The following is a 115,343-nucleotide window of genomic DNA, read 5'->3' on the forward strand; positions in this document are numbered from 1 at the left end:
TTGCTTTCGTTGGCTGGCCAGTTGTCTTCTATTTCATGGTCGTCGAGGATCATGTAAGTCGACAGGTTGGACATTAACTTTGTGATGTTCGGCTGGGAAAAAGCTGCGCGATACTTGCTGAGTATTTCCTTGTATTCCCGGTCGGGAGCAATGAGGTTCAGGTCGTCGACATAAATTTGGTCGCCGGTCATTAACATCGCGCTGACAGGCGGGTCTGCCTGCTGCGCCAGATCGGAGATCGAAGCAAAAATCCGGTCACCCCGTTGCGGTGCCGACGGTATGCCTGCGGTCATGCGCAAGTAGCGACACGAACCGATTATGTACGCCCGTGGCGTGGTGGCCTTGCTGGAGCGGGTGCGGAACCGGTAAATCTCCCGTGGCCATTGCAGCAGTAGCTCCTGCACCGTCTCCACGGTATGCACCGGGCTCATCGGGCTGAACCAGCCGGCCTGATATTCATACACGGTGTCGCTGGACAGCTCATTGAGCGCAATCACATCGGACATGTCGCGCAAGACCGTCAGTTTTACAAACACGCCTCGGGACCAACGCTCTTCGCCCAGGCGCCGATAACGAATACCTGCAAATACCACTGAGTTATCTTGAAGTTCGCCGCGCAGAAAAATGCGCGCGTGATTAGTTGTGGTGTGGCCAATAATCGGGCCGACAGTCGGTTTTAACATGTTCGAATCCATTCGAAGTAATTGCTAACTAAGCAGAAATGACTGATGCAGTTTTATTAAATATCAGTCGGACTAAGCGTAGTTATTGGCTCGCAAAAAATATCGGGACGAAGTGGACTTGCGTTGTGGGCAATATCAGCCACGAATGTAGGAAAAACTTTATTCAAGGCAAAAAAAGCCCCGCCAAATTGGCGGGGTTGAGGTACGAGCGTGGCGCTCGGAAATCGTCGAACGCGAACGGCCCTCCGGTGAGGGAGGGCCGGCCGGTGTTACAGCAGGATGGTGCGGATGTCCGCCAGCAGGCTGCTCAGGCGCTGGGTGAAGCGTGCAGCAGCGGCGCCGTTGATCACACGGTGATCGTAGGACAGCGACAGCGGCAGCATCAGTTTCGGCTGGAAGGCTTTGCCGTCCCAGACTGGCTGGATGGTTGCCTTGGAAACACCGAGGATCGCCACTTCCGGCGCGTTGACGATCGGCGTGAAGCCGGTGCCGCCAATGTGGCCGAGGCTGGAAATGGTGAAGCAGGCGCCCTGCATATCGTCAGCGGTAAGCTTTTTGTCGCGGGCTTTGGCAGCCAGCGCAGCGGCTTCGGCTGCCAGTTGCAACAGGCTCTTCTGGTCGACGTTCTTGATGACCGGTACCAGCAGGCCTTCAGGGGTGTCGACGGCGAAGCCGATGTTCACGTACTTCTTGCGGATAATCGCTTTGCCGCTGGGTGCCAGCGAGCTGTTGAAGTCCGGCAGTTCCTTGAGCAAATGCGCGCAGGACTTGAGCAGCAGCGGCAGGATGGTCAGCTTGACGCCGGCCTTCTCTGCAACGGCTTTCTGAGCGATACGGAACGCTTCCAGCTCGGTGATATCAGCCGAATCGAACTGAGTCACGTGCGGAATGTTCAGCCAGCTGCGATGCAGGCTCGACGCGCCGATTTGCATCAGGCGAGTCATCGGCACTTCTTCGGTTTCACCGAAGCGGCTGAAGTCCACGACCGGAATCGGCGGGATGCCCGCGCCGCCGGTTGCGCCGGCAGCAGCGGCCGGTGCTTCCTTGGCCTTCTGCATCATCGCTTTGACGTAAACCTGCACGTCTTCTTTGAGGATGCGACCGTGCGGGCCACTGGCGCCGACGGCGTTCAGCTCAACACCGAATTCACGAGCCAGTTGGCGTACTGCCGGGCCAGCGTGAACCTTGGCGCCCGGCTTGGCCGGTGCAGCGGCAGGTGCGGCAGCTGCCGGAGCAGCAGGTGCCGCAGCGGCTGGGGCAGGAGCACTCGGTGCAGCCGCGGCCGGAGCCGGGGCGGCAGCAGGCGCAGCGCCTTTGACTTTCAGCTTGAGGATCAGGTCGCCGGTACCGACTTCGTCATCCAGCTTGATGGAAACGCTTTCCACCACGCCAGCGGCAGGCGACGGGATTTCCATGCTCGCCTTGTCGGATTCCAGGGTGATCAGCGACTGGTCGGCTACGACGGTGTCGCCGGCCTTGACCAGGACTTCGATGATCTTGGCCTTGCCCGCCGAACCGATGTCCGGAACGTGGATGTCCTGAACGCTGTCGGCCACTGGAGCAGACGGAGCTGCAGCGGCTGGCGCAGGAGCTGCGGCGGCCGGTGCAGCAGCTTGAGCTGGCGCGGCAGCCGGTGCAGCAACACCTGCCACTTCCAGATCCAGAATCAGGTCGCCGGTGCCGACTTCGTCGTTGAGCTTGACGCTGATGGCCTTGACCACGCCAGCGGCGGGCGAAGGGATTTCCATGCTGGCCTTGTCGGATTCCAGGGTGATCAAGGATTGATCAGCCTCGACGGTGTCGCCGACCTTGACCTGGATCTCGATGATCTGAGCCTTGCCCGCGGAACCGATGTCCGGCACGTGCACTTGCTGAACCGAAGCGGCAGCCGGCGCAGCAGCTGGAGCGGCGGCGGCAGCAGGAGCAGCCGGTTTCGCTTCAGCTTTTGCAGCCGGCGCAGCGGCAGCCGCAGGGGCCGCAGTAGCGGCACCTTCGACTTCCAGCTCCAGCAATTCGTCGCCTTCTTTCAGACGATCGCCCAGCTTCACTTTCAGGCTTTTGACGATGCCGGCTTTAGGCGCAGGAATTTCCATGCTCGCCTTGTCCGACTCCAGCGTCAGGATGCTCTGGTCGGCTTCGACACGGTCGCCGACCTTCACAAACAGTTCAATTACTTCACCTTCACCGCTGCCGATGTCAGGTACGCGAATGAGTTCGCTCACAGAATCTCTCCTCAGCAGTCCAGTGGGTTGAGTTTTTCCGGGTTGATACCGAACTTGGTGATGGCTTCAGCCACGACCTTAGGTTCGATGTCACCACGGTCAGCCAGTGCTTCCAGGGCTGCCAACACCACGAAATGACGGTCGACTTCGAAGAAATGACGCAGTTTCTTGCGGCTGTCGCTGCGGCCGAAACCGTCGGTGCCCAGGACTTTGAATTCCTTGGACGGGACCCACTGACGAATTTGCTCAGCGAACAACTTCATGTAGTCGGTAGAAGCAATGACCGGACCTTTACGGCCGTTCAGGCACTCTTCGACGAAGCTCAGTTTAGGCTTCTGGCCCGGGTGCAGACGGTTGGTGCGCTCGACGGCCAGGCCGTCGCGACGCAGTTCGTTGAAGCTGGTAACGCTCCACACGTCAGCGCCGACATTGAACTCTTCACGCAGAATCTTCGCCGCTTCACGGACTTCACGCAGGATGGTGCCGGAGCCCATCAGCTGAACGTGGTGCGCCGCTTCGCGGGTGTCTTCTTCGAGCAGGTACATGCCCTTGATGATGCCTTCTTCCACACCGGCCGGCATGGCTGGCTGCTGGTAGGACTCGTTCATCACGGTGATGTAGTAGAAAACGTCCTGCTGCTCTTCGGTCATCTTCTTCATGCCGTCCTGGATGATCACCGCCAGCTCGTAGCCGTAGGTTGGATCAAAGGTGCGGCAGTTTGGGATGGTGGCAGCCAGGATGTGGCTGTGGCCGTCTTCGTGTTGCAGGCCTTCGCCGTTCAGCGTGGTCCGGCCGGCGGTGCCGCCGATCAGGAAGCCACGGGTACGGCTGTCGCCAGCGGCCCAGGCGAGGTCGCCGATACGCTGGAAGCCGAACATCGAATAGAAGATGTAGAACGGCAGCATTGGCTGGTTGTGGCTGGAGTACGAAGTACCGGCGGCGATGAAGGAGCTCATGGCGCCCGCTTCGTTGATGCCTTCTTCGAGGATCTGGCCCTTCTTGTCTTCCTTGTAGAACATCACCTGGTCTTTATCGACTGGCTCGTAGAGCTGGCCGACGGACGAGTAGATGCCCAACTGACGGAACATGCCTTCCATACCGAAGGTACGGGCTTCGTCCGGAATGATCGGAACGATGCGCGAGCCGATTTCCTTGTCCTTGACCAGCTGCGCGAGGATCCGCACGAAGGCCATGGTGGTGGAAATTTCACGGTCGCCCGAGCCGTCCAGGATAGCCTTGAGGGTATCGAGTGGCGGGGTTGGAATGTCGAAGCTCTTGGCGCGGCGCTGCGGCACGAAACCGCCCAGTGCAGTGCGTCGCTCGCTCAGGTAGCGGGCTTCGGCGCTGTTTGGCTCCGGCTTGAAGAACGGCAGGTTTTCCAGCTCGTCGTCTTTGACCGGAATGTCGAAACGATCGCGGAACAACTTCAGGCTGTCGACATCGACTTTCTTGGTGTTGTGCGCAGTGTTTTTCGCTTCGCCGGCACCGGTGCCATAACCTTTGATGGTCTTGGCCAGGATGACAGTCGGTTGTTCTTTGTGGTTGACCGCTTCGTGGTACGCCGCATAGACCTTGTACGGGTCGTGGCCGCCACGGTTGAGTTTCCAGATCTCGTCGTCGGACAGATCGGCAACCATCGCCTTGAGTTCTGGCGAGTTGAAGAAGTGTTCACGCACGAACGCGCCGTCTTTGGCTTTGTAGTTCTGGTACTCGCCGTCGATGACTTCGTCCATGCGACGTTGCAGGATGCCGTCGACGTCTTTGGCCAGCAGTGGGTCCCAGAAACGGCCCCAGATGACTTTGGTCACGTTCCACTGAGCACCGCGGAACACGCCTTCGAGTTCCTGGATGATCTTGCCGTTGCCGCGAACCGGGCCGTCGAGGCGCTGCAGGTTGCAGTTGATGACGAAGATCAGGTTGTCGAGCTTCTCGCGGCCAGCCAGCGAGATTGCGCCCAGGGATTCCGGCTCGTCACACTCGCCGTCGCCCAGGAAGCACCAGACTTTTTGCTTGCCTTCAGGAATGAAGCCACGGGCTTCCAGGTACTTCATGAAACGTGCCTGGTAGATCGCCTGGATCGGACCCAGACCCATGGATACAGTCGGGAACTGCCAGAAATCAGGCATCAGCCACGGGTGCGGGTAAGACGACAGACCGTTGCCATCAACTTCCTGACGGAAATTGTTCATCTGGTCTTCAGTGATGCGGCCTTCCATGAATGCACGGGCGTAAACGCCTGGCGAGGTGTGGCCCTGGAAGTAGATCAGGTCGCCGCCGTGTTCGTCGGTCGGCGCCTGGAAGAAATAGTTGAAGCCAATGTCATACAGGGTTGCGCTGGAGGCGAAGCTGGAGATGTGACCGCCCAGGTCAGAATCTTTCAGGTTCGTACGCATCACCATGGCCATCGCGTTCCAGCGTACCAACGAGCGAATGCGGCGTTCCATGAACAGGTCGCCAGGCATGCGTGCTTCGTGGGTAACGGGAATGGTGTTGCGGTATGGCGTGGTGATGGCGTAAGGCAGTTGCGAGCCGCTACGGGTCGCCAATTCGCCCATACGGGTCATCAGATAGTGAGCGCGGTCTTCGCCTTCTTTGTCGAGAACCGATTCCAGGGCGTCCAGCCATTCCTGGGTTTCGACGGGATCGAGGTCTTGCATGGCTTGCTCCAGGGCGGAAAGGCTTCCAGAATCGGTTGCCTGAGTTTGCGACTGGCCTTGTGGGCAGACGATATAAATTCTTGGATTGCCGAGAGGTTGTTCCGGCGGCGTGTAGTTTTACTACAAATCATCGGGCATTTCAGCCTTTCGAATGTATATACGAGTAGTAAAACTACAGATGAATGGCTTGTGGCCTCCGGCTGCGTTGTGAGAATAATCGTTAAGGTTGGTCTTTTGCCAACCACAAAAGGTGAAAGCTTGATGTTTGCTGCCAAAAATAAAGAATTTTCAGCTATTTCTAACTTTTGTTCGACAGTCCTTCAGGTAGTGGGTTTTCACAAATCACTACATGCAGGCGTCTCTACGCCGATCAAGGATAGACCATGAGCCTCCCTACGCTTGCCGAACTGCCCGGCATTCTTCTGCCGTTTGTCACCCGCGCCGAGCAGTCGTTCCGTACCGCGGTTGCGGCACTTGAAGACCACCATGGCCTGTCGGCCTGGACGCCTGAACGCTGGGCACAATTTGCCCGCGTCACTGCGTCCAGCGACTTCGTGACTGAACAAAGTGTGCGTGACCCTTTGATGTTGCTGGCGCTGGTGCAGTCCGGTGAACTGGACCGTAGTTTCGCCCCCGGCGAGTTGTGCGGGCAGATTGCGGCGGCGGTGGATGCGGCGCAAACCGAAGACGAACTCGGCCGCGCCCTGCGTCGTCAGCGCACCCGCCAGCAAGTGCGGATCATCTGGCGCGACCTGACCCGTCAGGCCGACCTGGTCCAGACCTGCCGCGACCTCTCGGACATGGCCGATGCGAGCATCGATCAGGCCTATCAGTGGTTGTACTCGCGTCATTGCCAGCAGTTCGGCGTGCCGACTGGCCGGCGCAGTGGCGAACCGCAGCAGATGGTCGTCCTCGGCATGGGCAAACTGGGCGCCGTGGAGCTCAATCTTTCGTCAGATATCGACCTGATCTTCGCTTACCCCGAGGGCGGCGAAACCGTCGGCGTGAAGCGCTCGCTGGATAATCAGGAGTTCTTCATTCGTCTGGGCCAACGCCTGATCAAGGCGCTGGACCCGATGACCGTCGATGGCTTCGTGTTCCGCGTCGACATGCGGTTGCGGCCGTACGGTTCGTCCGGTGCATTGGTCCTGAGCTTCAATGCGCTGGAGCAGTATTACCAGGATCAGGGCCGTGACTGGGAGCGCTACGCGATGATCAAGTCGCGGGTGGTGGCGGGCGATCAAGTGACCGGCGCGCAATTGCAGGACATGCTGCGCCCGTTCGTTTACCGGCGTTACCTGGACTTCTCGGCAATCGAAGCGCTGCGCACCATGAAGCAGTTGATCCAACAGGAAGTTCGGCGCAAAGGCATGGCCGACAACATCAAGCTCGGCTCCGGCGGCATCCGCGAAGTCGAATTCATCGCCCAGGCCTTTCAGCTGATCCACGGCGGTCGCGACTTGAGCCTGCAACAACGCCCTCTATTAAAAGTACTGAACACGCTGGAAGGGCAAGGCTATCTGCCGCCGGCGGTGATCAGCGAGTTGCGCGAAGGTTACGAATTCCTGCGTTACACCGAACACGCGATCCAGGCGATTGCCGACCGCCAGACCCAGATGTTGCCCGATGGCGCGGAAGATCAGGCGCGCATCGCCTTTATGTTGGGTTTTGCCGACTGGGACGCTTTCCATGAGCGGCTGATGTATTGGCGTGGCCGCGTGGCCTGGCACTTCGCTCAGGTGATCGCCGATCCCGACGAAGAAGAAGGCACGGAAAGCGAAGTGGTGGTGGGTGGGGAATGGTTGCCGCTGTGGGAAGAAGCTCAAGACGAAGAAGCGGCTTGCCGTCAGTTGGAAGAGGCTGGTTTCAAGGAGGCTACCAAGGCCCTGAAAGCCTTGGCCGGTTTGCGCGGCAGTCCGCAACTTCGGGCGATGCAGCGTTTGGGGCGTGAGCGCCTTGATGCCTTTATTCCGCGCTTGCTGGCGCAGGCCGTCGAGCATGCCAATCCCGATCTGGTGCTGGAGCGCGTGCTGCCGCTGGTTGAAGCCGTGGCCCGTCGATCTGCGTATCTGGTGTTGCTGACCGAAAACCCCGGCGCGCTGCGGCGTTTATTGACCTTGTGCGCCGCGAGCCCGTGGATCGCCGAGCAGATCACCCGTTTCCCGCTGCTGCTCGACGAATTGCTCAACGAAGGCCGGCTATTCAAGCCCCCCCTGGCGCCGGAACTGACCGCCGAATTACGCGAACGTCTGATGCGGATTCCCGAGGACGACCTCGAACAGCAGATGGAAGCCCTGCGTCATTTCAAACTGGCGCACCGCTTGCGGGTCGCTGCTTCGGAAATCGCCGGCAGCCTGCCGCTGATGAAAGTCAGCGATTACCTGACCTGGCTCGCCGAAGCGATTCTTGAACAAGTGTTGGCCCTGGCCTGGCGCCAGACTGTGGCCAAGTACGGCACGCCATTGCGCACTGACGGTAAGTTGTGCGATCCCGGCTTCATCATTGTCGGTTATGGGAAAGTCGGCGGGCTGGAACTCGGACATGTTTCGGACCTTGATCTGGTGTTTATCCATGATGGCGATCCTGTGGCAGAAACGGACGGACCGAAACCGATCGATGGTGCGCAATTTTTCACCCGGCTCGGGCAGCGGATCATTCACTTGCTCACGGCCCAGACCAACTCCGGTCAGCTGTATGAAGTGGACATGCGCTTGCGACCTTCGGGCGCATCGGGGTTGCTGGTGAGTTCGCTCGGTGCATTTGCCCGTTATCAGGAGGGAGATGCCTGGACCTGGGAGCATCAGGCGCTGGTACGGGCGCGGGTGCTGGTGGGCAGCGAGGATGTCGGTCGGGCATTCGAGCAGGTTCGCGCGGCGATACTGGGCAAGAAGCGAGACCTGGCGACCCTGCGCCAGGAGGTCAGTGAGATGCGCGCGAAGATGCGCGATAACCTTGGCACTAAGAGTACGACGGCCGGGACCGGGGCAAATGCCTTCGAAGCCACGGCGCCGTTCGATCTCAAGCAGGACGCCGGAGGTATCGTCGATATTGAATTTATGGTGCAATACGCGGCCCTGGCGTGGTCCCAAACGTGCCCGTCATTGCTGCGCTGGACCGACAACATCCGCATTCTGGAAGAGTTGGAACACGAAGGGCTGATGCCCGTCGAAGACGCCAACTTGCTGCGCGAGGCCTATAAAGCCTACCGCTCCGCCGCTCACCGGCAGGCCTTGCAGAAGGACGCCGGGGTGATACCAGGCGACCAGTTCGCGGACGAACGGCGACAGGTAGTGCGGATCTGGCGCGAGCTGGGATTAAGCTGAAACAGGATAGTTGCAACACTCAATACCCAATGTAGGAGCGAGCCTGCTCGCGATAGCGGAGTGTCAGTCGCCATTAATGTTGGAATGACGGCCTCATCGCGAGCAGGCTCACTCCTACAGTAGATCTGCAGTGTTTTGTAGAATTCTCGAGGCGGGGGAGGCGTATGCCTCCCCGGTTCGTTTTTGGAAACCACATGAAAATTCTGATCGTTGGGCCCAGTTGGGTCGGTGACATGGTGATGGCGCAGACACTGTTTCAGGGTCTCAAGCAGCGCCACCCGCAATGCGAAATCGACGTCCTGGCCCCCGAGTGGAGCCGGCCGATCCTGGAGCGCATGCCCGAAGTCCGGCAGGCCTTGAGCTTTCCGCTCGGCCACGGTGCTTTGGAGCTGGCGACCCGTCGGCGCATCGGTAAATCCCTGGCCGGCCAGTACGACCAGGCGATTTTGTTGCCCAATTCGCTGAAGTCGGCGCTGGTGCCATTCTTCGCCGGCATCCCGAAACGCACCGGCTGGCGTGGCGAGTTCCGCTACGGCCTGCTCAATGACGTGCGCACGCTGGATAAAGAACGTTATCCGCTGATGATCGAGCGTTTCATGGCCCTGGCGTACGAGCCCGGCGCCGAACTGCCGACCCCTTATCCACGCCCGACTTTGCAAATCGACCCGGTCACCCGTGAAGCGGCGCTGGCTAAATTCGGCCTTGCCCTCGACCGTCCGGTGTTGGCGCTGTGCCCCGGCGCGGAGTTCGGTGAGGCCAAGCGCTGGCCGTCCGAGCATTACGCCAAGGTCGCCGAAGCGAAGATTCGCGAAGGTTGGCAAGTCTGGTTGTTCGGGTCGAAAAACGATCACGCCGTGGGCGAAGACATCCGCGCTCGGCTGATTCCCGGTCTGCGTGAAGAGGCGGTCAACCTTAGCGGCGGCACCTCGCTGGCCGAAGCCATTGATCTGATGTCCTGCGCCGACGCGGTAGTGTCCAACGACTCCGGCCTGATGCACGTCGCTGCCGCGTTGAACCGCCCGTTGGTGGCGGTCTATGGCTCGACGTCGCCGGGTTTCACCCCGCCGTTGGCCGAGCACGTAGAAGTGGTGCGCCTGGGCATCGAATGCAGCCCATGCTTCGATCGCACGTGCCGTTTCGGTCATTACAACTGCTTGCGCCAGCTCATGCCGCAAGCAGTGAACGAAGCCTTGCAGCGGTTGCAGGGCACTGTGGTCGAGGTCAAATAGTTTGCGGGTTCTGCTGATCAAGACTTCCTCGCTGGGCGACGTGATTCACGCGCTGCCGGCACTGACCGACGCGGCACGGGCGATTCCCGGCATCACGTTCGACTGGGTGGTGGAAGAAGGCTTTGCCGAGATCCCGACCTGGCACCCGGCCGTGGGCAAGGTGATCCCGGTGGCGATCCGCCGCTGGCGCAAGAACCTCTGGCTAACCATCAAGAGTGGCGAGTGGAAGCGCTTCAAACAAAGCGTTCGCGCTGAAAAATATGATCTGGTGATCGACGCCCAAGGCCTGCTGAAAAGTGCCTGGCTGACGCGCTACGTCAAGGCGCCGGTCGCGGGGCTGGACAAGGATTCGGCACGTGAGCCGATGGCTGCGCGCTTCTACTCCCGTCGCCTGGCGGTGGGCCGTGGGCAGCACGCGGTAGAGCGGGTGCGTCAATTGTTCGCCCTGGCGTTGGGCTACGACTTGCCAAAAGGCTTGGGCGATTACGGCCTGAACGTCGAGCGACTGGTGGAACTGCCGCGCAAGAATCCGTATGTGCTGTTCCTGCATGGCACCACGTGGGACACCAAACACTGGCCGGAAGCCTACTGGCGTGAGCTGGCTGAGCGCGTCGGTTATCTGGGCGTCGCTGTGAAGCTGCCGTGGGGCAATCCCATCGAGAAGGCCCGGGCCGAGCGCATCGCCGCCGGTTTCCGTCATGTCGAAGTGTTGCCAAAGTTGAACCTGGCCGGTGTCGGCAAGGTATTGGCCGGCGCACAGGCTTGCGTGGCGGTGGATACGGGACTCGGTCATCTGGCCGCCGCGCTCGATGTACCTACCCTGTCGCTGTTCGGTCCGACCAATCCGGGCCTGACCGGTGCCTACGGCAAGGCGCAGATTCACATCGCCAGCGACTTCCCCTGCGCACCGTGCCTGCAAAAAAAATGTACGTACCAGCCGACGGACCAGGATGCCCGTCAGTTTGACCTGAAACGCGAGTGGCCCCTGTGCTTCACGCGTCTGAATCCCGAGCGTGTCGCGACCCGACTGAGCACGTTGTTACTGGCTGAGGAGCTGCGTTGATGCAATTGGCATTCGTTTTGTACAAATACTTTCCGTTCGGGGGCTTGCAGCGCGACTTCATGCGCATCGCCCTGGAATGCCAGCAGCGCGGCCATCAGATTCGCGTCTACACGCTGATCTGGGAGGGCGACGTTCCGCCGGGTTTCGAAGTGCTGGTGGCGCCGGTCAAGGCGTTCTTCAACCATCGGCGCAATGAAAAGCTCAGCGAGTGGATGGAAGCGGATCTGGCCAAGCGTCCGGTGGATCGCCTGATCGGTTTCAACAAGATGCCGGGCCTGGACGTTTACTACGCCGCCGACGGCTGCTTCGAAGACAAGGCGCAAAACCTGCGTCATTCGCTGTACCGCCGTTGGGGCCGCTACCGGCACTTCGCCGAATACGAGCGCGCGGTGTTCGCCAAGGACGCCAAGACCGAAGTGCTGATGATTTCAGAAGTGCAGCAGCCGCTGTTCATCAAGCATTACGACACGCCGCTGGAACGTTTTCATTTGCTGCCGCCGGGCATCTCCCAGGACCGTCGCGCGCCGGCCAATGCTGCCGAGATTCGTGCCGGATTCCGGAGCGAATTCAACCTGAAAGACGATGAGTTGCTGCTGGTGCAAATCGGTTCCGGGTTCAAGACCAAGGGTGTGGATCGCAGCCTCAAGGCGCTGGCCGCATTGCCCGCTGATCTGAAGAAGCGCACCCGGCTGTTTGTAATTGGCCAGGATGACCCCAAATTATTCCAGATGCAGAGCGCCACCTTGGGGCTCGGCGACAACGTGACGTTCCTCAAGGGCCGTAGCGATATCCCGCGTTTTCTGCTCGGTGCCGATCTGTTGATCCACCCGGCGTATAACGAAAACACCGGGACGGTGTTGCTCGAAGCCTTGGTGGCCGGGCTGCCGGTATTGGTCAGCGCGGTGTGCGGTTATGCCCATTACATCGCCGAGGCCGACGCCGGGCTGGTGTTGGACGAGCCGTTCGATCAGGCACAACTGACCCAGTACCTGACCGGCATGTTGAACGACGCTCAAGCACGGGCGGCCTGGAGCCGCAACGGTCTGGCCTTCGCCGAGACGGCCGACCTCTACAGCATGCCGCAGCACGCGGCCGATGTGATTCTGGCGGAGCACGCTTAATGAAGTTGATGCTGGCTGAACCGTTCAAGAGCCTTTGGGCCGGACGCGATGCGTTCACCGAAGTCGAAGGCCTCGAAGGCGAGGTTTACCGTGAACTGGAAGCGCGCCGAACCCTGCGCACTGAAGTAAACGGCAATGGTTTTTTCGTGAAGATTCACCGTGGCATCGGCTGGGGCGAGATCTTCAAGAACCTGCTGACGGCCAAGCTGCCGGTCCTCGGCGCGGGTCAGGAATGGAAAGCCATTCAGCGCCTGAAAGAAGTCGGTGTGCCGACCATGACCGCCGTCGCTTACGGCGAGAAGGGCAGCAATCCGGCGGACCAGCACTCATTCATCGTCACCGAAGAGCTGGCGCCTACTGTCAGCCTCGAAGACTTCAGCATTGATTGGGTCAAAAACCCGCCCGAGCCGAAACTCAAGCGAGCGCTGATTGCCGAAGTCGCGCGCATGACCGGCATGATGCATCGCGCCGGGGTCAACCATCGCGACTGCTACATTTGCCACTTCCTGCTGCACACCGACAAACCGGTAACCGCTGACGATTTCAAACTCTCGGTGATCGACCTGCACCGTGCGCAGACCCGCCCGGCGATCACTCAACGCTGGCGCAACAAAGATCTGGCGGCCCTGTACTTTTCGGCCCTGGACATTGGCCTGACCCGGCGCGACAAATTGCGTTTCCTCAAGGGTTACTTCCAGCAGCCGCTGCGCCAGATTCTGGCCGAGGAAGCCTCGCTGCTCGCCTGGCTTGAGGGCAAGGCCAATAAACTTTATGACCGTAAACAGCGATATGGGGATGCACTCTGATGGCGGGTTGGAAACTGGAGCCCGCTTATAGCGATCTGGCAGAAGATTTCGGCAGCCTTGAAGCGGTGTTTGCGCTCCAGGGTGAGCGGCTGACCCGTGATCTGTTGTCCGAGGTCATCCGCGTCAATCGCAACGGCGTCAATTACTACGTCAAACGCTACACCGGCGCCGGCAAAGGCCTGCGCCGTTATCTGGGCAAACCCCGGGTGAAGGCCGAATGGCAGAACCTCAAACGCTTCGCCAAGTGGGGCATTCCCACTGCGGAAGTGGTGGCCTGGGGTCTGGAGCGTCGCGGCGCGGCCTATAATCGTGGGGCGATGATCACGCGCGAACTGCCGAACACTGAAGACCTGTCGGCCCTGGCTGAGCGGCACGATCCCAAATTGTCGGACCGCGCCTGGGTCGACTCGGTCAGCCGGCAGTTGGCCAGTTATACCCGGACCATGCACGACCATCGTTTCACGCATAACGATTTGAAATGGCGCAATCTGCTGATCGACGATCAAGCCCGGCTGTTCCTGATCGATTGCCCCAATGGTGATTTCTGGCACGGCTTCTGGCTTAAATACCGGATCACCAAAGATTTGGCCTGCCTCGACAAGGTGGCCAAATACCACCTGTCGGCCACCCAGCGCCTGCGCTTTTATCTGCAATATCGCCAGCGTGACCGGCTCAATGCCGCCGACAAGAAACGGATCCGGCACGTGGTGAGATTTTTCGAGGGACGCGAATGACTGATTTTCTGGCCGCTGAAGACCGTGCGCTGCTTGAGCGCCATGGCCTCGGCACGTTCGATGCGCTCTGGGCCAAACAGCTCGACGCCGTGGATGAACCCAACACCGTCGGCGGTGGCTGGAGCAGCGTGTTTCGACTCGATCTGGAAGGTCGTGGTTACTACCTCAAGCGCCAGAGCAACTACCTGACGCGTACCTTTCACGCGCCATTCGGTGAACCGAGTTTTGCCCGTGAGTTTCGCAACATCAGCCGTTATCAAAAGCTGGGCATACCGGCGCTGCAAGCGGCGTTTTTTGGTGAGCGCAAAGTCGACGGTGAAGTCCGCGCGGTGCTGCTGACCCGCGCGCTGGACGGTTGGGATGATCTCGATTCGCTGTTGCAGCGCTGGTCGGGCCTGACCGAAGTGCAACGCTCGGCCATTCTCAAAGCCTGTGGCGTTCTGGCGCGACGGCTGCACGGCGTGCGTCAGGTTCATGGCTGCTTCTATCCCAAACATATTTTTCTGCAAGCCGCGGGTGACGGTTATCAGGCGCAGTTGATCGACCTGGAAAAAACCCGGCCGCTGCTGTTCGGTCAACGTGACCGGGTCAAGGACCTGGAACCTTTGCTGCGCCGCGCGCCGGAATGGACCGAAGCGCAGTTGCGCGAGTTGTTGGCGGTCTATGTCGATCAGTCGCAGAACAGTTCGCTGGTGGACAGTTGGGTTTCGCGTCTGACCGCGCGGCGCAGTCACAAGGAGAAGCGTTGATGCGCTTGTCCGAACTGAAAGGTGCCGGCCGCAGCCCGAGCCTGCCGATGAGTATTTCGCTGGCCGATGCCGCCGGCCCCGCCGAATTGCAGCTGCTGAGTTTGCTGCGGGTCCTGCCGGGGCAGCGTTACGTCGGTGCCGGTGTCTGGCGCGGTCGGCCGGTGCTGGCCAAATTGTTGGTCGGCAGCAAAGCCGCGCGGCATTTTCAGCGTGAACTGAACGGTGTGCGTTTGCTCGCCGATCAAGGCCTGACCACGCCGCAATTGCTGGCAGATGGCCTGAAGGAAGGCGAGGGCGGCTGGCTGTTGTTCGATTTCCTCGAAGGCGCCGAGAGCCTGGGGGATACCTGGAAACAAGTCGAACACTTGCCGGTGCTGGCAGATATGCAAGGCGCCGTGCTGGCCGAGGCGTTGGGTGCTATCGGCCAAATGCATCGCAAGGGGCTCTGGCAGGAAGACCTGCATCTGGACAACCTGTTGCGGCAGCGCGGTCGGTTGTACCTGATCGATGGCGGCGGCGTCTGTGCTGAAACGCCGGGACAGCCGCTGTCACGAAACAAAGTCCTGGAAAACCTCGGCGTGTTTTTTGCGCAGTTGCCCAAGACGCTGGAACCGTTCATTGAAGAATTGCTGGTGTATTACCTGTTGAGCAATGGCGAGCACGCCTTGCCCATGGAAGCCTTGCAGAAACAGATCGACAAGGTTCGCGCCTGGCGTTTGAAGGACTTTCTCATCAAGGTCGGCCGCGAATGCACGCTGTTCAGCGTCCAGCGCGGGGCGTTTGCCTTGCGGGCGATTCGTCGCGAGGAAGAAGCAGCAATGCTGCCGGTGCTGGAGCAGGCCGACGCGCTGCTCGATCAGGGCCATTTGTATAAGACCGGTGGTGCGGCGAGTGTAGGAAAGGTCGAGATCGATGGGCGGACGCTGGTAGTCAAGCGCTACAACATCAAAGGCTTTGCTCATTGGCTCAAACGCTTCTGGCGTCCGAGCCGTGCCTGGCACTCCTGGCGCGAAGGCAATCGCCTGGCGTTCCTCGGTATCGCCACGCCCAAGCCGCTTGCATTGCTGGAGGCGCGTTTTTTCTGGCTGCGCAGTCGGGCCTATCTGGTGACCGAGTACTTGCCGGGGCCGGACATCATCGAGCGTTTTGCCCCCTACGTTGAAAACGGCAATGCGCCGGAAGCAGAGTTGCTGGCCCTGGATCATTTGTTCGCCGAGCTGATCGGCGAGCGCATCAGTCATGGTGACTTCAAGGGCCACAACCTGTTCTGGCAGGAAGATCGCTGGGCGCTGATTGACCTGGACTCGATGTGTCAGCATGGCTCGGTGGGCAGCTTTGCCCCGGCCTATGCGCGGGATCGGGCGCGGTTTATGCGCAACTGGCCTGAGAGCAGTGCGCTGTATCAGGTCATTGATCAGCGTCTGCCCAAAGACATCTCCAGCGCTGCCTGAATCGCCATCGCGAGCTTGCTCCGGGCGGCGTTCCGACGATGGGGCCCGATGGGCCAGCCAAGATTAGGGGACAAGAATTTATGAATCGTCCTACATGATCAGCAGACCCCATGAACTGTGCCCTGAATAGCCACGATGCTAGTTTGCCTGACGTTCATGGAGGGCAAATTTTGACGATAAAAATGGCTGTTATGTTGGGTACATTCTCACTCGCACTGACCGGCTGCGGGACCACTATGACGGTGCTGCAAGATGATGAAGACGCAGCCCGCAGTCTCAGAAAACAAAAAACCTACTGTCAGTCCATTCCCCGCATTTACAGCGGTCTGGCCTATGACTTTTGCGTATTGAATGCCCCACCGGATCCTACCGGCATCCTCGTGCCGTTCGTGCTGCTGGACCTGGGCCTGTCGGGTGTCTGCGATACAGTGTCCTTGCCGTATACGATCTATCGCCAGGCTACAGACGGCAATCTCAGGATTTACTGGCGCGCAGGCCGTGGATAAGCGGGGCGCCATGCTTTAGTCCAGTTGGGACAATAAGCGCTGGGTCATTCCCGCCATGTTTACGCTATAATCCCGCCCTTTAGCTGTCTCTCGCCGCTTGCGAGGGCACATTAATTTTTGAGGCGCTTGTCGCCTGCATGCAGACTAAAGAGGCTAGACCCCTGTGGCATTGACGATTCTTGGCCTGTCCGGCGCCCTTAGCCATGATCCCTCCGCAGCCTTGTACATCGATGGCAAGCTGGTCGCGGCGGCTGAAGAAGAGCGCTTTGTACGCGATAAACATGCAAAGAACCGCATGCCCTACGAATCGGCGAAGTTCTGCCTGGAACAGGCGGGCATCAAGCCATCCGACGTCGATGTGGTGGCGATTCCATTCGCACCGATCAGTCTGTTCGGCAAGGCTCGCTGGCAGTACGCCAAGCGTTACTGGTACGCCCCGGATCGCGCTCTTGACGCGATCCTGATGGGCAACCGTCGCTACAAGCGTTATCGCAACAAGATTGTCTGGTGCCTCGAGCAACTGGGCTTCGATCCGAAGAAAATCAAGATCGAGCCGGTCGAGCACCACCTGGCCCACGCCTCCAGTGCTTACCACTGCTCCGGTTTCAAAGAGAAAACCGCGATCCTGGGGATCGACGGCAAGGGTGAGTACGCCACGACCTTCTTCGGTTACGGCGAGAACGGCAAGATCCACAAGATCAAGGAATTCTTCGATCCGGACTCCCTCGGCGGCCTGTATGGCGCGATCACCGAGTTCCTCGGTTTCGATATGCTCGACGGTGAGTTCAAGGTCATGGGCATGGCGCCCTATGGCGACGCCAGCAAATACGATTTCTCGCGCCTGGCTTCGTTCGAAAACGGCGAGCTGGTGATCAACACCGACTACGCCAACGTTATCGGCCTGCGTCGCTACAAAGAGAAGGGCAAAGGCTACTACTTCTCGCCGAAGCTGATCGAGTGGCTGGGACCGAAGCGCGAAGGCGACATCGCTGACGAGCCGTACATCCACTACGCCGCGAGCATTCAAGCGCTGTTCGAAAAAATCTCGCTGCAGATGATCGACCACTACTTGGGCGACGTGCTCAAGGAAACCGGCAAGCTGGCCTACGCTGGCGGCTGTGCGTTGAACGTCAAACTGAACCAGAAAATCATCGCCCGCGATGACGTCAAAGAGCTGTTTGTGCAGCCTGCATCTGGCGACGCCGGTACTGCGGTGGGTGCTGCGGCTTATGTCTCTCACGCCCGTGGCGTGCCAGTCGAGAAGATGGAGCACGTCTACCTCGGCCCGTCGTACACCAACGAAGACGTGCTCGCTGCGTGCGCTCGTCACCCGAGCAAGCCGACCTGGCGCAAGCTTGAGAACATGCCGGAAAACATCGCCAGGATCATGGTCGACGGTAACCCGGTGGCGTGGTTCCAGGGGCGCATGGAGTTCGGTCCGCGTGCCTTGGGTGGTCGTTCGATCATCGGTTGCCCGAGCGCCGTTGGCGTGGCTGACCGCATCAACCACCAGATCAAGTTCCGCGAGCGCTGGAGGCCTTTCTGCCCGTCGATGCTCGACACCGTGGCCCCGCAGATGATCAAGATCGATCACCCGGCGCCGTTCATGACCTTCACCTTTGAAGTGGCTGAAGAGTGGAAGACCCGCGTGCCGGAAGTCGTCCACGAAGACGGTACGTCCCGGGCCCAGGTACTCAAGCGCGAATACAACCCGCGCTACTACGACATGATGAAAGCGCTGGAAGTGCTGACCGGCAACGGCGTGTCGCTGAACACCTCGCTCAACCGTCGTGGCGAGCCGATGATCTGCTCGCCGACCGATGCCCTGAACATGTTCTTCGGCTCTGACCTACAGTATCTGATCATGGAAGACATCCTGGTGGTTAAAGAGGGCGCTGACGCATATGACTCGCTCGGCTGAACGCCATGTGTTGCAGTTTTGTCACGGCTATGACGGCCCGTTTCTGGACTGCGCCCGGCAGTACGCCAGCCTGTTCGCGGGGACCGGCTATCGAGTGACCACGGTCTTTCTGACCGGGGCCGCCGACAGTGAAGTCGCTGCGGGCTGCGCTTCCGATGAAGTGCTGTTCATGGAATACAGCTCCAAGGCCATTCGTGGCCTGAAGCTGGGCGCCATCGGCGATCTGCGCAAGATCGCCGCCTCGCGCAATTTCAGCTTCTGCATTGCCCACCGTTTCAAGCCGATCTACATCGCCTTGCTCGGCACCTCGCTGCCGGTCATCGGTGTGCATCACGCGTTTGGCGATTACAAACGCGGCACTCGCAAACTCTTCGCCCATATTTTCCGCAAGCGCCTCAGCCTGCTCGGGGTCTCCGATGCGGTGCGTGACGACATGCGCAGTTGCCTGCCGAAATGGCCGGCCGGGCGGATTCAGACGCTCTATAACCGTATCGATGTGCCGGCCATGCAGACCAGTCAGGTCTCGGCTCGCGAGGCCCGGGAAACCCTGGGTCTGTCAGCGGATGCCTGGATTGTCGGTAACGTCGGGCGGCTGCATCCGGACAAGGACCAGACCACGCTGCTGCACGGTTTTGCCTTGGCATTGCCGCAGTTGCCGGCCAACAGCCAACTGGTGATTCTCGGTAGCGGTCGACTGGAACAGGACCTCAAGGAGCTGGCCCGCGAACTGGGTATTGGTGATCGGGTGCTGTTTCTTGGTCAAGTGCCGGATGCCCGTCGCTATTTCCGTGCCTTCAATGTGTTTGCGCTGAGCTCCGACCACGAACCTTTCGGCATGGTGCTGCTGGAGGCCATGGCCGCCGGCGTGCCGTTGCTCGCGACCGCTTGCGGTGGCGCGAGGGAAGTCGTTGAAGGGGTCGGCATCCTGTTCCCGTTGGGCGATGCCGAGCGTCTGGCTCAAGGGCTGCACCATCTGGCCGCGATGGACGAGCAGCAACGTCACCAGTGTGCCGAGATGATGCTCGACCGCTTGCGTGAGCATTTCTCCGACCGCGCGGTACGCGATGCTTTCTGGCATTTGCCACACGTCACAGAACTGGCACCGAGGGGCTGATGCTCAACCGATTTCAAGGCTGGCGCGAACGTGGCTGGACGCTAGTCGACGCCTCGACTTATGCACAGGCCTGGCAGCGTTTTGGCGGTAGCGTCGCAACGCATCCCATGGTGGTTGAGCGCTTGGCGCAGTTGGCCGAGATCCCGGTGCGTTACCTGGCCTGGGAGCAGAACGGTGAAGTGAAAGCCGCCATCCCGACCTGGGGGCGCGATTTGGCGCTGTCCAAAGACGTGCTCAAGCGCCGGGGGAAAAAAGGCTTGTTCGACCTCGGCAATGCCGAGGTGATTCTGCCGGCTGCCGCCGATGCACAAGCAGCGCTGCGCCATCGCGGACGTTATTTGTCGGCACTGAGCGAAGGCCGATTCACCGATATCAAGCTACAGGCCGAACAACTGGCCATGGCGCGCACACCCGAAGAACTGTCGAAAAAATTCCGCTACAACCAGCGCCGTGAATTGCGTCTGCTGGAAGAAGCCGGTGGCGTTGTGCGTCCGGTCGCCGAGTTTTCCAGTGCTGAGCTAGCGGCGATTTATTGCGACCTGTTCCAGCGCCGTTGGGGTTTCCCGGCCACGGGTGCCGAGCGCATGGGCGAGGTGGTCGAACTGCTGCGCGACTTGCTGATCGGCTCGGTGATCTTCCTTAACGATGCTCCGATCGCCATTCAACTGGTCTACCGCGTCGAAGCGCCGGAATGGATCAGTGTCGAATACATCAACGGTGGTGTCGATCCCGAAACCCGCGAGTTCAGCCCCGGCAGCGTGTTGAGTTTTCTCAACACCCAAAGTGCCTGGGAACACGCTCGCGCCCTGGATAAGCCTTTGCGGTTTTCCTTCGGTCGTGCCGACCGGGAATACAAGGACCGCTGGTGCAATCCTGTGCCGGTTTTTACCGTGTGAGTGAACCCATGAGCCGCAAACAGCAACTGCTCAAGCGCCATCGGCGCAACAAACGAATCAGCCTGTTGATCGCGCTGATGCTGTTGATTGCCATCGGGGTGCTGGTGGCCTGGTGGTTGCCGTTGGTGTGTGCGGTGCTGGGCTGGATTGCTCACGAGGCCTGGTTCGCTGACCATTTGTTTTATTCCCCAAAAGACGATTACCAATACAGCTTCCCGCCCTACACCCCACAACCCAAGGTGCATCTGGACGGCGAGCGCTTGCGCCTGGACGAAGGCGTGATGCTGGTCGACGACGCCACGCTCGTGTTGGCGCTACGGGTGAAAAGCACCTGGCTTGGGCGCTTTATCGACCCGCTGGTGGAGTTGTCGGGTGGTGACAACCCGGACCGGCAAACCTTTGAACGCGGCGCAAATGGCTTGCGTTACCTGAACCTCAGTGGTCAGGCGCGAGTACTGTCGCGTGGTGAGTTGCGCCTGCGTGGACGCTACTGCCGCCTGTTCGGTGAGCCGGTATTGTGGGCGCTGGAACAACCCGACTTCCGCCGGCAACGGGTGATGGTGATCGCGCCCCACGCCGACGACGCCGAGCTGGCTGCCTATGGTTTGTACAGCCAGGCCGATGAAGCCTGGATCGTCACACTGACGGCCGGTGAAATCGAAGCCGAACACTACCAACAGATCGGCCTGAACAAGGTCGAGGCGGCGCGGCTCAAGGGCCGTTTGCGCGCTTGGGACAGCATCGCGGTGCCGCGTTGGGCTGGCGTGCCGCAGGCTCATTGCGTGCAGTTGGGTTATTTCTGCCTGCAACTGGCAGCGATGCAGGCTGCCCCTGCGCAACCAGTCGCTTCGCGGGAAGCGGATTTGAGCGACACCCGGCTGTTTCGCCAGCTGAATCCATTTGCCCTGCCGGGCGATGCCGACGGTGCGCCGACCTGGAACAACCTGTTGGCCGATCTGCGTGCAGTACTGCTGCGTGCGCGCCCTGACGTGATCGTACTGCCGCACCCGACCCTCGATCCGCATCCCGATCATATCTGTGCACAACAAGCGGTTCTCGAAGCCTTGAAAGGCCTGGAATGGCAGCCGACCACACTGCTCGGCTACGCCAACCATTTGCACGACAACGACCGCTGGCCAATGGGTGACGCCGGTCATGGCATCGCATTGCCGCCAGCCTTCGACCCAGCCACGCCGATGCAGCCTTGCTGCCTGCCGCTGTCGCTGGAAATTCAGCGCGACAAAGCCATGGCGCTGGGCATGATGCATGACCTGCAACCGTCGATGCCGTTCAAGCGGCGCCTGCGCCGGTTGATCCAGCGACTGTTGGCCAAGCGCAAGCCGCCGGCCTACGGCGAGAACGAATTCTTTCGCAAGGCGGTTCGACGTCACGAGCTCTTGTGGATACTCAAGCACACACCCATAAACGCTTCTCAGCGGGGAGAGTTATGAGCCAGCGGTTAAAGGTTCTGCAATTGCAGCCTGACTACAACGTCAAAGCCCATGATTTTGCCGACCTCGCGGAGCAGATCGTCAAGGCGCTGCCCGGTGATCGCTACGAAGTGACGGCGGCGTTCCTGCGCGGCAAGCCCGGGCCGGGTGAGGCTATAAGCCGGGCGGACCGTTCGGTGTACTTCGAGTTTTCCGACAAGTCCCTCAAAGGCATGCGCTTGCGGGCGATGTGGACGCTGTACAAGTTTTGCCGCGCGGAAAAATTCGACGTGGTGATCTGTAACCGCTTCAAACCCGTGAACATGATGCTGACGCTTAACCGTTGGTTGAAAGTGTCGCTGTGCATCGGCATTTCTCATGGTTTTGGTGAGTACGACCGGTTTTACCGACGCCGCCAGACCCAGCGCCTGATCGATCGTCACTGGCGTTTTGTCGGTGTGTCGCCGGCGGTCAAACAGTATCTGTTGGACTGCGACTGCGGTTTTACCGATCAGAATACTTATGCGATCACCAACGCCATCGACATTGAACAGGCAGAAGGTTTGCAGCATAGCCGCGAGCGTGCCCGCGAATTGTTGGGTATCGATCCGTCGGTGCGCTTGATTGGCGCTCTGGGGCGTCTTGTACCGGTCAAGGGTCACACCTACCTGTTACAGGCGTTTGCCGCGCTCAAGGACAAGTATCCGAACACCCAATTGGCGATCATTGGTGCCGGCCGCGAAGAGTCGCGCCTGAATGCCGAGATCGAACGCCTGGGCCTGACCGGGCGCGCACACCTTCTGGGCTTCAAGGAAATCGCCTTGCAGTACATTCGTGCCTTCGACATCTGGACCATGCCGTCCCTGGCGGAAGGTCTCGGGTTGGCGCTGCTCGAAGGCATGAGCGGTCATCTGCCGGTTATCGCCTCCAACGTGCCCGCCATGTTGCCGCTGATTGAAGGGGCGGGCGGGCTGGCGATTACGCCCAAAGATGTGCCGAGCCTGGTCGCAGCGCTGGATAACTACCTCGGGCTGTCGGATGACGAGCTCAAGGCCAAGGGCGAGCAGGCCTTCCGTTATCTGCAGGAACAACACGACATCGAGGTGTTCCGTCAGGAATACCTGAACCTGATTGACTCCGGCCTGGAGCAGGCCCGCAAGGAACAACCATGAGCGCCGCGCAACCTCTCGTCACGGTCATCATTGCGTCGTATAACCACGCTCGCTACATCGAGGAAAGCATTCTCAGCGTCCTCAACCAGACTTATAAGAACATCGAATTGTTGGTGGTCGACGACGGTTCCAGCGACAACAGCGTTGAACGGATCAACGCTTTGCAGGCGCAACACGGTTTCGATTTCCGGGTTCAACAGAACCAGGGGCTGACCAATACCCTCAATGGCGCCATCGCCCGTTCAAAGGGCAGTCTGATCGTGCCGTTCGGTTCTGACGACATCATGCTGCCAGAGCGCATCGCCACTCAGGTGGCGCACATGGATGGCAAGCCCGAGGTTGGTATCTGCGCCGGCAATATCGAGCTGATCGACGCCGACGGTAATCTGTACCCGGAGAAGCGTCAGCGTCGTGATGTGCCGTTTCGTCGTCTGGACTTCGATGACATGTTTCTGGAGCGTAAACCCTATCCGCCCGCCCCGACGCTGATGATCCGTCGGGAAGCGCTGGACAAGGTGGGTGGGTTCGATCCGAACATTCGCCTGGAAGATTTGCTGATCGAGCTGAAGGTGACCCATGCCGGTTACTTTATCGATGGCCTGAATGTGCTGATGGCGCGCTATCGCAAACACGCCACCAACTCTTACAAGAACCACCGCTTCATGATCGACAGCATCCTGCGTACCTACGCGCTGTTCAGCGATCATCCGCTGTACGACGAGGTTCGCTACAAGTTCCTCAGCTCAATGTTCCTCAAGACCGCCAACCGTGACCGCAAGCTGGCCCGCGAACTGTTGGCGCAGATCCCGTTCAAGGCCTGGAACAAGAAGACCTGGCGCGGTCTGGGGCGGCTGTACTTCTCTGCGCTGGAAAAAGACTGACCCAGCCTCCATGCGCCTTGTAGCCGCAGGCTTCGCCAGCAGCTACAAGGGATGCATCAGCTTCAGCCAGCGATCTTCTCTGTCAGAATCCTGTTGGCTTTTTTGCCTTGGCGCAGCCACAGCAAGGCCTTCTTGCCGGCCGTTATGCCCGGTTTCTCGATGTACAGGAACGTCAGGCTGCTGATGATGATCAGCAGGCAGCTGCACAGGGCCAGCAGCGGCAGAAAGGTCCAGATGTCACGCGCATCCAGATCAAGCACCAGCGGCAGGCGCTGGATGAACACCCACAGCACAAAGCCGTGCAGTAAATAGGTGCTGTAGCTGATTTCGCCGAGCCAACGGATGCTGCGTGGTTTCAGTGCGCCGAACAGGGTGTTTCCGGACGCCACAATCACGAAAAACAACGACATGAGCAGCAGTGGCTTTGGGCTGAATGCACGGTTGAATGCCGTGAAGGCAATTGCCAATGCCAGCAGCGCGATAATCCCCGCCCTTCGAGTCTGACCCCAGGCCACCAGTTTCGGTTGGCGAACCCAGTACGCAGCGCCGATGCCGCCGAGAAAGCTCGCGAGAAAATGTTTTTTCAGCGAGTGCTCCAGGCCGATCAGTTCATACAGTGCGTAAATGCCGATCAGGCACAACACCGTTTGCTTCCAGCTGCCTCGGTAGATAAACACCAAGGCGGCGAGGGGCAATGCCAGATAGAAAAATACCTCGTAACCCAAAGTCCAGGTGACGTTGGAGATCAGCACACCGGTTTGGTGGTATTGGTTGACGTCCGGTCGGTCGAAGGTCAGCCAGGCCAGGATCTGGCCGAAGAACTGGATCCCTGAGTCCTTGAGTTCCCAGTTCTGCAGGTAGAGCACCGTGACAAACACGATCAGCATCAGCGGCAAGTACAACGGGTACAAGCGAAACAGCCGCGATACTGCAAAAGCCAGCCAGTCGTGTTGACGTCCCTGGGTGAGTAGTCGATTCCAAAACAGGAAAGCGGTGATCATGAAAAACAGCGCGACACTGCCTTGGCCAAGTTGTGAGTAGAAATTGCTCGGCGGAAAATCAAACACACCCGTGCGCAGGAAGATCAAGGTAATGATCGCATGGTGTACGAACACGCCGAACGCCAGATAACCGCGTAGCCCATCAATGCTGGCATAACGGCTTTCACTGGAATGTTCGATTTGACGGGCGATTTTCGGTACGGCGCGTAACAGCAGGGCGGCAGTCACAATGGCCAGCAGATAAGCTGCTAGCGCAATGAGAGGATTGGTTTCAGTCATCAATGAGCCTTGACCGGGGAGCTCCCGGTCAGCACTAGTCTGTGCAGGTTATCAACAGCGGACTTCGATGCCGTCACGGCATAGCCCTGAAGCAGTGCTTCAAAGTGTTCTTGGAACAGCCAACGCTTGTCTACGGTGTAACGCTGCATATGGCGCAGGTTGCGCTGACGCAGGGCCAGGCTCAAAGAAGAAGGGTAAATGCGCAGATCGGCCACATCGATCAAGCCGAACTCGCCATCTTCAAGTACCAGAACGTTACCCAGGTGCAGCGAACGGAAATAGACGCCTTGTTCATGCAGTTGAGCCATGAACTTGCCGAATCGCTCCACCAGCGCCTCACGCACCGCGGGTGCGGTTATGCCTTGCAGGACCTGGCGCAGCGTATTGCCGGGCAGCGGTAAATAGTGCACGGCGCTGCTGCCGTCTGCCAGGCGATAAAGGTCAAGAATCGGCGGGGTCGCAAACCCCATGCTGCGCAGTTGCTCGCTGTTGACGGCAAAGCGTTCGGAATAGGGGTTGAAACTGCCTGAGGTGTACCAGCGACGGCTACGGAACAGCTTGAGGAAGCTGCCATCGAGCAGGCGCAATACTTTGGGGCCCAGGCCATCTTCTTCGATCACCTGCGCATTGGCGGTCAATTGTTGCAGGGCCGTTGGCGTCAGTGTCTTGATGGGTATCGCCAACAAGCGTCTGGCGCGTTGATTAATGCAAAGCGCGGCGATCAGCGCCAGCGGAATCCACAGCAGAAACCAGTGCTCCTTGGGCCGGGAGATGATACCGCCGCCCTCGGTCAAGCCTGCGCCGATGCCGAATATCAGCCAGGTCGAGGCGATGATGAACAGTGGTTGCACGCGATTTCGCCAACTGCTGAGCAAACTCCAGGCCTGGAAAAACAACCATGGCAGTAATCCCACAACACCGACGTAAAAGAGCACGCCCAGGACAAAGCTGTGGGGCTCCTGAAAGCTGAAGCCGACGCCGGGGTCGATGGCCAGAACGGCGCTATAACCATGGCCGATCCATGGGTGATCGGCTATTTGATTGATGGCTAGTTGCCAAATTTCGAAGCGATAAGAGTCGCCGCGTTCGATGATCATTCGCGCAAACAGCACATAAAGCGCGGCGCCGCTGGCAACCAACGCGCCCAGCAATATGACGGAGCGGCGGTTCCAGCAAATGAAGCCCAGCCAGAGCCCCGCCATCGTCAGTGCCGCCAGAGGTGTTCTGGAGCCAGTGGCGATCACGGCGGCGAACATGATTGCCATCGCCGGAAGACTCAACCAGAGCATCAGGCGGCGCTTGCAGATCATGCTCATGCTCAGCCAGTAGGCAGCATAAAAGCCATAGATGTGAGAGCTCAGCAGTGGGTTGTCGAACGCACCGCCACCGATCAAGCGCATACCCGGCTCGTACATGCGGGCGAACATGAACAGGTTATGGACGGTGCCGACCAGTCCGATCAATGCCGCGGCGAACAGCAGGGGGTGAATGATTTCGCTGCGATAGCGCACCAGCAAATAGCAGCCAGCAAACAGCAGCAGGGTATGCAGCGGTGCTTTGAATTGACTGGAGAAGCTATCCTTTCCCGGTGCCCAGCACAAACTCAGCAACGCCCAGGCCGCGAACACCAGCACGGCAATGAAGATCGGCTCGCGGCACAATTCCTTGAGTTCGCGGGGACGCAGACACAGGGCAATCAGCACCGGAATGCTGAACAGGCCATAAAAAAGTTTGTGGTGCAGACTCCGGCCCGGCAAGAAAAACAATGCGCATAGAAGCAAGAGATAGCCGAGTGGAAGAATCCAGAGGCAGATGAAATCGAAAACTCGATTTGACGCACTATTGAAACCGCTGAGTTGCATGCTGAGAGAATCAATCCTGAAGTTGATCGGGCATTCCGGGGTGATGGCTATTTGATACTTAATTCGGTGCCTAACAATAACAGCCTTTAGTCGATTGCCAGAACCCTGAAGAAGCTGTGCTAAAGTCAGCGTCCTTTTTATCGACAAACGCGTGATATGGCCGACTCCAGTCTCTCCGCAAGCCCATCGAGCTTGAAAATCTACTTCCGCCTGCTCGGCTATGTCCGGCCGTACATCAGTCTGTTTCTGATCAGCATTGTCGGCTTTTTGATTTTCGCTTCGACCCAGCCGATGCTTGGTTACATCCTCAAATACTTTGTCGATGGCCTGTCCAATCCTGAGGCAGTGCTTTTCCCCACGGTGCCTTACCTGCGCGACCTGCAACTGTTGCAGGCTGTACCGTTGCTGATCATTCTGATCGCCGCGTGGCAGGGGCTGGGATCATATCTGGGCAACTACTTTCTGGCCAAGGTTTCCCTCGGGCTCGTCCATGACTTGCGGGTGCAGCTGTTCAATAACCTGCTGGTTTTGCCCAATCGCTATTTCGACAAGCATAACTCGGGTCATCTGATTTCGCGTATCACCTTCAACGTGACGATGGTCACCGGGGCGGCCACAGATGCGATCAAAGTCGTAATCCGTGAAGGCATGACAGTGATCTTCCTGTTTGCCTCGCTGCTGTTCATGAACTGGCGCCTGACACTGGTCATGATCGCCATCCTGCCGCTGATCGCCATCATGGTGCGCACCGCGAGCAAGAAATTCCGCAAGCAGAGCAAGAAAATCCAGGTGGCCATGGGCGACGTGACCCACGTGGCATCGGAAACCATCCAGGGGTATCGCGTGGTGCGCAGCTTTGGCGGTGAAGTCTATGAAGAGAAGCGTTTCTTCGCAGCCAGTCAGGGCAACACCGACAAACAACTGCGCATGACGCGCACCGGTGCCATTTACACGCCGTTGTTGCAACTGGTGATCTACAGCGCCATGGCGGTGTTGATGTTCCTGGTGCTGTACCTGCGCGGCGATGCGTCGGCTGGTGACATGGTTGCCTACATCACCCTGGCCGGCCTGTTGCCCAAGCCGATCCGCCAATTGTCCGAAGTCAGCTCGACCATCCAGAAAGGTGTGGCGGGTGCCGAGAGTATTTTCGAACAGCTGGACGTCGAGCCTGAAGTCGATACCGGCACCGTCGAGCGCGATGCCGTCAGCGGTCGCCTGGACGTGCGCAATTTGAGCTTCGCCTACCCTGGCACCGATCGCCAGGTACTCAATGACATCAGTTTCTCGGCCGAGCCTGGGCAAATGGTAGCGCTGGTCGGACGGTCCGGCAGCGGCAAGTCGACCCTGGCCAACCTGATTCCGCGCTTCTACCACCACGACAAGGGCGAGATCCTGATCGATGATGTTGAGGTGGAGGATTACAAACTGCTGAACCTGCGCAAGCACATCGCCCAAGTGACCCAGCATGTGACGTTGTTCAGTGACACGGTGGCCAATAACATTGCTTATGGCGACCTGGCTGGCGCACCTCGTGACGCGATCGAAAGAGCCGCAAAAGATGCCTACGCAATGGATTTCATCGCGCAGTTGCCCGAAGGCCTGGACACCCAGGTCGGCGAGAACGGTGTGCTGCTGTCCGGCGGTCAGCGCCAGCGCCTGGCCATTGCACGGGCCCTGTTGAAGAACGCACCGTTGCTGATTCTCGACGAAGCCACTTCGGCGCTCGACACTGAATCGGAGCGCCACATTCAGGCGGCGCTGGACCAAGTGATGAAAGGCCGGACCACGCTGGTGATCGCTCACCGTCTGTCGACCATCGAAAAGGCTGACCTGATCCTGGTGATGGATCAGGGCCGGATTGTCGAGCGCGGCACCCATGCCGAGCTTCTGGCGCAAAACGGTTACTACGCCCGCCTGAACGCCATGGGCCTCGACGCCCCGGCTGAAGACATCGCCTGACCCTCGGCATCCGTCAGTTTTAATGACAGCCTGAAAAAATTGCAGCCTGAGGTTCTTTGAACCTGACCAGGCTGCTTTTTTTTGCTTTTTACGACCTCGTTCATGCCATGCGCAAGGCTACGTCAACCCTGTGGTAATATCGCGCCCCTGTTCATTTTGTATGTGGGTTGCTCCATGAAGTTGTCCATGCCGCGATTCGATCAAGCCCCTGTCTTGGTGGTCGGCGATGTCATGCTCGACCGTTACTGGCATGGTGGTACCTCACGGATTTCCCCTGAGGCGCCGGTACCGGTTGTCAAGGTCGAGCAAATCGAAGACCGCCCGGGCGGTGCCGCCAACGTTGCGTTGAACATTGCCGCGCTCGGTGCCCCGGCCTCGCTGGTCGGCGTGACCGGCGACGACGAAGCTGCCGACAGCCTGGCCAATAGCCTCAAGGGTGCTGGCGTTCGAGCGATATTCCAGCGCATCGCGCACCAGCCGACCATCGTCAAGCTGCGGGTCATGAGTCGTCACCAGCAACTGCTGCGTATCGACTTTGAAGAACCCTTCGCCACCGATGCGTTGGCGCTTGGCGAGCAAGTCGATGAATTGCTCGAAGGTATCAAGGTGCTGGTGCTGTCCGACTATGGCAAAGGCGCACTGAGAAACCATCAGGTGCTGATCCAGGCCGCCCGTGCCCGTGGCATTCCGGTGCTGGCGGATCCCAAGGGCAAGGATTTTTCGATCTACCGTGGCGCAAGTCTGATCACCCCGAACCTCAGTGAGTTCGAAACCATCGTCGGTGGTTGCGTCGATGAGCACGAGCTGGTGAGCAAAGGCGCGCAGCTGATGCACGACCTGGACCTCGGCGCGTTGCTGGTGACCCGTGGCGAACACGGCATGACCTTGCTGCGCCCTGATCATCCTGCGCTGCACTTGCCCGCCCGCGCCCGTGAAGTGTTCGACGTAACCGGTGCCGGCGACACGGTGATTTCTACTTTGGCAGCCGCGATTGCCGCTGGCGAAGAATTACCGCACGCAGTGGCCCTGGCCAACCTGGCGGCGGGTATCGTGGTCGGCAAACTCGGTACGGCGGCCATCAGCGCGCCGGAGCTGCGCCGCGCCATCCAGCGTGAAGAAGGGTCGGAGCGTGGTGTGCTGGGCCTTGAACAGCTTTTGCTGGCGGTCGACGATGCGCGTGCACACAAAGAAAAGATCGTCTTCACCAACGGCTGCTTCGACATTCTGCATGCCGGCCACGTGACCTACCTTGAACAGGCACGGGCCCAGGGCGATCGTCTGATCGTTGCAGTCAACGATGATGCCTCGGTCAGCCGCTTGAAAGGTCCGGGTCGTCCAATCAACAGCGTCGACCGTCGAATGGCGGTATTGGCCGGGTTGGGCGCAGTGGATTGGGTGATTAGCTTCCCTGAAGGCACCCCGGAAAACCTGCTGCGCGAGGTCAAGCCGGACGTGTTGGTCAAGGGTGGCGATTATGGGATTGACCAAGTGGTCGGCGCGGACATCGTGACTGCTTACGGCGGCACGGTGAAAGTGCTGGGGCTGGTAGCGAACAGCTCGACCACGGCGATTGTCGAAAAAATCCGTCAATCCGAGTGAGACGCTGATCGTTCCCACGCGTGGGAACGATCAGGGACGTGCCGCCTTGCGCGGCACGATTTTCTTCAGCAATTGCTTCGCCTTCCCGCGTAATCGCGCCAGCCCGGAATCTTTCCCCGGTGGACTCAACCCCTGCTGGCGCACCCAGTCCTTCCAGCGAATCCGCTCATCACGCACTACCCAGCCTTCCTGCCGGGCAAAGCTCTCCGCCAGAAACAAGCCACGAGTACTCGCCGGGTACAGTTGATCTTTTTTCAAGGTGTAGAGCTCGGCCATCGGCTGACCGTCCTGCAATGGCATCAGGTATAAATCGGGACGCTTGCGGTCGAGCCGGGCGACCAGTTGATCGCCTTCCAGTCGCTCATCGACATGAAACAGACTCAGGGATTTGGCTTCTTTAGGCACGTCCAGGCGCAAGTCATAGATCAATTGCAACGACGCGGTGGGCAGATGCACGTAAGCCCGCGGCCGTTCGATCAACTGAAGCTTGGCGCAGCGCACCGGCCGCGCCGAGCCGGACAACGGTGTCAGGCGAAACGGCAGCGCCTCGCGGTAATGCAGGGCGCTGGCGTAGGGCGCCGGCAGCCATGTGTCGTTGAAACGCCCGCCGAGCCAGCCTTCCGGGGTTTCCAGCAGGCATTCCTCGGCAATTTCCTGGATCGCGGTGTGCAGTGGCAGGTTCAGCTCATGGGCGGGTACGTAACCGGAGATCAGCTTGAGCACCACGTCGCCACGGTCTTGCCGACGCTGACGCACAAGCACCCAGTAATCGCGATTTTGCCAATGCAGGGTCAGGCGCACCGAGACGCCGAGATTGGCCAGTTCCAGCGCAAACCGCTCGGTGCTGCCTACCGTCACGAGGCGGCGACGTTGCAGGGTTTGGGAGAAATTGAGCGGCATCCCGACGCTCTGATAGCTCAAGCCTTCGGGAGTCGCTTCGACGTACAACGGCAGGGTCTTGAAGTTGCTCGGGTTCTTTCTAATGAGCGTACGCGGCATGTCGGCTCCTGCTTAAGGCCGCGCGGGCGGCATCAGTTTCTACGGAGGACCTGGGCAACGGTCGCAACGTTGTGGGCGAGGTGCAGCGGATTAATGGTCCCGACAATAGCACTGGCAACACCCGGATGTTCAAACAACAACTCGAAGCTGGCGCGCACCGGGTCCACGCCTGGACTCAGGCATACATGACCACTGGCGAGGGCTTTTTTGACCAGGATGGCTTTGCCGTGAGCAGCAGCATAGTCAATGATGGGCTTCTCGTTCTGCTCGTTCAGATTGTAGGTGACCATGGCGCAATCACCTTGTTCCAGAGCCTTCAAACCACCCTCGACGGTTTTACCGGAAAAACCGAAGCCGCGAATCTTGCCTTCGGCCTTGAGCTTGGAGAGGGTCGCGTAGACATCGCTGTCATTGAGGATCGCCAGATCGTTGCCGTCGGAGTGCACCAGCACAAGGTCGATAAAATCCGTTTCCAGACGTTGCAGGCTGCGCTCCACCGACAGTCGAGTGTGGGCGGCGCTGAAGTCATGGCTCGATTGGCCGTCGGTAAACTCTTCGCCGACCTTGCTGACAATCACCCAGTCCTGACGCTGGCCGCGCAACAGCGGGCCGAGGCGTTCTTCACTGCGGCCATAGGCCGGTGCGGTGTCGATCAGGTTGATGCCCATGTCGCGGGCGAGTTTGAGCAGCCTGCGCGCATCGTCGTCGTCGGGAATCTGGAAGCCGTTGGGGTATTTCACGCCTTGGTCGCGGCCGAGTTTGACCGTGCCCAGGCCCAGAGGTGAAACCAACAGGCCGGTACTGCCCAAGGGGCGGTGCAGATCGTGCAGGGTCGGTTGGCTCATGGCAGCAGTTGCTCCCAGGCAGGAACGCCCATTGGCGGTTTCGGTAATTCCGGGAGTGGCGCGGGATGGCTTGGCTGGATGCCATCACGCGTCAGGCTGGCGATGACCCGGTCGGCAAAATCTGGCGCAAGCGCCAGTTTTGTCGGCCAGCCCACCAGCAGACGACCTTGTTCGGCGAGGAAGGCGTTGTCCGGACGGGTAAGCCCCGATTGCAGCGGCTCGGCGCGGTCCACGCGCAAGGTCGCCCATTGCGCGGTACTCAGGTCGATCCATGGCAGCAACTGACCGAGTTCTTGCTGCGCCGTGGCGATTTGCTCGGCAGGTTCGCGGGCAACGCCTTCGGCTTCGGCAATGTCGCCGCCGATGTACCAGACCCACTGACCGTCGGCCGCCGGGTGAGTGGTCACGGTCAGGCGCGGTTTGGTGCCGCCGCCCAGGCAATGGGCATACAGCGGTTTGAGGCCCGGGCCTTTGGCGATGATCATGTGCAACGGCCGGCGCTGCATGGCGGGCTGACTCAGCCCCAACGCTTCGAGCAACGCCGCCGTACCGGCACCGGCGCTCAGGACAATGCGCTGGGCACGAATCTCGCGTTCATCGACCTTGAGGCCGACCAGTACGTTGCCTTCCAGCAGCGGTTCGATCTTCTGTCCGGCGAGCAGGCCATCTCCGGCCAGATCGGCCAAGCGCTGGATCAGACTTGGCACATCGATCACCAATTCTGCCAGGCGATAGACCTTGCCCTTGAAGCGTTTATCTTGCAGGGCCGGCGGCAGTTGCTCGCCCTTGACCTGATCGACACGGCCGCGCACGGCCTTGCTGGCGAAGAAACTGGTGAGGTTGCCGGCGAGCGTGCCGGGGGACCAGAGGTAGTGGGCTTCGGACAGCAGGCGCACGCCGGACAGGTCCAGTTCGCCATCGCCCGCCAGCGCCTCACGCCAGCGGTGCGGCATGTCGGCAATCGCTTCCGACGCCCCGGTCAGGGCGCCATGCAGCGCGTACTTGGCGCCGCCGTGAATGATGCCCTGGGACTTCACACTCTGTCCGCCGCCGAGGCTGGCGCTTTCCACCAGCACGGTCGAAAAACCCTGGCGGCGCAGCCGCGCATTCAGCCAGAGGCCGGCGACACCAGCGCCGACAATCAGAACGTCGGTGGAAATAACGGATGGCATGCGGCGACCTCAGTGTTCAAGACGAGGGCGCAGTATACAGACTCGAAGAAAAGGGGAGTGTTGGTGATCAATGGATGGACGCAAAACCTGTGGGAGTGAGCTTGCTCCTACACTGGATTGTGTTTCAGGTTTTAGTGCCTGGCGGTTTTGGAGAACAGCTGGATGACAACGACGCCCAGGACGATAAGCGCCATCCCCAGCATCGCCGGCACATCCAGCTTCTGCCCATAGATAAATAGCGCCGCGACGCTGACCATCACAATGCCCATGCCGGCCCACACCGCGTAAGCGACTCCCACCGGAACGCTGCGCACCACCAGGGTCAGCATCCAGAAGGCGATGCCGTAACCGACTATCACCAGTACCAGAGGCAGCGGGGTGCTGAAGCCTTTGACGGCTTTCATCGAAACGGTCGCGATCACTTCGGCGCAGATGGCGATGGCCAGGTAGTAGTAAGCGGTCATGGGTGCATCCTCGGGTGACGTGTTGCTTTCTGAAGTTGGCATTTTAGAGGCTCTTCAGATGCGGTAAAGTCATTACCTATCTGCCATGAAGATGGGTTGGCCTATGCAATGGGATCTTGAGCAACTGCGGTTGTTTGTCAGCGTAGCGGAGCAGCGTTCTTTTTCTGCCGTGGCGCGCAATCAGCGCAAGGCGCAGTCGGCGGTCAGCAGTTCGATTGCACTGCTGGAAGAAGACTTGGGCGTCAGCCTGTTCGACCGCAGCAGTGGCCGTCAGCCGAAACTCACCGAGGCCGGCAACGCATTGCTGGAAGAGGCGCGTGAAGTGTTGCGCCAGTGTGAGCGCCTCAATGGCCGCGCGCTGGCCATGATGCGTGGCCAGGAAGCTCGTCTGCGCGTGGCGCAGGATGAGGCCATGCCCTATCAGCCGATCATCGAAAGCTTCGAAGCCTTGGCCGAAAAATTTCCCAGCCTCGAAGTGCAACTGACCAGCGCCGCCCAAGGCGATGTGGCGCGCAAACTGGTGGAGCGTCGGGCCGATCTGGGGTTGCTGTTTTATCACGACCAAATCCCCGAAGCCCTTGAGCGGCGAGTGCTGGGGAGCGTCGAGATGGTCACGGTGTGCGGCGTCGGGCATCCACTGGCGAAACAGGCACAAGTCGATTGTCAGGCACTGGCGCAGCATCGGCAGTTGCTGATGTCCACACAGTCCAGCGTCTATCCCGGTAGCGAGCCGGCCAGCCCGCAAGTCTGGCGCGCGGACAGCTTCTACGTGATGGCCGAATGGCTGGTGCGCGGCCTCGGTTGGGCCTGGTTGCCACGGCATGTGGTGCAATACCCGGCGTATCAGGACTTGATGGTTGAACTGGTCAGCGAATGGACCCCGCCGGCGCTGGTGGTGGAGCTGGTATGGCGTCGTGATGAACCGCTGGGCCCGGCGGCTCGCTGGCTGGCGGAACGTTTTGCCGTGCACTTGCAGGCGATCGGCGAGAAAAGCCGATAAACTCCGCCGCCATGAATAGAACTCTCTATACCGCGCTGTTTTACCTGGGGCTGCCACTGGTAGCGATTCGGCTGTGGCTGCGGGCGCGGAAGGCGCCGGCGTACGCCAAGCGTATTGGCGAGCGTTTTTCCCTCGGACTGCCGGTGATGAAGCCGGGCGGTATTTGGGTGCACGCGGTGTCGGTGGGCGAAAGCATTGCCGCGGCACCGATGATTCGCGCCTTGCTGCAACGTTATCCACAGTTGCCGATTACCGTGACCTGCATGACCCCGACCGGGTCCGAGCGCATCCTGTCCTTGTTCGCCAATGAGCCGCGCATCCAGCACTGCTACTTGCCCTACGATTTGCCATGCGCCGCTGCGCGCTTTCTTGATCGGGTCCGGCCGACCCTGGCGGTGATCATGGAAACCGAACTCTGGCCCAACCACATTCACCAATGCGCCAAACGCGGAATTCCCGTGGCACTGGCCAATGCGCGGCTGTCCGAACGCTCGGCCAAGGGGTATGGCCGTTTCCGCAAACTGACCCAGCCGATGCTCGCCGAGATGAGCCTGTTTGCGGTACAGACCGAGGCCGAAGCCCAGCGCTTCCAAGAGTTGGGTGCGCGTCCTGAAACCGTAGAGGTCACCGGCTCGATCAAGTTCGACCTGGCCATCGACCCGCAACTGCTGCAACGTGCCGTCGAACTGCGCACTCAGTGGCAGGCACTTGAACGACCGGTGTGGATCGCCGCCAGTACCCATGAAGGCGAAGACGAAGTGGTCCTCGCGGCCCATCGTCAGTTGCTGGCCAATCACCCCGATGCGTTGCTGATTCTGGTGCCGCGCCATCCGGAGCGTTTCAACGCAGTGTTCGAGCTGTGTCAGCAGCAGGGTTTTGCGACGTTGCGTCGTTCCACAGGCCAACCGGTGACGTCGACCACATCAGTGCTGGTGGGCGACACCATGGGCGAGTTGCTGTTTCTCTACGCTCTGGCGGACAGCGCTTTCGTGGGCGGCAGCCTGATGCCGAACGGCGGGCATAACCTGCTGGAACCGGCCGCGTTGGCCAAACCAGTCCTGAGCGGCCCGCACCTGTTCAACTTCCTCGAAATCGCCGCGCAGTTGCGCAGTGCCGGGGCGTTGCAGGAAGTGGAGGATGCCGAAGGCCTGGCGCTGGCGGTGCAGCGGCTGTTCGAATTGCCGCGCGATGCGCAGCGGATGGCAGAGGCGGGGCTGAAGGTGATGCGCACCAATCAAGGGGCGTTGCAGCGGTTGCTGGATGGGCTGGGGCGGTTGATCAACCGGTAGACCGCGTCGCCTGCAACAAAAAGATCGCAGCCTTGGCCCGTCCCGATCCATGGCTGCGAATCCTCTTTATCGCTCGCCTCGTTCATAGACCCAACAATTAGCGGAAACGTCTGGCCGCATTCGAAGATTCGGCCTACATAAATTTTTTTCCCCCGTTGATAACGTGCCCGCCCATTTCGCGTGCACAGACCATGGACGGTTTGGACATCGCGCTTCATTTCCTCTTTGCTTAAGGATAAGCGTATGTTCCAGTCGGCCAATACGGCGCATTTTTCGCTGCACATCCCCGCGGTTCGCAACGATTTCAAAGTCCTCGCCTTTGACGGTGCAGAGGCCATCAGCGCCTTGTACGCGATCCGCGTTGAACTGGTCAGCGAACACCCGGATTTCGATCTGGAGAGTCTGCTCAGCCAACCCGCGTTTCTTCAGTTTGGCCTGAACGGCGAAGGCCTTCATGGCCGGATCGAAGACGTATTCGTCGGTGAGGCCGGCAAGCGCCTGACCCGTTATCACCTGACGCTAGTGCCGGCGCTGCATTACTTGCAGTTCAGCCACAATCAGCGGATTTTCCAGCACCTGACGGTGCCGCAAATCATCGCTCAGGTATTCAAAGGCCACGGCATTCAGGCCGATGCCTTTACCTTCCATGTCAGCACCAGTCCCGAGCGCGAATACTGCACGCAATATGGGGAAAGTGATTACGAACTGGTCCAGCGCCTGTGCGCCGAAGACGGCATCGCGTGGCATTACCAGCATTCACCGCAAGGCCATGTGCTGGTGTTCACCGACGACCAGACCTGGTTTCCCAAACTGGGCGAAACCGCTTATCAACAAGACTCCGGCATGGTGGCTGACGAACCGGTCGTCAGCCAGTTCTCGATGCGCTTCAGCACCCGCACCAGCACCACCACGCGCCGGCACTACGACTTCCAACGCCCGAGTCTGCTGCTGGAAAATCGCTTCACCGCCGAGTTCACTCCCGAGCTGGAAGACTACCGTTACCGGGTTCTGATCGATAACGAACAGCGCGGCAAACAACGCGTTCGCCAGGCCCTGGAGCGGCACCGTGCCGATTACCAGTTGATCGAGGGCCAGAGCGATCAGCCGAGCCTGCGCAGTGGTCACTTTTTTGACCTGACCAATCACCCCCGCAAAACCTGCAACGACTTGTGGCTGTTGCTCAGCGTGACGCACTCCGGAAAACAGCCTCAGTCACTGGAAGAGGCCATCACCAGCGACGTCAAACCTGAAGACGGCTTTACCCAAGGCTATCGCAACAGCTTTGGCGCCATTCCCTGGGACGTGTTTTACCGACCGTCAATGCACCCGCGCAAAACCGTGCTGGTCAGCCAGACCGCCCGCGTCACCGGGCCGGTTGGTGAAGAAATCTATTGCGATGAATATGGTCGCGTAAAAGTCGAATTTCCTTGGTGCAGGGCTGAACTCAACAGCGAAAAAAGCAGTTGCTGGCTCAGGGTGTCATCCAGTTGGGCCGGGGAGAGTTTTGGTTCGGTGACCATCCCGCGCATCGGCATGGAAGTCGTCGTCACCTACCTGGAAGGCGACCCCGACCAACCGTTGATCACCGGGTGTGTGGCCAACACCGTCACCTCAGTACCGTATGCGTTGCCCGAGCACAAAACCAAAACCGTCTTGCGTAGCCACAGCTCCCCGCACACCGGGGGTTACAACGAACTGTCGCTGGAAGACCGCGCCGGGCAGGAAAAAATTTACCTGCGGGCGCAGCGCGATATCGAGCAACTGATCCTCAACGACAGCGACATCCAGATCGGCAATGACCGTCGCGAACAGATCACTCGCGACAGCCACAGCCTGATCAGCAACGACCGTTTTGAGCAAGTCGACAATCACAGCGCCAGCCTGATCAAGGGCGACGAGTTGCACACCACCCAAGGTGTGCGCAACACGGTGATCGGCGGCAAGGAGTTGGTCTCGATCACCGGCAACAGCAGCACGACGGCCGGCGGCACGCTGGTGATTCAGGCTGGTTCACAGGCCTACGTCACAGCCGCCAACGTGGTAATTGATGCGGGGATGAGCTTGACGCTTGAGTGTGGCGGCCATCACATCGTGATCAACGCCGGCGGGATTTTCAGCAGCGTGGCCATTGTCGAGGGCGGGGCGCCGTTGGCCGGGATAGCTCCGGAGGCTGCTCGCTCATTGATCCCCGTGGCGCCACAGGCCCTGATTGCACCATCCCTGGTCGCGCAAAAACTGGCATTGACTCAGGCAGCACAACAGGCCGCACCGATCTGTGCCGTGTGTCAAAAACTGGTGGAGATGACGGCATGAGTCAGGCTTACCTGCTGTTGGATCGCGCCCAGATTGAACATCTGCCTGAGCGTCTGTTTGAGCTGGGGAGCACGACGTTTCAATCGCTCTATCAGACAACCGTCTATAGCCCATTGGAGGAAGCCGGGCCGGTACTGGTGCCTGTTGCGCCTGATAGCCCGCTGGCCCAGACCTTTTTTCGGGAGTGGAGCGCGACGTGTGGCCTCTGGCTGGCGTCAGAGGCGCAAGAAGATGTTGTGCTTGAGCATCTACGTAGCCTGATTCACGTTCGTGTCGAAGGGGATGTCACAGTCTTGTTCCGCTACCACGACCCTCGTATCGCAGCATTGTGGCTAGCGCAGTTACCCGCTGGCGAGCGTGATCGCTTGATGGGGCCGGTGCGACTGATCCGGCTCCCAGAACTGGATATCCATCAAGAAAACCCGGATCAACCCGCTGCAGCGTATGCGCAAGAGCCTTGGTTGATCCTGTCTGCGGAGCAACTGGAGCACTTGGGCACCGCCCAACGACAGCGCTTCGCCCAACAGTTGATCGAGCATTGCCAACAGTACTTTCCTGAATGCCTGCAAGGACTGGACGCTTTTGCACTGCAACAGTGGGCCTCTCACTGCCAGCACGCCGCCGCGCGTCACGGTTACAGCGCCATCGATGAAGTCCTGCTTTGGGCTCGATTCCACGCGGTGCTGGGCACTGACTTTCCCGATGCACCGGCTCACGCCGCTTACCGAAGCATGTTGGCCGAGCCCGGTGTCTCGCCCGAGCAACGGCTGGATAACCTCAATGCAGAACTGACGCGTCAGCAGCTCACCGGCAAGGAGTCCGGCGTATGAGCGCAGAAAAACTGGCGATGATCGACCGAGCCGCTCAGGCCGAACGCGCCGCCAAGGCTCAGCCTCACGTCGATATCAACAGCCCGATGGCGCCGTGCCCAGCCAGTCAGTCCGAGCTGTTCGTGGTGCCCGTGCGCTATGCCTTGGCTGAAGAAAAGGCCGACAGTCCTTGCTGCATTCCCGGCGTGATCACGCAAAGCCGTCCCATGGCGGCGCGTCGCTTGCGGGCCGGATTTGTTTATCTGTGGCAGGACCAAGGCCCCCTCAAACGGTATGCCGTCTCGCCGAATGGTTTGCTCAAAGAGCAAGCGCTCGACGCCGATGCGACCCTGGTACTCGACGGCACATTGACGGGTCTGGCTCTGGAAAAAATCCACGACGCGTGGATGCTCTACAGCGAGTTCCCATTAAACCCCGAGCACTGCCAATCGCTGATCGACAGCAGCGCCAAACGTCGTGAACACATGCGCCATGTGGCCTTGCGCACCGTGGCCAACGAACTGCAAGCCAAGCATTGCCCTCCGCTGGAAAAAGCCGTTGAGGTCATGGCCGAACTCATCCCTGGGACCTTCGCCCGGTCGATGAAAGAGGACCAGATACGGGACGCCGAGGACACCGAGGCGCTGGGCGCAACGCTGATGAAAGAGCCGACCCCGGTCAACATCAAGGCCTACACCGACACCATGCACCGCGCGCGTGAGCGCGAAAAAGTCCTCGCCCAACACCCGGAGGCCGGCGATCAACCGCCAGGCGAGTGGAGCGCCGAACCCTGGGACGGGCAGGGCACTCAGGATTGGTTGGACAGCGCCAAGGCACACGCCAAGGACCTTTTCCCCGTTTTTGCCTGCCTCGATGACGATCTGGGCGTGCTGCGTGATATCAATCATGAGCAGGAATGGATAGAAGCGAGTCACGAAAAGTGGCTAGGTGATAACAACCTGCGCCTGAGCATCGGTGGGTTTGTGCGCAGCCTGATCTCTGAAGATGGCGCCGAACTGGCCGGGTCCATCAGCTACCGCTACAAGGATCGCGACATCACCCTCACGCCCGAACAGGGTCAAGTCATGCTCGACACCCAGCATCGGCTGGATGAGGAACTCAAGGCCGAAACCCGGGCCCGTCAATACGGCGGCCAGCCCACTCCAACCGAAGCCGCCGCCCGCGATGCGCGTATCGCGGCCATCGTCGCCCCGGTACGGGCCTTTATTCCGGCGGACTTGTACAACGAGGTGGAATTCGTCGTCCGCGAATACCGCGCTGAAAAGCAGGCGAATCTCAACAACCACGCGTTCAGCGCCAAGGTCGGCGAATACATCGACCTCGAGGCGATGAATACCTGGTTCGCGCAGACCGCAGCGGCGCACTACCAGCAGATCGAACAGCGTCACACCGCGTTGTTTGCCGACCGTGGCGTGTACCTCAACCGCTCGCTCAGCGGCACCTGGTTTGTCGATTACCACGACCTGGAAACGCGGCATTGGCTGACCGAACTGGCCACCGGCTGCCTGACCGCCCAATGCCTGCGCGCCCAGGGCGCCGAGCAATATGCGGACTATGTGCGCGCAGCCGACGGCGGTGCCCTGAAACAACTGTTCAACGCCTGGACCCCTTCAATCGATACGGCCGTTAACAACACCTCTCGCCTGGGTGAGCTGATGGCGGCACTGGCCTCCGACAACATCAGCGCCACTCATCAGGCCTTGGCGCCGTTGAGCACGTTGGTACTGGACGACATCGCGGCCATGGCCCGGGATGTCAGCAGCCAATGGAGTGTGTTGGTCAACCGGTTGGCGGCGGCGCTGTTGTTGCTTAAGGCTGACGGCGCCTTCAGCCGCTCCTGGATGGGCGTCCTCATCGCCACCCGACTGGGCAGTAATACGCCTTTACGGCTTGTCATCGAGAACGGCCGGCAGGTATGGAAGTTGTTGGGGCAACAGGCCGAAGCACTGGGCGACTGGGCGAAGGCGACCGGGAAGGCCATTGGTGCGGGGCGTGTGGGACGGATTGTTAATTCGCCAGTTGTGGCCAATAGCGGCGGGTTGGTGCCGTTGGCGGCGTTGTTGTTGAACGTGCTGAATGCGCATAACTACTTGAGTCAGGCCGGGGTGTTGGAGGGGATGGGCAGCCGGCGGGTGAATGACACGGCTTCGGCGACGTTGTATGCGGCGGCGGCTTTGGTGGCGGTGGTTGATAATCAGGTGCGGAAGGGGTTGGGGGTTAAAGAAATTGGGAAGGGACGAACAATGGCCCCGACTCTGACGCTGTTTGGTGGGGTGATTGGTGCACTTTCCACTGGTGCAGCAATAAACGAATTCCAATCCCTGCAAAAACAAATGGAAAGCGCCCAAAACCGAGTCGATCCGTGGCTGGAGATGCGCCAGATCGTGGTCGGTGGGCAAGTAGCGGCCTTCGGCGCCCAAGCGCTGTTAGGGTTCGGTTACACCGCCCGCGCCTTGGCAGGTTCAATAACAGCCGAAGCTGCCATCTTACGTTACACGCTGTACATGGGGCCGGTGAACTGGCTCATTCTCGTGCTGGGTGTTCTGCACCTGATCACCGCGCTCTTGCAGCGAACCCCGCTGCAAAACTTCCTGAGCTTCTGCTGCTGGTCAAAAGAGCGGGCGATCGATCTGGAACCTATCTCGCCCAAAGCCCAACAGGACGAACTCGACCGGCTGTACTTCATCCTTTATGCGCCTCGGGTCAGCATGCAAAGCAACTCGGAGTCGACCACGGGTAATGGCTCTTCCGGCCTCGCATTCGTCAGCTCCATCAATGCCTTGACCATCGAATTGCCGGGCGCTGAACCCGGCAGTGTCTACCTGGAACTGAGCATGGTCGGTGATCCGGTGGACACCCAACGCTACCGTGATCTGATCAAAAACAGCCGTACTGATAACTACAAGCCGCCGCGTCCCTGGCGAGATATGGCGCCTCACTGGTTGTCGAACAGCACCTGTCAGTGGATACCGTTCAAGGAGGGGCAGGGCTTACGTCTGAGTGGCCCATTCAACCCGCTGAAGAACGTATTGGGCTCCACTCCCAGCACGGTTTCGCTGCGATTGCGTTATCGCACGCCATTGACCGCGATGCTCGGCGCTAGCACCTTTATCGGTGGTGAACGAGGGCTAGCGTTTACTTTGAACAACGCCACCGGCGTAATCGCGCTATGGGCGGACCCGACACCTGAGCTGGATCGGGTACCAAATTACCCGCTCGGCGAGGACCACCCCGGCGCCATTTACTTGCAACCCAAGGAGAAGCGATGAGCACGCCAGCGGCAGGCCCCACGAAAAAAAGGATATTTTCGCGCAACGATTACCTGGCGCCATTGCCGATTCCTACCGGAGAAAAACCGCAGGACGTGCTCAACACCATCTGGCGCAAGAACGAGGTGTTTCTCGATATTGGCAACTACAGCATCGGTTCGGCGGTGATGGTCATGTGGCCGACGCTGATGGTGTTTTTACTTATGGGTTACATCACCCCTGAGCCTGGAATGATCTGGATTGGGGCATTGATCATCATTGGTATCCCTTCAATGATCTTGATCCAAGGCCTCTTCCGCGAAGTGCCCTTACCCGTGCGCTTCAATCGACAACGCCGAGAAGTTTGCGTACCCCGCGACGACGGCGAGTACTGGATCGTCCCATGGGAAACCGTGACGGCCGCCGCCACCCAGCACTCGTCGGTCAGCCAGGCCGGTAAAGCCACGATGGGTTTACTGATCATTGGTTTCGAAAACCCTGACCCGCAGGCCAAGGAAGATAACAAGCATTTTTCGCTGGGCTTCAACTGCGGCGGCGGCACCACGGCCATGGCGTTGTGGGAGTGCATGCGCAGCTACATGGAGATTAGTCCGGAGGCGGTCCCTGAAAGTCGAGTTGGCCTTGCACCCTACGAAGAAACGCAAATTGGTTCGATCATCACCGACTTGCGCAAGGGCAACTTGTTAGGCGTTTTATGGGGAATATTTTGCATTACGATTTTGGGGACGTACTTGGCGGAGAAGCTGCAGGATTTGAAACTTTCTCATCCGCCAGACCTGCCCTATCCCGACATCATCGAATGGTCAAAACCCTTACCCCCCGAGCAGTGGGCCAAACGCTCCCCGGAACTGGAAGAGGCCATCGCCAAACGCGAGGCTGAACTGGCGGCGCAGGCGGAACAAGCGTTGCTTATGGAACAGTCTTAAAACGCTAATGACCCAACTTCCCGCTTTACCAACTCCCGGACATGGCGATCTACCGGACTACGACGTGTGCCTCCCGGCGCACCTGCGCCCCGACGCCGATCGTTTGATCCGCTATCTGCACGAATTGCCACATCGGCGAGTGAAGTACTGCCCCTAGTGTGGCAATACCAACGTGACCCTCCATAACAATCGCGGCCGACAACGGCTCCCGCGTTACTACTGCGGTTCCTGTCGCAAGGGTTGCAACAGTTTGAGCGATTCTCCCTTTGCACTCCTGCGCCGGATGGAGATGTGGTCAACGTTTGCCGTGTACCTGCTGGCCGGTTGGTCCAGCGTCCAGATAGCGCCGCGTTTGGGGGTGAACCATAAGGTCTACTTCAGCTGGGGGCAGGCGGTTCGGGAGGTGATGACTGAGGAGTGCCCTGATTTGCATCAGTGGTGGACAACACGCCATTCACGGGAAAACCTGCTACCGCCCGAACACATTGCAGCGCAACAGCAAGCGGTCATCACCTGGATCGAGACGACGTTGAATGCACAGCACGCGATGTGCCCAAGGTGTGGGGGAACGCGGACCTATCGAATTAAAGGTGTTCGTCCGAAGTTCAAGTGCGATCCCTGCGTGACCTGCTTTTCCATTCTGTCCGGGACACCGCTGGTCGGGATGATTCGACCTGAGCTCTGGATCGATTTCGTGAAAGGGGTGATGGATGGCCAAAGTATCCCGGACCTGAAACGGCGCTCAGGGCTGGGCATGGGCGGCAGTACACGCTGGCGTGAGCAGTTTCTATTGCTTATCGATCAACTGGGGCACTCTGAACTGTTGCAATGGATCACTTGGATGCGCAGTCGTCGTAATAACGAAGCGGTCAACTTTGTGCGCCGGGGAGGGTATCTGGACAAGGCGACACGCTCCGTCTATCCGCAAGGAACACGAAAGGGCAGGTTTGTTTCGCAAGATTAGGCGCCGCGAAGGCTACGATCTTTGATTTGTCGCATGTCCGCAATACGTGTAGGACTGCTCCCATTGTGGCGCGAGCGCTTGCTCCCTCTGGGCTGCGAAGCAGCCCTAAACCCTGACGCCCCATTCTTACAGGCACACTGCAGTGTCCGGTTTACGACGGCTGCGCCGCCGAACGGGGGCAAGCCCCCTTGATGGCCTGCACCAGCCTGCCCGACTACGCCGAGAACGACATCAATACCGTCACCAATATTGCGCGGATCATGGTCCAGGATGTAAGCGATGTGTTTCGGGTGATTGAGCAGCGCGGATTTGAAACGCCCAAAAATCAGTAGCCAATTGTCAGTCATAAAAAACCCGCATTTCTGCGGGTTTCTTAATACTGTTACAGCGCTGCGATCTTTTGCTTTTAAGGCCGGGCTTTAAGTTGCTCCTCCGCTGCCTTCGCCAGACCCGGTGGCAGGAAGTCCTTGTCGGGGTTGTAGTCGGCCTTGAGGTAACGCTTCAGGTCTTCCAAATCCCCCGGGCTCAGGGTACCGGCCTGCTGTTTCAGGCGCAGGTTGTCGAGGATGTAGTCGTAGCGGGTGTTGTTGTAGTCGCGTACCGAGGTGTACAGCGAACGCTGCGCATCCAGTACGTCGACGATGTTGCGTGTCCCCACCTGATAACCGATTTCGGTCGCTTCCACCGCACTCTGGTTGGAGATGATCGACTGCTTGCGCGCCTGCACCTGATCAACGTCAGTGTTCACTGCGCGGTGCAGATTGCGGGTGCTTTCCACGATCTGCCGACGCAGCGCTTCGCGTTGCTGCTCGGTCTGATCCAGCTGTGCATACGATTGACGCACCTGGGAGGTGGTCAGGCCGCCGCTGTAGATCGGGATGTTCAGTTGCAGGCCCAGGGTCGTTTGCTCGACGTTGCCACTGTACGGTTGACCAATGAAGTTCGGGTTGCTGAACCCCAGTGCGTCGTTGTCACCTTTTTCGTATTTCGCCACAGCGTCGACCGTCGGTAAATGACCGGCCTTGCGCTGCTTGAGGGTTTCTTCGGCGGCACTCACCGCGTAGTTGCTGGCCAGCAAATTCAGGTTCTGTCTGGCCGCCGTATCGACCCAGGCTTTGGCATCGTTCGGTGACGGTGGCAAGATCGGCAGGCTATGGGTGACGCCCCAGATCGACTGGTACTGACGGTTGGTCAGAGTGATCAGTGCTTCAAACGCGTCATCGACCTGGCGCTGTGCAACGATTCGGTTGGCGCGTGCGGTGTCGTAGCTGGCTTGTGAGTTGAGCACGTCAGTCTTGTCCGACAGGCCGACATCGAAACGTTCGTTGGACTGGTCGAGCTGGCGTTTGAACGCCGCTTCTTCGGCCTTGGTCGACGCCAGGTTGTCCTGGGTGCGTAGCACGTTGAAGTAATTTTCAGCGGTCTGCAGGATCAGGTTTTGCTCGGTGGCCGAGAGTTGCAGGGCAGCCTGTTCGTTGACGTCCTTGGCGGCCTGGAACTGGAACCAGCGATCAGCACGGAACAGCGGCTGCGCCAGGGTGGCCTGATACGAATTTGCAGCGCGATTGGTCGTCGACGAAGGCTGATCTATCGAGGTGCGAACGTTAGCCAGTTCGGCACCGCCCGAAAGATTGGGCAGCAGGCCGGCACGGGCCTGGGGCACGACTTCTTTCTGTGCACCGTATTGAGCGATGGCCGCCGCGAGGTCGGCGTTGTTGGCCTTGGCTTCCTGGTAGACGCTGACCAGATCGTTTTTGTTTGATACGGGCGCTTCTGCTGCCCAGGCCATTCCATTGGACGCACAAGACACGGCAATGGCCAGTGAGAGTTTGCGCAGCATAGGCGTTCCCTAGAATTAATATTACACAAATAATTTGAGCGCCAAGGCTAAGGCGCGGCACGTACCACGTCAATGCATGGCTTGGCGTAGCGAGTGTAGTTGTGCACGAGGGCGTGAACAATCCGGAATGCGCCATTCATCATGGTGTTTGCAGCGGTATTGGCGTTCTCTGCCAGTTGTGTCTAGACTGGCCGGGTTCTTGTCGGGGTGCCTTGCTATGAGGCTGAGATCGAATAATTTCGGATCCCGTTGAACCTGATCAGGTTAGCGCCTGCGTAGGGAACAAGATTTCTCGTCACCCGGCGAGTCCTCTTGTGCTTCGTCCGGGATGTTGTTCGACAATCGAACACCCCTCGAGCACTGAGCACAGCACCAACAGCGCCGTTATGGCTGATTGGCTGCGTCCATTCGTTACAGGTTCACTCCGACAAAATTCCACTGCCTGGATGCTGTCTGGAGAGCCCGTGATGACGATAAAACCAAAAAATACGACGAACCTGAGTGATTCGGCCCAAGTCGATCAACAGTCGGTTCAGCCGTTTACCCGCTCGCAAAAAATCTATGTTCAGGGCTCACGTCCCGACATCCTCGTGCCCATGCGCGAAATCAGCCTGGATGTGACCCCGACCGATTTCGGCTGTGAAATCAACGCGCCGGTGGTTGTGTACGACACCTCGGGTCCGTACACCGACCCCAATGTCATCATCGACGTGCGCAAAGGCCTGGCCGATGTGCGTTCACCGTGGATCGAGTCCCGTGGCGACACCGAACGCCTGCCTGGCTTGAGTTCGAACTTCGGCCAGGAGCGCCTCGCTGATGCCGAACTGACCAAACTGCGCTTCGCCCACGTCAACAATCCGCGCCGCGCCAAGGCCGGGGCTAACGTCAGCCAGATGCACTACGCCCGCCAAGGCATCATCACCGCCGAGATGGAATACGTCGCCATCCGCGAAAACATGAAGCTGGAAGTGGCGCGCGCCGCCGGCCTGCTGGACCAGCAACACGCCGGCCACAGCTTCGGCGCCAGCGTGCCGAAAATCATCACCCCCGAATTCGTCCGTGACGAGATCGCCCGCGGTCGCGCGATTATTCCGGCCAACATCAACCACACCGAACTGGAACCGATGATCATCGGCCGTAACTTCCTGGTGAAGATCAACGGCAACATCGGCAACAGTGCGCTGGGTTCGTCCATCGAAGAAGAAGTGGCGAAGCTGACCTGGGGCATTCGCTGGGGTTCGGACACGGTCATGGACTTGTCCACCGGCAAACACATTCACGAAACCCGCGAATGGATCATCCGTAACTCACCGGTGCCAATTGGTACGGTGCCGATTTATCAGGCGCTGGAAAAAGTCGGTGGCGCTGCCGAAGATCTGACCTGGGAGCTGTTCCGCGACACGCTGATCGAGCAGGCCGAGCAGGGCGTCGACTACTTCACCATCCATGCCGGCGTTCTGCTGCGTTACGTGCCGCTGACCGCCAAACGCGTGACCGGTATCGTTTCCCGTGGCGGCTCGATCATGGCCAAGTGGTGCCTGGCGCACCACAAGGAAAACTTCCTCTACACCCATTTCGAAGACATCTGCGAAATCATGAAGGCCTACGACGTCAGCTTCTCGCTGGGCGATGGCCTGCGTCCGGGCTCGATTGCCGACGCCAACGACGCCGCACAATTCGGCGAGCTGGAAACCCTCGGCGAGCTGACCAAGATCGCCTGGAAACACGACGTGCAGTGCATGATCGAAGGCCCGGGTCACGTGCCGATGCAGTTGATCAAAGAGAACATGGACAAGCAGTTGGAGTGCTGTGACGAAGCGCCGTTCTATACGCTCGGTCCGCTGACCACCGACATTGCACCGGGTTACGACCACATCACCTCGGGGATCGGCGCGGCGATGATCGGCTGGTTCGGTTGCGCCATGCTCTGCTACGTGACGCCGAAGGAACACTTGGGCCTGCCGAACAAGGATGACGTGAAGACCGGGATCATCACCTACAAGATCGCCGCGCATGCCGCCGATCTGGCCAAAGGGCATCCGGGCGCACAGATTCGCGACAATGCCTTGAGCAAGGCGCGGTTCGAATTCCGTTGGGAAGACCAGTTCAACCTCGGTCTGGATCCGGACACCGCCCGTTCGTATCACGATGAAACCCTGCCGAAGGATTCGGCCAAGGTCGCGCATTTCTGCTCCATGTGCGGGCCGAAATTCTGCTCGATGAAGATCACTCAGGAAGTCCGTGAATACGCGGCCAACCAGCGGATCGAAACCGTGGATGCCGAGGTCGCCCAGGGATTGGCGGAACAGGCTGAACGGTTCAAGCAGGAAGGCAGTCAGCTGTACAAGAAGGTTTGATCGACCCCGCGCCAGTCCTTCCAGGCTGGCGTAGCTTTTGTAGGAGCAAGGCTTGCCCGCGATAGCGCTCTTGAGATCGCCATCGCGGGCAAGCCTTGCTCCTACAGAAAGTGAAGATCTACACAACAACAAATGTCCCTCTGAGATAACACCCTTGAGCATTCAACCGAGTACATATTCCCCCGACATCGCCGTGCCAACTGACAAACGCGTCTTCGGCGGCCGCGATCTGTTTTCCCTGTGGTTCTCCCTCGGCATCGGCTTGATGGTGCTGCAGACCGGCGCACTGCTCGCGCCAGGCCTGGGCCTGTCCGGTTCGTTGCTGGCGATCTTCCTTGGCACCCTGGTCGGCGTTTTGCTGCTGGCCGCCGTCGGCGTGATCGGCAGCGACACCGGTCTGTCGTCGATGGCTGCGCTCAAACTCAGCCTCGGCAAACGTGGCGCGAGCTTGCCGGCCGTGCTGAACCTGCTGCAACTGATCGGTTGGGGGTCGTTCGAAATCATCGTCATGCGTGACGCTGCCAGCCTGCTGGGCACGCGGGCATTCAGCGAAGGCCTGCTGGCGAACCCGTTGCTCTGGACGTTGTTCTTCGGCGCCTTGGCGACCTTGCTGGCCGTCAGCGGTCCGTTGACATTCGTGCGGCAAATCCTGCGCAAGTGGGGCATCTGGCTGTTGCTGGCCGCGTGCATCTGGCTGACCTGGAACCTGTTTGCCAAAGCCGATCTGGCCGCGTTGTGGGCGCAGGCCGGTGATGGTTCGATGCCGTTCGCCGTAGGTTTTGACATTGCCATCGCGATGCCGCTGTCCTGGCTTCCGCTGATCGCCGACTATTCGCGTTTCGGCAAGCGTGCGAAAAACGTCTTCGGTGGAACGGCGCTGGGCTTCTTTATCGGCAATTTCTGGCTGATGAGCCTGGGCGTGGCTTACACCCTGGCGTTCGCGCCGAGCGGTGAAGTGAATGCCTTGCTGCTGGCGCTGGCCGGTGCCGGCCTGGGCATTCCGCTGTTACTGATTCTGTTGGACGAGTCGGAAAACGCCTTCGCCGATATTCACTCGGCCGCCGTCTCCAGCGGGATATTGTTGCGCTTGAAAGTCGAGCACCTGGCGTTGGCCATCGGCGTGATCTGCACACTGATCGCGTGCCTGGCGCCGCTGGCCCAGTACCAGAACTTCCTGCTGTTGATCGGTTCGGTGTTTGCGCCGCTGTTTGGCGTGGTGCTGGTGGATCACTTCATCGTGCGCAAACGTTCGGCTCAAGTGGCGTCAGCCGCGTTGCGCTGGCCGGCATTGCTCGCCTGGTTGGGCGGGGTGAGCACCTATCATTTGCTGGCCAATCTGTATCCGGACATCGGCGCAACCCTGCCGTCGTTGATTCTGGCAGGGCTGCTGCAGCTGGTGCTGGGTCGAGCCTTCAGCTACGGCCGGGAAACAGCTCGGGCTTGATGATGCCGTTCAAGCGCGGGTAAGGGATCTTCAGTTCGATATGGCCCAGCGCGTAAGGCGCGATGGTGCTGGTTTCGTACTTGAGGATCACCCCGCCGTAGGTCAGCGCCACGTTCTGGGTTTTCTGAAACGGCCAGCTTTTCACGAACTCCGGTTCCTGATCGAGCTTGGTGCGGATCAGCCAGCTGTTGTGCGCGACTTGCGCCGCCTTCCAGAACGCTTCTTCCTGACCTGGAATCAGCATGTCAGACAGCGTCAACACTTTGTGCTGCTGACGTGAATAGTTGATAAAGCCGCGGCCCGGTGTGCCATGAGCGCCGCCGGTGTCCAGGTAGCTGGAAAATTCGACGATCACCAAGCCGTCATGCTGTTCACGTACTTTGGCTTGCAGGTAACTGCTGGAGCGCGGACTGGCTGTGCGCAAAAACTCGTCACGATAGGCCGTCAGCGTAGGTGCCACTGGGGCGTCCGGTGAGGTGCGGGTCAATTGCAGCAGGCGTTTTTCGACGATACCGTCCAGTTGCGGTTCGGTGGGAAAGCGCAGTGTATCGATGTTCACCAGCGGGCATTCAGATGTGGTGCAACCCGGTTTCAGGGTTTCGGTGGCGTCGCGGGTGGTTTCCAGCGGCGCCCGGTAGCTGGGCTGAAACAGGCTCTGGCAGGCGCCCAGCGTCAGGGCGATAGCGGCCACGGAGGCAATTTTAAAAAGCGACATGGGCGTCCTTTGTAAAACAGGGAAAGGCAAAAAGTTATCCGCTTCGACTATCAACGAAGCAGTCAGTTCGCCACTAAGCTAATTAGAGTTGGTTTCGCCCTCACCGTCTATCCCGCTGAAGGGAAAGGGGCTGCATCAAATGTCGCAGGCGCGTTAGGATGGCGCGAAGTCGAGGTTGCAAGTAACAAAAAGGAGCCTCGTAACGGATTTGCAGTAAAGAGGATTGTCATGACTGATTTTGCCAACGCCATTCCGACCGCCGTCGATATCCTTCGGCGCGAAAAGTGCTACGAGGGCTTTTATAAGCTCGACCGTGTGCACTTGCGCCACGAACTGTTCGCGGGTGGTATGAGTCGTGAGATCAATCGTGAAGTGTTCGTGCGCCACGATGCGGTGTGCGTGCTGCCTTATGACCCGCAGCGCGACGAAGTGGTGCTGATCGAGCAATTTCGTGTCGGTGCCATGGGCAAGACCGACAACCCTTGGCTGATCGAACTGGTCGCTGGTCTGATCGACAAGGAAGAAGTGCCGGAAGAAGTTGCTCACCGCGAAGGGCAGGAGGAAGCTGGGCTTGTGTTCGGGGCGCTCTGGCCGATGATCAAATATTTCCCGTCGCCGGGCGGCAGCAATGAATTCGTGCACCTGTTCCTGGGGCGTTGCGACACGAACGGGGTTGGCGGCCTGCATGGGCTGGAGGAAGAAGCTGAAGATATCCGCGTCACGGTCTGGGCGTTCGAAGATGCCTTGCAAGCCGTACGTGATGGACGAATTGCCAACGCGGCCAGCATCATTGCCTTGCAATGGTTAGCTTTAAACCGCGCTGAAGTGAGGGGGCTATGGTCGTAAACAAGCTGCGCGATCGTTATAGGGTGGACCTTGCGGGGCTGCAAGCTTCCTGCGAGGCGAACTACGCGCGCTTGATGCGATTGCTGCCAGACATGCGCGACGAGCCGGCGGCGCGGCGCATTGCCGTCACTCACGGCGAACAGATGCTCGGCGTGCTGGCGCTGGAAGTGTTGCAAGTCTGTCCGTACACCACGACCCTGCAAGTGCGCCAGGAGCACAGCCTGCCCTGGCTGCCGATACCGCAACTGGAAGTGCAGGTCTATCACGACGCCTGCATGGCCGAAGTCGTCAGCGCCGAACATGCACGGCGTTTTCGCGGCATCTATCCTTACCCGAACGCGTCGATGCACCAGCCGGACGAAAAGGCTCAGCTGAACATGTTTCTGGGCGAATGGCTGAGCCACTGTTTGGCTTGCGGGCACGAATACGCCGTTGTTCGTTGAGCGCCCTATCTCCCAAAAAAGAGCATATTTGGGAAATAGGACGCTAGGTGTGAACTGCGTCAGGTTCACAGGTTTCCCCTTTTGAGCGTCCCCCAGCATAATTGCGGCACCCATCCACACCCGTGATTCAGTCCTGGGAGAACGCCTTGCCGAGCGTATCCACATTGACCACCGCCGATTCGGCGTTGCTGGTGCAACTCTCCGACAGCCATTTGTTCGCCGAAGCGGACGGAACGTTGCTGGGCATGAACACCCGGGACAGCCTGCAAAAAGTCATCGAGTTGGTGCAGCTTCAGCAGCCGCACATCGACTTGGTCATCGCCAGCGGTGATCTGTCTCAGGACGGGACGCAGGAGTCCTACCTGCAGTTCCGCGAGCTGACCCGTCAGCTCGATGCGCCAGCGCGCTGGATTCCCGGCAATCACGATGAGCCACAGATCATGGCCGAGGCGGCGGTGCAGAGCGCATTGCTGGAGCCGGTGGTGGATGTCGGTAACTGGCGGGTCACGTTGCTCGATTCCGCCGTGCCGGGTTCGGTGCCGGGGTATTTGCAGGATGAGCAGTTGCAGTTGTTGGCTCGGTCACTGAGTGAGGCACCGGAGCGGCATCATCTGGTGTGTTTTCACCATCATCCGGTGTCGATTGGCTGTGCCTGGATGGAGCCTATCGGGTTACGCAACCCTGAGGCGCTGTTTGCGGTGCTCGATCGTTTTCCGCAGGTGCGGGCGGTTTTATGGGGGCATGTGCATCAGGAGATTGATCAGGTGCGCAAAGGCGTGCGCCTGATTGCCTCGCCGTCGACCTGCATTCAATTCGAGCCGGGCAGTGATGATTTCAAGGTCGGAAATCAGGCGCCGGGGTATCGCTGGTTGCGGTTGTTGCCGGATGGGCAGCTGGAAACCGGTGTGGAGCGCGTCACTGGATTCGATTTTCAGGTCGACTACGGTTCCAACGGGTATTGATGGTTGTGGTCTTGGCGGCCTTCGGGCCGACCATGTTGTGGTTGGCGGGGTACATATCCATTTCTGCGGTAACGGCCGCTGGCGGTTTCGCCCTTACGGCGAGGCACTTTTTTCAAACGCCAAAAAAGTACCCAAAAAGGCTCGCCCCAAGCGTCCGGCCCCTCGCCAAGGCTCGGCGTTCCTTCGCTCCGGTATCCATCCGGGGACACTGCCCTCCGGTCTGCTTCGCGACGACCTACATGCAGCGTGTTCGACTGCGTCGAACGGCGCTACGCGCCACTCCCCGGATGAACACCTCCACTCAGCCTCCCGACGGGGCGGGCAGATCAAAAGCAGGCGAGCTAACGCTCGGCCTATTGAGTGGTGAGAAGCGGCGGGTGTACGCCGATCTATCGTAGGAGCCTGGCTTGCCAGCGATGGCGGCCTGACAGCCGACCAATCTCTATCAGTTGTACCCAGTTCAAAATGTGGGAGCGAGCCTGCTCGCGAAGGCGGCCTTACTGACGACGCTGTTTAATGGTCAGCAAAAGTTTCGGAACCTTCCCACGAAGTTTTCAGGTTGCCCGTCAGACGTAGCATCTCTAGCCTTTTGCCTGTCGCTGACACATTCAGCGATCGGGCTTCGCGGCCCTATGAACCGAGGCATAATCGCCGCGCTTTACAGCAGCACTTTCGGGTGTCTGTCGTTTTGTGTCATGGCGGCTGTGCGTGGGATACCTTCGGGTATGCCGATGCTCAGTTCTCGGTCCGCGAACCCGCGTACAGCTGCCACCTGGAAACCGTACTATGAGTCCTATCTGGCCAGAGGCTTGGCAAAAACCCAAGCCCTGGTCATCCTCGCCCGCAAGCTATGCCGAGTGGCATTCGCCCTCATGAAAAACCAAAGCGAATATCAGCCGAATTTACGGCTGCAGGGTTCCCCTGCAACATAGAATCTCCCACAGGTGATCTGTGAACGACGCAGATCCAATGTGGGAGTCTGCTCGCGATGGCTCCCTCAAAGGCACCACAAACTCCAAGGATATCCCCGATCCCCCGATCCCCCGACTCCCTGTAAACTGCGCCTCTTTACCCGACGCACAGGGAGCTCAAATGTCTGGTTCGATCCTTTATATCCACGGTTTCAACAGCGCGCCTTCGTCGAAAAAGGCTACCCAGTTGATGCAGGTGATGGACCGACTCGGCCTGAGCGATCAACTGCGCGTTCCGGCCTTGCATCACCACCCGCGCGAGGCCATCGGTCAGCTGGAGCAGGCGATTGAAGAGCTGGGGCGGCCACTGCTGGTCGGCAGCTCACTCGGCGGCTACTATGCGACTCACTTGGCCGAACGCCATGGCCTCAAGGCTTTGCTGATCAACCCGGCCGTCAGCCCGCACCGGATGTTCGACGGGTTTTTGGGAACGCAGAAAAACCTGTATACCGATGAGGCCTGGGAATTGACCCACGACCACGTGACGGCCCTGGCCGAGCTGGAAGTGCCGGCGCCCCAGGACCCGCAGCGGTATCAGGTGTGGTTGCAGACCGGTGACGAAACGCTGGACTATCGCCTCGCCCAGCAGTATTACCGGGCCTGTGCCTTGCGCATCCAGGCCGGCGGCGACCATAGTTTCCAGGGTTTTGCCGGGCAATTGCCGGCCATGCTGAGTTTTGCCGGTATCGGCGCAGATTTGTATCAGGTGATCGATTTCACTGCACTGTGAGTCGTCGCCTCTATTTCACCGAACAATTTTTTACAGGCGGACGACGAGACCCCATGGCCACTCCCAGCGCTAGCTCTTATAACGCAGACGCCATCGAAGTCCTCTCGGGCCTCGACCCGGTGCGTAAACGCCCCGGCATGTACACCGACACCAGTCGGCCGAACCACCTCGCCCAGGAAGTCATCGACAACAGCGTCGACGAAGCCTTGGCCGGGCATGCGACATCGGTGCAGGTCATCCTGCACGCCGACCACTCCCTGGAAGTCAGCGATGACGGCCGTGGCATGCCGGTGGACATTCACCCGGAAGAGGGCGTTTGCGGGGTCGAGCTGATCCTCACCAAGCTCCATGCGGGCGGCAAGTTTTCCAACAAGAACTACCAGTTCTCCGGCGGTCTGCACGGGGTGGGTATTTCGGTGGTCAACGCCTTGTCGACCGAAGTCCGGGTGCGCGTCAAGCGTGACGGCAACGAATACCAGATGACGTTCGCTGACGGTTACAAGAAAACCGAGCTGGAAGTGGTCGGCACCGTCGGCAAACGCAACACAGGTACCAGCGTGTTCTTCGCGCCGGACCCGAAATACTTCGATTCGCCGAAATTCTCCATCAGCCGCCTCAAGCACGTGCTCAAGGCCAAGGCTGTGTTGTGCCCGGGGCTGCTGGTCAGTTTTGAAGACAAGGCCACCGGTGAAAAAATCGAGTGGCATTACGAAGACGGCTTGCGCTCCTATCTGGTCGACGCGGTCAGCGAATTCGAACGCCTGCCGGACGAGCCGTTCTGCGGCAGCCTGGCCGGTAATAAAGAAGCGGTCGACTGGGCGCTGCTGTGGCTGCCGGAAGGTGGCGACTCGGTTCAGGAAAGCTACGTCAACCTGATCCCGACGGCCCAGGGCGGTACGCACGTCAATGGCCTGCGCCAGGGCTTGCTCGATGGGATGCGCGAATTCTGTGAATTCCGCAGCCTGCTGCCACGCGGCGTGAAGCTGGCGCCGGAAGACGTCTGGGAACGCATTGCTTTCGTGCTGTCGATGAAAATGCAGGAGCCACAATTCTCCGGCCAGACCAAAGAACGATTGTCGTCCCGTGAAGCGGCGGCGTTTGTTTCCGGTGTGGTCAAGGACGCTTTCAGCCTGTGGCTCAACGCCAACCCCGAAACCGGCATGCTGCTGGCGGAATTGGCGATCAACAACGCCGGCCGCCGCCTCAAGGCGAGCAAGAAGGTCGAGCGCAAACGCATCACCGCAGGGCCGGCGCTGCCGGGCAAACTCGCTGACTGCGCCGGACAGGACCCGATGCGCTCCGAGCTGTTCCTGGTGGAAGGTGATTCCGCCGGCGGTTCCGCCAAGCAAGCGCGGGACAAAGAGTTTCAAGCCATCCTGCCGTTGCGCGGCAAGATTCTGAACACGTGGGAAGTCGATGGCAGCGAAGTGCTGGCCAGCCAGGAAGTGCATAACATTGCCGTGGCCATCGGTGTCGATCCGGGCTCGGCGGACATCGCCCAGCTGCGTTACGGCAAGATCTGCATCCTCGCCGACGCCGACTCCGACGGTCTGCATATCGCCACGTTGCTGTGTGCGTTGTTCGTCCAGCATTTCCGCCCGTTGGTGGATGCCGGTCACGTCTATGTCGCCATGCCACCGCTGTACCGCATCGACTTGGGCAAAGAGATTTACTACGCCCTCGACGAAGCCGAACGCGATGGCATTCTGGATCGTCTGGTCGCCGAGAAAAAACGCGGCAAGCCGCAGGTCACCCGATTCAAAGGTCTGGGTGAAATGAACCCGCCGCAGCTGCGCGAAACCACCATGGACCCGAACACCCGGCGTCTGGTGCAGTTGACCCTGGACGATTTCGAAGCGACGTCGGAAATGATGGACATGCTGCTGGCGAAGAAACGCGCCGGTGACCGCAAATCCTGGCTGGAATCCAAGGGCAACCTGGCCGAGGTTCTTGGTTGATGCGGCGTGGCTTTGCCCTGGCGTGTTGTTTACTTCTGGCCCCGGTTCTGGCGTTTGCTGAACCGGCACCAGAATTGCGCGTGGTAGCCGAACATCCCGTCGACGGCATGCGAGGCGGCAACCTGTCAGGACTTGCCCAGTGCGGCAAGGACCTGTGGACGGTGTCCGATCGCGACGACGATCAAATCTACCGCCTCGATACCCGCGACACGGTCTGGCAGGCTGAAGCCGTGGGCATCGGTGTGCCTGCGGTGCCGGACAGCGGTTTGCCCTGGGGTTTGCGTTCGCGAGCCTGGGCGTCGTCGTTCGTGCGGGGCGGCGATCTGGATTTCGAAGCTATTACCTGTGACAACGCTGGCAATCGCTACATTGTCAGCGAAGCCCATGCGGCCGTCCTGCAAGTACCGCTGACGGGGCCGGCGACCTGGTTGAAAATCTCACCAATGCTGGTTCGTGAAGCGCGGGCCAGTGGCATGCTGTTGCAATTCAATGCGCTGTTTGAGGGCCTGGCGGTCAATCCGGCGGGTGATCAGATGTGGTTCGCTGCCGAGCGTCAAAGCCGCGGATTGTTGACGATCAAGCGCAAACAAACGGTGTGGGACTGCGACGGTGGCTGTGTGCTGCTAAGCGAAGCGGGCATGGAAATGCAGCCACCGCAATTTCCCAAGGCCAAACCGGTGCCCCGGGATTTTTCCGACGTGTCGTTGTTCAACGGCAAACTGTTCGCCCTTGAGCGCAACGCGTATCAGATTTGTCGCCGTGACCCGCAGACGGCCAAAGTCGAGCGCTGCTGGTCGTATGCGGCCGAGCTGTTGCAGGAAAACCGTCGTTATCCGCAGAAATATGGGTTGGAAGAAGCATTGATTGTGGACGCTGACGGCGCGTGGATCGGTGTCGATAACAACAGCGGTGCTCGCGTCGATGGTGAAAGTCGCCCGGTTGTCTGGCGTTTCGCCGCGCCTCAAGGTGGCTGGAGCGCCAAGCCGTGAGCCAGCAAACGCCGGGCAAACGCGCCGGCCGGGTCATGCTGGTATTGGCCTGGTGCGCCGCGCTGTTTCTGGCAACACGGTTTTTCGGGCAATGGGAGGCGCGTCAGCAAAACCCTAATGTCGTCGTCACCTCGGAGCAGGGTGAAGGGTTTATCGAAGTGAAACTGATCAGCAACCGCCAGGGGCATTTTGTCGCCAGCGGTGCTATCAACGGCCACCCAGTGGATTTTATGCTCGATACCGGAGCGACGGATGTATCAATTCCGGCCAGTGTGGCCGAGGGGTTGAAACTGGACAAAGGCTTTGGGGTGACCCTGAGCACGGCCAATGGTCTGAGCGAGGGCTATCGAACCCGCATCGACCGGCTGCAACTGGGCGACATTGTGTTGCGTGATGTTCGCGCGCTGGTTGCACCAGGCCTGGAAGGCAAACAGGTGCTGCTCGGCATGAGCGCACTGAACAAACTTGAATTTACTCAGCGCGGTGGCACCATGCTGCTGCGCCAGACAACGAACCGATGAGGCCCGCATGAGCGACTCCCTTGATCTCAGCCTGGACGGTGTAGAACGCCGGTCACTGGCTGACTTCACCGAAAATGCCTACCTCAACTATTCCATGTACGTGATCATGGACCGTGCCTTGCCGCATATCGGCGACGGCCTGAAACCGGTACAGCGACGCATCATCTATGCGATGAGTGAGTTGGGGCTGGACGCCGACTCCAAGCACAAGAAATCGGCGCGTACCGTCGGTGACGTGCTCGGCAAGTTCCACCCGCACGGCGATTCGGCCTGCTACGAAGCCATGGTTCTGATGGCCCAGCCGTTCAGCTACCGCTACACGCTGGTCGACGGTCAGGGTAACTGGGGTGCGCCGGATGATCCCAAGTCGTTCGCCGCCATGCGTTACACCGAAGCGCGCCTGTCGCGTTATTCCGAAGTGCTGCTCAGCGAACTGGGCCAGGGCACCGCGGACTGGGGCCCGAACTTCGACGGCACGCTCGACGAGCCGCTGGTGTTGCCGGCGCGTTTGCCGAACATCCTGCTCAACGGCACCACCGGCATCGCCGTGGGCATGGCCACCGACGTACCGCCGCATAACCTGCGCGAAGTCGCGACGGCGTGCGTGCGCTTGCTCGACGAGCCCAAAGCCACGATCGAGCAGCTCTGTGAGCACATCCAGGGCCCGGATTACCCGACCGAAGCGGAAATCATCACCCCGCGCGCCGACCTGCTGAAAATCTACGAAACCGGTCGTGGTTCGGTGCGCATGCGCGCCGTGTACCACATCGAAGACGGCGACATCATTGTCACCGCTCTGCCGCACCAGGTGTCGGGTGCCAAGGTGCTGGAACAGATCGCGGCGATGATGCAGGCCAAACCGTCCAAGGCGCCGCAGATCGCTGACCTGCGAGACGAATCCGACCACGAAAACCCATGCCGCATCGTGATCATTCCGGGCGCCCGCAAAAACTTCGACCACGATGCGTTGATGACACACCTGTTCGCCAGCACCGAGCTGGAATCGAGCTACCGGGTCAACATCAACATCATCGGCCTGGACGGCAAGCCGCAGCTGAAAAACCTGCGCGCGCTGCTGGTCGAGTGGCTGGAGTTCCGGGTGCAGACCGTGCGTCGCCGCCTGCAATTCCGTCTCGACAAAGTCGAGCGTCGCCTGCACCTGTTGGACGGTTTGTTGATTGCCTACCTCAACCTGGATGAAGTGATTCACATCATCCGCACCGAGGAGCACCCGAAAGCGGCGCTGATCGCGCGTTTCGCCCTGAGCGAAATCCAGGCGGACTACATTCTCGACACCCGTTTGCGTCAGTTGGCGCGACTGGAAGAAATGAAGCTGCGTGCCGAGCAGGATGAACTGCTCAAGGAACAAGCCAAGCTGCAAGCCTTGCTGGGCAGCGAAACCAAGTTGAAGAAACTGGTGCGCACCGAGCTGATCAAGGATGCCGAAACTTACGGCGACGACCGTCGTTCGCCTATCGTCGAGCGCGCCGAGGCCAAGGCCTTGACCGAGCACGATCTGCTGCCGAACGAGAAAGTGACGGTCGTGCTGTCGGAAAAAGGCTGGGTTCGCTCCGCCAAAGGCCACGAGATCGACGCTACCGGGCTTTCCTACAAGGCAGGGGACGGTTTCAAGGCTCTGGCGGCCGGGCGCTCCAATCAATTTGCGGTGTTTATCGACTCCACCGGTCGCAGTTATTCGGTGGCGACGCACACATTGCCGTCGGCCCGTGGCCAGGGCGAGCCGTTGACCGGCCGTCTGACGCCGCCGCCAGGGGCGAGTTTCGAATGCGTGCTGATGCCCGAAGACGATTCGCTGTACGTGATCGCGTCCGATGCCGGTTATGGTTTTGTGGTCAAAGGCGAAGATTTCCAAGCCAAGAACAAGGCCGGTAAAGCCCTGCTGAGCCTGCCGAACAACTCGAAGGTCATTCTTCCGCGCCCGGTAGCCGATCGCGAGAACAACTGGCTGGCCTCGGTGACGACCGAAGGTCGCCTGCTGATCTTCAAGATCAGCGACCTGCCACAATTAGGTAAGGGCAAAGGCAACAAGATCATCGGAATTTCCGGTGAGCGTGTGGCCAATCGCGAAGAATATGTCACGGACATCGCTGTTTTACCGGATGGCGCTACGTTGGTGCTTCAGGCCGGAAAACGTACCTTGTCACTGAAAGCAGACGACCTCGAACACTACAAAGGTGAGCGTGGGCGTCGTGGTAACAAGTTGCCACGCGGCTTTCAGAGGGTGGATGCGCTGCTCGTCGAAAACCTCAATTAAGTGTCCTAGAGCGCTCGATCTACGATTTAACGCGTAGATCGACGCTTTGGCGCTGGAGTCGGAACGCATATTCACGGATGATATGGCCTTTCAAGCGCCGGCGTGGCCGAGCGTTCTTCATATTTATTGAGTATTTTCACTGTGGTTAGCCTTGTGGCGGCCACCTGGATGGGACGATGACTGCTCTGCGCCTTCCTTTTATTTTGATGCTCGCTGGCGTTCTAGGCCTGGCGGGTTGCAGCGTTCACCAGCCGGTGTCGCTGTATCAACTGGACAGCGGAAGCCCGGTTCCGCCTGCGCAAAGCGCGGGCATGGCGGTATTGTTGGGTCCGGTAACGGTTGCCGATTACCTGCAACGCGAAACCCTGTTACAGCGTCAGCCCGATGGCAGTCTGCAAGCTGCCACGGACGGTCGTTGGGCGGGCAGCCTGTCCTCCGACATTGATCAGCTGTTGCTACGTCAGGTAGCCGGTCATCTGGATAGTCAGCGTGTTGTGCTGGCGCCTGCCACGACGGGTTTTACCCCGGATGTTCAGGTACTGCTGACGATTACTCGCCTGGACTCGGGTGTGTCGCAACCAGCAATCCTGGATGCGCAATGGCGATTGATCGACCGTCGTGGAAAGGTTCGCGATAACCGCATCATTCACCTGCAAGAACAGCACTCGGGCGGCACAGCGGCGCAGGTTCAGGCGCAAGGTGTGTTGTTGCAGCGTCTGGCGGAGCAGTTGTCGGTGGCGCTCAAGCCATTAGCCAACCAGCCAGCGATTGCTGACGTACCGCGTAAATCGGCTCCCAAACCTGCAGCGCCGGCAGCTGAGCAAGAGAAACAGCCGAAGATCCCGATGGCTTTGCCGATCCGGACCGATATGGAAGTGTTCAGGTTTTAAGCCTGGACTGATCCAAAGCAAAGCCCGCCTTGTGCGGGCTTTGTTGTTTCTGCAGGTTGGATATCTGTAGCGCTGCTGACGGCCCCATCGCGGGCAAGCCTTGCCTCCTACAGGGCTTGTGTCGTTCGCGGGATGTGTGCGCGCCACCACCACGCAGGAGCAAGGCTTGCCCGCGATGGGGTCAGCGAGAGCAACAAACAGCCCGCAGACAATCTCATGTCTGCGGGCTTCGTTGTCACGGTGTTAAGGCTTACGCCCGACGCTCATGCATCCGCGCCAGTTGCCGTTCCAGCATCGACGGATAGGGCTCCATCAACCGCTCCACGCAGCAAGCGCCCTCAGGGCTCGCAATAGGGCGAATGCGTGCGCGCTGACGAATCAGCACGTCGTCACCGATCTTGCGCTGCACCAGCAGCAGGTTGCGGCTGTGTTGCGACAGGGCCAGGGCGTCCTGAGCGGTTTCGGTCAGCAGCAAATCGATCTGACTCATACCGAACAACTCTTCACCCAGCGTCAGACCCAACTGCAATTGCAGGGTGATGCCGCTGTCCGCGACTTCGATCTGCAACTGATGGCCCAGGGCTCGCAGCAACTCACCGCAGCAGATGGCGTTGGTCAGGTAGTCCTCGCCACTGTCTTCGGTGTGGAACAGCATCAGCGTGCTGCCATCGTTCAGTGTGTGCAGTTCGCTCTGGTAGAGCGAAGCCGCCTGATCAAGGCAGTCGCGATAGCGTTTCAGCAACTCTTCGAGGCGTGTGCGGGGCAGGCGACGCAGTTGGTCCTGAGCGCCCAGTTGCACGGCCAGGACGGCGCTGTGTTGTGGCACGTTCGAGATCACGGGTTTTGCTGCCGGTTTCGGTGCGACGGCGACCGACTCGTCACGCAGGTCGGCAAACGCATCATCATCGTCATCGTCATCTTCAACGGTGCTGACAATGTGCCGTGGCGCTGGTTTCAGGCTGGCGACCGGTTTGGTTTCATCGAAACTCGGGTCACGCAAGTTGCGTACTTCGAAGGTCGGCTCGTTGTCGTCCGCGTCTTCATCGCTGTCGTCGTATTCAGGCTCCGGCACAGGTTCCGGCTCGGCGGGCTCCGGCGCGAAATTGGCGTGCAGCTGACGGGCCAGGTCGCCGATCTCGTCCTGACGCTCAGTGGCCGGGGTGTATTCGTCGATATTGCGCAGCCATACGCGCAATTGCAGCAGCGGCGTAGAGATGTGCCGACCCAGACGCAGGCTCAGGGCCAGCGACAACGCCAACAGGATCGCACTCAAAATGCCCATGCTTTGCAGGCTGATGGTCATTGGCTGCTGGAATTGATCCATGTCCAGGCTGATGCGCAGTTGCCCGGCGGTCACGTCCTGGAATGTGATCTTGCTCTGGTACATGCCTTCGGCTTCGCCCAGCAGGCTGTGCTTGGGACGCTGACCGGCCTCGGCGAGGATGCGGTTATCCACGCTATAGATGGCGGCGTGGGCCACCAGCTTGTTCTTGGTCAGGTTGTTGAGCAGCACATTGAGGCTGAGGATGTCGTTGGACACCAACAGCTCCGTAGCGGAGGTGGCGGTCTGCGTGGTCAGGCTTTCGCCCAGCGCATCTGCCTGCTCGTGCATGGCCTGCTTGAACTGCAAACCCATCACGCCGGCGTATATCACCAGGGCCAGGGCGACCAGGATCACGTTATGGCTGGCGATGCGCAATGCAATCGGTACACGGCGGTGGCGCAGTGCCCGGAAGATCAGCAGAAAGAAGTTGTCGGTTTTTACTGGCGTGGGCCGGTTCACTTGCGCTCGGCTCTTTTGTCCGTGAAGTTGACGCGCAGTATAGCGACAGGCCCTAGACCGGCAAAGCGCTCACGGTGCCCGATGGTCACTGAAAGTGGGTAGAATGCGGTTTTTTTCCACTTGCGGGGGTGCGCCTTGCGCGAAATCGTCCTGATAAACATCACGGGAGTCGACCGTCCGGGTCTGACTGCGGCCATTACCGGCGTTCTGGCCCAGGGTGGTGTGAACATTCTCGACATTGGCCAGGCGGTGATCCACGACACTCTGTCGTTCGGCATCCTGGTTGAAATTCCGGATACCGACCAAGGCAAATCGGTGCTCAAGGACATTCTGTTCAAGGGCTACGAGCTCGACCAGCAGGTCCGCTTCACGCCGGTGTCCGAAGAGGATTACCAGCAGTGGGTGGGCAATCAGGGCAAAAAGCGCCACATCGTGACGCTTTTGACCCGCAAAGTGACCGCCGGGCAATTGCAGGCCGTGAGCTCGATCACTGCTAAATATGGTCTGAACATCGATCACATCGATCGTCTGTCCGGACGCATGCCGCTGGATACCCCGGCCGACAAGGGCAAGGGCTGCATCGAGTTTTCCGTGCGTGGCGAAGCAGCTGATCCGCAGGCGCTGCGGGCCGAATTCCTCAGCGTTGCGCAGGAACTGAACGTCGACATCGCCTTTCAGGAAGACTCGCTGTTCCGTCGCAACCGTCGCCTGGCGGTGTTCGACATGGACTCGACCCTGATCGAAGCTGAAGTGATCGACGAACTGGCCAAGGCGGCGGGTGTCGGCGATCAAGTGTCAGAGATCACCGAGCGGGCGATGGCCGGCGAGCTGGACTTTCGCGCGAGCTTCAAAGAGCGTCTGGCGTTGCTGCAAGGTCTGGACGTCAGCGTGCTGGATTCGATCGGTGCTTCCCTGCGCCTGACTGAAGGTGCTGAAACCCTGTTCGCCGAACTCAAGCGTCTGGGCTACAAGACCGCCATTCTGTCGGGTGGCTTTACCTACTTCGCCAAGCAATTGCAGGCCAAGCTGGGCATTGACTACGTATTTGCCAACGAACTGGAAGTGGTCGACGGTAAAGTCACGGGTGTTGCGGTCGAGCCGATTGTCGATGCGCAGCGTAAGGCTGACTTGCTGCGTGAGCTGGCCCATAAGGAAGGATTGCGTCTGGAACAGACCATTGCGGTCGGTGACGGCGCCAATGATCTGCCGATGCTGGCGATTGCCGGGTTGGGTGTGGCGTTCCGGGCCAAGCCGCTGGTGAAACAGTCAGCGAAGCAGGCGATTTCCACCCTTGGGCTGGATGGCGTGCTGTATCTGTTAGGCTTGCGCGATCGCGACGGACAGCTGTAAAAAGTAAACCTACTGTAGGAGCTGGCTTGTCGGGTCGCCGCATCGCAGCGAAAGCGGTGTATCAGGTACACCGCGTTGCTGCATTCGCCGGCAAGCTGGCTCCTACAAATAGTCACTACAGGTCAGGCGTTCGGCAGGCCCATGCCCTGGCCCATCTGCACCGGCGAACCGGCCGCCAGTTCTTCGGCCCATTTAACCTGGTCTGGCCCGAACAGCACGACAGCGGTCGAACCCAGTTTGAAGCGACCCAATTCCGCACCTTTCTCCAGATGGATCGGCGCGCGGGCAGCTTCGTCGTAACGGAAAGTTTTCAGCTCGCGTTTCGGCGGCGTGACCAGCCCGGCCCAGACGGTTTCGATCGATGCAACGATCATTGCGCCCACCAGCACCACGGCCATCGGCCCGCGCTCAGTGTCGAAAATGCACGCCACACGCTCGTTACGGGCGAACAGCTCCGGAACGTTCTCGGCGGTGGTCTGGTTGACCGAGAAAATGCGGCCCGGAATGTAGACCATCTCACGCAGGGTGCCGGCCAGCGGCATGTGCACGCGGTGGTAATCCTTCGGCGACAGGTAAATCGTCGCGAAATCACCCCCCATGAACGGTGCGGCGTTGGCCGCGTCGCCGCCCAGCAATTCCAGCACGCTGAAGCTGTGGCCCTTGGCCTGGAACACGCGACCGTGCTCGATCGGGCCGAGTTGGCTGACCGCGCCGTCGGCCGGGCTGAGAATCGCGCCTGGGGTTTCGTCGAGCGGGCGAGCGCCGTCTTTCAACGCGCGGGTGAAGAACGCATTGAAGTGCTCGTAGGCGGTCAGGTCTTCGACCAAGGCCTGGGACATGTCCACCTGATAACGCTTGGCGAACCAGGCGGTAAAGGCGTTTTTGAACCAGCGCACGCGGCATTCGGCAATGCAGCCGGCCAGTCGCGAGAGCAAGTGATGGGGCAGCAGGTATTGGCTGAGGATAAACAGACGCTTATTCATTAACTGTCCTTAAAACCTTAAATCTCTACGGGGGTGTCGGGATGGTTGCCCCATTCGCCCCAGGAACCGGCATAGCCTTTGACCCGCGGATAACCGAGGGATTTGGCCACCAGATAGGTAAAGCCAGAACGGTGGTGAGTCTGGCAGTGGGTAATCACTTCTTTGTCTTTGCTGATGCCGAGCTGTTCGAGGATCTGCGGCATGTCTGTGCGGATGCGCAAGTTGCGCGACTGATCCATGCCCGCGGTCCATTCGAAATTGACGGCGCCGGGAATGTGCCCGGCCTTGGCCGCCAGCACTTTCTCGCCGGAGTATTCCAGCGGCCCGCGCGCGTCCCAGATCGCCAGGTCGGCGGCGCCGAGACGGCTTTGCAGGTACTCGCGGGTGGCGGTGGGTTCGTCGTGCAGGGTCAATGCCACCGGGCCGCCAACGGGTGCCGGGATTTGGATCGACATGGGCAAGCCTTCTGCCAGCCAGGCCGGCAGTCCGCCGTCGACGTAGTGGTACTTACGGTGACCGATGACGTCCAGAAGCCAGATAAAACGCCCGGCCCAGCCGCCGCCTTCGTCGTCATACACCACGTACACCGCGTCGCGATTGTGTCCCAGCTCACCGAACAACGCTTCGAGCGCCGCTTTCGGCGGCATCAGCCCCGGCGCAGGCGCCTGACCGAGTTGCGTGCGCTTGGGATCGACAAAACGCGCGCCGGGAAGATGCCCTTCGGCATAACGGGCACTGCTGGTCAGGTCCACCAGAATCAGATCGCGGGACTCAAGGCGAGGGAGCAAGTCGCTCGGCTCGATCACCAGCGGCAAGCCAGAGAAGTCAGACATGTGAGGTCTCCAGAGCACAAAAGGGAGGATTGTAACGCAGCGTCATTGGGTGCGGTGGCTAAAGGTGTGCAGGGATTTCTCGATGCACTGCGCGGTTTTGCCGAAGGCTTGCACGGTGATTTCCGAGAACGGTCCGCCGCCCTGATCCGCCACCACCACCATGATCACCCGACCATTGTTGATCAGCGAGCGCAGCAACAGGTGTTCGCCACGAAACTGCGCGCGCAGGCTGGCCGGCAGCAAGGCCGAAAATTGCGCGGTGTTGGTCGGTGTCAGGCGCACCTGCGCTTGTTGCGAGAGCAAACGTTGCAACACGCTACTTTGGCTCACCACAAAATTCAGCCCGGCCGTTTCTTTTGGCAATCCGGCAATCTGATGCACCCGCAGATTGGCGTGCGTGCGGTCAGCCATCAAAATCATCACTCGGCGCATGCCGCACGCGACCAGAGCGTCCCGGGCGGAGGTGGTCAAGTGCATGGCGTTGGTGAAGGGGCTTGGCTCCACCAGCAACTCGGCGCATTGGCTGCGCCACTTCGCCAGGTCTTCGGTGGTCGGCGCCGGTGCCGGCAGCAGCCCAGCGTGGATACGGTTCATGCCCCACGGCCAGAGCAGCGAAACAGCGGGGTGCCACAAATCCGGCAGGACATGCAGCCGGGCGCTGTTGGCGGCCTGTTGGTGCAATTGCTGCTGCACCTCGGCCATGGGCATTTGCAGATAAAGGCTGGTCAGGTATTGCCAGCGCGCGCTGTGAGGACTGTCCCACGCCTGTTGCGCCGACAGCGCCAGGCCGTTGGCCAGCAGCACGGTATTGGCCGGCTGATTGAGCCAGCGACGCAGGGTCGGATCGTCATCGAGGCGGTTTTGCTGGCGCAAGGGATGATCGCTGTCGCGGGCGATGCGCAAGACTTTGACCAGCTCGCGCTGCTCGGTCAGCAGCAGGCGATAACCCTGATTCACCCAAATCGGCAGGCGCCAGAGGCTTACCAGGGTTTGGCAAATATCCAGCAGGCGCGCACCGAACAACTGCTTTTCGACGTTGCGTGCCGACTCGCCTTTATGGATGACCCGCAGCTCCCACTCTTCAAGCAATTGCGGATAGGTCAGCGCCATGGGCCAGAGTGGCGAGAGAAACAGCAGGCTGCCCCAGTGAATGTCCTGCCACAGCCGCGCCAGGCGACTGGCAAAAAAACCATTGGCCTGTTGCGTCGCGTGCTGGCTGATCAACTGCAATTGGCGCAAGGCAATCGGGATCTGTGACACGGGCTCTACGGGCAGGCGGGCGAGCAGTTCTTCAGTGCGTTTCAAACCGAGGCGATTGATCGCCACTTCAAGGTTTTCCGCAGGCTCGGTCATGCTGCCATGGGTATGGCGATTGGCTTCACGAATGACGCTCAAGGCCAGGGCCGGGCTGTCTTGCATGAGCTCTGCGATATCGCGAAGCGAGCTGCGGTTATCGGCGATGGCCTTGCAGACACGGTCATGGCTGACTTGCGGAACCGGCAGGCGCACGCCATCGAGAAGTTTGATCCAGCCTGCAAGCGTGGTCGGTTTTTGAGTTGGAATGTTCGTTTGGTTAGCCATGGTTGGACGCAATCATCGTCTGCCTTACCTATGCCCGGAGTAGGCTAAATTAGCTTTTCGCTTGAACGGGCTATAGTCTGGCGCAGTTTTGCCGATAAGGAGAAGAAGAGATTTTTCAACTTCCGAATATGACCTTGAACCCGACTCAGTAAGTGTTTTCCTACCTATGGCTAAAATTCTCGGCATCATCGTCGTATTCGCAAGCGTGCTTGGCGGATACGTGCTCTCCCACGGCAAGATTGCCGCCCTTATTCAGCCTTTCGAGGTGATGATTATCGGCGGTGCGGCCCTGGGCGCATTCCTGCAGGCCAACCCTGGCCATATGGTCAAGCACGTTCTGAAGAAAGCCTTGGGGATGTTCAGTTCGCGTTTCAACCACACCTTTTACCTTGAAGTGCTGGGGCTGATTTACGAGATCCTCAACAAAAGCCGCCGCGAAGGCATGATGGCCATCGAAGGCGACATCGAGGATGCCGCGGCGAGCCCGATCTTCGCCAAGTACCCGGCGGTGCTCAAAGATGAACGCATGACCGCGTACATCTGCGATTACCTGCGCATCATGTCCTCCGGCAACATGGCACCCCATGAGCTCGAAGGCCTGTTCGACATGGAACTGACCAGCCTCAAGGAAGATCTGGATCACCCTTCCCACGCGGTGAACGGCATCGCTGACGCCATGCCGGGTTTCGGTATCGTCGCGGCGGTACTGGGTATCGTGGTGACCATGGCCTCCCTGGGTGATAGCGATCAGAAAATGATTGGCGTGCACGTCGGTGCGGCGCTGGTAGGTACCTTCTTCGGTATTCTCGCCGCGTACGGATTCTTTGGCCCGCTGGCCCATGCCCTGGCCCACGATGCCAAGGAAGAGCTGAACGTCTACGAAGCCATCAAGGCTTCGCTGGTGGCGTCGGCGTCCGGTATGCCGCCATCGTTGGCCGTGGAATTCGGTCGCAAGGTTCTGTACCCGGCGCACCGTCCTAGCTTCGCTGAGCTGGAACAAGCGGTTCGCGGTCGATAGTGCTCTGTTTTGCAAATACGTTCCTTTTTTGGCGAGTGACTGTTGTTGCCAGACAAGGCGCCGCGACGAGTCATAGCTCGCTATGGCGAGGAGCGGCAACGCCGTATGGCGACAACAGGCACCGTCAAAAAGGAACAGTATTTGTGAGACAGAGCACTCTGTATGGAAAATAACCAGCCGATCATCATCAAGCGCGTCAAGAAATACGCGGGCGGGCATCACGGGGGTTCCTGGAAAATCGCTTTCGCGGACTTCGCGACGGCGATGATGGCGTTCTTCCTGGTGCTGTGGCTGCTGTCCACCGCAACACCGGAACAGAAAATCCTCATCGCCGGTTACTTCAAAGACCCGGTCGGCTTTACCGAAAGTGGCACGCCGTACATCATCGATCTGGGCGGCTCTCCGACCCTGGCGCCAGAGAAAACCCTCAACCCCGAAGTGAAGTCGCAGCCGCAGCCAGACCGAGTCACCATCGACACCGAACAGGTCGAAGGCTTGGCCGAGCAGGTTGAGAAAGAGCGCCTGGAACTGTTGCTGCAAGAGTTGCAGAACAAGGTCGATGAAAATCCGCAGTTGCAGAAATTCAAGGACCAGATTCTGTTCGAGATTACTCAGGACGGTTTGCGCATCCAGATCATGGACGCCGAAAACCGCCCGATGTTCGATTCCGGCAGTGCGCGTCTGAAACCGTATTTTGAAGACATCCTGCTGGCCATGGCCGACACCATCAAAGCGGTGCCGAACAAGATCAGCATCAGCGGCCACACCGATGCCAAGCCGTATTTGGGCACCGGTGACTTCGGCAACTGGGAACTCTCGGCCAACCGTGCCAACGCCGCCCGCCGTGCGCTGGTCGCCGGCAGTTACCCGGATCAGCAGGTGGCGCGGGTGGTCGGTTATGCCTCGTCGGCGCTGTTCGATCGTGAGCACCCGTTCAATCCGGTCAATCGCCGGATCGACATTGTGGTGCTGACCAAGAAAGCCCAGCGTGCCATCGAAGGTTCGCAAGGTGCAGAACCTGCGCCAGAGCCGGCACCAGCCCCCGCCGCACAAGGGCAGGGCGGTCCGGGCGAAGTGCCGGCCAAGCCGGTCGATCCGAACGCTTTGCCGGCGGATAAAGAACCGCTGCCGGCCCATGAGCTTCGCGAGCGTTTGAATATCTTTGAAAACCTGGCACCGAAACCGGCGGAACCGCCGAAGCAGTGACCAAGCTACGATCATTTTCCTGGCGTCACGAAAATGATCGGAATCAGAAAAGCAGTACAAAAAAGCCGACAGCGATGTCGGTTTTTTTGTGTCTGTCGTTTGTGAGGGAGATTGTCGGCCATTCTCCCGCGTCGATCTGAGGTCGGGAAAGATCTTACGAGTTTTGCGGAGTTGTCCGGCATCAATCCTTTGCCCCCCGTTGGTACCGTACGCGCCCATTTCGCGTGCACAGACCCTGGACGGTTTGGACATCGCGCTTCATTTCCTCTTTGCTTAAGGATAAGCGTATGTTCGGTTCGGCCAACACGGCGCATTTCGCGCTGCACATCCCCGCTGTTCGCAATGATTTCAAAGTCCTCGCTTTTGACGGTGTCGAGGCCATCAGCGCCTTGTACGCAATCCAGGTTGAGCTGGTCAGCGAAAACCCGGATTTCGATATCGAGAGCCTGCTCAGTCAGCCCGCTTTTCTCCAGTTCGGTCATCACCGCGAAGGACTTCATGGCCACATCGAAGAGGCGTTCGTCGGCGAATCCGGCAAACGCCTGACCCGCTATCAACTGACCCTGGTGCCAGCGCTGCACTATTTGCAGTTCAGCCACGATCAGCGGATTTTCCAGCACCTGACGGTGCCGCAAATCATTGCTCAGGTGCTCAAAGGCCACGGCATTCAGGCCGATGCGTTTACCTTCCATGTCAGCACCAGTCCCGAGCGCGAATACTGCACGCAATATGGGGAAAGTGATTACGAACTGGTCCAGCGCCTGTGCGCCGAAGACGGCATCGCGTGGCATTACCAGCATTCACCGCAAGGCCATGTGCTGGTGTTCACCGACGACCAGACCTGGTTTCCCAAACTGGGCGAAACCGCTTATCAACAAGACTCCGGCATGGTGGCTGACGAACCGGTCGTCAGCCAGTTCTCGATGCGCTTCAGCACCCGCACCAGCACCACCACGCGCCGGCACTACGACTTCCAACGCCCGAGTCTGCTGCTGGAAAATCGCTTCACCGCCGAGTTCACTCCAGAGCTGGAAGACTACCGTTACCGGGTTCTGATCGATAACGAACAGCGCGGCAAACAACGCGTTCGCCAGGCCCTGGAGCGGCACCGTGCCGATTACCAGTTGATCGAGGGCCAGAGCGATCAGCCGAGCCTGCGCAGTGGTCACTTTTTTGACCTGACCAATCACCCCCGCAAAGCCTGCAACGACTTGTGGCTGTTGCTCAGCGTGACGCACTCCGGAAAACAGCCTCAGTCACTGGAAGAGGCCATCACCAGCGACGTCCAACCCGCAGACGGCTTTACCCAAGGCTATCGCAACAGCTTCAGCGTCCTGCCATGGGACGTGATTTACCGGCCGCCGATGCGCTCACGCAAAACGCTGCTGGTGAGCCAGACCGCCCGCGTCACCGGACCTGCCGGCGAAGAGATCTACTGTGATGAATATGGTCGCGTGAAGATTGAACTACCGTGGGACCGGGCCGAGCTCAACAGTGAAAAAAGCAGCTGCTGGCTGCGCGTCTCGACGCAATGGGCGGGTCCACATTTTGGCGCGATGACGATTCCGCGTGTCGGCATGGAAGTCATCGTCACCTTTCTGGACGGCGATCCCGATCATCCGTTCATTACCGGGTGCGCGCCGAACAAGGTCAATGCGGTGCCATACCCCTTGCCCGAACACAAAACCAAAACCGTCTTGCGCAGCCAAAGCTCTCCATACACCGGTGGTTACAACGAACTGTCGCTTGAAGACCGCGCCGGGCAGGAGAAGATTTACCTGCGCGCCCAACGCGACCTCGAACAACTGATCCTCAACGACAGCGATACCAAAATTGGTAACGACCGCCGCGAACAGATCACCCGTGACAGCCACAGCCTGATCAGCAACGACCGTTTTGAGCAGGTGGACAACAACAGCGCCAGCCTGATCAAGGGCGACGAGTTGCACACCACGCAAGGCGAGCGCAACACGGTGATTGGCGGCAATGAATTGATCACCACCAGCGGCAACAGCAGCACGACGGCAGAGGGCACGCTGGTGATTCAGGCGGGGCCTCACGCCCATGTCACCGCCAGCCATGTGGTGATCAAGGCCGATTCGAGCTTGACGCTTGAGTGTGGCGGTCAGCACATCGTGATCAACGCCGCCGGGATTTTCAGCAGCGTGGCCATTGTTGAGGGTGGTTCGCCGGTCGCGGGCCTGCCCGGGCAGACGGCACTGTCATTAGTTCCCCACGCTGCCGAGGCAGTGGTTATCGACACCCTCCCGATGGAAGCCCTGCTCAAACAGAACATCGTCTTTCGAGAGGCCGAATCCGGCATTTGCCCGGTATGCGATGCCGCCCAGGAACATCAGGTAACAGAGAGGGCTGAAGCATGACCCCGATCACCCCGAACAAAGGCCTGCTCCTGATTGACGGTGCCCAGTATGAGGGCGCTATCGATTGGCTTCATCAGCACTACGGCGCCGACGCTCCTCAATCGCTTTTCAAGGGGACCGCCTACGAGCCGATTGGTGCAGCGGGGCCATTTCTGCTGAATGCCTCGCTTGGCAGCGCAGCCTATGCCGCGTGGTGGGGTGGCACTGACTTGCAGCACAGTGTTTGGCTGGCTTCTCCACAGAGCGCCCAACAATGGCTACCGATCCTGCAGCGTCGGTTGCGCATATTTGATGAATACCAGCGAGAGCTGTGGCTGCGCCTGGCAGATGGCTCGGTTCTGCGACGTGCCTGTTTGGCCGGAGCGCAATGGCCAGCAGGCTTTTGGTTTGGTGTGGAAAGCGTCTGGCTGCGCCATGACAACGCGCCAGTGTGCGCTTGGGAAAACGAAGCGCCGGAATTCGATTCAGCGCCGGCCAATAAAGGTCTGGCCGCGCAAATCACCCTGCCTGATCCGCTTCTGCATGCACTGAGCCTTCCCGCCAACCCGGAGAAAAACCCATGAGCGCCCATAATAAAAGCCGCGTTGGAAGCTGTCCGTTGTTCGCTGCCGTTTTGCCCCTGCGATACGCTCTCGGCCCAACCGTCGCTTTCGATACGGATGCCTACGACTTGCCGGCGTTGAGCGGCTCGTTTCCCGAGTTGGGGCCTCGTCATCCTGACTTGACCGGGCATGCGCTCAATTACACCTCGCGTTTATTGCGCGACGGTTGGCTCTACGTCTGGGAGAGCAGTCCATCCAAGTTGGTGGAGTATCAGGTCGAAAAAGCTCAGCTCACCCAAACCCCGCGAGCGGGCAAGGTGATCGACATCCGAGTCAAACCTCACCTGGTGTTGAGAGCGGGCGATCCTGCCGGCTTGGTTTGGTCGCCCATTCGCTGGAGTGAGGCGCAATACCAGGCTGCCAGAAAAGATCCCGTCGTCCGGCAGCGCATCATGCGCAGTTTTGTGCCGGGCGTTGCTCCGTTCAGTGGTCAAGTCGACACCGTCGTCAAGCAGATTGGCGAATACAACGATGCGACTAGCTATGGTTGGAGCGGGGAGCCCGAAACGGAGCATGCCCCCGACTGGTTGAAAGTGCTCAAACAGATGGGGCGCTGCGAACAGCAGAGTTACGCCGTTATCGATGATGCATGGGGCGTGCTGCTCGACCTTGCTGCGTTGATGCGTGTGCGAAAAGAGGCGTTCGACAGTTACCAGGAACATCACGCTGAAACGTGGGCAATGGCCGGTGTCATCAAGTCACTGAGCGAAGGCGACCGCCAATTGAGCGCACAGTTGCCGTCCATCACCCGCTATGACGAACTCCAGCGAGCGTGGAAAGATCAAGAAATCCAGAATGATCGATATACCGTTGATATGCGGCGTCTGGCCCAACTCTGGGTGGCGTGGTTCAACACCCTGCAAGTGGCTGGACCGTCGAGCTTGGACACGGCTTGCGGTCATTTCGACATAACCCAGTCGATATCGCGTGAGGCACTGGAGTTGCATTTCGCCGAGGCCTGCCTGGGGCCGGCCAGCACCAGTATTGGAGCCGAGGCCATTACCCTCAGCTTGGAAGGTGACAAGGCCGGCAAGCCATGGCTGCTTTGGGCATTACTCGGGTTACCGTTACGGCTGGGTGTTAGCGAAATCAAATACCTTGTGGACTTCAGTGATGTGGCGCGCGATAGCCAGGCTGCTGTTCAAGAGGGCGCCAGCAAACTTGCCAGAGCCTTTGGTTATGCCGATGCGCTGAACAAGACCGCCGACAAACTGAAGCAACACAAGCCTGCCTCAAGCATTGAGGCCCTATTTCTGTCCATTGCCCCGGTGGCTGGGCTGCAATTGCATCAGGGTGAAAAGGGCAATGGTGCGGCGGGGCGCTTGTACATGGCGGCAGCGCTGGCCCGCAGCGACCAACGCATCCAGACCTCGGGCGTCACGCCGCGTCAGTTGGGCGAGTGGTACAGCGATTTGATGGGGACGCGTCAGTCAATGCCCGCGCATTTGAGCGTCGCACCGCTGGCAAGTGGGGTAGCTGACGGTATCCCGTTCATGCATTTGGTCCCGGCCAGCACCAAGCTGCCACCGTTGCCGGTGAATTTGGCGGCGGGGGTTGAGTTGAGCAGCGTGTTTGATTTGAAAAGTGCGCTGAGCAAGGCGCCGATCAAGTCGATTGTGATGCTGGTGGCGGGGGTGAATTTTGTTTGGGCGAGTAGTACGTTTTTTGACGGCACTACAACCAAAAACCTCACTGGGATGATTGGTAGTGCAGTAGGTGTCGCTGCTGCAACCGCAGCCGTACTTCAGCGAGTCGCAGAGGTTGACTGGGCTTCGGCTGTTCGTCAAAGCGGTAGTACCTCCATTTCATCTCGTCTACTTTTGGTTAAAGCGTTGGGTCGCGCCGCCAATGCTGCTCTGGCACAAGGTGCTTTTCTTGCCTTCGACGTCGTGCTCTATGGGATAGATGCCTTTGAGGCCTACAAAGCGGGCGACTTCGACACCATGGTCGCGAACTTGACCGTGGTTGGCGCTTCGCTGGCCAGTATCAAGATCCAGGTCCAGGCCTTCCGTGCACTAAGAGTTGCCCGGGCTGCTGTGATAGCCGGGGATGCGGCGACTATTGCCAGGGGACTCAACGTAGTGCCTCACTTGGGGGCGAAACTACTAGGCCTTGCGGTTGCGATTGTGGGCGGGGTCATCGCCCGTCTTTATACAGCGGACTCGTCGCTGGAAAAATGGGTGAAAAACAGCCACTTTGGTATCCGTCCGGACGACACTTGGTCCCACAGCTATAGCCTGTCTATGGATGAACTGTACCCTGTCCTGTTCCCCATCTGTTTTGATGCCTTTCGACTGGTAGAAATGAATCCCTATCAAGGGCAAGTCACCTCCACGTATCTGATGTTGAAACTGCCGGGAGAAAATGTGCCGCTGACCGATACCATGATTCACTTCAAGGGTATTGAGGTTTGGGGCGATACACTCGGCTATCACCCCGACCAGATCAAAAGGGTCGAATGGACGGGCAAAGATTTTGCCCGGCACAGTGGCAGTCGTGTTCCTGTGCCTGCCGGCACCACTCCTTACCGCCGTGTGTACCATGAGGATGGAGTGCGAGACTTGCGGCGCATCGAGGGCGAGTTGATCTACTCCCCGCAAGACGGATTGACGCTGCGAACAGTAAAAATCATGGAACGTGCATGGATATGAATACGCCGGATCAACCCTGCTACAGCTCTACACCCGCGGTCATACTTCAAGCGGACAAATCGACGGGGGAACAGCCGATGGAGCTGTTTACTACGGATGAGCACACCGAGTATTACTTGTCGCTATTAGGTGAGGAGGGCAGTCGTGGGCAATTAACAGGTTTGGGGGGCTGGGTTTTCATACTTATATTGTGTGTGGCTGTGATTTGTATGTTGGGTGGGAAATGGGAAGGAGCGTATATGATTTTGGGAAGCGGAATTCCTTTGGTTGTATTGCCATTCTTATGGGAAACCTTTCGTCCTTTACCGCTGCCAATTCTGTTTAACCGCCGTACCCGTGAAGTGTACTTCGATCATGATGGCGATATTTTCCATGCCCCGTGGGATGACATCTCAGCGGTCGCTAATGCATTTCACTTAGTTGGCACCCAAATCGGTAGTATGCAAAACGCTTCACTGGAAATTCGCATGTGGAAATTTGAAGAGCCAGGTACGGTTTTGATGGTCAGCCTCGGTGCGCCCTTTGGCAAATCATTGGCGATGCAAAAAGGTTTTTGGGAATACATCCGTTCATACATGAACAATGGTCCTTATTTCGACGAGAGCGGTAATCACAGCGAGTCGGATGCATTTGTAAAAAGCCAGCTATCCGTGCGACCCAAAATGAGCGACAGCTTCAAGCAAGCACTGGCGCAGTTAAAACAGGCGAAGAAGGACGCGGGTGGGAAAAACTACTTAAGCGCCAGCGATGTTGCAAAACTGATACTCGAGCCACTGCTTTACCCGCAGGACCGAATTCAAGAACTCACCTACAGTCTTGCTAAACGCCGCTCCCGCAACCAATGGCCAAAGATTGTCACTGACCGCCTGAAGGCCGGCGGCCCCACTACACGCCTTGTCGATCTGGAAAATGAGCAGGGCTGTGCTCTATCGAAGGAAAGTTGATCTGCTTTCTACTCGTTGGTCTGAAGCTAACAATGATGTACATCATGGAATGAGCATGTATATGAATAAGTCAAAACAACTGCGCGATAGTGCATCTACCGTAATACTTGAAGCTGACCAGCCCACTGGTGAACAACCGATGGCGCTATTTATTACCGATGAGCACAGGGAGGATTACTTAACACTGCAAGACGCAGGTCATCCGGATCGAGGGCGTCTGGCCGGTTTCTTTGGGTGGTTAGCAATCGCAATGATATGCCTGGAACTACTATTGATGCTCTACGGAATATCGGAGAGTGTCCTCATAGAATTGGGGATAACGACTCTGTTGTTTTTGGTGGTATTTCTATGGGAAGTCCGTCGCCCTTTGCCACTGCCAATTGTGTTTAATCGCCGTACCCGGGAAGTGTACATCGATCAAGATGGCGTTCTGTTTCACGCCTCGTGGGAGGGGCTTTGCGCCGAGGTCGACGAATTTCAGCTAGTCGGCACCCACTTAAGTGGTATGCAAAACGCTTCGCTTGAAATTCGGGTGTGGAAATTCGAACAACCTGACAAGGTATTGATGATCAGTCTCGGTGCGCCATTTGGTAAAACACTGAGGATGCAAAAAGGCTTTTGGGAGTACCTGCGCGCCTATATGAACAATGGTCCTTGGTTCGATGAACAGGGTCATCACAGCGAGTCGGATACGTTTGTAAAAAGTCAGTTGTCTATGCGGCCCAAAATAAGCAACAGCTTTATGCCGACACGGATGCTAATAAAACAGGTGGAAAAGGAGGCTGGCGACGAAAACTACATAAGCGGGAGTGACGCAATAAAAATAATACTACAGCCGATTTTCTACCCTATGGATCGAATTCAAAAACTGGTTTACAGCCTCGCCAAACATCGCTCTCACAACTTGTGGCCCCGCGTTGTCATCGAGCGTCTGAAAGTCGGTGGGCCTACTACACGACTTGTCGATTTGGAACGCGAAAAAAGGCTCGATATTTAGATGCTGTTGTTTTTCATTACCTCTAAGGCTGGCGAGGTTTGCTGTAAGTACAATTTGCAGGCGCTCATAGTAATGTGATGTCGCTGTGTGCACTATAAAACTCAAGGAGAAATTATGCGTGCGGTTTGGAATCTTTATATCGGTTTTACACACATTTCTTGGGCGTGTATAAGTTATGCTGTTACTTTTGCAATGTTTGGGCTCATATTTTTTCCTTTCTTGTCGCTGGGGCGCTACGTGATAGGGTGGCCTATTGGGGTTTCAATACTCGTGAGTGTTGCGCTGAGTATGATTTGTGGTTTTTCAAAGCGTGATTATAAAGTTAGTATTTCAGTGGTCCCGCAAGGGTTGATGTTTCGCGATGAGGCTGTTGGTTATAAGCGGCAGGAGTTGATCCGTAGGGAGGAAATACGTTCAGTCCATGTTCGTCGAAACCCATTTTTCAAGTCGCTTGTCATTAATCTGAAAGAGAAAAATCAATAATTCTCTTTGAGTAACGTGGCCTTACCTGACGACTTTCTTGCGCGTGTGCACGCTCACATTAATGTTGAAAGCTAAGGTTGCCGCCTGGTGCGTCGTGATTTTCTGCCGGTACTTCCGAGGGCTGTATGTTTGCTTAGTGGCTGTAGGAATGATCTGAATTTTCGCGCTGGGGTTCTCCCTCGTGCAAGCATCAGCCTATAGTTCCGCCGTTGCTGCCAAGGCGGTGACCGATCTTAGCCGGTCGAAACAAAGATGAAACCTCTCGACATTATCTGGAATTTTGACTCATGGCTAAGTACCACCCGCTCCAAGGCAACTTCAGCGTCGGCCCGACGTTGTTCATCGATACAGAAGCCCGCACCTCCGATCTTCTTGAAACCGCCGTTCACCGAATCAAAGCCGGCCGGAATCTGCTCAATAGCGTCACCTGTCTGTGCGTCAAGGATGCCGAAGGTCACGATCTGGAGCATTTCGCCAATGCTGCACATATATTGATTCAGGATGGCTGTGACGCCTTGGACGCCTTGGGTTGGAGGCTGGAAAAAGCCGCACGCTGAAGACCAGAAAGCCGCGAAATGATCGCGGCTTTTTGTGCCTGTCAAAAGCCCCGTCGAATGCGGTTCTTGAGCTGGTCATGGAACAACTCGGCATCACGCCGGTAAGTGCCGCGAACGGATTCGCTGAACGACTCTAGCCCTATTGAGCGTTTGGAGACCGCCTCCTCGCGATAGGCATCGATAAAGAAGTTGATATCGTTCTCACCGCTTAACTTCGGCCACTTATCGAGGTACAGCGGCAGCGCGCTGGGGCCGATTTTGTAGGAGCAGATCCTTCGATTGCTGATGGTCGCTTCGCCGATTTCGAACGGCACCCACCATGATTGCGCGGTCTGCTCCGAGACCACTGCCATCAGGTGTGTGCATTCGGTGATGTTGCGGGTGATGACGGTTGTGATGTCTTCAGTGGTTTGCGATTCCGGGTCCAGCACATCGAGGTAGGTCTTGATGTTTGCCTGCGTCAGGCGGGTGTTAATGGCCATCGCGTGGGCGCGGTCGGTGTGGCGGTAGCTGATAAACACAGGCATCAGAAATGTCCCTTGATCGCGAGTTCGCGGTAATAGGCGCCGAGGGCGGTCAGGCGGCAGCCGGTGGAATGCAGGGCGGCGTAGTACATGTGCTCGGCGTCCACTGGTTCGATCAGGCTGTGGCGGTTGCACTTTTGCAATTGCTTGAAGATGTCGCCGTTGTCGGGATCGAACGTTGCCTCGGTCGGTTCGTAGCTGGGGTCCAGCGGGTACACATAGCTCGGTTCCGGGAACCAGTCCTTGAGCTTGCGCAGGGTTTCTTCGGCGATTAGCGGCGTGACTTCGCGCAACGGCACAAACTGCGAGACGTTGGTCTTGAACACCGGCCGCTGTTCCCATGCCCCAAGCGCGTTGTCGACGAACGAATACACGCTGCCGGGTGTGACGTTGCCCAGCACATTGGCGGCCCCGCCGTGCAGCGCTTGCAACAAAAGGTCGGTAAATACGCCATGGCCGCGACCTTCGAGCGCCACCTGGTCCTTTTTACAGGCAGTGAGAATGGTCATGCCTTCGCTGATCACGCTGCTGCCACCGCGCAACCCGCGCATCGCGGCGGCTGCGCCGGCCTGGCAGCAGTCGAGGATGATGATTTTATTCTTGATGTGGGTGGCGTGTTCCGCCCAGTTGAGGATGTCGCTGATGCGGATGCCTTCAACGCCCTGACCGAAATCCTGCGGGATCAGCAGGCCTTCGTCGATGCTGGTATCAAACTGGCCATGACCGGCGAAGTACAGCAGCGCCACATCGCAATCACCGGAAAACAGACTCTGGATCTGCTGCTTCAGGTTGGTGTGAGTGAGGTTTTCCTCCGCCGACGTCAGAACCTTGCTGCTGAAGTTCGGACGCCCGTTGGCGTGGCGTTCCAGCACCGAGGCCATGGCCATCGCGTCGTTGTTGCAGCCACTCAATGGCGACACATAGGTGTAGTGGTTGATCCCGATGAACAATCCCTTGCGCATGGTTCAACCCGCCGCGTGAGTGCGAATGGCACTGATGATGCTGTTGGTGTTCCAGGCGCATTCGGCATGTGCAGCCTGGCGTACTACGGTAGAAATCCGCTCCGCACCAAAGGGTTTGACCGCAATGATCACCTTGCCCATTCGTTTGGCGATCTCGATTTCCTTGTTGATCCACTTGCTGTAGGTCGAATACATCCCCGCCATGATCAGTACTGCCGAGCAGGGCCGGATCTTGTTTTCGATGGCGGCTTCCAGTTGTTTATCGGTCTGCGCCCCGATGATCGGGTTATCCGTCGGCACTGAAAAGTTTTTGAACGTGAAGCCGGGTTTGGCGTTGAGCAGCCGCACGAGGTTGTCATGGGCGTGGGGGTAACTCCACGAGTGGCTGATGAACAAATGATAGGTTTGCATGGATGTCCCTCGGTATCGCCGGAATGCGAAGAGGGCTTGAATGTATGCACTTGGATGGCCGCAACAAGGTCTGCGCGGTTAAAGAGACGGGTCCTTCAAACAGGCGCGCAAATGCCCTACAGGGATATCTGACGTTTAAAAGGCGGGGGATTTTCAGGTCGCAACGAACAGCCAGCCGCCCCGTCTGCATCGGGGTGGCTGGAATGTCTGTTTAGTAGCTGGTTTCGGGCAAACTGGCGATGATCGAGCGATAACTGTTCATCCGTTGCTGCTGCACGCGCCCCTCTTCCAGCGCCTTGAGCAAGGCGCAACCCGGCTCGCGGTCGTGCTTGCAGTCGCGGAAGCGGCAGGTGCCGATCAAGTCGTTGAACTCGATGAAACCGGCTTCGACGTCGGCACGGCTGACGTGACCCAGACCGAATTCACGAATACCCGGGGAGTCGATCAACTCACCGCCACCGGGGAAGTGGAACAACCGCGCAGTGGTCGTGGTGTGAGTGCCCTGGCCGGACAGCTCGGACAACGGGCCGACACGGGCTTCGACTTCCGGCAGCAGGCTGTTGACCAGCGACGACTTGCCGACGCCGGACTGGCCGACGAACACGCTGATGCGTCCGTCCAGTTGCTCCTGCAATTGCTCCATGCCATTGCCGTGGTGCGCCGAGACTTCCAGTACCGGATAACCGAGCGTGCGGTAAACCGCCAGCAACGCGTTCAGCGCCGGGGCATTCTGCTCGTCGATCAAGTCGAATTTGTTGAGCAGCAGCAGCGGACGAATCCCTGCGTGCTCAGCGGCGACCAGATAACGGTCGATCAGGTTGGCATGAGGCTCAGGCAGCGGGGCGAAGACGATAACAATCATGTCGACGTTGGCCGCTACCGGCTTGAGCTGGCCACGGCTGTCCGGACGGCAGAGTTCGGTTTTGCGCGGCAGTTGCGCCACGATCACGCCGATGCCCTGGTTGCCGGCACGCCAGACCACCTGATCGCCGGTCACCAGTGCTGGCAGGTTGGCGCGCAAGTGACAGCGGAACACTTGGCCGGCCAAATCGCCATCGAGGGCTTCGACTTCAACCTGCACACCGAAGTGCGCGATTACCAGGCCCGTCTGTTCCGGACCCAGGTCGCCACCCTCAAGTGCCTCGACAGCAGAGGACTCGCGTTTGGCGGCGCGGGCAGCGCGTTCGCCCTGAATCTTTTCGATGCGCCAGTTTTGACGACGATTGAGTTGGCGTTTGGCCATGGGTGTTCCGTATCAAGAATGCAGCGATTAGGTAAAACGGCCGCGAGTTTAGCACGCCCCGCCGGTTGCCTAGGCTAAACTGCGCAGCATTGCCTAGGAGCCGACACATGCAAAATCCGCAGAATCTGATCTGGATCGACCTGGAAATGACCGGTCTGAACCCTGATACCGACGTCATCATCGAGATGGCCACCATTGTCACCGACAGTGATTTGAACACCTTGGCCGAAGGTCCGGTGATCGCCATCCACCACAGCGACGAAATCCTCGCCGGCATGGACGAGTGGAACACCCGGCAACACGGCGGCTCCGGCCTGACCCAGCGAGTTCGTGACAGTCGCATCAGCATGGCCGAAGCCGAAGCCGAGACTATCGCTTTTCTGGAGCAGTGGGTGCCCAAGGGCAAGTCGCCGATCTGTGGCAACAGCATCTGCCAGGACCGCCGCTTCCTTTATACCCACATGAAATCCCTGGAAAGCTTCTTCCACTACCGCAACCTCGACGTCTCGACCCTTAAAGAGCTGGCCGCTCGCTGGGCGCCGGACGTGCGTGACAGCTTCAAAAAAGGTAGCACTCATTTGGCGCTGGACGACATCCGCGAATCCATTGCCGAGTTGCAGCACTACCGCAAGCACTTCATCAAGTTCTGATAGCGCCTCGGGTGACGCCATCGCGGGCCATGCTCATACAGAAGCGGTGTGTGCCCTGTTTTTGTAGGAGCATGGCTTGCCCGCGATACAGGCAACGCGGTCCTGCGCGATGATCGCCCTCTTTTGGGGCCTCGGTGAAGTGAGTAGACTGCGCGCCTTTCTGCAAGGACCGCCGCCATGTTGCTGATGCTTTACCTGATCGCCATCACCGCCGAAGCCATGACCGGTGCGCTGTCTGCCGGCCGTCGCGGCATGGACTGGTTTGGTGTGGTGTTGATCGCCTGCATTACGGCGCTGGGTGGCGGCTCGGTGCGCGACGTGCTGCTCGGCCACTACCCGCTGACTTGGGTCAAACATCCGGAATACCTGGTGCTGACCTCGATCGCGGCGATGTTCACCGTCTTCGCTGCGCGCTGGATGCGCCACCTGCGCTCGCTATTTCTGGTGCTCGACGCCGTGGGCCTGGTGGCGTTTACCCTGATCGGCTGCATGACCGCGCTGGAAATGGGCCACGGCATGCTGGTGGCGTCGGTCAGTGGCGTGATCACCGGCGTATTCGGCGGCATCCTGCGCGACATTTTCTGCAACGACATCCCGCTGATCTTTCGCCGAGAGCTCTACGCCAGTGTCTCGTTCGCGGCGGCGTGGTGCTACATGCTCTGCATCTACCTGCAATTACCCGGTGAACAGGCGATTTTGATCACGCTGTTTGGCGGTTTCCTGCTGCGGTTGCTGGCGATTCGTTTTCACTGGGAAATGCCGAAGTTCGTTTACAACGACGAAGCCTGACGGTCGGCGTGTTGCTTGAGCGCCCACTCGACATGCTCTCGCACCAATTGCGACGGGTAATCCCTGCGCGCCTTCAACGCTTCCAGTACCGGAATGCTAGACGGCGCGTTACCCAACCCCACCGCCAGATTACGCAACCAACGTTCATAACCGGCGCGGCGTAACGGCGAGCCTTCGGTGTTGCTGAGGAATTTGTCCTCGTCCCACATGAACAGCTCGGCCAATTCGGCGTTGTCCAGATTGTGCCTTGGCTTGAAGTCGCTTTCGCCGGACGGACGGGCGAAGCGGTTCCATGGGCAGACGATCTGGCAGTCATCGCAACCAAACACCCGGTTGCCGATCAGTGGGCGCAAATCTTCCGGGATCGCGCTTTTCAGTTCGATGGTCAGGTAGGAAATGCAGCGCCGGGCATCCAGTACGTACGGGCCGACGAAGGCATTGGTCGGGCAGATGTCGAGGCACGCGGTGCAGCGGCCGCAATGTTCGGTGGTGTGGGGCGGGTCGACCGGCAGCGGCAGATCGACAAACAGCTCGCTGAGGAAGAAGTAACTGCCGGCCTTGCGATTCAGGACCAGGGTGTTTTTGCCGATCCAGCCAAGACCGGCTTGTTCGGCGATGGCTTTTTCCAGCACCGGAGCGCTATCGACGAATGCGCGGAAACCAAACGGGCCGATTTCGGCCTGAATTTTATCGGCCAGTTGTTGCACGCGTTTACGGATCAATTTGTGGTAATCGCGACCCAAGGCATAGCGCGAGACGTAGGCTTTTTCCGGTTGGGCCAGCATTTGTGCCATTTGGGTGTCGCCGGGCAGGTAGTCCATGCGCAGGGAAACCACGCGCAAGGTGCCGGGCACCAGCTCTTCCGGATGGGAACGTTTGCTGCCGTGGGCGCCCATGTAGTCCATTTCGCCGTGGTAGCCAGCGGCGAGCCACCGCTCCAGGTGCTGCTCATGCTCGGCCAGGTCCAGGCCGCTGATGCCGACTTGTTGAAAGCCCAGCTCGCGACCCCAGTCCTTGATAGATTGGGCGAGGGCGGGCAGGTCTGTAGTAATAGCGGGCATGAGGCGAGAGAAACCGGAGCTGAGGTGCGTATAATTCTGCCAGACATCGGAGCCCGAAGACGCATGCCGCACACTAAAGATGATTTACCCGACGCGCTGTATAGCGCCGCGCAGGTTCGCGGGCTCGATGCGAGCCTGATTGCGGGCGGCACACCGGGCTTCGAATTGATGCAGCGTGCGGCGCGGGCGACCTGGCGAGCGTTGGTCCGGCAGTGGCCGTCGGCGAATGAATTGAGTGTGCTGGCCGGTCACGGCAATAACGCGGGCGACGGTTATCTGGTGGCGGTGCTGGCCCGGCGTGCGGGTTGGTCGGTACGGGTGCTGGCGGTCGGTGATCCCCAGCGTTTGCAGGGGGATGCGGCATTGGCGTATGCCGAGGCCGTTTCCGAGAGCATCTTGATTGAGTCTTGGACTGCGCAGACCGAACTGCGCGGCATCGTGCTGGACGCGCTGCTGGGCACCGGTCTGAGGGGTGAAGTCCGAGCGCCTTACGCTGACGCTATCGCAACGATCAACGCCTGCGGACTTCCGGTGGTTGCGGTGGATATCCCTTCAGGCCTTTGCGCCGATACCGGCCGCGTCCTCGGTGCGGCGGTGCAAGCGGATCTCACTGTGACTTTCATCGGGTTGAAGCTGGGGCTGTTCACCGGTGATGCCGCAGACGTCGTCGGTGAACTGGTTTTCAACGATTTACACGCCGATCCACAGTTGGTTGCGGTCGCGTCGGTCAGCGCTCGTCGCCTGACGGCCGGTAACTTGCCGCACCTTGTCCCCCGAACGCCGACTTCCCACAAAGGCAAATTCGGCCATGTGTTGCTGATCGGTGGTGATCGCGGTTTGGGTGGTGCGATCCTGCTGAGTGCACAAAGCGCTCTGCGCAGCGGGGCCGGCATGGTTTCCGTGGCCACTCGCAGTGATCATGTACCTGCCGCGCTGGCTAGAATTCCTGAAGCCATGGTGCTGGGCACGTCATCGGCCAACCAGCTGATGGAACTGCTGCAAAAAGTTTCCGTACTGGTGGTCGGTCCCGGCTTGGGGCAGGCTTCCTGGGGGCAAAGTTTGCTGTCGGCGGCCGCCAATGCGCCGTTGCCGCAAGTCTGGGACGCCGATGCGTTGAACATGCTGGCCGAAGAGCGCGTGATTCTGCCCAAGGATTGCGTGATCACGCCGCATCCGGGTGAAGCGGCGCGGTTGCTTGGGATCAGCACTGCTCAGGTGCAGGCGGATCGCCCGGCAGCGGCGCATGCACTGAGCAAAAAATACACAGCTGTCGTGGTGTTGAAAGGCGCCGGCAGCCTGATCGCCAGTCCCGATGGGCGTCTGGCGTTGTGTCATCAAGGTCATCCGGCCATGGCTGCGGCCGGTCTGGGCGACGTGCTGGCCGGCTTGGTGGGCGCGCTGCTGGCTCAAGGCATGCAGGCGTTCGACGCCGCTTGTCTGGCTGTCTGGCTACACGCCAATGCGGGTGAGCAACAAGGTAAATATGGCCGTGGGCTGGCGGCCAGTGATCTGATCCCGGCCATTCGTCAGTTGTTGGAGGAGCAAGCACCGTGTCTGAAGTAACCCTGTACCTGGCTGATGAAGAGGCGATGACTGCCTTTGGCGCACATATCGCAAAAACCACCCAAGGGCACGGTCTGATTTTTCTGGAAGGGGACTTGGGGGCGGGGAAAACCACGCTGTCTCGGGGCATCATCCGGGGATTGGGGCATGACGGCGCAGTAAAAAGTCCGACCTTCACCCTGGTCGAGCCTTACGAGATCGGTGACATCCGCGCCTTCCATTTCGACCTGTACCGTTTGGTCGATCCGGAAGAGCTGGAGTACCTCGGCATTCGTGACTACTTCGACGACGACGCGCTGTGCCTGATCGAGTGGCCCGATAAAGGTGCAGGCTTTTTGCCAAAGCCCGACCTGACCATTACCATTAGCCCGCAAGACAGTGGGCGTTCGCTGAAAATTTTATCCCAGGGCTCGCGTGGCGAGGCCTGGTGTGCCGCTTTGGCATTGGAAACCAATTAAATGATGGGGTCAGGTATGCGCTTTCGCGCGATGGTAGCTGCCGTAGGGTTGTTGTTTTTGGCGGTGACCGTCGACGCTGTGGCCGACACAAAGGTCAATAGCGTTCGCCTGTGGCGGGCGCCGGACAACACACGGCTGGTGTTTGACTTGACAGGGCCTGTGCAACACAGCGTGTTCACCCTGACCGCTCCGGATCGGCTGGTGATCGACATCAATGGTGCGACACTCGGTGCACCGCTGAACGTCAACACCTCCAATACCCCCATTACCGCCATGCGCTCGGCTCAACGCACGCCGACCGACCTGCGGGTGGTCATCGACCTGAAAAAGGCCGTTACCCCGAAAAGCTTCTCCCTGGCTCCGAACGCCCAATACGGCAACCGACTGGTGGTTGACCTGTTTGATAGCGCCTCCGATGCCTCGCCGTTGCCTACACCAACCCCTTCGGTCGCCACGGCGCCGGCAGTGCCGGTCACGCCTGTTGAGCCTGCGATCAAGCTTCCACCTGCACCGGCCGGCAAGCGCGACATCCTTGTGGTGATCGATGCCGGTCACGGCGGCGAAGACCCGGGCGCCTCCGGTTCGCGCGGTCAGAAGGAAAAAGACGTGGTATTGGCCATCGCCCGTGAATTGCAGCGTCAGGTCAACGGCATGAAAGGCTTCCGCGCCGAACTGACCCGCACCGGCGACTACTTCATTCCACTGCGCGGCCGTACCGAAATCGCCCGCAAGAAAGGCGCCGACCTGTTCGTTTCGATCCACGCTGACGCCGCGCCGTCGACCGCGGCCTTCGGTGCGTCGGTGTTTGCCCTGTCTGATCGTGGCGCTACATCGGAAACGGCCCGCTGGCTGGCGGACAGTGAAAACCGCTCCGACTTGATCGGCGGTGCCGGCAACGTCAGTCTCGATGACAAGGACCGCATGCTCGCGGGCGTACTGCTCGACCTGTCGATGACGGCGTCGCTGACGTCCAGCCTGAACGTCGGCCAGAAAGTGCTGAGCAATATCGGTCGTGTCACTCCGTTGCACAAACAGCGTGTGGAGCAGGCCGGGTTCATGGTGCTGAAGTCGCCAGACATCCCGTCGATCCTGGTCGAAACCGGGTTCATCTCCAACGCCAACGAAGCCTCAAAGCTTGCGTCATCGAATCACCAGCAGGCGCTCGCGCGCTCGATCAGCAGCGGCGTGCGCCAGTTCTTCCAGCAGAATCCGCCACCGGGCACTTACATTGCGTGGCTGCGTGATTCCGGAAAAATCGCTCAGGGCCCGCGTGATCACCGAGTCAATCCGGGTGAAACCCTGGCGATGATTGCCGTGCGTTATCAGGTGTCGCCAGCGACGCTGCGCGGCGCCAACAACCTGTCGAGTGATGAGCTGAAGATCGGTCAGCACCTGACCATTCCAGGCACTGAGCTGGCGGCCAAAGAATGAACCAGGTCGTGACTAACAGCGCTCGCATCGAGCTGCTCAGCCCGCGACTGGCGAACCAGATTGCCGCCGGCGAGGTGGTTGAGCGCCCGGCTTCGGTGATTAAAGAGCTGCTAGAAAACAGCCTCGACTCCGGCGCCAAACGCATCGATGTCGATGTCGAGCAGGGTGGCGTCAAGCTGCTGCGGGTGCGCGACGACGGCAGTGGTATTTCTGCCGATGACCTGCCGCTGGCCCTGGCCCGACACGCCACCAGCAAAATTCGTAACCTTGAGGACCTGGAACAGGTCATGAGCCTGGGTTTTCGTGGTGAGGCCCTTGCGTCGATCAGCTCCGTGGCGCGCCTGACCCTGACGTCTCGCACCCGCGATGCCGATCAGGCCTGGCAGGTTGAGACCGAAGGCCGGGACATGGCGCCTCGTGTGCAACCAGCCGCTCACCCGGTCGGCACCTCGGTGGAAGTCCGCGACCTGTTCTTCAACACCCCGGCGCGGCGCAAATTCCTCAAGACCGAAAAAACCGAATTCGATCACCTGCAAGAAGTGATCAAGCGTCTGGCGTTGGCGCGGTTCGACGTGGCGTTCCATTTACGTCACAACGGCAAAACCATCCTCAGCCTGCATGAAGCCCATGACGATGCAGCCCGCGCCCGGCGCGTGGCGGCGATTTGTGGTTCAGGTTTCCTGGAGCAGGCGCTGCCGATCGAAATCGAGCGCAATGGCCTGCATTTGTGGGGTTGGGTCGGTTTGCCGACGTTCAATCGCAGCCAGGCAGACTTGCAGTATTTCTTTGTGAATGGCCGTGCGGTGCGCGACAAGCTGGTGGCCCACGCGGTGCGCCAGGCCTATCGCGACGTGCTGTTCAATGGCCGGCATCCGACGTTCGTGCTGTTTTTCGAAGTCGATCCGGCGGGTGTCGACGTCAACGTGCACCCGACCAAACACGAGGTTCGCTTCCGTGACGGGCGCATGGTTCACGATTTCCTCTATGGCACCTTGCATCGCGCGTTGGGCGATGTGCGACCGGAGGATCATCTGGCCGCACCGGTGGCGACGGCCGTCGTGCGACCGACTGGCCTCGACGCCGGTGAATTCGGCCCGCAGGGCGAGATGCGCCTGGCGGCCAATGCGCTACTGGAGCAACCCCAGGCGCAGCCATCGTTCAATACCCCGGCTGGCTCGGGCGCTGGCGCCGGTTATCAGTATCAATACACGCCACGGCCTCAGTCCGGGGTGCCGGTCGCCGAAGCTCAGGCCGCCTACCGCGAGTTTTTTGCGCCGCTGCCCGAGGCCAATGCGGTCGCGCTTCCGGCCGGGCAGGACGATATTCCGCCGCTGGGTTATGCACTGGCGCAGCTCAAAGGTATCTACATCCTTTCGGAAAACGCCCAGGGGCTGGTGCTGGTGGACATGCATGCGGCTCACGAGCGAATCATGTACGAGCGCCTGAAAATCGCCATGGCCAGCGAAGGACTGAGCGGTCAGCCGCTGCTGGTACCCGAGTCATTGGCCGTCAGTCAGCGCGAAGCCGATTGCGCCGAAGAGCACGTCGCGTGGTTCCAGCGTCTTGGCTTTGAATTGCAGCGCCTGGGGCCTGAGACCCTGGCCATCCGGCAGATTCCGGCCTTGCTCAAGCAAGCTGAAGCCAACCGACTGGTCAGTGATGTATTGGCGGACCTGATGGAATACGGCTCCAGCGACCGGATTCAGGCTCATTTGAACGAACTGCTCGGGACGATGGCCTGTCACGGCGCGGTTCGTGCGAATCGACGCCTGGCGATCCCGGAAATGAACGGCCTGCTGCGTGACATGGAAAACACCGAGCGCAGCGGTCAATGCAACCATGGCCGACCGACCTGGACCCAATTGGGCCTGGACGATCTGGACAAACTTTTCTTGCGCGGTCGTTGATGAGCCAGCTCCCTCCAGCGATTTTTCTGATGGGCCCGACCGCTGCGGGCAAGACCGACCTGGCCATCGAACTGACCAAAGTCCTGCCGTGCGAGCTGATCAGTGTCGATTCGGCACTGGTCTACCGTGGCATGGACATTGGCACTGCCAAACCTTCGAAAGATATTCTGAGCGAATTCCCGCACCGTTTGATCGACATTCTTGACCCGGCCGAGAGCTATTCGGCTGCTGATTTTCGCCGTGATGCCCTTGAAGCGATGGCCGAGATCACTGCGCGGGGAAAAATTCCGCTGCTGGTGGGCGGCACAATGCTCTATTACAAGGCTTTGGTCGAAGGTCTGGCGGATATGCCGGCGGCTGATCCGGATGTGCGTGCGCAGATCGAGGAAGAGGCTGCGCGCCTCGGCTGGCAAGCGCTGCACGAGCAATTGGCGGTCATCGATCCGGAATCGGCGGCGCGTATTCATCCGAACGATCCGCAGCGACTCAGTCGAGCGCTGGAAGTTTATCGCGTCAGTGGTCAGAGCATGACCGAACTGCGTCTGAGACAAACTGCGCAAAGTACTGAAGCAGCCGCTTCGGGACTGCAACAATTGCCCTATACTGTCGCGAACTTGGCCATTGCTCCGGCAAATCGTCAGGTACTGCACGAGCGAATTAAACAAAGATTCACGAATATGTTGGAACAGGGATTCATTGACGAGGTCGTAGCCCTGCGTAAGAGAAGTGACCTGCATTCCGGGTTGCCGTCTATACGTGCAGTAGGCTACCGACAAGTCTGGGATTACCTGGATGGCAAGCTGACGCAAGCCGAGATGCAGGAGCGTGGAATAATTGCCACGCGCCAATTGGCAAAACGTCAGTTCACCTGGCTGCGCAGTTGGGCTGATTTACACTGGCTGGACAGCCTCGATTGCGACAATCTGCCGCGCGCCTTGAAATACTTGGGGTCCATCTCCATATTGAGGTGAGACCTTTCAATTGCCGTCTATCCTTGGGGGTGTGACGGCTAAAGCCATCTGTTTACCTATTTTTTTATTTTGAATCCTTAAAGGAGTGCGGCACATGTCAAAAGGGCATTCGCTACAAGACCCTTACTTGAATACTTTACGTAAAGAGAAAGTTGGGGTGTCTATCTACCTGGTCAACGGTATCAAACTGCAAGGCACGATCGAGTCTTTCGACCAGTTCGTTATCCTGCTGAAAAACACCGTGAGCCAGATGGTTTACAAACACGCTATCTCTACAGTGGTGCCGGTTCGTCCAATTCGTCTGCCTAGCGCAACCGAATCCGAAGCAGGTGACGCTGAGCCAGGTAACGCCTGATAGGAGTCTCCTTTGTTCTTTGAGCGCCACGGTGGTGGTGAGCGAGCCATTCTCGTTCACTTGGATGGTCAGGACCCTGAGGCGCGCGAAGATCCGCAGGAGTTCCAGGAATTGGCAATATCGGCAGGTGCCGAGACCGTCGCGTTTTTTAACGTGCCGCGTCATCGGCCAACCGCCAAATACCTGATTGGCAGCGGCAAGGTCGAGGAATTACGCGACCTGGTCAAAGCCGAGCAGGTAGATCTGGTGATTTTCAATCACATCCTCACGCCCAGTCAGGAACGTAACCTTGAACGTGTGTTCGAGTGTCGCGTGATCGACCGCACGGGTCTGATTCTCGATATTTTCGCCCAACGCGCCCGCACCCATGAAGGCAAGCTCCAGGTCGAACTGGCCCAGCTTGAGCACATGAGTACGCGGCTGGTTCGTGGCTGGACTCACCTTGAGCGGCAGAAAGGCGGTATCGGTCTGCGCGGTCCGGGTGAAACCCAGCTCGAAACCGACCGACGCCTGTTGCGGGTTCGCCTGCGGCAAATCAAGGGGCGACTGGAGAAGGTCCGTAGCCAGCGCGAGCAGTCTCGTCGCGGGCGCAAACGTGCTGACATTCCGACGGTTTCACTGGTGGGGTATACCAACGCCGGCAAATCGACGCTGTTCAACTCGGTGACCGATTCCGACGTCTTCGCTGCTGATCAGCTCTTCGCGACCCTCGACCCGACCTTGCGCCGACTCGAACTCGATGACCTCGGGCCGATCGTGCTGGCCGACACCGTGGGCTTCATTCGTCATCTACCTCACAAGCTGGTTGAGGCATTTCGGGCTACGCTCGAAGAGTCGAGCAACTCTGACTTGCTGCTGCATGTGATCGACGCTCATGAACCCGAGCGTATGGCCCAGATTGAACAGGTAATGGTGGTGCTCGGGGAGATCGGGGCGCAAGACTTGCCGATCCTTGAGGTATACAACAAACTCGATTTGCTCGAGGGCGTAGAGCCGCAGATCCAGCGCGATGCCGATGGCAAACCGCTGCGGGTCTGGTTGTCGGCCAAGGACGGTACAGGCCTGGACCTGCTCAAGCAGGCCCTGGCCGAGTTGCTTGGGGATGATTTGTTTATTGGTACCTTGCGCTTGCCGCAACGTTTTGCTCGACTGCGTGCGCAGTTTTTCAAAGTCGGTGCGGTACAGAAAGAAGAACACGACGAAGAAGGCATCAGCTTGCTGGCCGTTCGCTTGCCACGGATCGAATTGAATCGATTGGTGAGCCGCGAAGGTTTGCAGCCGAATGACTTCATCGAGCAACACACTTTGCAATAAAAGCCTGAGAAAGCGGTTGTGCCGTGGTGACAGGCATTCTGTAGCATTGGTCGGCGCGCCGTGGGTGCGTCTTTGCTTTATCAGATGGAGAGCGCTATGGCTTGGAATGAGCCGGGTGGCAACTCGAATAATCAGGATCCTTGGGGTGGCAAGCGCCGCAATAACGGCGACCGCAAGGGACCACCGGATCTCGACGAGGCCTTCCGAAAGCTGCAGGAAAGCCTGAACGGGTTGTTCGGTGGTGGTAAGAAACGCGGTGATAACGGCGGTGGTTCGGGCAAGAGCGGCGGCTTCGGCGCCATTCTTGGCATCGGCCTTGTCGTGTTGGCGGCCGTTTGGCTGTACAGCGCGGTCTACGTCGTCGACGAGCAGGAGCAGGCCGTGGTGCTGCGCTTCGGCAAGTACTACGAAACCGTCGGCCCGGGCCTGAACATCTACTTCCCGCCGATCGACAAGAAGTACCTGGAAAACGTTACGCGTGAGCGTTCGTACACCAAGCAGGGGCAGATGCTGACCGAAGACGAGAACATCGTCGAAGTGCCGCTGACCGTGCAATACAAGATCAGCAACCTGCAGGATTTCGTGCTGGATGTCGATCAGCCGGAAATCAGCCTGCAGCAAGCGACAGATAGTGCCTTGCGTCACGTGGTGGGCTCTACCGCCATGGACCAGGTACTGACTGAAGGTCGTGAGTTGATGGCCAGCGAGATCAAGGAGCGTCTGCAACGCTTCATGGATACCTATCGCACCGGTATCACCGTTACCCAGGTCAACGTTCAGAACGCAGCGGCACCGCGTGAAGTTCAGGAAGCCTTCGACGACGTGATCCGTGCCCGTGAAGACGAGCAACGTTCGCGTAACCAGGCTGAAACCTACGCCAACGGCGTCGTGCCGGAAGCCCGTGGTCAGGCCCAGCGTATCCTCGAGGATGCCAATGGTTACCGTGACGAAACCGTCTCGCGCGCCAAGGGTGAGGCCGATCGCTTCACCAAGCTGGTCGCCGAGTATCGCAAGGCCCCTGAAGTCACCCGCGAGCGTCTGTACCTGGACACCATGCAGGAAGTCTTCACCAACACCAGCAAGGTTCTCGTGACCGGCAACAAGAATGGCCAGAGCAATCTGCTGTACTTGCCGCTGGACAAGATGATCGACAGTGGTCGCACCACTGGCAGTGCTCCGGCTTCGGGCGCGGCAGCCAGCAGCAATGAAGCGAATACGCGTGCAGCAGCTGATCTGCAACAACAGCAAGCACGTACCAGGGAGAGTCGCTGATGAGCAATAAATCGCTGATCGCCCTTATTGTCGGCGTCGTCGTGGCGATCGCTGCCTGGAACTGCTTCTACATCGTGGCTCAGACCGAGCGTGCGGTGTTGCTGCAGTTCGGTCGCGTGGTTCAGGCCGATGTTCAGCCGGGCCTGCATGTGAAAGTGCCTTACGTTAACCAGGTGCGTAAATTCGACGCACGCCTGATGACGCTGGATGCACCGACGCAACGCTTCCTGACGCTGGAAAAGAAAGCCGTCATGGTGGATGCCTTCGCCAAGTGGCGCGTGAAAGATGCCGAGCGCTTCTACACCGCAACGTCCGGCCTCAAGCAGATTGCCGACGAGCGTCTGTCCCGTCGTCTGGAATCGGGCCTGCGTGACCAGTTCGGTAAGCGCACGCTGCATGAAGTGGTTTCCGGTGAACGTGACGCGCTGATGGCTGACATCACCGCTTCGCTGAACAAGATGGCGGAAAAAGAACTGGGCATCGAAGTCGTCGATGTTCGGGTCAAGGCCATCGACCTGCCGAAAGAAGTGAACCGCAGCGTGTTCGAGCGTATGAGCACCGAGCGTGAGCGTGAAGCTCGCGAGCACCGCGCCAAGGGTAACGAGCTGGCAGAAGGCATCCGTGCTGACGCCGATCGTCAGCGCCGCGTGTTGCTGGCTGAAGCCTATCGTGAATCTGAAGAGGTTCGCGGTGATGGTGATGCCCAGGCATCTTCCATCTACTCCAAGGCCTACGGCCAGGACCAGGAGTTCTACGCGTTCTACCGTAGCCTGCGTGCCTACCGTGAAAGCTTCGCGAACAAATCCGATGTCATGGTCCTGGACCCAAGCAGCGACTTCTTCCGTTACCTGGAAAAAGCCAAGCCTTGATACCGCATTGACCTGAATCATCCCCCGCCTGGCGGCTAAAGCCTCGGGCGGGGTGATCCTTTGGGAAAACGTGTGTATGATGCGGCAGCCGGGAAATTCCCGGCTTTTTTGCGTCTGCACGTTTGATTGCTGTTTTCAGGCAGAAGACCGAGTTGAATGACTCGACAGGATTTTCGAGGAAAGTGGTTGGCGAAGCCGGTTTCAGGCTTTTCGCCGTGTTGTTCATGCGCGTGGTTTGCAAATGAACCGATCATTTTCTGCTTCACTCAAGGCTCGCCCGACGGCTTGCCGCCCGGATCATAGGGGAATGGCGTAATGGCAACGGTAGACCGCTGGCTGCTGCCAGATGGCATCGAAGAAGTACTGCCACCAGAAGCGGCGCGCATTGAAGTCGCGCGTCGTCAGGTGTTGGATCTGTTCCAGAGCTGGGGTTACGAGTTTGTCGTGACTCCCCATATCGAGTACCTGGAATCCCTGCTGACCGGCGCGGGCTCGGACCTCGATCTGCGTACTTTCAAGGTCATCGACCCGCAATCGGGCCGGCAGATGGGGTTCCGTGCCGACATCACGCCGCAAGTGGCGCGCATTGATGCGCACACCTTGCGCCGCGAAGGCCCGAGCCGTCTGTGCTATGCCGGTAGCGTGCTGCACGCTCTGCCTCGCGCATTGTCGTCCTCGCGCAGCCCGATCCAGTTGGGTGCCGAGTTGTATGGCGATGGCAGCCCGAGCAGCGATGTGGAAGTCATCAGCCTGATGTTGGCTATGCTGCAACTGGCCGATGTGCCGGATGTGCACATGGACCTCGGCCATGTAGGCATCTACCGTGGCCTGGCCCGCGCCGCCGGTTTGTCCGGTGAAGTCGAGCAACAATTGTTTGATGCGTTGCAACGCAAGGCCATCGACGAGGTCATTACCTTGACCGAAGGCCTGCGTGCCGATTTGTCGGGCATGCTGCGCGCATTGGTGGACTTGTGTGGCGGCCGTGAAGTATTGAGCGCTGCCCGCGAGCGTTTGGCGAATGCGCCGGCCCCGGTTCTGGCTGCTCTGGACGACCTGTTGGCGATTGCCGAACGTCTGTCCGTGCGTTTCCCGGAACTGCCGCTGTACTTCGACCTGGGTGAGTTGCGCGGTTACCACTACCACACCGGTGTGGTGTTCGCGGTGTTCGTGCCGGGTGTTGGCCAGTCCATTGCCCAGGGCGGTCGTTACGACGACATCGGCGCCGACTTCGGTCGCGCTCGTCCGGCCACCGGCTTCTCTACCGATTTGAAAACCCTGGTGACCCTGGGGCGTGCTGAAATCGAGCTACCGTCTGGCGGTATCTGGATGCCTGACAGTACGGATGCGGCACTCTGGCAGCAGGTTTGCCAGTTGCGCAGTGAGGGTCAGCGTGTCGTTCAGGCATTGCCTGGACAACCTTTGGCCGCCGCCCGTGAAGCGGACTGCGACCGGCAATTGATTCAGCAGAACGGGCTTTGGCAAGTATTGCCGCTGGCTTCTTGAGTTTTCCTGCCGGCCGCCGCCGGCACCAAGTTTGCGCGAATGAGGACAAGTGTTATGGGTAAGAATGTCGTAGTCCTGGGCACCCAATGGGGTGATGAGGGCAAAGGCAAGATCGTTGATCTGCTGACCGAACATGCTGCCGCCGTAGTGCGCTACCAAGGTGGCCACAACGCTGGTCACACACTGGTGATCGACGGCGAGAAAACCGTCTTGCACCTGATTCCTTCGGGCGTGCTGCGCGAAGGCGTGCAGTGCCTGATCGGTAATGGCGTGGTGGTTGCACCCGACGCTCTGCTGCGGGAAATCATCAAGTTGGAAGAGAAAGGCGTACCGGTGCGCGAGCGCCTGCGTATCAGCCCGTCTTGCCCGCTGATCCTGTCCTACCACGTAGCGCTGGACCAGGCTCGTGAAAAAGCCCGTGGCGAGCTGAAGATCGGTACCACCGGTCGCGGCATCGGCCCGGCTTACGAAGATAAGGTTGCACGTCGCGGTCTGCGCATCGGTGACCTGTTCCATCGTGAGCGTTTCGCCGCCAAGCTGGGCGAGTTGCTGGATTACCACAACTTCGTTCTGGTCAATTACTACAAAGAACCTGCGATCGATTTCCAGAAGACTCTGGACGAGTGCATGGAGTACGCCGAGCTGCTGAAGCCGATGATGCTCGACGTCACCGCCGAGCTGCACGAGCTGCGCCGCGCTGGCAAAGACATCATGTTCGAGGGCGCTCAAGGCTCCCTGCTGGACATCGACCACGGTACCTACCCGTACGTCACCAGCTCCAACACCACTGCGGGTGGCATCGCCACCGGTTCGGGTTTTGGTCCGATGTACCTGGATTACATCCTGGGCATCACCAAGGCCTACACCACTCGCGTCGGTTCGGGCCCGTTCCCGACTGAGCTGTTCGATGACGTTGGCGCGTTCCTCGCCAAGCGTGGCCACGAGTTCGGTGCTACCACCGGCCGTGCCCGTCGTTGCGGCTGGTTCGACGCCGTCATCCTGCGTCGCGCTATCGACGTCAACAGCATTTCGGGCCTGTGCCTGACCAAGCTGGACGTACTGGACGGTCTGGAAACCATCAACATCTGTGTTGGCTACAAGAACCAGGATGGTGCAGTGATCGACGCACCGACTGACGCCGACAGCTACATCGGCCTGGAGCCGGTGTACGAAGAGATGCCGGGCTGGACCGAATCCACCGTCGGTGCCAAGACGCTGGAGGCGCTGCCGCAAGCCGCTCGCAACTACATCAAACGCGTTGAAGAGTTGGTCGGTGCGCCGATTGACATTATTTCGACGGGCCCGGATCGCAACGAAACCATCGTTCTGCGTCACCCGTTCGCCTGATAAGTCGTTGATGTACAACACAAAGGCCCCTTAATTGGGGCCTTTGTCGTTTATACCTGTTGGACGGCATGACCTTTGCTGTGATCTTGATTAAAAGCATCGCTTCCAGCGCGCCATCAATTTAATGGCGCCAAAGCAGAGGGATTTTAAGTGTCAGCCGTTCTCTCATTGTTACAAAGCCGTTTACTGCGGCCCGTGTTCGTTACCCTTGGTATCGCCCTTTTGGTGCAGGTGCTGGTGGCTGTTGCCCTGACCCGGAGCACAGTGACTGCGCTGGAAGCCGATCTGGGTGTGCGCCTGGGCGCCGACAGTCAAAAGCTCTCTGGCGAGCTTGAGCAGGCAGGGCGTGAAGTCACGTCGAGCCTGGACAGCCTCTCGACCAGCACGCGTCAACGCCTCACGGCCGGTTTGTCTTCGCGTTTGAAGGATGAACAGGCGCAGATGCGTGCAATGCTGGAAAAAGACCTGAAGGACTCCGCCAATGATATGGCGCAGCTTCTGGCCTCGGTCGCTCCCCGCGCCATGTGGGACAGCGACGTTCCAACCCTGTCTGAATTTGCCCGTCGGGCACAGCGTAATCCCAATGTGTTGTTCGTGGTTTACGACGATGCAACGGGGCAGCACCTGACGCGTTATCTGAATCGCGAAAACCCGATCAATAAGGCCTTGCTGGAAAAGGGTCAGGGCGAGCGCGCGCTGGACAAGGTGCTGGATGCGGCGAAGAACGATCCATCGGTTTATTACCTTGAGGCCTCGATCAACCCTAACGGCGTGGAAATCGGCAAGGTTGTGATGGGGGTCTCGACCGCCTCGGTGGAAACCGACCTGGCGGCCCTCGACAAGCGCTTCTCGGCGCTGATTGCCAGCAGTGATCAACTGGTCGGCGATAGCCTCAAGGGTGCGGCCGCAGACAGTGCTGCGGCCATGGGTGCGCGATTGCAGTCGGCGCAGTCCACTGCCTCTGAAATGAAAGCCAATACCGCCAGCACTGTGCAGGAAGCGGCAGCGACCTTGCGCTGGCGCATCGGCATGGGCCTGGCGCTGGTTGGTTGCGGTGTGCTGCTGTTGCTGGCCGTGGTGCTGGGGCGTCGAGTGGTCAACCGCTTGAAGCTGCTGATCAGCGCCATGGATGACTTGGCGGCGGGCGAGGGCGACCTGACCAAGCGCGTGCAGATCAACAGCAAGGACGAAATCGGCGACATGGCCTCGGCGGTCAATCGCTTTGTGGATAAGTTGCAGCCGATCGTGCGCGAGGCGGGCGATGTGGCTCAGCGTACCGGCGTGGAAATCGGCGCCATGACCCTTCGTAATGCAGGGGCAGACAAGGCGGCGGGCATGCAGCGCGATGAAGTGGCCGAGAGCTTGCGCGCGTTGTCGCAAATGGCTGATGAAGCCCAGTCAGAAAGCCACGCCATGCAAGCGGCGTTGCAGCAGGTGGTGGACATTCGTTCGGCCACCGATGAAAACACTCGGACCTCGGCGAAAGTCGGCAGTCTGATCGAGGCGTTGGCCGGGCAGGTCGATACCGGGGCGAAAGTCATCGAACGGCTGGCGCAGCAGAGTGAGCAGATTGAAGTGGTGTTGACGGTAATCCACGGGATCGCCGAGCAAACCAACCTGCTGGCACTGAACGCCGCCATCGAAGCGGCGCGTGCGGGCGAGACCGGTCGCGGCTTTGCCGTGGTGGCTGACGAAGTGCGGGCGCTGGCGAGCAAGACGCAGAGCTCGACTGGCGACATTCAGGCGCACATCGTTGCCTTGCAACAAGGTGCCCGTGAGGCGGTGGCTGCGATTGGTCAGGCGGGGCGTCAGGCCAACGAAGGTTTGCTGGTGTTGCGCGACAGTGCGCGGTTGCAGCAGTCGGTGCAGGCGTCGGTCGAGCAGGTGCATGCGGCGATTGGCCTGGCGACTCAGGCAGCGGCGCATCAGGCGCAAGGCGCGCAGGCGGTGCGGGGCCGGGTTGAAACCATTCATGCACAGGCTGAGAAAGCAGCTCGGGCGGTGGTGGAGACCACGGCCAGCGGCAAGGTGCTGGATGGCTTGGCGGCGCAGTTGAAGGCGAGCCTGGGGCAGTTCAGAGCGTAATCGGTTGTCTGGGCTGGCCCCTTCGCGAGCAGGCTCGCTCCCACACTGGATCTTCAGTGAGCGCACTATTTGTGGGCATCAGAGATCAAATGTGGGAGCGAGCCTGCTCGCGATGGCGGTCTCAGCGGCTCAGATACATCCGCGTCGTAAGTAGATAAACCGGCACTCCCGACACCAAAATCAACAACGCCGCATAAGGCGCCGCCGCCGCAAACTCCACATTGGCGGTATGCGCCCAAACCTCCGTCGCCAAGGTATTGAGCCCGGTCGGACTCAGCAGCAGCGTCGCCGTGAGCTCCTTCATCGCATCCAGAAACACCAGCGCAAACGCGGCGCCCAACGCTGGGAAAATAATCGGCAGCGTAATCCGGAAAAACGCAGTGAACGACGTAGCCCCCAGCGTGCGCGCTGCCTCTTCCAGTTGTGGCGCAGCCTTGTTCAAGGCCGTTCGAATCGGCGCCTGTGCCAGCGGCAGAAACAACAGTGCATAAGCGATCAGCAGCAATGCCGATGTCTGGTACAGCGCCGGCACATAGTGCAGGGCGAAATACACCAGCGTCAGCGCAATCACCAATCCCGGCAGCGCATGCAGCAGATAGGGCAGGCGCTCGGCCCAGATTGCCAATGGACCCTTGTACCGGACCACCAGCAAGCCCACCGGCACGGCCAGCATCAGGCAGAGCGTTGCCCCGCCAAGGGAGAGCGCAAGAGACGACAGCAGCGCCTCGCTGATTGCGGCTACCGGGAACGCTGCTGAAGAACCGACTGCCAGCCAATACCCCAGCATCCCCAGCGGAATGCCACTGCCGATGATCGCCAGCGCCAGGCAGTAAAGCTGTCCGACGCCCGCCCAAGGTCCCAATCGAACTTGTTCCGCGTGCCGCGCCGCACCTTGGCCGGTACGAACATGCCGGCCCTTGCCGCGAACCCGCAGCTCCAGCCACAGCAATACCAGACACAGCGCCAGCAACACCGCCGAAAGCATCGCCGCGTTGGCATTGCTGAATTCCAGTTCGAACTGCTGATAAATCGCCGTGGTAAAGGTTTGCAAGCCGATGATCGACAGCGCGCCGAACTCCACCAGCATGTGCAGCGCGATCAGCAGTGCCCCCGCCAGCAATGATGGCCAAAGCAGCGGCAACGTGATTCTGAAAAACACGCCCCAGCGATTCTGTCCAAGCGTGCGGGCGGACTCTTCAAGAGAGGGATCAAGATTGCGTAACGTCGCCGCGACGGGCAGAAAGATCAGCGGGTACTTGGACAGCGTCATCACCAGAATCGCCCCGCCCAAACCTTCGAAGTGAGCGCTGAGCGAAACCCAGGTAAAGCTGCTGACAAACGCCGGAACGGCGAACGGCAAGCAGAGGATGACGCCCCACAAGCGCCGTCCAGGCAGGTTGCTGCGTTCCAGCAGCCAGGCCAGCGACAGGCCAATCACCCCGCAAGCCAGCGTCACGCCAGCCATCAGTGCCAACGTATTGCGCAGCAGTCCAAACACATAAGGTCGCCACAGCAGATGCAATGCCTCGGCCCACCCGGCTTGCCAGGCTTTGAGTCCGACATACAGCAGCGGCAACAGGCTGAGCACGACCAGTAGCAGAACCGGCAGCAGCAGCCAGATCGACGGCCGCTTTCGCCGTGGCACGTAACCCCCGCGCGAAGCGGGGGTGGATAACGATGCGCTCATCAGTTCAAGCCAACGTCGCGTTCCAGATCCAGGGCTTGTTCGGCATTGCCCAGATCGGCCGGGGTGACGTTAGGGGCTTGCAGTTCGCTGAAAGGTTTGAGGCCGCGATCCGATTCCATACCTTTGTGCAGCGGGTATTCGGCGGTGGTCTGGGTGATCACGCGCTGACCTTCTTCGCTGGCCATATAGGCAAGAAACTGTTGGGCTTCTTGTGGGTGTTGGCTGGATTTCAGCACGGCCGCGCTGGAAACGGTGATTAGCCCGCCGACGTCGCCGCCGGTGAAGTAATGCAGTTTCGAATCGAGCTGGCCCTTCTCGCGTTGCAAGGCGAACCAGTAATAGTTATTCACCAGTACGGTGGCGACTTCGCCATTTTCCACGGCTTTCAGGGCGACCATGTTGTTGCTGTAGGTCTTGCCGAACGCGCGCAGGCCAGTCAGCCATTCTTCGGCTGCATCCATGCCGTGCACTTTGATGATCGCGACGGCCTGTTCCTGAAAGGCGCCACTGGTAGGCACGAAGCCGACCTTGCCTTGCCATGTTGGATTGGAGAATTCCATCACCGACGTGGGCAGGTCCTTTTCATCAATCAGCTTGGGGTTAAACGCTACGACCCGCACTCGAGCCGTGATGCCGATCCAGGTGCCGTTGCTCGCTACATATTCCTTGGGTAAAACCGCCAGTGTGGTGTCGTCGGTCTTGGCCAGCAGGCCTTGCTCGCCCAGTTTGTTCAATGGCGGCGACTCTTCGGTGTAAATCACATCGGCGGGAGAACGATCGCCTTCTTCCACGATCTGGCTGGCGAGCTGGTTGCTGCTGCCTTTTCGCACGTTGACGTGAATGCCGGTCTTGGCTTCGAAAGCCTTGGCGATAGCGTCGCCGACTTCCTTGTGTTGACCGTTATAGAGCGTCAGGGAAACCGGATCGGCAGCCTGGGTGAGGGGAGTGGCGAGTGCCAGGCCGAGCAGGGTAAAGGTCAGGCCGCGGCGCAGGGTATTTCGAAACATCATTCGCAGGGTTCCTCACTGTCGCATTGCAAAAACTTGCAACAATGATAAACGATATTGTTTCTCAAGTGCGCCTTGCGGGGCTGGGAAGTCGATGCTAGAGCCTCCAGCTGCTACAGGGCGTGTGCTTCTTGAGAGGGGAGATCGGTTTTCGAAAGTCAGAAACGCAAAAACCCGCTTTCGCGGGTTTTTGTGAAATTCCAGATCGACTCTGAAATTTGAATTGGTGCCCAGAAGAAGACTCGAACTTCCACGACCTTGCGGTCACCAGCACCTGAAGCTGGCGTGTCTACCAATTTCACCATCTGGGCATAATCTTCAGCGTCTCCGCTGTTGATGTGGCGCACTATACGGAGAGCTTTTTGATCTGTAAACCCCTGATTTAGATTTAATAAATCAGATGCTTGGAATGCAAAAAACCCGCTTTCGCGGGTTTTTGTGCGAGCGTTGAAATTGATCTAATCTCAAGCTCGAAATTGGTGCCCAGAAGAAGACTCGAACTTCCACGACCTTGCGGTCACCAGCACCTGAAGCTGGCGTGTCTACCAATTTCACCATCTGGGCAGTATCGGCAACGCTAGTGCGTCGTCGATGGCGCGCACTATACGGAGCGTCTTTTTAACTGTAAACCCCTGTCATCGAAAAAACCTGGAAAATTTTACGAGTGGCGTTCAAATCAACTTTCAAAGCTTTGTAAAGGGCTTTAGATAGGCTGTCATAGCTTGAAATTTCCCGTTTCATTGCGCCTATGCCAAACTAACCCGCATATAGACAAGGTGAAAACTCTCTAATGGCCGATTGGCAGTCCCTCGATCCCGAGGCCGCTCGTGAAGCGGAAAAATATGAAAACCCTATTCCTAGCCGCGAACTGATCCTTCAGCACCTTGCTGATCGGGGTTCGCCTGCTAACCGCGAGCAGTTGGTCGAAGAGTTTGGTCTGACCACAGAAGACCAGATCGAAGCCCTGCGCCGCCGCCTGCGCGCCATGGAGCGCGATGCTCAACTCATCTATACCCGTCGCGGCACCTATGCGCCGGTGGACAAGCTCGACCTGATCCTGGGCCGCATCAGCGGGCACCGTGACGGCTTCGGCTTCCTGGTTCCGGACGACGGCAGTGACGACCTGTTCATGAGCCCGGCGCAAATGCGCCTGGTATTCGACGGCGACCGTGCCTTGGCCCGTGTTTCCGGTCTAGACCGTCGCGGTCGCCGCGAAGGCATGATCGTCGAAGTAGTCTCCCGTGCTCACGAGACCATCGTCGGTCGCTACTTCGAAGAAGGCGGCATCGGCTTCGTCGTTGCGGATAACCCGAAGATCCAGCAAGAAGTGCTGGTCACGCCGGGCCGCAATGCCAATGCCCAGATCGGTCAATTCGTTGAGGTGAAGATCACTCACTGGCCGACACCACGCTTCCAGCCGCAAGGCGATGTGGTCGAAGTCGTGGGCAACTACATGGCGCCGGGCATGGAAATCGATGTCGCCCTGCGTACCTACGACATTCCCCACGTCTGGCCTGAAGCGGTCTTGAAAGAAGCCGCCAAGCTCAAGCCGGAAGTCGAAGAGAAAGACAAAGAGAAGCGCATCGACCTGCGTCATCTGCCGTTTGTGACCATCGACGGTGAAGACGCGCGCGACTTCGATGACGCGGTTTACTGCGAATCCAAGCCGGGCAAGCTGCGCCTGTTCTCCGGTGGCTGGAAGTTGTACGTGGCGATTGCCGACGTTTCCAGCTATGTGAAAATCGGTTCGGCCCTGGACAACGAATCCCAGGTTCGCGGCAACTCGGTGTACTTCCCCGAGCGCGTCGTGCCAATGCTGCCTGAGCAGCTGTCCAACGGTCTGTGCTCGCTGAACCCGCACGTCGATCGTCTGGCCATGGTTTGCGAGATGACCATCTCCAAGTCCGGCGAAATGACCGACTACTGCTTCTACGAAGCGGTGATCCACTCCCACGCCCGCCTGACCTACAACAAAGTCAGCGCGATGCTGGAAACGCCGAAACTCACCGAGGCGCGTCAGCTTCGTGGCGAGTACAACGACGTTCTGCCGCACCTCAAGCAGCTTTACGCACTGTACAAAGTGCTGCTGGCCGCTCGTCACGTGCGTGGTGCGATCGACTTCGAAACGCAGGAAACCCGGATCATCTTCGGGACCGAGCGCAAGATTGCCGAAATCCGCCCAACCGTGCGTAACGATGCGCACAAGCTGATCGAGGAATGCATGCTGGCGGCCAACGTGGCCACCGCTGAATTCTTGAAGAAGCACGAAATCCCTGCGCTGTATCGCGTCCACGACGGTCCGCCACCGGAGCGTCTGGAAAAATTGCGCACCTTCCTTGGCGAGCTCGGCCTGTCCTTGCACAAAGGCAAGGACGGCCCGTCGCCGAAGGATTACCAGGCACTGCTGGCGAGCATCAAGGACCGTCCGGATTTCCACCTGATCCAGACCGTCATGCTGCGTTCGTTGAGCCAAGCGGTGTATAGCGCTGATAACCAGGGCCACTTCGGCCTGAATTACGAGGCCTATACCCACTTCACCTCGCCGATCCGCCGCTACCCGGACTTGCTCACGCACCGGGCGATCCGCAGCGTCATCCATTCCAAGCAAGACACGCCGCACGTTCGCCGTGCCGGCGCGATGACCATTCCGAAAGCGCGCATCTATCCGTACGACGAAGCGGCGCTGGAGCAACTCGGCGAGCAGTGCTCGATGAGCGAGCGCCGTGCCGACGAAGCGACCCGCGACGTGGTGAACTGGCTCAAGTGCGAGTTCATGAAAGACCGTGTGGGCGAATCGTTCCCGGGTGTGATCACCGCCGTGACCGGTTTTGGCCTGTTCGTCGAGCTGACCGATATCTACGTCGAAGGCCTGGTGCACGTCACCGCGCTGCCGGGCGATTACTACCACTTCGATCCTGTGCATCACCGCCTGGCTGGTGAGCGCACCGGTCGCAGCTTCCGTCTGGGCGACACCGTTGAAGTGCGCGTGATGCGCGTTGACCTCGACGAACGCAAGATCGACTTCGAGATGGCTGAAAAAACCATCAGCGCGCCGATTGGTCGCAAGAAGCGCGGAACCGAAGCAACCGCTCCTGCCGCTAAAACCGCCGCAGAACCGGCACCGGCAAAAACCGGTCGTCGTCCTGCCAAGGAAAAGGCTGTCGAAGCCTATCGTCCAAGCGATGCCGCCGCGAAAAATGCCGAACTGCGTAAAAGCCGTGAAATGAAGCAGGCGTTGCTGTCTGAAGCGAAAAGCGGCGGTAAAGCGGCGTCTGGGGGAAAGACCGGGCGGTCGGCGCCTGACAAGGCTCCCGGCGGCAAGCCAGCAAAACCGAGCAAACATCGTAAAGGCCCGCCAAAAGCGGGTGCTGCTCCAGCCGGCAGAAGCGGCGGGGCGCGTAAACCTAAGGCCAAACCATGAGTCAGTTGGAAAAGATCTACGGCGTGCATGCGGTAGAAGCATTGCTGCGTCACCACCCGAAACGCGTCAAGCAGATCTGGTTGGCTGAAGGCCGCAGCGAGCCGCGTGTACAGGCGCTGATCGCGCTAGCAAATGAAAATCGCGTGCCCGTCGGCAACGCTGAGCGTCGCGAACTCGACGCCTGGGTTGATGGCGTGCACCAGGGCGTGGTGGCGGACGTGAGTCCGAGCCAGGTCTGGGGTGAGGCGATGCTCGACGAGCTGCTGGACCGTACCGAGGGCGCACCGCTGCTGCTGGTGCTCGACGGCGTGACCGATCCGCACAACCTAGGCGCTTGCCTGCGTTCGGCCGATGCTGCCGGTGCGCTGGCGGTGATCGTGCCGAAGGACAAGTCAGCCACGTTGACCCCGACGGTCCGTAAAGTGGCCTGTGGCGCGGCGGAAGTGATTCCGTTGGTTGCCGTGACCAACCTGGCGCGCACCCTGGAAAAACTCAAGCAGCGTGGTTTGTGGGTTGTCGGCACAGCGGGCGAGGCTGAGCAGAGTCTGTATCAGCAGGACATGACCGGCCCGACCATCCTGATCATGGGTGCGGAGGGCAGCGGCATGCGTCGCCTGACTCGCGATCTTTGCGACTACCTGGTGCATTTGCCAATGACTGGCAGCGTCAGCAGCCTCAATGTTTCCGTGGCGACTGGCGTTTGCCTGTTTGAAGCTCAGCGTCAGCGCAGTGTCAAAGCTGCCGGGACCGCCAAAAAGTCCTGAGCAGAACACGATCCAAGTGTGGGAGCGGGCTTGCTCGCGAAGACGGAGTGTCAGTCGACAGAAATGTTTCCTGATACACCGCTTTCGCGAGCAAGCCCGCTCCCACAGTGGTTTGTAGTGCGGCAAAAAAATGGTGATCGAACGAACTGTTCAAATAATCACCAATTGCCTTGCACCTCTCCTTTCCCTTCTCTACAATTGCGCCCCTTGCTGTGACGGCAGGCACGCATGTGTCTATCGCAAGCAAGTCCATAAGTGTCATTCACTCCTTGTCTGACCGCTTTTGAGCGGCAGGCTACAACCCGTAAGGAGCATTCATGCGTCATTACGAAATCATCTTTTTGGTCCACCCGGATCAAAGCGAGCAAGTCGGCGGCATGGTAGAGCGTTACACCAAGCTGATCGAAGAAGACGGCGGCAAAATCCACCGTCTGGAAGATTGGGGCCGTCGTCAACTGGCCTACGCAATCAACAATGTTCACAAGGCTCACTACGTGATGCTGAACGTTGAGTGCACTGGCAAGGCCCTGGCCGAGCTGGAAGACAACTTCCGCTACAACGATGCAGTGATCCGTAACCTGGTCATCCGTCGCGAAGAAGCCGTTACCGGCCAATCCGAGATGCTCAAGGCTGAAGAAAACCGCAGTGAGCGCCGTGAGCGTCGCGACCGTCCTGAGCACGAAGGCGCTGAAAGCGCTGACAGTGATGACAGCGACAACAGCGATAACGCTGACGAGTAATCCACGGACCTTTTGAGGAGCCTATTACATGGCACGTTTCTTCCGTCGTCGTAAATTCTGCCGCTTCACCGCTGAAGACGTGAAAGAGATCGATTACAAAGATCTCAACACTCTGAAAGCTTATGTATCCGAGACCGGCAAAATCGTTCCAAGCCGCATCACCGGTACCAAAGCACGTTATCAGCGTCAGCTGGCCACCGCTATCAAGCGCGCCCGCTTCCTGGCCCTGCTGGCCTACACCGACAGCCACGGCCGCTGAGACCGGGCAGTCGACTCGTAGCAAAGGATTGAATGCATGCGTGCCATAGCTGAGTTCATCATGCGCGGCCGTATGCAGGCCACTCTCGTAGTGGCTGGATGCGTAACATTGCCGTTGTTGTATTGGTTGGGTGCTGCCGCTGGATGCCTTGTGCTTCTGCGGCGCGGATTGAAGGACGCCCTTGGCGTTCTTGCCCTGGGAATGCTGCCGGCGTTGATCTGGTGGCTTTACTCGGATGACCCTCGGGCGCTTTTGGTGCTGTTGGGTTCGTCGAGCCTTGCGTTGGTTTTGCGCGCAAGCGAGTCCTGGGTCCGCGTGCTGCTGGTCAGCATAGCGATGGGAGTGGTGTTTTCAGTGGTGCTGGGGGCGACTTTTGCTCCTCAAATCGAGATGCTGGCGCAGGCTTTGATAAAAGTCATGCCGTCGCTACTCGGTGATGTCTACGAGAAATTATCGGTAGACGAGCAAGCGCATTTTGCGTCCCTGATTGCACCGGTCCTGACCGGCCTGATTGCGGCGTTGTTGCAAATCGTCAGTGTGCTGAGCCTGCTTGTCGGGCGCTACTGGCAGGCGTTGTTGTACAACCCGGGTGGTTTTGGTCGCGAGTTTCGCGCCATCCGATTCCCGCTTTTGCCAGCGATGTTGCTGCTGGCGTGCATGCTTCTGGGGCCGAACATCGGTCCACAGATGGCCATGTTAACGCCGTTGTGCAGCGTACCGCTGGTGTTCGCCGGGCTGGCCCTGATTCACGGGCTGGTGGCGCAAAAGCGACTGGCCAGGTTCTGGCTGGTGGGGTTGTACGTCACGCTGTTGCTGTTTATGCAGCTGATCTATCCGTTGCTGGTGGTCTTGGCCATCGTCGACAGCCTGATTGATTTTCGCGGTCGTTCGGCACCGAAAGATGCCGATAACGCGAACGGTGAAGGTTAAAAGTTAAGAGGATTTTCACATGCAACTGATCCTTCTGGAAAAAGTCACCAACCTGGGCAACCTGGGTGACAAAGTGAACGTTAAGGCTGGTTACGGTCGTAACTACCTGCTGCCTTACGGCAAAGCTACCGCTGCGACCGCTGCCAACCTGGCTGCGTTCGAAGAGCGTCGCGCTGAGCTGGAAAAAGCCGCAGCAGACCGTAAAACTTCGGCTGAAAGCCGTGCCGCCCAACTGGCTGAGCTGGAAGTGACTATCACTGCCACCGCCGGTGACGAAGGCAAGCTGTTCGGTTCGATCGGCACTCACGACATCGCTGATGCACTGACCGCCTCTGGCGTTGAAGTTGCAAAAAGCGAAGTTCGTCTGCCGAACGGCACCATCCGCAACGTAGGCGAATTCGACGTAGCCGTGCACCTGCACGCCGAAGTTGAAGCCACCGTACGCGTTGTCGTGGTAGCAGCTTAAGTAGTACTTGTCGGCTGGCACCCTTGGGTGCTTGCCGGTAACATCGGGCACGATCCTGTTTACAGGTCGTGCCCTTTGTCTTTCTGATACTCCAAATTCCAAGTGGCCATGAACGATATCTCCGCACCCGAGCAATACGATCTGCAAACCGCTTCCCTGAAAGTGCCACCGCACTCCATCGAGGCCGAACAGGCCGTGCTCGGTGGTTTGATGCTGGATAACAACGCCTGGGAACGCGTGCTCGATCAAGTGTCGGATGGCGATTTCTATCGACATGACCACCGCCTGATCTTCCGTGCGATCGCCAAGCTCGCCGACCAGAACTCCCCCATCGACGTCGTGACCCTTGCCGAGCAATTGGACAAGGAAGGTCAGACCTCGCAGGTCGGCGGCCTCGGTTACCTCGGCGAACTGGCGAAAAATACCCCGTCAGTCGCCAACATCAAGGCCTATGCGCAGATCGTTCGTGCGCGGGCGACGTTGCGCCAATTGATTGGCATCGCCACCGAGATTGCCGACAGCGCCTTCAACCCGGAAGGCCGTACGGCAGAAGAGATTCTCGATGAAGCTGAACGGCAGATCTTCCAGATCGCCGAGGCCCGGCCAAAAACCGGCGGCCCGGTGAGCGTGAATGACCTGCTGACCAAGGCCATCGACCGCATCGACACCTTGTTCAACACCGACAACGCCATCACCGGCCTGTCCACTGGCTACACCGACCTCGACGGGATGACCAGCGGCCTGCAGCCGTCTGACTTGATCATCGTCGCCGGCCGTCCATCGATGGGTAAAACCACCTTTGCGATGAACCTGGTGGAAAATGCCGTGTTGCGCAGCGAAAAGTGCGTACTGGTTTACTCGCTGGAGATGCCAGGCGAATCGCTGATCATGCGTATGTTGTCGTCCCTCGGCCGTATCGACCAGACCAAGGTCCGTGCCGGTCGGCTGGACGATGACGATTGGCCGCGCCTGACCTCGGCGGTCAACCTGCTCAATGACCGCAAGCTGTTCATCGACGATACGGCCGGTATCAGCCCCTCGGAAATGCGTGCGCGGACCCGTCGATTGGTGCGTGAGCACGGCGACGTCGGCCTGATCATGATCGACTACCTGCAGTTGATGCAGATTCCAGGTTCCGGTGGTGACAACCGGACCAACGAGATTTCCGAAATCTCCCGTTCCTTGAAAGCCCTGGCCAAGGAATTCAACTGCCCGGTGGTGGCGCTGTCCCAGCTCAACCGCTCCCTGGAGCAACGACCGAACAAACGCCCGATCAACTCCGACCTCCGGGAATCCGGAGCGATCGAGCAGGATGCTGACGTGATCATGTTCGTGTACCGGGATGAGGTTTATCACCCGGAAACCGAGCACAAAGGCATCGCCGAAATCATCATCGGCAAGCAGCGTAACGGTCCGATCGGCACCTCACGACTGGCGTTTATCGGCAAGTACACCCGCTTCGAAAACCTGGCGCCGGGCAGCTACAACTTCGACGACGAATAAAAAGCTCCCGCATGGGTGCTCGCAATTTCCGACCATAGCCGTCGGAATTGGTTATTTTTTGTGCTATATTCCGCGCCCGCGATTTTTCATCTCAACACCGGTCATCGTCATGCAAACAGCCAAGCCGTTATTTGACTATCCCAAGTACTGGGCCGAATGTTTCGGTCCAGCGCCATTCCTGCCGATGAGCAGGGAGGAGATGGATCAGCTTGGCTGGGATTCCTGCGACATCATCATCGTCACCGGTGATGCGTACGTTGACCATCCGTCGTTCGGCATGGCGATTATCGGCCGGCTGTTGGAGTCGCAAGGCTTCCGCGTCGGGATCATTGCCCAACCGAACTGGCAATCCAAAGACGACTTCATGAAGCTCGGCGAGCCGAACCTGTTCTTTGGCGTCGCGGCCGGCAACATGGACTCGATGATCAACCGCTACACCGCCGACAAGAAAATCCGTTCCGATGACGCCTACACCCCCGGTGGCCTGGCGGGCAAACGTCCGGACCGCGCGAGCCTGGTTTACAGCCAGCGCTGCAAGGAAGCCTACAAGAACGTACCAATCGTTCTCGGTGGCATCGAAGCCTCCCTGCGCCGCATCGCTCACTACGATTACTGGCAGGACCGGGTACGCAACTCGATCCTGATCGATGCCTGCGCCGACATCCTGCTCTACGGCAACGCCGAGCGGGCAATCGTCGAAGTCGCCCAGCGTCTCTCCTACGGGCACAAGATCGAAGATATCACCGACGTGCGCGGCACCGCCTTCATCCGTCGTGATACGCCGAAAGACTGGTACGAAGTCGACTCCACACGCATCGACCGTCCGGGCAAGATCGACAAGATCATCAACCCGTACGTGAACACCCAAGACACCCAGGCCTGCGCAATCGAGCAGGAAAAGGGTCCGGTTGAAGATCCGACTGAAGCCAAGGTCGTACAGATCCTCGCCAGCCCGAAGATGACTCGCGACAAGACCGTGATTCGTCTGCCGTCGGTAGAAAAAGTCCGTGGCGATGCGGTTCTTTATGCTCACGCCAACCGCGTGCTTCATCTGGAAACCAACCCGGGCAACGCCCGCGCGCTGGTGCAGAAACACGGCGAAGTCGACGTCTGGTTCAACCCTCCGCCGATTCCGATGACCACTGAAGAAATGGACTACGTGTTCGGCATGCCTTATGCGCGCATTCCGCACCCGGCGTACGGCAAGGAAAAGATCCCGGCCTACGACATGATCCGCTTCTCGGTGAACATCATGCGTGGCTGCTTCGGTGGCTGCACCTTCTGCTCGATCACCGAGCACGAAGGCCGGATCATCCAGAACCGTTCCGAAGAGTCGATCATTCGTGAAATCGAAGAGATCCGCGACAAGGTTCCGGGTTTCACCGGCGTCATTTCCGACCTCGGCGGCCCGACCGCGAACATGTACCGCATTGCCTGCAAGAGCCCGGAAATCGAATCCGCGTGCCGCAAGCCATCGTGCGTGTTCCCAGGTATCTGCCCGAACCTGAACACCGACCACTCGTCGCTGATTCAGCTGTATCGCAGCGCTCGTGCCTTGCCGGGTGTGAAGAAGATTCTGATTGCGTCCGGCCTGCGTTATGACCTCGCGGTCGAGTCGCCGGAATACGTCAAAGAGCTGGTGACCCACCACGTCGGTGGCTACCTGAAGATCGCCCCGGAACACACCGAGGAAGGTCCGCTCAACCAGATGATGAAACCGGGCATCGGCAGCTATGACAAGTTCAAGCGCATGTTCGAGAAGTACTCCAAGGAAGCCGGGAAAGAGCAGTACCTGATTCCGTACTTCATCGCCGCCCACCCGGGCACCACCGACGAAGACATGATGAACCTGGCCCTGTGGCTCAAGGGCAACGGCTTCCGTGCCGACCAGGTGCAGGCGTTCTACCCGTCGCCGATGGCCACCGCTACCGCGATGTACCACTCGGGCAAGAACCCGCTGCGCAAGGTCACTTACAAGAGCGACGCCGTGACCATCGTCAAGAGCGAAGAGCAGCGTCGTCTGCACAAGGCGTTCTTGCGTTATCACGATCCGAAAGGCTGGCCGATGCTGCGTGAAGCGCTGACCCGCATGGGCCGCGCCGATCTGATCGGGCCGGGCAAGAACCAGTTGATCCCGCTGCATCAGCCGGCGACCGACAGCTACCAGAGCGCCCGTCGCAAGAACTCGACACCGGCCGGCAGCCACAAGGTCGCAGGGGAAAAGACCACCAAGATCCTGACCCAGCACACCGGCTTGCCACCGCGTGCCAGCGATGGCGGTAACCCGTGGGACAAGCGTGAACAAGCCAAGGCTGCGGCGTTCGCCCGCAACCAGCAGGCGGCCAAGGAGCGCAAGGACGCGGCGAAAGGCAAAGGTCCGAAACCTGCCCGCAAGCCGGTAGTACCGCGCTAAACCTCGCTTGAGCTCAACAGAACGCCAACCTTCGGGTTGGCGTTTTTGTGTCTGCGCAAGGCAAGCGGATATGACCTGGAGCCAGGTAGCAAGTTGTGGCCACTGGCCCTTTCGCGAGCAGGCTCGCTCCCACAATGAGATCGTGTTTTTTCAGCGAAATTGCAGCTCGCCGCAAATCCCCTGTGGGAGCGAGCCTGCTCGCGATGAGGCCAGCACAGCCGCTACAAAACCCGGCTGAAAGCCCCCCGCTCGCAACATTTACGTGCAACTGCCCCCAACCAATTTCCCGCATCGCACGATTTTGGTGCTGTACTGCCTCAAGCAAACGGAGAAAGCGCCAGCGTTGCCGCGATGGCATAAGTCTTGCGCGCTTTCGATAACGCTTAGGGCTCGCAGGAGGCACGCCGTGTCGATTCATGTCGCATTGCACCACGTCACACATTACCGCTACGACCGCGCTGTCGAGCTCGGTCCGCAGATCGTTCGCCTGCGTCCGGCCGCCCACAGTCGCACGCGGATCTTGTCGTATGCGCTGAAAGTCTCGCCCGAGCAGCACTTCATCAACTGGCAACAAGACCCCCAGGGCAATTACCTGGCGCGGCTGGTGTTCCCGGAAAAAACCGATGAGCTGCGGATCGAAGTCGATCTGCTGGCAGAGATGGCGGTCTTCAATCCCTTCGACTTCTTTCTTGAGCCTTATGCGGAAATGATCCCGTTCGCCTACGCCGCGGACGAGCGCAAGGAGTTGGCGCCGTACCTGGAAACCTTGCCTCTGACGCCGACGTTCAAGGCCTATCTGGACGGCATAGACCGCACGCCGCTGCCGAGCGTGGATTTCCTCGTCGCACTTAACCAGCGCTTGAGCGAAGACATCGGTTACCTGATCCGCATGGAGCCGGGCGTGCAGACGCCCGAACACACCCTCGAACAGGCCTCCGGCTCCTGCCGCGACTCGGCCTGGTTGCTGGTGCAACTGTTGCGCAACCTCGGGCTGGCCGCGCGCTTCGTCTCCGGTTACCTGATCCAGCTAACCGCCGACGTTAAAAGCCTCGACGGTCCGTCGGGCACTGACGTGGACTTCACCGACCTACACGCCTGGTGCGAAGTCTATTTGCCGGGCGCCGGCTGGATCGGCCTGGACGCGACGTCAGGGCTGTTTGCCGGTGAAGGTCACATTCCGTTGGCGTGCAGCCCCGATCCGGGCTCTGCGGCACCGATCAGCGGCCTGGTGGAGCCGTGCGAGTGCGAGTTTACTCACGAAATGTCCGTGGAGCGGATTTGGGAAGCTCCGCGCGTCACCAAGCCCTACACCGAAGACCAGTGGCAGGCGATTCAAGCGCTGGGCCGGCAGATCGATGCCGACCTGCTGGAAGACGATGTGCGTCTGACCATGGGTGGCGAGCCGACCTTTGTTTCTATCGACGACCCGGACGGCGACGAATGGAACACCGCCGCGCTCGGGCCGGACAAGCGTCGACTGTCCGCCGAACTGTTCCAGCGCATGCGTAAACACTACGCCCCCAAAGGCCTGGTGCATTTCGGTCAGGGCAAGTGGTACCCCGGCGAGCAATTGCCACGCTGGTCACTGAACTGCTACTGGCGTCGCGACGGCGTGCCGATCTGGCACAACAGCGCGCTGATCGCCGATGAGCAGGAAGACTACGGCGCCAATGGCGAACTGGCCGGGCGTTTTCTGGCGAGTGTCGCCGAACGGCTGAAGATTCCCACACGCTTCGTGTTCCCAGCCTACGAAGACAATTTCTATTACCTCTGGCGCGAAGGCACATTGCCGCAGAATGTCAGCGCCGAAGACTCACGTCTGGAAGAACCGCTGGAGCGTGCACGTCTGCGTAAAGTCTTCAGCCAGGGTCTGGATAAAGTCATCGGTCAGGTCCTGCCGCTGGCGCGCACCGCCAAGGGTGATCAATGGCAAAGCGGTCGCTGGTATCTGCGTGACGAACACTGCCGGCTGGTGCCGGGGGATTCGCCGCTGGGTTATCGCTTGCCGCTCGGTTCGCAGCCTTGGGTGAAAGCGGCGGAGTATCCGTTCATTCATCCCAATGATCCGAACCAGGACTTCGCCGCGCTTCCAGACACCATTGCGTTGAACAGTCCGGGTATGCCGGCCGAAGCGGTTGAGCGCGAGCCAAAAATTGACGAGTCCGCCGACTGGCTGACGCGCACCGCGTTCTGCGCCGAAGCCCGGGAAGGGCGGTTGTACCTGTTCATGCCGCCGCTGGAACGGGTCGAGGACTATCTGGAGCTGGTCACCGCCATCGAGGCCACGGCTCAGGAACTGCATTGCCCGGTGTTATTGGAAGGCTATGAACCGCCAAGTGATCCGCGCCTGAGCAACTTCCGCATCACCCCGGATCCGGGCGTCATCGAGGTCAACGTGC

Annotated in this window: 91 protein-coding genes, 2 tRNA genes, 2 pseudogenes and 1 riboswitch (2 of these 96 cut by a window edge); of the genes and pseudogenes, 71 read left to right on the forward strand and 24 right to left on the reverse strand. The window is 59.3% G+C overall.

From position 1 onward, the window contains the following. The 3 genes from ACA048_RS02350 to aceE all read right to left on the reverse strand — a co-directional run. On the reverse strand, positions 1–683 hold the 5' portion of the coding sequence (locus ACA048_RS02350) for an alkaline phosphatase D family protein (protein WP_497627776.1). It extends 712 nt beyond the left edge of the window; the window shows 683 of its 1,395 coding nt (coding positions 1–683); the start codon lies at positions 681–683; its stop codon lies beyond the left edge, outside the window. Positions 684–952: 269 nt separating this feature from the next. Then, entirely contained in the window at positions 953–2,905 is a 1,953-nt protein-coding gene (aceF, locus tag ACA048_RS02355; RefSeq protein WP_497627777.1) for a dihydrolipoyllysine-residue acetyltransferase, read from the reverse strand. Between the two features lie 11 nt (positions 2,906–2,916). Further along, on the reverse strand, positions 2,917–5,562 hold the full coding sequence (gene aceE / locus ACA048_RS02360; RefSeq protein WP_497627778.1) for a pyruvate dehydrogenase (acetyl-transferring), homodimeric type: 2,646 nt from the start codon (positions 5,560–5,562) through the stop codon (positions 2,917–2,919). On the opposite strand from aceE, the gene ACA048_RS02365 reads away from it, so the two are divergent. The 16 genes from ACA048_RS02365 to ACA048_RS02440 all read left to right on the forward strand — a co-directional run bounded on the left by ACA048_RS02365 (position 5,557) and on the right by ACA048_RS02440 (position 23,958). After that, positions 5,557–5,949 carry a hypothetical protein gene (locus ACA048_RS02365; protein ID WP_497627779.1) on the forward strand — a complete coding sequence of 131 codons (393 nt, stop codon included), beginning with the start codon at positions 5,557–5,559 and terminating at the stop codon, positions 5,947–5,949. The two genes, aceE and ACA048_RS02365, sit on opposite strands and share 6 nt — an antisense overlap. Beyond that, positions 5,946–8,885, forward strand: coding sequence for a bifunctional [glutamate--ammonia ligase]-adenylyl-L-tyrosine phosphorylase/[glutamate--ammonia-ligase] adenylyltransferase (gene glnE, locus ACA048_RS02370; RefSeq protein ID WP_497627780.1), 2,940 nt, complete (start codon positions 5,946–5,948; stop codon positions 8,883–8,885). The genes ACA048_RS02365 and glnE overlap by 4 nt, the downstream gene beginning before the upstream one ends. A gap of 194 nt (positions 8,886–9,079) precedes the next feature. Then, entirely contained in the window at positions 9,080–10,114 is a 1,035-nt protein-coding gene (waaF, locus tag ACA048_RS02375; protein ID WP_497627781.1) for a lipopolysaccharide heptosyltransferase II, read from the forward strand. 1 nt (position 10,115) lies between these two features. After that, a complete protein-coding gene (waaC, locus tag ACA048_RS02380; protein ID WP_497627782.1) occupies positions 10,116–11,177 on the forward strand; it encodes a lipopolysaccharide heptosyltransferase I in 1,062 nt (353 codons plus the stop codon). Then, the gene (locus tag ACA048_RS02385) at positions 11,177–12,298 is read left to right on the forward strand and encodes a glycosyltransferase family 4 protein (RefSeq protein WP_497627783.1); all 1,122 of its coding nucleotides are present in this window, start codon (positions 11,177–11,179) and stop codon (positions 12,296–12,298) included. Before waaC ends, ACA048_RS02385 begins: the two co-directional genes overlap by 1 nt. Then, positions 12,298–13,104 carry a lipopolysaccharide core heptose(I) kinase RfaP gene (gene rfaP, locus ACA048_RS02390; protein ID WP_223520065.1) on the forward strand — a complete coding sequence of 269 codons (807 nt, stop codon included), beginning with the start codon at positions 12,298–12,300 and terminating at the stop codon, positions 13,102–13,104. The genes ACA048_RS02385 and rfaP overlap by 1 nt, the downstream gene beginning before the upstream one ends. Beyond that, complete coding sequence (locus tag ACA048_RS02395) at positions 13,104–13,838, forward strand: lipopolysaccharide kinase InaA family protein (protein WP_497627784.1); 735 nt, start codon at positions 13,104–13,106, stop codon at positions 13,836–13,838. The genes rfaP and ACA048_RS02395 overlap by 1 nt, the downstream gene beginning before the upstream one ends. Then, a complete protein-coding gene (locus ACA048_RS02400) occupies positions 13,835–14,587 on the forward strand; it encodes a lipopolysaccharide kinase InaA family protein (protein WP_497627785.1) in 753 nt (250 codons plus the stop codon). The genes ACA048_RS02395 and ACA048_RS02400 overlap by 4 nt, the downstream gene beginning before the upstream one ends. Beyond that, on the forward strand, positions 14,587–16,038 hold the full coding sequence (locus ACA048_RS02405) for a lipopolysaccharide kinase InaA family protein (RefSeq protein WP_497627786.1): 1,452 nt from the start codon (positions 14,587–14,589) through the stop codon (positions 16,036–16,038). The genes ACA048_RS02400 and ACA048_RS02405 overlap by 1 nt, the downstream gene beginning before the upstream one ends. Positions 16,039–16,208: 170 nt before the next feature. Further along, complete coding sequence (locus ACA048_RS02410; protein ID WP_497629793.1) at positions 16,209–16,544, forward strand: YceK/YidQ family lipoprotein; 336 nt, start codon at positions 16,209–16,211, stop codon at positions 16,542–16,544. Between the two features lie 163 nt (positions 16,545–16,707). Next, positions 16,708–18,465: a carbamoyltransferase family protein gene (locus tag ACA048_RS02415; RefSeq protein WP_497627787.1), complete on the forward strand. Its 1,758-nt coding sequence runs from the start codon at positions 16,708–16,710 to the stop codon at positions 18,463–18,465. Further along, positions 18,449–19,579, forward strand: a complete 1,131-nt coding sequence (locus ACA048_RS02420; RefSeq protein WP_497627788.1) for a glycosyltransferase — start codon at positions 18,449–18,451, stop codon at positions 19,577–19,579. Before ACA048_RS02415 ends, ACA048_RS02420 begins: the two co-directional genes overlap by 17 nt. Further along, positions 19,579–20,475, forward strand: a complete 897-nt coding sequence (locus tag ACA048_RS02425; protein ID WP_497627789.1) for an antimicrobial resistance protein Mig-14 — start codon at positions 19,579–19,581, stop codon at positions 20,473–20,475. Before ACA048_RS02420 ends, ACA048_RS02425 begins: the two co-directional genes overlap by 1 nt. 8 nt (positions 20,476–20,483) lie before the next feature. Next, positions 20,484–21,926, forward strand: coding sequence for a PIG-L deacetylase family protein (locus ACA048_RS02430; RefSeq protein ID WP_497627790.1), 1,443 nt, complete (start codon positions 20,484–20,486; stop codon positions 21,924–21,926). Then, entirely contained in the window at positions 21,923–23,077 is a 1,155-nt protein-coding gene (locus ACA048_RS02435; RefSeq protein ID WP_497627791.1) for a glycosyltransferase family 4 protein, read from the forward strand. Before ACA048_RS02430 ends, ACA048_RS02435 begins: the two co-directional genes overlap by 4 nt. Continuing rightward, positions 23,074–23,958, forward strand: a complete 885-nt coding sequence (locus ACA048_RS02440) for a glycosyltransferase (protein ID WP_497627792.1) — start codon at positions 23,074–23,076, stop codon at positions 23,956–23,958. Before ACA048_RS02435 ends, ACA048_RS02440 begins: the two co-directional genes overlap by 4 nt. Positions 23,959–24,020: 62 nt before the next feature. Here ACA048_RS02440 and ACA048_RS02445 read toward each other — a convergent pair whose 3' ends face one another. Then, complete coding sequence (locus ACA048_RS02445; RefSeq protein WP_497627793.1) at positions 24,021–25,238, reverse strand: acyltransferase family protein; 1,218 nt, start codon at positions 25,236–25,238, stop codon at positions 24,021–24,023. After that, positions 25,238–27,100: an O-antigen ligase family protein gene (locus tag ACA048_RS02450; protein ID WP_497627794.1), complete on the reverse strand. Its 1,863-nt coding sequence runs from the start codon at positions 27,098–27,100 to the stop codon at positions 25,238–25,240. Before ACA048_RS02450 ends, ACA048_RS02445 begins: the two co-directional genes overlap by 1 nt. A 156-nt stretch (positions 27,101–27,256) precedes the next feature. Here ACA048_RS02450 and msbA point away from each other — a divergent pair, with 156 nt between their 5' ends. Continuing rightward, on the forward strand, positions 27,257–29,059 hold the full coding sequence (gene msbA / locus ACA048_RS02455) for a lipid A export permease/ATP-binding protein MsbA (protein WP_497627795.1): 1,803 nt from the start codon (positions 27,257–27,259) through the stop codon (positions 29,057–29,059). A 174-nt stretch (positions 29,060–29,233) separates the two neighbouring features. Beyond that, positions 29,234–30,658: a bifunctional D-glycero-beta-D-manno-heptose-7-phosphate kinase/D-glycero-beta-D-manno-heptose 1-phosphate adenylyltransferase HldE gene (hldE, locus tag ACA048_RS02460; protein ID WP_497627796.1), complete on the forward strand. Its 1,425-nt coding sequence runs from the start codon at positions 29,234–29,236 to the stop codon at positions 30,656–30,658. Positions 30,659–30,688: 30 nt separating this feature from the next. Here hldE and ACA048_RS02465 read toward each other — a convergent pair whose 3' ends face one another. The 4 genes from ACA048_RS02465 to ACA048_RS02480 form a co-directional block, all read right to left on the reverse strand. Then, complete coding sequence (locus ACA048_RS02465; RefSeq protein WP_497627797.1) at positions 30,689–31,657, reverse strand: metal ABC transporter ATPase; 969 nt, start codon at positions 31,655–31,657, stop codon at positions 30,689–30,691. 32 nt (positions 31,658–31,689) lie between these two features. Next, positions 31,690–32,502, reverse strand: a complete 813-nt coding sequence (locus ACA048_RS02470; protein WP_497627798.1) for an aldo/keto reductase — start codon at positions 32,500–32,502, stop codon at positions 31,690–31,692. Beyond that, entirely contained in the window at positions 32,499–33,674 is a 1,176-nt protein-coding gene (locus ACA048_RS02475) for an NAD(P)/FAD-dependent oxidoreductase (protein WP_497627799.1), read from the reverse strand. Before ACA048_RS02475 ends, ACA048_RS02470 begins: the two co-directional genes overlap by 4 nt. Before the next feature lie 131 nt (positions 33,675–33,805). After that, positions 33,806–34,138: a DMT family transporter gene (locus tag ACA048_RS02480; RefSeq protein WP_497629794.1), complete on the reverse strand. Its 333-nt coding sequence runs from the start codon at positions 34,136–34,138 to the stop codon at positions 33,806–33,808. Between the two features lie 103 nt (positions 34,139–34,241). Between ACA048_RS02480 and ACA048_RS02485 the strand changes: the two genes are divergently transcribed. The 8 genes and pseudogenes from ACA048_RS02485 to ACA048_RS02520 all read left to right on the forward strand — a co-directional run. Then, positions 34,242–35,138: a LysR family transcriptional regulator gene (locus tag ACA048_RS02485; RefSeq protein WP_497627800.1), complete on the forward strand. Its 897-nt coding sequence runs from the start codon at positions 34,242–34,244 to the stop codon at positions 35,136–35,138. An 11-nt stretch (positions 35,139–35,149) separates the two neighbouring features. After that, positions 35,150–36,427, forward strand: a complete 1,278-nt coding sequence (waaA, locus tag ACA048_RS02490; RefSeq protein ID WP_497627801.1) for a lipid IV(A) 3-deoxy-D-manno-octulosonic acid transferase — start codon at positions 35,150–35,152, stop codon at positions 36,425–36,427. 243 nt (positions 36,428–36,670) lie between these two features. Further along, entirely contained in the window at positions 36,671–38,740 is a 2,070-nt protein-coding gene (locus tag ACA048_RS02495; RefSeq protein ID WP_497627802.1) for a type VI secretion system Vgr family protein, read from the forward strand. After that, the gene (locus tag ACA048_RS02500; RefSeq protein ID WP_497627803.1) at positions 38,737–39,570 is read left to right on the forward strand and encodes a DUF4123 domain-containing protein; all 834 of its coding nucleotides are present in this window, start codon (positions 38,737–38,739) and stop codon (positions 39,568–39,570) included. The genes ACA048_RS02495 and ACA048_RS02500 overlap by 4 nt, the downstream gene beginning before the upstream one ends. Then, positions 39,567–42,839, forward strand: coding sequence for a toxin VasX (locus ACA048_RS02505; protein WP_497627804.1), 3,273 nt, complete (start codon positions 39,567–39,569; stop codon positions 42,837–42,839). The genes ACA048_RS02500 and ACA048_RS02505 overlap by 4 nt, the downstream gene beginning before the upstream one ends. Further along, positions 42,836–43,765, forward strand: coding sequence for a hypothetical protein (locus ACA048_RS02510; RefSeq protein ID WP_497627805.1), 930 nt, complete (start codon positions 42,836–42,838; stop codon positions 43,763–43,765). The genes ACA048_RS02505 and ACA048_RS02510 overlap by 4 nt, the downstream gene beginning before the upstream one ends. Before the next feature lie 250 nt (positions 43,766–44,015). Continuing rightward, complete coding sequence (locus ACA048_RS02515; protein WP_497627806.1) at positions 44,016–44,729, forward strand: transposase; 714 nt, start codon at positions 44,016–44,018, stop codon at positions 44,727–44,729. A gap of 119 nt (positions 44,730–44,848) precedes the next feature. Beyond that, positions 44,849–45,061, forward strand: a pseudogene (locus tag ACA048_RS02520) (fructose-bisphosphate aldolase); the annotation flags it as partial. A 74-nt stretch (positions 45,062–45,135) separates the two neighbouring features. Here the strand turns inward: ACA048_RS02520 and ACA048_RS02525 are convergent. Next, positions 45,136–46,569: a TolC family outer membrane protein gene (locus ACA048_RS02525; protein WP_497627807.1), complete on the reverse strand. Its 1,434-nt coding sequence runs from the start codon at positions 46,567–46,569 to the stop codon at positions 45,136–45,138. A gap of 193 nt (positions 46,570–46,762) precedes the next feature. After that, a riboswitch (TPP riboswitch) is annotated at positions 46,763–46,868 on the forward strand. 168 nt (positions 46,869–47,036) lie between these two features. On the opposite strand from ACA048_RS02525, the gene thiC reads away from it, so the two are divergent. Next, complete coding sequence (gene thiC / locus ACA048_RS02530) at positions 47,037–48,926, forward strand: phosphomethylpyrimidine synthase ThiC (RefSeq protein WP_497627808.1); 1,890 nt, start codon at positions 47,037–47,039, stop codon at positions 48,924–48,926. Between the two features lie 154 nt (positions 48,927–49,080). Continuing rightward, positions 49,081–50,370, forward strand: a complete 1,290-nt coding sequence (gene cytX / locus ACA048_RS02535; protein ID WP_497627809.1) for a putative hydroxymethylpyrimidine transporter CytX — start codon at positions 49,081–49,083, stop codon at positions 50,368–50,370. Here the strand turns inward: cytX and ACA048_RS02540 are convergent. Beyond that, complete coding sequence (locus ACA048_RS02540; protein WP_497627810.1) at positions 50,339–51,085, reverse strand: RsiV family protein; 747 nt, start codon at positions 51,083–51,085, stop codon at positions 50,339–50,341. The genes cytX and ACA048_RS02540 overlap by 32 nt on opposite strands. Positions 51,086–51,313: 228 nt before the next feature. On the opposite strand from ACA048_RS02540, the gene ACA048_RS02545 reads away from it, so the two are divergent. The 10 genes and pseudogenes from ACA048_RS02545 to ACA048_RS02590 all read left to right on the forward strand — a co-directional run bounded on the left by ACA048_RS02545 (position 51,314) and on the right by ACA048_RS02590 (position 61,670). Beyond that, positions 51,314–51,931: an NUDIX domain-containing protein gene (locus tag ACA048_RS02545; protein WP_497627811.1), complete on the forward strand. Its 618-nt coding sequence runs from the start codon at positions 51,314–51,316 to the stop codon at positions 51,929–51,931. After that, on the forward strand, positions 51,922–52,374 hold the full coding sequence (locus ACA048_RS02550) for a DUF1249 domain-containing protein (RefSeq protein WP_027922011.1): 453 nt from the start codon (positions 51,922–51,924) through the stop codon (positions 52,372–52,374). Before ACA048_RS02545 ends, ACA048_RS02550 begins: the two co-directional genes overlap by 10 nt. A 146-nt stretch (positions 52,375–52,520) precedes the next feature. Next, positions 52,521–53,336 carry a 3',5'-cyclic-AMP phosphodiesterase gene (gene cpdA, locus ACA048_RS02555; protein ID WP_497627812.1) on the forward strand — a complete coding sequence of 272 codons (816 nt, stop codon included), beginning with the start codon at positions 52,521–52,523 and terminating at the stop codon, positions 53,334–53,336. A gap of 770 nt (positions 53,337–54,106) precedes the next feature. Then, positions 54,107–54,268, forward strand: a pseudogene (locus tag ACA048_RS02560) (IS110 family transposase); the annotation flags it as partial. Positions 54,269–54,428: 160 nt separating this feature from the next. Next, on the forward strand, positions 54,429–55,037 hold the full coding sequence (locus ACA048_RS02565; RefSeq protein WP_497627813.1) for a YqiA/YcfP family alpha/beta fold hydrolase: 609 nt from the start codon (positions 54,429–54,431) through the stop codon (positions 55,035–55,037). Between the two features lie 53 nt (positions 55,038–55,090). Beyond that, entirely contained in the window at positions 55,091–56,995 is a 1,905-nt protein-coding gene (gene parE, locus ACA048_RS02570; protein WP_497627814.1) for a DNA topoisomerase IV subunit B, read from the forward strand. Beyond that, positions 56,995–57,984: an esterase-like activity of phytase family protein gene (locus ACA048_RS02575; RefSeq protein ID WP_497627815.1), complete on the forward strand. Its 990-nt coding sequence runs from the start codon at positions 56,995–56,997 to the stop codon at positions 57,982–57,984. The genes parE and ACA048_RS02575 overlap by 1 nt, the downstream gene beginning before the upstream one ends. Beyond that, positions 57,981–58,505, forward strand: a complete 525-nt coding sequence (locus ACA048_RS02580; protein WP_497627816.1) for a retropepsin-like aspartic protease family protein — start codon at positions 57,981–57,983, stop codon at positions 58,503–58,505. The genes ACA048_RS02575 and ACA048_RS02580 overlap by 4 nt, the downstream gene beginning before the upstream one ends. A gap of 7 nt (positions 58,506–58,512) precedes the next feature. Then, positions 58,513–60,780, forward strand: coding sequence for a DNA topoisomerase IV subunit A (parC, locus tag ACA048_RS02585; protein ID WP_497627817.1), 2,268 nt, complete (start codon positions 58,513–58,515; stop codon positions 60,778–60,780). A gap of 176 nt (positions 60,781–60,956) precedes the next feature. Next, positions 60,957–61,670, forward strand: coding sequence for a PqiC family protein (locus ACA048_RS02590; protein ID WP_497627818.1), 714 nt, complete (start codon positions 60,957–60,959; stop codon positions 61,668–61,670). 250 nt (positions 61,671–61,920) lie between these two features. On the opposite strand, the gene ACA048_RS02595 is transcribed toward ACA048_RS02590, so the two are convergent. After that, a complete protein-coding gene (locus tag ACA048_RS02595; RefSeq protein WP_497627819.1) occupies positions 61,921–63,453 on the reverse strand; it encodes an AhpA/YtjB family protein in 1,533 nt (510 codons plus the stop codon). A 135-nt stretch (positions 63,454–63,588) separates the two neighbouring features. Here ACA048_RS02595 and serB point away from each other — a divergent pair, with 135 nt between their 5' ends. Next, positions 63,589–64,803 (forward strand): phosphoserine phosphatase SerB, encoded by a 1,215-nt coding sequence (serB, locus tag ACA048_RS02600; RefSeq protein WP_497627820.1) that lies wholly within the window; start codon positions 63,589–63,591, stop codon positions 64,801–64,803. A 122-nt stretch (positions 64,804–64,925) separates the two neighbouring features. Here the strand turns inward: serB and asd are convergent, their stop codons facing one another. From asd to ACA048_RS02615, 3 genes are read right to left on the reverse strand one after another with little or no spacing between them, the layout of a single operon-like run. Continuing rightward, a complete protein-coding gene (asd, locus tag ACA048_RS02605; protein WP_131058796.1) occupies positions 64,926–65,786 on the reverse strand; it encodes an archaetidylserine decarboxylase in 861 nt (286 codons plus the stop codon). Positions 65,787–65,803: 17 nt separating this feature from the next. Further along, positions 65,804–66,619 carry a rhodanese-like domain-containing protein gene (locus tag ACA048_RS02610; protein WP_497627821.1) on the reverse strand — a complete coding sequence of 272 codons (816 nt, stop codon included), beginning with the start codon at positions 66,617–66,619 and terminating at the stop codon, positions 65,804–65,806. A 42-nt stretch (positions 66,620–66,661) separates the two neighbouring features. Continuing rightward, on the reverse strand, positions 66,662–68,200 hold the full coding sequence (locus tag ACA048_RS02615; protein ID WP_497627822.1) for an HDOD domain-containing protein: 1,539 nt from the start codon (positions 68,198–68,200) through the stop codon (positions 66,662–66,664). Positions 68,201–68,366: 166 nt separating this feature from the next. On the opposite strand from ACA048_RS02615, the gene motA reads away from it, so the two are divergent. The 9 genes from motA to ACA048_RS02660 all read left to right on the forward strand — a co-directional run bounded on the left by motA (position 68,367) and on the right by ACA048_RS02660 (position 79,039). Further along, complete coding sequence (motA, locus tag ACA048_RS02620; RefSeq protein WP_497627823.1) at positions 68,367–69,218, forward strand: flagellar motor stator protein MotA; 852 nt, start codon at positions 68,367–68,369, stop codon at positions 69,216–69,218. A 162-nt stretch (positions 69,219–69,380) separates the two neighbouring features. Beyond that, positions 69,381–70,424, forward strand: coding sequence for a flagellar motor protein MotB (gene motB, locus ACA048_RS02625; RefSeq protein ID WP_497627824.1), 1,044 nt, complete (start codon positions 69,381–69,383; stop codon positions 70,422–70,424). A 287-nt stretch (positions 70,425–70,711) separates the two neighbouring features. Next, positions 70,712–72,805 carry a type VI secretion system Vgr family protein gene (locus ACA048_RS02630; protein ID WP_497627825.1) on the forward strand — a complete coding sequence of 698 codons (2,094 nt, stop codon included), beginning with the start codon at positions 70,712–70,714 and terminating at the stop codon, positions 72,803–72,805. Continuing rightward, entirely contained in the window at positions 72,802–73,368 is a 567-nt protein-coding gene (locus ACA048_RS02635; protein ID WP_497627826.1) for a DUF4123 domain-containing protein, read from the forward strand. Before ACA048_RS02630 ends, ACA048_RS02635 begins: the two co-directional genes overlap by 4 nt. Next, entirely contained in the window at positions 73,365–76,058 is a 2,694-nt protein-coding gene (locus ACA048_RS02640) for a toxin VasX (protein WP_497627827.1), read from the forward strand. Before ACA048_RS02635 ends, ACA048_RS02640 begins: the two co-directional genes overlap by 4 nt. Beyond that, positions 76,049–77,002 (forward strand): hypothetical protein, encoded by a 954-nt coding sequence (locus ACA048_RS02645; protein WP_497627828.1) that lies wholly within the window; start codon positions 76,049–76,051, stop codon positions 77,000–77,002. The genes ACA048_RS02640 and ACA048_RS02645 overlap by 10 nt, the downstream gene beginning before the upstream one ends. Positions 77,003–77,063: 61 nt before the next feature. Further along, a complete protein-coding gene (locus ACA048_RS02650) occupies positions 77,064–77,999 on the forward strand; it encodes a hypothetical protein (protein ID WP_497627829.1) in 936 nt (311 codons plus the stop codon). A gap of 114 nt (positions 78,000–78,113) precedes the next feature. Continuing rightward, on the forward strand, positions 78,114–78,482 hold the full coding sequence (locus ACA048_RS02655; protein WP_497627830.1) for a hypothetical protein: 369 nt from the start codon (positions 78,114–78,116) through the stop codon (positions 78,480–78,482). Between the two features lie 287 nt (positions 78,483–78,769). Beyond that, complete coding sequence (locus ACA048_RS02660) at positions 78,770–79,039, forward strand: hypothetical protein (RefSeq protein WP_497627831.1); 270 nt, start codon at positions 78,770–78,772, stop codon at positions 79,037–79,039. A gap of 41 nt (positions 79,040–79,080) precedes the next feature. On the opposite strand, the gene ACA048_RS02665 is transcribed toward ACA048_RS02660, so the two are convergent. The 4 genes from ACA048_RS02665 to rsgA form a co-directional block, all read right to left on the reverse strand. Beyond that, on the reverse strand, positions 79,081–79,566 hold the full coding sequence (locus ACA048_RS02665) for a toll/interleukin-1 receptor domain-containing protein (protein ID WP_497627832.1): 486 nt from the start codon (positions 79,564–79,566) through the stop codon (positions 79,081–79,083). Next, positions 79,566–80,525: a caspase family protein gene (locus ACA048_RS02670; RefSeq protein ID WP_497627833.1), complete on the reverse strand. Its 960-nt coding sequence runs from the start codon at positions 80,523–80,525 to the stop codon at positions 79,566–79,568. Before ACA048_RS02670 ends, ACA048_RS02665 begins: the two co-directional genes overlap by 1 nt. Positions 80,526–80,528: 3 nt before the next feature. Beyond that, positions 80,529–80,936, reverse strand: a complete 408-nt coding sequence (locus ACA048_RS02675) for a TIR domain-containing protein (protein ID WP_429542090.1) — start codon at positions 80,934–80,936, stop codon at positions 80,529–80,531. Between the two features lie 211 nt (positions 80,937–81,147). Then, positions 81,148–82,179 carry a small ribosomal subunit biogenesis GTPase RsgA gene (rsgA, locus tag ACA048_RS02680; protein ID WP_008153263.1) on the reverse strand — a complete coding sequence of 344 codons (1,032 nt, stop codon included), beginning with the start codon at positions 82,177–82,179 and terminating at the stop codon, positions 81,148–81,150. Positions 82,180–82,286: 107 nt separating this feature from the next. On the opposite strand from rsgA, the gene orn reads away from it, so the two are divergent. Beyond that, positions 82,287–82,829 carry an oligoribonuclease gene (gene orn / locus ACA048_RS02685; protein WP_056746367.1) on the forward strand — a complete coding sequence of 181 codons (543 nt, stop codon included), beginning with the start codon at positions 82,287–82,289 and terminating at the stop codon, positions 82,827–82,829. Positions 82,830–83,006: 177 nt separating this feature from the next. Then, entirely contained in the window at positions 83,007–83,618 is a 612-nt protein-coding gene (locus ACA048_RS02690; protein WP_007945604.1) for a trimeric intracellular cation channel family protein, read from the forward strand. Here the strand turns inward: ACA048_RS02690 and queG are convergent. Next, positions 83,600–84,679 (reverse strand): tRNA epoxyqueuosine(34) reductase QueG, encoded by a 1,080-nt coding sequence (gene queG / locus ACA048_RS02695; protein ID WP_497627834.1) that lies wholly within the window; start codon positions 84,677–84,679, stop codon positions 83,600–83,602. The two genes, ACA048_RS02690 and queG, sit on opposite strands and share 19 nt — an antisense overlap. 63 nt (positions 84,680–84,742) lie before the next feature. On the opposite strand from queG, the gene ACA048_RS02700 reads away from it, so the two are divergent. From ACA048_RS02700 to ACA048_RS02755, 12 genes are all read left to right on the forward strand, one after another. Then, positions 84,743–86,242 (forward strand): NAD(P)H-hydrate dehydratase, encoded by a 1,500-nt coding sequence (locus tag ACA048_RS02700; protein WP_497627835.1) that lies wholly within the window; start codon positions 84,743–84,745, stop codon positions 86,240–86,242. Continuing rightward, positions 86,230–86,700, forward strand: a complete 471-nt coding sequence (gene tsaE / locus ACA048_RS02705; RefSeq protein ID WP_497627836.1) for a tRNA (adenosine(37)-N6)-threonylcarbamoyltransferase complex ATPase subunit type 1 TsaE — start codon at positions 86,230–86,232, stop codon at positions 86,698–86,700. Before ACA048_RS02700 ends, tsaE begins: the two co-directional genes overlap by 13 nt. Beyond that, the gene (locus ACA048_RS02710) at positions 86,701–88,131 is read left to right on the forward strand and encodes an N-acetylmuramoyl-L-alanine amidase (protein WP_497627837.1); all 1,431 of its coding nucleotides are present in this window, start codon (positions 86,701–86,703) and stop codon (positions 88,129–88,131) included. Beyond that, positions 88,128–90,038, forward strand: a complete 1,911-nt coding sequence (mutL, locus tag ACA048_RS02715; protein WP_497627838.1) for a DNA mismatch repair endonuclease MutL — start codon at positions 88,128–88,130, stop codon at positions 90,036–90,038. Before ACA048_RS02710 ends, mutL begins: the two co-directional genes overlap by 4 nt. Then, on the forward strand, positions 90,038–91,009 hold the full coding sequence (gene miaA, locus ACA048_RS02720; RefSeq protein ID WP_497627839.1) for a tRNA (adenosine(37)-N6)-dimethylallyltransferase MiaA: 972 nt from the start codon (positions 90,038–90,040) through the stop codon (positions 91,007–91,009). The genes mutL and miaA overlap by 1 nt, the downstream gene beginning before the upstream one ends. A gap of 94 nt (positions 91,010–91,103) precedes the next feature. Further along, on the forward strand, positions 91,104–91,364 hold the full coding sequence (hfq, locus tag ACA048_RS02725) for an RNA chaperone Hfq (RefSeq protein WP_007902656.1): 261 nt from the start codon (positions 91,104–91,106) through the stop codon (positions 91,362–91,364). A gap of 12 nt (positions 91,365–91,376) precedes the next feature. Further along, positions 91,377–92,678, forward strand: coding sequence for a ribosome rescue GTPase HflX (gene hflX, locus ACA048_RS02730; RefSeq protein ID WP_497627840.1), 1,302 nt, complete (start codon positions 91,377–91,379; stop codon positions 92,676–92,678). A gap of 96 nt (positions 92,679–92,774) precedes the next feature. Further along, positions 92,775–93,950: an FtsH protease activity modulator HflK gene (gene hflK / locus ACA048_RS02735; RefSeq protein ID WP_497627841.1), complete on the forward strand. Its 1,176-nt coding sequence runs from the start codon at positions 92,775–92,777 to the stop codon at positions 93,948–93,950. Further along, on the forward strand, positions 93,950–94,819 hold the full coding sequence (gene hflC, locus ACA048_RS02740) for a protease modulator HflC (RefSeq protein WP_223520176.1): 870 nt from the start codon (positions 93,950–93,952) through the stop codon (positions 94,817–94,819). The genes hflK and hflC overlap by 1 nt, the downstream gene beginning before the upstream one ends. A gap of 315 nt (positions 94,820–95,134) precedes the next feature. Then, positions 95,135–96,322, forward strand: a complete 1,188-nt coding sequence (locus tag ACA048_RS02745) for an ATP phosphoribosyltransferase regulatory subunit (RefSeq protein WP_497627842.1) — start codon at positions 95,135–95,137, stop codon at positions 96,320–96,322. Between the two features lie 54 nt (positions 96,323–96,376). Beyond that, complete coding sequence (locus tag ACA048_RS02750; RefSeq protein WP_131058815.1) at positions 96,377–97,669, forward strand: adenylosuccinate synthase; 1,293 nt, start codon at positions 96,377–96,379, stop codon at positions 97,667–97,669. Between the two features lie 150 nt (positions 97,670–97,819). Continuing rightward, a complete protein-coding gene (locus ACA048_RS02755) occupies positions 97,820–99,754 on the forward strand; it encodes a methyl-accepting chemotaxis protein (RefSeq protein ID WP_497627843.1) in 1,935 nt (644 codons plus the stop codon). Positions 99,755–99,875: 121 nt separating this feature from the next. Here the strand turns inward: ACA048_RS02755 and ACA048_RS02760 are convergent, their stop codons facing one another. The 4 genes from ACA048_RS02760 to ACA048_RS02775 form a co-directional block, all read right to left on the reverse strand. After that, a complete protein-coding gene (locus tag ACA048_RS02760; protein ID WP_497627844.1) occupies positions 99,876–101,441 on the reverse strand; it encodes an ABC transporter permease in 1,566 nt (521 codons plus the stop codon). Next, positions 101,441–102,451, reverse strand: coding sequence for an iron ABC transporter substrate-binding protein (locus ACA048_RS02765; RefSeq protein ID WP_497627845.1), 1,011 nt, complete (start codon positions 102,449–102,451; stop codon positions 101,441–101,443). Before ACA048_RS02765 ends, ACA048_RS02760 begins: the two co-directional genes overlap by 1 nt. Positions 102,452–102,672: 221 nt before the next feature. Further along, positions 102,673–102,759: transfer RNA gene (locus tag ACA048_RS02770), tRNA-Leu, on the reverse strand. A 166-nt stretch (positions 102,760–102,925) separates the two neighbouring features. Next, positions 102,926–103,012: transfer RNA gene (locus ACA048_RS02775), tRNA-Leu, on the reverse strand. A 226-nt stretch (positions 103,013–103,238) separates the two neighbouring features. On the opposite strand from ACA048_RS02775, the gene rnr reads away from it, so the two are divergent. The 9 genes from rnr to ACA048_RS02820 all read left to right on the forward strand — a co-directional run. Further along, a complete protein-coding gene (rnr, locus tag ACA048_RS02780) occupies positions 103,239–105,869 on the forward strand; it encodes a ribonuclease R (RefSeq protein ID WP_497627846.1) in 2,631 nt (876 codons plus the stop codon). Further along, positions 105,866–106,633 (forward strand): 23S rRNA (guanosine(2251)-2'-O)-methyltransferase RlmB, encoded by a 768-nt coding sequence (rlmB, locus tag ACA048_RS02785; RefSeq protein ID WP_497627847.1) that lies wholly within the window; start codon positions 105,866–105,868, stop codon positions 106,631–106,633. The genes rnr and rlmB overlap by 4 nt, the downstream gene beginning before the upstream one ends. A 317-nt stretch (positions 106,634–106,950) precedes the next feature. Next, complete coding sequence (gene rpsF, locus ACA048_RS02790) at positions 106,951–107,373, forward strand: 30S ribosomal protein S6 (RefSeq protein ID WP_003217491.1); 423 nt, start codon at positions 106,951–106,953, stop codon at positions 107,371–107,373. Positions 107,374–107,401: 28 nt separating this feature from the next. Next, positions 107,402–107,632 (forward strand): 30S ribosomal protein S18, encoded by a 231-nt coding sequence (rpsR, locus tag ACA048_RS02795; RefSeq protein ID WP_002551829.1) that lies wholly within the window; start codon positions 107,402–107,404, stop codon positions 107,630–107,632. Positions 107,633–107,668: 36 nt separating this feature from the next. Then, positions 107,669–108,562 carry a YybS family protein gene (locus tag ACA048_RS02800; protein WP_477794772.1) on the forward strand — a complete coding sequence of 298 codons (894 nt, stop codon included), beginning with the start codon at positions 107,669–107,671 and terminating at the stop codon, positions 108,560–108,562. Positions 108,563–108,581: 19 nt separating this feature from the next. After that, the gene (gene rplI, locus ACA048_RS02805) at positions 108,582–109,028 is read left to right on the forward strand and encodes a 50S ribosomal protein L9 (RefSeq protein WP_003197251.1); all 447 of its coding nucleotides are present in this window, start codon (positions 108,582–108,584) and stop codon (positions 109,026–109,028) included. 108 nt (positions 109,029–109,136) lie between these two features. Beyond that, positions 109,137–110,531 (forward strand): replicative DNA helicase, encoded by a 1,395-nt coding sequence (gene dnaB / locus ACA048_RS02810; protein WP_140668310.1) that lies wholly within the window; start codon positions 109,137–109,139, stop codon positions 110,529–110,531. A gap of 109 nt (positions 110,532–110,640) precedes the next feature. Further along, on the forward strand, positions 110,641–112,944 hold the full coding sequence (locus tag ACA048_RS02815) for a YgiQ family radical SAM protein (protein WP_033049522.1): 2,304 nt from the start codon (positions 110,641–110,643) through the stop codon (positions 112,942–112,944). Between the two features lie 406 nt (positions 112,945–113,350). Continuing rightward, positions 113,351–115,343, forward strand: partial view of a transglutaminase family protein gene (locus ACA048_RS02820; protein ID WP_497627848.1) — the 5' portion only. Its footprint extends 1,283 nt past the window's final position; only the first 1,993 of its 3,276 coding nucleotides appear in the window; its start codon is at positions 113,351–113,353; the stop codon falls past the right edge of the window.

The sequence above is a fragment of the Pseudomonas sp. LBUM1659 genome (assembly GCF_059716045.1).

What these genes read in the sequence shown, in the direction of transcription:
- aceE (WP_497627778.1), bottom strand. Translation starts at nt 5,562, where the DNA reads ATGCAAGACCTCGATCCCGTCGAAACCCAGGAATGGCTGGACGCCCTG.
- glnE (WP_497627780.1), top strand. Translation starts at nt 5,946, where the DNA reads ATGAGCCTCCCTACGCTTGCCGAACTGCCCGGCATTCTTCTGCCGTTT.
- waaF (WP_497627781.1), top strand. Translation starts at nt 9,080, where the DNA reads ATGAAAATTCTGATCGTTGGGCCCAGTTGGGTCGGTGACATGGTGATG.
- ACA048_RS02385 (WP_497627783.1), top strand. Translation starts at nt 11,177, where the DNA reads ATGCAATTGGCATTCGTTTTGTACAAATACTTTCCGTTCGGGGGCTTG.
- rfaP (WP_223520065.1), top strand. Translation starts at nt 12,298, where the DNA reads ATGAAGTTGATGCTGGCTGAACCGTTCAAGAGCCTTTGGGCCGGACGC.
- ACA048_RS02395 (WP_497627784.1), top strand. Translation starts at nt 13,104, where the DNA reads ATGGCGGGTTGGAAACTGGAGCCCGCTTATAGCGATCTGGCAGAAGAT.
- ACA048_RS02400 (WP_497627785.1), top strand. Translation starts at nt 13,835, where the DNA reads ATGACTGATTTTCTGGCCGCTGAAGACCGTGCGCTGCTTGAGCGCCAT.
- ACA048_RS02405 (WP_497627786.1), top strand. Translation starts at nt 14,587, where the DNA reads ATGCGCTTGTCCGAACTGAAAGGTGCCGGCCGCAGCCCGAGCCTGCCG.
- ACA048_RS02420 (WP_497627788.1), top strand. Translation starts at nt 18,449, where the DNA reads ATGACTCGCTCGGCTGAACGCCATGTGTTGCAGTTTTGTCACGGCTAT.
- ACA048_RS02425 (WP_497627789.1), top strand. Translation starts at nt 19,579, where the DNA reads ATGCTCAACCGATTTCAAGGCTGGCGCGAACGTGGCTGGACGCTAGTC.
- ACA048_RS02430 (WP_497627790.1), top strand. Translation starts at nt 20,484, where the DNA reads ATGAGCCGCAAACAGCAACTGCTCAAGCGCCATCGGCGCAACAAACGA.
- ACA048_RS02435 (WP_497627791.1), top strand. Translation starts at nt 21,923, where the DNA reads ATGAGCCAGCGGTTAAAGGTTCTGCAATTGCAGCCTGACTACAACGTC.
- ACA048_RS02440 (WP_497627792.1), top strand. Translation starts at nt 23,074, where the DNA reads ATGAGCGCCGCGCAACCTCTCGTCACGGTCATCATTGCGTCGTATAAC.
- ACA048_RS02445 (WP_497627793.1), bottom strand. Translation starts at nt 25,238, where the DNA reads ATGACTGAAACCAATCCTCTCATTGCGCTAGCAGCTTATCTGCTGGCC.
- ACA048_RS02450 (WP_497627794.1), bottom strand. Translation starts at nt 27,100, where the DNA reads ATGCAACTCAGCGGTTTCAATAGTGCGTCAAATCGAGTTTTCGATTTC.
- msbA (WP_497627795.1), top strand. Translation starts at nt 27,257, where the DNA reads ATGGCCGACTCCAGTCTCTCCGCAAGCCCATCGAGCTTGAAAATCTAC.
- hldE (WP_497627796.1), top strand. Translation starts at nt 29,234, where the DNA reads ATGAAGTTGTCCATGCCGCGATTCGATCAAGCCCCTGTCTTGGTGGTC.
- ACA048_RS02465 (WP_497627797.1), bottom strand. Translation starts at nt 31,657, where the DNA reads ATGCCGCGTACGCTCATTAGAAAGAACCCGAGCAACTTCAAGACCCTG.
- ACA048_RS02470 (WP_497627798.1), bottom strand. Translation starts at nt 32,502, where the DNA reads ATGAGCCAACCGACCCTGCACGATCTGCACCGCCCCTTGGGCAGTACC.
- ACA048_RS02475 (WP_497627799.1), bottom strand. Translation starts at nt 33,674, where the DNA reads ATGCCATCCGTTATTTCCACCGACGTTCTGATTGTCGGCGCTGGTGTC.
- ACA048_RS02480 (WP_497629794.1), bottom strand. Translation starts at nt 34,138, where the DNA reads ATGACCGCTTACTACTACCTGGCCATCGCCATCTGCGCCGAAGTGATC.
- ACA048_RS02485 (WP_497627800.1), top strand. Translation starts at nt 34,242, where the DNA reads ATGCAATGGGATCTTGAGCAACTGCGGTTGTTTGTCAGCGTAGCGGAG.
- waaA (WP_497627801.1), top strand. Translation starts at nt 35,150, where the DNA reads ATGAATAGAACTCTCTATACCGCGCTGTTTTACCTGGGGCTGCCACTG.
- ACA048_RS02495 (WP_497627802.1), top strand. Translation starts at nt 36,671, where the DNA reads ATGTTCCAGTCGGCCAATACGGCGCATTTTTCGCTGCACATCCCCGCG.
- ACA048_RS02500 (WP_497627803.1), top strand. Translation starts at nt 38,737, where the DNA reads ATGAGTCAGGCTTACCTGCTGTTGGATCGCGCCCAGATTGAACATCTG.
- ACA048_RS02505 (WP_497627804.1), top strand. Translation starts at nt 39,567, where the DNA reads ATGAGCGCAGAAAAACTGGCGATGATCGACCGAGCCGCTCAGGCCGAA.
- ACA048_RS02510 (WP_497627805.1), top strand. Translation starts at nt 42,836, where the DNA reads ATGAGCACGCCAGCGGCAGGCCCCACGAAAAAAAGGATATTTTCGCGC.
- ACA048_RS02525 (WP_497627807.1), bottom strand. Translation starts at nt 46,569, where the DNA reads ATGCTGCGCAAACTCTCACTGGCCATTGCCGTGTCTTGTGCGTCCAAT.
- thiC (WP_497627808.1), top strand. Translation starts at nt 47,037, where the DNA reads ATGACGATAAAACCAAAAAATACGACGAACCTGAGTGATTCGGCCCAA.
- ACA048_RS02540 (WP_497627810.1), bottom strand. Translation starts at nt 51,085, where the DNA reads ATGTCGCTTTTTAAAATTGCCTCCGTGGCCGCTATCGCCCTGACGCTG.
- ACA048_RS02545 (WP_497627811.1), top strand. Translation starts at nt 51,314, where the DNA reads ATGACTGATTTTGCCAACGCCATTCCGACCGCCGTCGATATCCTTCGG.
- ACA048_RS02550 (WP_027922011.1), top strand. Translation starts at nt 51,922, where the DNA reads ATGGTCGTAAACAAGCTGCGCGATCGTTATAGGGTGGACCTTGCGGGG.
- ACA048_RS02565 (WP_497627813.1), top strand. Translation starts at nt 54,429, where the DNA reads ATGTCTGGTTCGATCCTTTATATCCACGGTTTCAACAGCGCGCCTTCG.
- parE (WP_497627814.1), top strand. Translation starts at nt 55,091, where the DNA reads ATGGCCACTCCCAGCGCTAGCTCTTATAACGCAGACGCCATCGAAGTC.
- ACA048_RS02575 (WP_497627815.1), top strand. Translation starts at nt 56,995, where the DNA reads ATGCGGCGTGGCTTTGCCCTGGCGTGTTGTTTACTTCTGGCCCCGGTT.
- parC (WP_497627817.1), top strand. Translation starts at nt 58,513, where the DNA reads ATGAGCGACTCCCTTGATCTCAGCCTGGACGGTGTAGAACGCCGGTCA.
- ACA048_RS02590 (WP_497627818.1), top strand. Translation starts at nt 60,957, where the DNA reads ATGACTGCTCTGCGCCTTCCTTTTATTTTGATGCTCGCTGGCGTTCTA.
- asd (WP_131058796.1), bottom strand. Translation starts at nt 65,786, where the DNA reads ATGAATAAGCGTCTGTTTATCCTCAGCCAATACCTGCTGCCCCATCAC.
- ACA048_RS02610 (WP_497627821.1), bottom strand. Translation starts at nt 66,619, where the DNA reads ATGTCTGACTTCTCTGGCTTGCCGCTGGTGATCGAGCCGAGCGACTTG.
- ACA048_RS02615 (WP_497627822.1), bottom strand. Translation starts at nt 68,200, where the DNA reads ATGGCTAACCAAACGAACATTCCAACTCAAAAACCGACCACGCTTGCA.
- motA (WP_497627823.1), top strand. Translation starts at nt 68,367, where the DNA reads ATGGCTAAAATTCTCGGCATCATCGTCGTATTCGCAAGCGTGCTTGGC.
- motB (WP_497627824.1), top strand. Translation starts at nt 69,381, where the DNA reads ATGGAAAATAACCAGCCGATCATCATCAAGCGCGTCAAGAAATACGCG.
- ACA048_RS02630 (WP_497627825.1), top strand. Translation starts at nt 70,712, where the DNA reads ATGTTCGGTTCGGCCAACACGGCGCATTTCGCGCTGCACATCCCCGCT.
- ACA048_RS02635 (WP_497627826.1), top strand. Translation starts at nt 72,802, where the DNA reads ATGACCCCGATCACCCCGAACAAAGGCCTGCTCCTGATTGACGGTGCC.
- ACA048_RS02640 (WP_497627827.1), top strand. Translation starts at nt 73,365, where the DNA reads ATGAGCGCCCATAATAAAAGCCGCGTTGGAAGCTGTCCGTTGTTCGCT.
- ACA048_RS02645 (WP_497627828.1), top strand. Translation starts at nt 76,049, where the DNA reads ATGGATATGAATACGCCGGATCAACCCTGCTACAGCTCTACACCCGCG.
- ACA048_RS02650 (WP_497627829.1), top strand. Translation starts at nt 77,064, where the DNA reads ATGAATAAGTCAAAACAACTGCGCGATAGTGCATCTACCGTAATACTT.
- ACA048_RS02655 (WP_497627830.1), top strand. Translation starts at nt 78,114, where the DNA reads ATGCGTGCGGTTTGGAATCTTTATATCGGTTTTACACACATTTCTTGG.
- ACA048_RS02660 (WP_497627831.1), top strand. Translation starts at nt 78,770, where the DNA reads ATGGCTAAGTACCACCCGCTCCAAGGCAACTTCAGCGTCGGCCCGACG.
- ACA048_RS02665 (WP_497627832.1), bottom strand. Translation starts at nt 79,566, where the DNA reads ATGCCTGTGTTTATCAGCTACCGCCACACCGACCGCGCCCACGCGATG.
- ACA048_RS02670 (WP_497627833.1), bottom strand. Translation starts at nt 80,525, where the DNA reads ATGCGCAAGGGATTGTTCATCGGGATCAACCACTACACCTATGTGTCG.
- ACA048_RS02675 (WP_429542090.1), bottom strand. Translation starts at nt 80,936, where the DNA reads ATGCAAACCTATCATTTGTTCATCAGCCACTCGTGGAGTTACCCCCAC.
- rsgA (WP_008153263.1), bottom strand. Translation starts at nt 82,179, where the DNA reads ATGGCCAAACGCCAACTCAATCGTCGTCAAAACTGGCGCATCGAAAAG.
- orn (WP_056746367.1), top strand. Translation starts at nt 82,287, where the DNA reads ATGCAAAATCCGCAGAATCTGATCTGGATCGACCTGGAAATGACCGGT.
- ACA048_RS02690 (WP_007945604.1), top strand. Translation starts at nt 83,007, where the DNA reads ATGTTGCTGATGCTTTACCTGATCGCCATCACCGCCGAAGCCATGACC.
- queG (WP_497627834.1), bottom strand. Translation starts at nt 84,679, where the DNA reads ATGCCCGCTATTACTACAGACCTGCCCGCCCTCGCCCAATCTATCAAG.
- ACA048_RS02700 (WP_497627835.1), top strand. Translation starts at nt 84,743, where the DNA reads ATGCCGCACACTAAAGATGATTTACCCGACGCGCTGTATAGCGCCGCG.
- ACA048_RS02710 (WP_497627837.1), top strand. Translation starts at nt 86,701, where the DNA reads ATGATGGGGTCAGGTATGCGCTTTCGCGCGATGGTAGCTGCCGTAGGG.
- mutL (WP_497627838.1), top strand. Translation starts at nt 88,128, where the DNA reads ATGAACCAGGTCGTGACTAACAGCGCTCGCATCGAGCTGCTCAGCCCG.
- miaA (WP_497627839.1), top strand. Translation starts at nt 90,038, where the DNA reads ATGAGCCAGCTCCCTCCAGCGATTTTTCTGATGGGCCCGACCGCTGCG.
- hfq (WP_007902656.1), top strand. Translation starts at nt 91,104, where the DNA reads ATGTCAAAAGGGCATTCGCTACAAGACCCTTACTTGAATACTTTACGT.
- hflK (WP_497627841.1), top strand. Translation starts at nt 92,775, where the DNA reads ATGGCTTGGAATGAGCCGGGTGGCAACTCGAATAATCAGGATCCTTGG.
- hflC (WP_223520176.1), top strand. Translation starts at nt 93,950, where the DNA reads ATGAGCAATAAATCGCTGATCGCCCTTATTGTCGGCGTCGTCGTGGCG.
- ACA048_RS02745 (WP_497627842.1), top strand. Translation starts at nt 95,135, where the DNA reads ATGGCAACGGTAGACCGCTGGCTGCTGCCAGATGGCATCGAAGAAGTA.
- ACA048_RS02750 (WP_131058815.1), top strand. Translation starts at nt 96,377, where the DNA reads ATGGGTAAGAATGTCGTAGTCCTGGGCACCCAATGGGGTGATGAGGGC.
- ACA048_RS02760 (WP_497627844.1), bottom strand. Translation starts at nt 101,441, where the DNA reads ATGAGCGCATCGTTATCCACCCCCGCTTCGCGCGGGGGTTACGTGCCA.
- ACA048_RS02765 (WP_497627845.1), bottom strand. Translation starts at nt 102,451, where the DNA reads ATGATGTTTCGAAATACCCTGCGCCGCGGCCTGACCTTTACCCTGCTC.
- rnr (WP_497627846.1), top strand. Translation starts at nt 103,239, where the DNA reads ATGGCCGATTGGCAGTCCCTCGATCCCGAGGCCGCTCGTGAAGCGGAA.
- rlmB (WP_497627847.1), top strand. Translation starts at nt 105,866, where the DNA reads ATGAGTCAGTTGGAAAAGATCTACGGCGTGCATGCGGTAGAAGCATTG.
- rpsF (WP_003217491.1), top strand. Translation starts at nt 106,951, where the DNA reads ATGCGTCATTACGAAATCATCTTTTTGGTCCACCCGGATCAAAGCGAG.
- rpsR (WP_002551829.1), top strand. Translation starts at nt 107,402, where the DNA reads ATGGCACGTTTCTTCCGTCGTCGTAAATTCTGCCGCTTCACCGCTGAA.
- ACA048_RS02800 (WP_477794772.1), top strand. Translation starts at nt 107,669, where the DNA reads ATGCGTGCCATAGCTGAGTTCATCATGCGCGGCCGTATGCAGGCCACT.
- rplI (WP_003197251.1), top strand. Translation starts at nt 108,582, where the DNA reads ATGCAACTGATCCTTCTGGAAAAAGTCACCAACCTGGGCAACCTGGGT.
- dnaB (WP_140668310.1), top strand. Translation starts at nt 109,137, where the DNA reads ATGAACGATATCTCCGCACCCGAGCAATACGATCTGCAAACCGCTTCC.
- ACA048_RS02815 (WP_033049522.1), top strand. Translation starts at nt 110,641, where the DNA reads ATGCAAACAGCCAAGCCGTTATTTGACTATCCCAAGTACTGGGCCGAA.